This is a genomic window from Corynebacterium humireducens NBRC 106098 = DSM 45392, assembly GCF_000819445.1.
Taxonomy (GTDB): Bacteria; Actinomycetota; Actinomycetes; order Mycobacteriales; family Mycobacteriaceae; genus Corynebacterium; species Corynebacterium humireducens.
Genome location: NZ_CP005286.1, coordinates 2262028 through 2377370 on the forward strand (window position 1 = coordinate 2262028; position 115343 = coordinate 2377370).

Consider the following 115343-nt stretch of genomic DNA (forward strand, 5'->3'; position numbering starts at 1 on the left):
GAACCCGGCGGCCCCACCCCGGTCGTGCTGCTGCACGGCCTCATGGGGTCGCCGGGCAACTTCGGGGCCACTGCGCAGGCGCTCCTGGAGTGCGGCGCGCCCGTCGTCGCCCCGTTGTACGGGGAGCGGGGGACGGTGGGCGTCGAGAAGTCCTTCCGGGAGCTTCTCGACGCCACCGCCTCCCTCCCCACCTTCGACGTCGTGGGGCACTCCCTCGGCGGCTACCTGGGGTTGCGCCTGGCGGCGGAACGCCCCGGGACGGTGCGCACCCTCGTCGGGGTGGGCGCCTGCTTCCGTGGCCTGCCGCTGCCGCCGCGCCGCCTGATGCGACGGGCGGTCCCGCTGGTCATGGGCCGCGGCGCCGGTGACCTCATGACCGCCACCCCCTTCCCCGCCGCCATCCCGGAGGGCACCCGGGTGGTCTCCCTCGTCTCGGACGGGGACACCATCGTCCCGGCCGCCTCCGCCTCCCTCGGGGAGGTACGCCCCCTGCGCGGGGTGCGCCACGAGCACCTCCCCGCGCAGGCATCCGCCATCATCGACGCACTGGAGTGGACACCATGACCGCCGAACACACCGCCGACATCGACGGCACCGAGTACACCTTCGACTGGCCGCAGGACCGGACCCTGCTGGAGTCCATGATCGCCGCGGCGATCCCCGCCTGGTACTCCTGCACCGACGGGGAGTGCGGCACCTGCCAGTGCACGCTGACCGGCGGGCCCTCGCACATGCGGCAGAACAACGTCCTGTCGCGGTACGAGGTGGAGCAGGAGGAGCAGACCCTCGCGTGCCAGACGATCCGCGACGGGGAGGGCCCGTACCGGGTGAGCTACGACTGAGCATGGACCAGGCCCGCGAAACGTACCGGGACCACCCCTCCAGGGGCACCCCGGGGGCATGATCCGGTACGTTTCGTCGGGCCTCCCCGCCTAGAGTTGCATGCATGAACCTCACTCCCCGTCTGCATGACAACCCTGAGATCCCCGCGGGCGAGGCCCGCGAGACCATCCTCCCCGCCTACTTCGGCAAGTTCGGCGGCCAGTTCGTCCCACCCATGCTCTACCCGGTGCTCGACGAACTCGAGCGCGCCTACGCCGAGGCCCTCGAGGACGAGGAGTTCATCGCTGAGCTGGACAAGCTCTACCGCTCCTACCTGGGCCGTCCGACGCCGGTGACCGAGTGCGTCAACCTGCCCCGCGAGGGCAAGGGCCGCGGGCACGCGCGGATCTTCCTCAAGCGTGAGGACCTGGTCCACGGCGGCGCCCACAAGGGCAACCAGGTCATGGCGCAGGCCCTGCTGGCGAAGAAGCTCGGCAAGACCCGTCTCATCGCCGAGACGGGTGCCGGCCAGCACGGCACCGCCACCGCGATGGCGGCGGCCCGTTTCGGCATGGACTGCACCATCTACATGGGTGCCCGTGACATCGCCCGTCAGCAGGCCAACGTGTACCGCATGCGTCTCATGGGTGCGGAGGTCGTGGCCGTCGACGAGGACGGCGGCAACGGCCTGCAGAACGCCGTCGACGTGGCGCTGCTCGACTGGGTCGAGTCGTACGAGACCACCCATTACCTGCTCGGCACCGCCGCCGGCCCGCACCCCTTCCCGAGCCTGGTCAAGGAGTACCACCGGGTCATCTCGAAGGAGTCGCGTGAGCAGATGCTCGCGGAGGTCGGCCGGCTTCCCGACGCCGTCATCGCCGCCGTCGGCGGCGGCTCCAACGCCATCGGCGCCTTCGCGGAGTACTACGGGGACACCGACGTGCAGCTCATCGGCGCGGAGCCCGCAGGCGAGGGCCTGGACTCCGGTAAGCACGGCGCCCCGCTCAACCGCGGCCGCGTGGGCATCCTCCACGGTTCCCGTTCCTACGTCATGCTCGGCGAGGGCGACGACGACGTGCTCAACTCCCACTCCATCTCCGCCGGCCTGGACTACCCGGGCATCGGCCCGGAGCACGCCTGGCTGATGGAGACCGGCCGCGCCACCTACGTCGGCGCCACCGACGCGGAGGCCCTGCAGGCCTTCCGTATGCTCACCCGCTACGAGGGCATCATCCCGGCACTGGAGTCCTCCCACGCCCTGGCCCACGCCCTGAAGCTGGCGGAGCAGGACGAGGCGGAGGGCCGCACGGACCGTGTCTACCTGGTCAACCTCTCCGGCCGCGGCGACAAGGACGTCAACTACGTCCGCCGCATGCTCGGTGATGCGGCGGACCTGGACCCGGACACGCACGGCGTCGAGAAGCTCGATGTCGCCGGGGCCATCGCCGCGCTGGAGGCGGAGGCCGACTAGAGGGTGTTACGAAAGTCGTTTCAGCCAGTAGCGGATATTCGCCAACTGCACCGTGGCCTCGAAATGCACCGCTAACTTGTCGAAACGCGTGGCACACCCACGATGCTGCTTGATCCGGTTGATACCCCGCTCCACGGCATTACGCCGCTGGTAAGCCACGGCATCGAAGGCAGGGGGTCGGCCACCGGCCGACCCCCTGCGCCGACGGTTGGCGACCTGGTCCTTCGGCTGGGAGATCGTCGCCTTGATCCCCCGCGCCCGCAACCACGCCCGGTTCGCCCGTGAGGAATACGCCTTGTCCGCCAACACCCGCTCGGGTCGTTTCCGCGGCCGACCACGCGTGGCGGACGGCACCCGGATTTTCTCCAGTACCCGCACCATCTGTGGACCATCACCGGCTTGACCTGGGGTGTGTCAAGCCCCGGGTTTTGTAGAGGGTCGTTTACCTGTCAATCAGGCCGCTAAGGCCTGATATTTCTTCCATTCCTGATGGGCTTCCTTGGGCGGCCGGTGCTTCAATGCGGAGTGCAGTCGGCGGCTGTTGTACCACCCGATCCACGCCGAAGTAGCCACGAGAACATCCGTCAACGTCGACCAGACCCGCCGGTCGATCAACTCCGCCTTGAACACCGAATTCAACGCCTCGGCCATCGCGTTATCGTAGGAGTCGCCGCGGGATCCGACCGAAGCCACCACCTTCGACTCGGCCAGGGACTCACCGTAGACCACGGATCTGTACTGCACGCCCCTATCCGAGTGGTGGATCAGCCCCGTGACGTCCTCACCAGCGCGAAGCCTGGCCGACAGGGCCATGTCCAACGCGTCGCGGGCCAGCGAGGCACGCATGTGGTTGGTGACCTGCCAGCCGACGATCTCACGGGAATAGGCGTCCAGGACGAACGCCGCATACACCCAGCCGTGGGCGGTGGGAATGTAGGTGATGTCGGCGACCCACAGCATATTCGGGGCAGTCACGGCGAAGTCCCGTTCCACCAGATCGACGGGGCACTCGCCGGCGTCAGCGCTGCGTCCGTCGCCGGATACCGCGCAGCCCTTCGGCGGCCATGAGGCGCTCGACGGTGCACCGGGCGACCTGGCCGAAGCTGCCTTCCCGGTTGATCTCTGCCCAGAGTTTGCGGGCGCCGTAGCAGGAGTAATTCTCCTCGTAGATGCGGCGCAGCGCCCGGGTGATCTGCCTGTCTCGGGTGGACCTGGCCGATGGGGGCCGGGATTTGTGGGCGTAGTAGGTGCTCAGGGCAATCTTCGCGGTGGTGGTCGCCAGAACGCGGATGATGGGCTCGACCCCGAACTCGACGCGGTAAGTGTCGATGAACCGCACGACTATTTCTGTGGGCGGTCGAGCTCCGCCGCGAAAAAAGCCGAGGCCTTCTTCAGGATGTCGTTGGCGCGTTTGGCTTCGGCGAGCTCGGCCCGCAGCCTGCGGTTCTCCGCTTCCAGGCCGACTGATTCGGCCGGTGTGTCGGTCCCGGACTGTTTGTGGGTGCGGACCCAGACTCGCAGGGTTTCTTTGCTCAGCCCGAGCTCGCCGGCGACGCGGGTGATCGCGCCACGGGCGGTGTCGGGGCTGGCTTGGGCGTGGAGCACGAGTTCTATAGCGCGTTGCTTGAGCTCGGGGGTGTACTTCGAGGGCATGTGTAGGGTTCCTTTTCCAATTTCCTACCCTCCATTAAAGCCGGGGCGTACCAGTGATCGCAAAGGACAGCACCCCGCAGTCAGCGTCAATGGCCACATGGATCTTGGTCGACCACCCGCCCCGCGAGCGGCCGAACCCATGATGATCCGGCTCCCCCGGGTGGCGGAGGGGGCTGTCTTTCCGTGCACCCGCGGCGTGGATATGTCCACGGGTGGTTGTGGAATCCACGCTGACCTCCCAGGAGAGTTTTCCTTTCTCCTGGGCGTGGGTGAGCAGCCGGGTGTGCACGTTCTCCCATACTCCGTTGGCCCGCAGCCGGGCGAACAGATCGTGGACCCGCCACCAGGGGCCGTAGCGCTCATGGACATCGCGCCACGGGCAGCCGGTGCGGATGCGAAAGAAGATACCGTTGACCAGGGACCGTAGGTCCCAGGTGCGGGGGCGTCCCCGCCGTGACGGGGCCGGTAGCAGTGGGACAAGCAGGTCCCATTCAGCGTCGGTGAGGTCATGGCGTGCTGAGGGCGGTACAGTAGGCAACGAGGGTTTCCTTGCGAGCGTTGATGATTCGACACCAACAGCGTGCGCGGGGAGACCCTCGTTGCTGTTTATGACACGCCGGTCTCACTCACCGGATTTTCGTAACACGCTCTAGTCCTTCACCCGGGGGAGGCGGACGGTGAACGTCGAGCCGACGCCCTCCTCCGAGTCGACGGTGATCGTGCCGCCGTGCTTGTCCACGAGCGACTTCGTGATCGCCAGGCCCAGGCCGGAACCGCCGGACGCGCGGGACCGGGAGGCGTCCTCGCGGTAGAATCGCTCGAAGACCTGCGCGGCCACGTCGGAGGGCATGCCGCGCCCGTCGTCGACGACGCTGAGGACGACGTCCTCGTCCTCCAGCTGCAGCGTCACCGTCACCTCCGCCTCGGGCCCGCCGTGGGTGAGCCCGTTGGAGATGAGGTTGAGCAGCACCTGGTGCAGGCGGGAGGCGTCTCCCTCGACGACCGGCACGGAGGAGGTCTTGTTCTTCACGTGCACCGTCCGCCCCGGGAACGCCGCCCGCGCGGACCCCGCCACGGACAGGGAGAGCTCCAGCAGGTCGACGGGCTTGAGGTCGAGGCGGGAACCCTCGGCGCGGGTCAGGGCCAGGAGGTCCTCGACGAGGAGGGACATGCGGCGGGACTCGTCGTCGATGCGCTTGAGCACCATGTCGACGTCGTCGGTCGCCCCGGAGCGGTAGAGCTCCGTGTAGCCGCGGACCGAGGTGAGCGGGGTGCGCAGCTCGTGGGAGGCGTCGCCGACGAAGCGGCGCATCTGCTCCTCCTTGCTCTGCGCCGTCTCGACCGACTCCTGCAGCTGGCCGATCATCGTGTTGAGCGCGTACGCCAGCTGGCCGACCTCCGTGGTGCGCGGCCACGCCGGGACACGCCGGTCGAGGTCACCCGCGGCGATCTCACCGGCGGTGCGCTCCACCTCACGCAGCGGAGCCATCGCCTGCCGCACGACGTAGTAGCTGAGCAGTGCCAGCACAGCCAGGACGAGCAGGCTGATGATGAACTGCACCATCGCCAGACCGTAGAGCAGGGCGGAGTCGCGGGTGAGATCCTTCGCGACGACCGTCGTCACCCCCTCCTCCCGGTGCGCGATGACCCGCCAGCGGGTCTTCGTCCCGGAGCCGGGGGTGGAGTCCACGGTCTGCGGCGGGCCGCCGACGACGACCGGCGAGAGGCGGGGCAGCTCCCCGGGGTCGTTGAACACGACGGAGGAGCCGTCCTCGAAGAGCTTGATCACCACGTAGTCCGAGGGCGGGCGCGAGGCGGAGTCCGACTTGAAGATCTCGGAGTTCCGCGCCCAGCCACCGAGGGAGTTGATGAGGTCCTCGTCGACGCGCGAGTAGATGACCTCCCGCATGATCGAGGACACCGCCACCGAACTCGCCGCCAGCCCCAGCCCGGACAGCAGCACGATGATGACCACCAGCCACGTCCGCAGGGGCCACGCCCGGTCCGGGATGTCCGGCTGCGGCGGCGGGTAGAGGGCGTCCTGGCGGCGCTGCGCACGCGAGGCCGACGGCGACGGATCGGGGTCCGACGCCGCCGGATAGGGCGGGTAGGACGGCAGTGTCACTGGCGCGGCGTCCGGAGCACGTAACCGACACCGCGGACGGTGTGGATGAGCGGGACGTCGCCGGTGTCGATCTTGCGGCGCAGGTAGGAGATGTAGGACTCCACGACGTTGCCGTCCCCGCCGAAGTCGTAGTGCCACACGTTGTCGAGGATCTTCGACTTGCTCAGCACCACCTCCGCGTTGAGCATGAGGTACCGCAGCAGGTTGAACTCGGTCGGCGAGAGCTCGACGATCTTGCCGTCCTTGGTCACCTCGTGGGTCTCGTCGTTGAGGGTGAGGTCCGCGTAGGAGATTGCGGCCCCCTCGGTGTCCTGCTCCCGGCCCTGCCCGCGGCGCAGGATGACGCGCAGCCGCGTGATGACCTCCTCGAGGGAGAACGGCTTGGTCACGTAGTCGTCCGCGCCGATGGTGAGGCCGTGGATGCGGTGCTCGACCGCGTCCTTGGCCGTCAGGTACAGCACCGGGCCGTCGAGGCCCTCGTTGCGCAGCTTCGTGAGCAGCTCGAATCCGTCCATGCCGGGCATCATCACGTCGAGGATGTAGGCGTCGGGGTCGAACTCCCGCGCCACCCGCAGCGCCTCCGTGCCGGAGGAGGCCGTGCGCACGTCGAAGCCCTGGAATTTGAGGCTCACGGTGAGCAGCTCGACGATGTTCGGCTCGTCATCGACGACGAGCACCCTGACCGGGTTCTGGGAGGAGTCAGTCATGTGTCCCATTGTCCACCACTTTCTGCATCTGTGGTGCCGAGTCAACCCGTCCGCGCTCCCACGGGGCTGGACAGTGTCTGGGAATTCCCTTAAAGCCCGGTCACTCCCAGGTCACGGCGCCGAGATCGACGCCCTCGGCCGCGGCCTGCGCCTCGACCAGGCCCAACAGGTAGGCGGCATGGCCCTGATAGGTGGCGTTGAAGCGCTCGTCCTGGACGTACATCCGCGCCAGGAGCACCTGCCTCGCAGGCGTCACAGGGTACCAGCGGCTGATCGTCGCCCGGTGCTTCTCGACGATCACCCGTCCCTCCCCCGAGCCCGGTTCCACGCCGCGGGCGGCGGCGTCGGCAAGCAGGGCGACGAAGTCGTCCTGTTCCCGGCGGACGGCGAGCCAGTCCTCGTCCGTCATCGTGGCGGCGACGGCCTGGGACTGCTCCCACTCCGGGGTGCCGCCCCAGCGTTCCTCGGCTTCTTCCTGGTACTCCGGCCGCCACTGGTCGCCGAAGAGGCGCATACGGTCCTCGATGGACATGGGTTCCTCCTTCTTGAGCAGGTCATCGACTGCCCGGACCATCCGGTGCAGGTGAGCGATACGTTCGGTGAGGACCTCGCGCTGGTGCCGCAGGGTCGCGCGTGCCGTGGACGGCTCCGCGAGTATCCCGGCGATCTCCTTGAGCGGGACGCCGGCCTCGCGGTAGACGAGGATCTGCAGCGCCCGGTCGAGATCGTCCTCCGTGTAGAGGCGGTGGTCCGCCCACGTCCGCCAGCCGGGCACGAGCAACCCGATGTGGTCCCAGTGCCGCAGCGTGCGGGTGGTCACGTGGAGGATGTCGGCGGCCTCGCCGATGGTGTAGTCGTTCACGTGCTCCAGTGTCCCGGTTGACGCGGCGTCAGGTGCAAGGGCGGGGCGTTATGACACGGCTCTTAAGCCCGGTTTGAGCACTCTGGTGCTGATCAATCCGCACCGAAGTGCTCAACCCGGGCGTAACTGGAGTGACTGGGCCGGCCTCAGTTCCGTCCCCGCGCCGCCACCCGCCAGCGCTGCGTCACGCGCCCGCTCTCGACGACCTCGACCTCGTCGACCAGGTTGAGCACCAGGCACACGTGGTTGGGCACGACCGCCACGTGCTCCCCCACCTGCGGCAGGCTCTTCCCCGCCGGCCAGGCGACGGTGCCGTGGTGCTCGGACAGGGCGGTGATCCGCGCGTCGGGAACGCCCTTGACGCGCCCGAAGCCGCTGGCCCAGGCGGGGCGGTCGGAGCCGAGGATCTTGGAGCCGGCGTCGAGGATGATCTGGTGCAGGTCCTCCCGACGCGACACCACGGTGGCGAGGACCGTCAGCGCGATCCCCGCCCAGTCGCAGGTGCCCAGTTCCAGCTGCTGCGCGTCGTTGAACACGTAGACCCCGGGGCGGCGTTCGGTGGCCACCTGCGAGTACCGCGCCGAGGGGGTCGAGCCGCCGGAGAGCACCGGGTCGGTGACGCCGAGGGCCCGGAGGATCTGCCCGGCCGCGGACAGTGCCCGGTCCTCGTCGCGGGCCGCCGCCTCCTGCCCGCCCGGGGCGTAGGAGTGGCCGGGGAAGGTGAAGGCGCCGCGCAGGTCGAGGCCGAGGTCGAGGATGCCGGTGGCCAGGGACTCGAGTTCACCGACGGGCACGCCGGAGCGGTGGTGGCCGGAGTCGAGTTCGATGAGCACCGCCGCGCCCACCCCGACGAGCCTTTCGGCGGCGGCCAGCGAGTCGCAGCCGACGCTCAGCCGCACCCTCCCGGCCAGGTCGCGCAGCCTCTTGTCGGCCCAGACGGGGTAGGCGATGAAGATGTCGTCGCAGACCTCGGCGAAGACCTCCGCCTCCCCCACCGTCGCGACCGTGAGGCCGTGGGCACCCGCCGCGAGCTGCCGGCGGGCGATCTCCAGGATCTTGTGGGTCTTCACGTGCGGTCGCAGCCGCCCGGGTTGCGCGGCGATGTTCGCGTCGAGGCGGGCGAGGTCGATCCGGACGGTCGGGGTCATGACGCCCAGACTAGACCGCCCCGGCCGCGCCGATGTTGCGCAGGTTCGTGCGCGCGAGGTGCACCATCTCGCCGACGCCGCCGCCGAGGACGGTACGGGTCGCGGCCCGGGAGAAGCCGATGAGCATCTCCCAGGTGATCTCCGGCGGGAGGGAGAGGGCGTCGGGGTCGGTGCGGACGTCGATGAGCACGGGCCCGGGGTGGGCGAGCGCCGCGGCGAGCTGCTCGCGGAGGGTGGCGGGGTCGTCGATGAGCACGGAGTGGATGCCCGCGGCGGCCGCGATCGCCGCGAAGTCGACCTGCCCGTGGTCGGTGCCGTGCTGGGGCATGCCCTCGACGAGCATCTCGAGTTTGACCATGCCGAGCGAGGAGTTGTTGAACACGACCATCTTCACGGGCAGGTCGTGGAGTTCCACGGTGAGCAGTTCGCCGAGGAGCATGGCGAGGCCGCCGTCGCCGTTGAGGCTGATGACCTGACGGTTCCGGTCGGCGAACTGCGCGCCGATGGCGTGCGGCAGCGCGTTGGCCATCGTGCCGTGGCGGAGGGAGCCGATCTGCGCGCGTCGTCCGTTGGGGGTGAGGTAGCGCGCGGCCCACACGTTGCACATGCCGGTGTCGACGGTGAACACGGCGTCGTCGGCGGCGAGCTCGTCGAGGACGGCGGCGAGGTACTCCGGGTGGATGGGGGTGTGCTTCCCGACGTCCCGCGTGTACACCTCCACGACCTTCTCCAGCGTCCGGGCGTGCTTGCGGAGCATCCCGTCGAGGAAGCTGCGGTCGGTCTTCTCCTCCAGGTGCGGGAGGATGGTGTCGAGGGTGGCGCCGACGTCGCCGACCACCGGGTGGTGCACCGTGGTGCGGCGGCCGATGTGCGCGGCGTCGCTGTCGACCTGCGCGACGTTCCCGGTGGGCAGGAACTCGGTGTAGGGGAAGTCGGTGCCCAGGAGGATGAGCAGGTCGGCGTCGTGCAGTGCGTCGTGGCAGGCGCCGTAGCCGAGGAGCCCGGACATGCCGACGTCGAAGGGGTTGTCGTGCTGGATGTGCATCTTGCCGCCGAGGGCGTGGCCGATGGGGGCCTTGATCTTCTCCGCCAGGGCGAGGACCTGCTCGCGGGCGTCGCGTACGCCTGCGCCGCAGAACAGGGTCACCGTGTCGGCGGCGTTGATGGCCGCGACCAGGGCGGCGGCCTCGCGGGCGTCGGGGTGGAGCACGGGGCGGCCGGTGGCGACGGTGGACTGCAGGAACCGGTCGTCGCCGGCGTCCTGCGTGGCGATGTCCCCCGGGATGACCAGCACGGACACGCCCTGCCCGGCCATCGTCGACTGGATCGCGTGGTGCAGGACGCGGGCGCCCTGGTCGGCGGAGTTGACCATCTCGCAGTAACCGGAACATTCCGCGAAGAGCTGTTCGGGGTGGGTCTCCTGGAAGTATGAGGTACCGATCTGGTTGCTGGGGATGTGGGAGGCCAGGGCGAGGACGTGGGCGCCGTTGCGGTGGGCGTCGTAGAGACCCTGGATGAGGTGGAGGTTGCCGGGGCCGCAGGAGCCCGCGCACACGGCGAGGCGGCCGGTGAGGAGGGACTCGGCGCCGGCGGCGAAGGCGGCGGCCTCCTCGTTGCGGACGTGGATCCACTCGATCGGGGAGGTGCGGACGGCGTCGACGATGGGGTTGAGGCTGTCCCCGACGACTCCGTAGATCCGTTCCACGCCCTGCCTCTCGAGGGCGTCGACGAGCTGCTGTGCGTAGGTGCGTGCCATGGTCCCGAGCGTACGGAGGATTCATGCCCCGCGTTGAAACTGTAACGAACGGTCGGTACAGTTCCGCTGCGTGACGCACCTCGACAACGTCGACTCCACCCCGGCCCAGCGGTGGGCCTTCCTCGCCATCATCTCCCTGGGGCTGCTGATGGTCGGGGTGGACAACTCGATCCTCTTCACCGCGCTCCCCGAGCTGCGCAGACAGCTCCACACCTCCGAGGTGCAGGCGCTGTGGATCATCAACGCCTACCCCCTCGTGCTGGCCGGGCTCATGCTCGGCACGGGCACGCTCGGCGACCGGATCGGCCACCGCCTCATGTTCCTCATCGGGCTGACGACCTTCGGCGTCGCCTCCCTGGCCGCCGCCTTCGCCCCCGGCCCCTGGTTCCTCGTGGCGGCCCGCGCCGCGCTCGGTCTGGGGGCGGCGACGATGATGCCCGCCACCCTGGCGCTGGTGCGGATCACCTTCACCGACGAACGCGAACGCAACACGGCCATCGGCGTATGGGGGTCGGTCGCGGTGATCGGGGCGGCCCTGGGCCCGGTGCTCGGTGGCCTGCTGCTGGAGTACTTCTGGTGGGGGTCGGTGTTCCTCATCAACGTGCCGATCGCGGCGGCGGCGATCCTCGCGACCATCGTCGTCGCCCCGCCGAACATGCCCAACCCGTCGAAGCACTGGGACCTCCTCAGCTCCCTCTGGGCGCTGCTGGCCCTGTCCGGCCTGGTCACGGCCATCAAGGAGCTGGCCAACCCGGCGCGCACCGGGTGGCTGCTCGCGGGGGCCGCGGTGCTGGCGGTGGGTGGCGCCGTGCTGTTCACGCGACGTCAGAGGCTTCTCGACGACCCCCTGCTCACCTTCGACATCTTCCGTTCCCGCATCTTCACCGGCGGCGTCCTGGCGGCGGCGGGCGCGATGTTCGCCGTCGTCGGCCTCGAGCTCATGACGACGCAGCGTTTCCAGCTCGTCGCCGGCTACTCGCCCCTGGAGGCGGGGCTGCTGGTCGTGTCGGTGACCATCGCGGCGTTCCCCTTCTCCATCCTGGGTGGCGCGGTGCTGCACCGGGTCGGTTTCCAGCCGCTCATCGCGGGCGGCTTCCTGGCCGTCACGCTCGGCACGGGCGGGGCGGCGTGGGCGGGACACCACGAGACGGTGCCGCTGTTCGTCGCGGCGCTGGCGCTCATCGGTGCGGGCACGGGCGCGATCATGTCGGTCAGTTCCACCGCCATCGTCGGCGCCGCCCCTGTCCGGCGGGCGGGGATGGCGGCGGGCGTCGAGAATGTCTCCTACGAGTTCGGTGCCCTCCTGTCCGTGGCGGTCATGGGCAGCCTCCTGCCGGTGCTCTACGCGCGGCAGGTGCCGGGCGGGCTCGACCTGTCCGGCCCCCTCGACGGCCCCGCCTACGACATGGCGTACCTGACCATCGTCCTCCTGCTGGCGGTGGTGTCGGGCGTGTTCACGCTGCTCACGGCCTGGTGCTTCCGCGGCAACCCGAGGAGTCCCGGTGCGGCGCAGTAAACGCGAACGGATCCTCGCCGCCGCGGTGGACATCGTCGCCGCCGACGGCCTCGAGGGGCTGAGCTACGAGACGCTGGCCGACGCTGCCGGCCTGTCCAAGTCCGGCGTCATCTACCACTTCCCCTCCCGCCACGAACTGCTCCTCGGGGTGCACCGTCACCTGGCCGCCGCCTGGGAGGAGGAGCTCGAGGAGATCGCCGGGGGCCGGGCGGAGGACCTCACGGCGGGTGAGCGCCTGCGTGCCGTGCTCCTCTCGATGGGCCGGAACGCCGACCTGCCGGAGCTGCTCATGATCCTGGACTCCCGCCACGACGGGGCGTACCGGGCGGTGTGGGAGGGCGTCGACAGGCGGTGGATGCCGGAGCCCTCGTCGACGGAGGCCTACCTCGTGCAGCTGCTGGCCTACGGCCTGTGGGCGCACGACCACGTGCACCACGCGCCGCTGTCCGCGGAGGACCGTGAGCGGCTCATATCCGCTGCGCTGGCGCGTATCCCGACCTAGAATCCGGGCATGAACACCCTGCGTACCGACCGCGCCACCGTCACAGCCTGGGCGCTGTGGGACTGGGGCTCCGCCGCCTTCAACGCCGTGCTGGTGACGTTCATCTTCTCCGTCTACCTCACGGACTCGGTGGGCACGACCCTCGACTCGCGGTACACCCCGACCACGCTCTACGGCCTGGTGATGGCGGTCGCGGGCGTGCTCATCGCGGTGGTGGCGCCGATCGTCGGGCAACGCGCCGACCTCAAGGGCACGCGGCGCCGCTCGCTGGGGGTGTGGACGTTCATCACCATCGCGCTGATGTTCTCCCTGTTCACCGTGCGTAACGACGCCCCCGTCTACTTCTGGCTCGGCGCCGTCATCATGGCGGTCGCCTCCGTCCTCTTCGAGTTCGCCGAGGTCAACTACTACGCGCAGCTCAAGCAGATCTCCACGCCCGAGAACGTCGGCCGGGTGTCCGGTTTCGGCTGGGGCATGGGCTACGCGGGCGGCATCGTCCTGCTGCTCATCTGCTACTTCGGCTTCGTCGCCGGGGAGGGCGGCATGTTCGGCCTGCCCACGGAGGGCGGCCTCAACATCCGCCTGGTCGCGGTGTTCGCCGCCGTGTGGTTCGCGGTGTTCGCCATCCCCGTCCTCGTGCGGGTTCCCGAGATCCGGCCCTCCGGCGCCGCCGACACCGAGGGCGTCCTCGACGCTTATCGACGTCTCCTGCGCACCATCCGCGACCTCTGGCACACGGACCGCAACGCCCTCTACTTCCTCGTCTCCTCCGCGGTGTTCCGCGACGGGCTGGCCGGCGTGTTCACCTTCGGCGCGATCCTGGCGGTCACCGTCTACGGGCTCACCCCGGGCGACGTCCTCCTCTTCGGCGTCGCCGCCAACGTCGCCGCCGCGGCGGGGGCCATGCTCGGCGGGTTCCTCGACGACATCCTCGGCCCCAAGCCGATCATCATCGCCTCGCTGGTCCTGATGATCGCCTCCGCGGGCGTCCTCTACTTCGTGGAGGGCCCGCAGATGTTCTGGATCTTCGGCCTCATCCTGTGCCTGTTCGTCGGCCCCGCCCAGTCGGCGGCCCGCTCGTTCCTCTCCCGCGTCGCCCCCGACGGGCGGGAGGGCCAGCTCTTCGGCCTGTACGTCACCACCGGACGCGCCGTGTCGTGGCTCTCGCCGCTCGCCTTCGGGATGTTCGTCCTGCTGGGCGGCACCGACCGCTTCGGGATCCTCGGCATCGGCCTGGTCCTGCTGGTCGGTGCCCTCCTGCTGATCCCGGTGGTGGACCCTACACGTCGCGGGCGATGAGCTCCTCGAGCGGCGTCGGGGAGATCAGGTACGGGGCGACCTCGAGGACGGTGTAGGCGCCGGCCTGGCCCGCCTCACGCAGACGGTGGGCCGCACGGGCGTATGCCAGGGCGACGGCACCGGTGAAGTCCGGGTTCCGGTCCAGGTCGAGGTTGTACTCGATGGACTGGACGTAGCCGCCGGTGTCACCCGCCGTGATGACGTGCCCGCCGTGCGGCATGCCGGTGTGCTCGGCGTCGAAGGTGGCCTCGTCGATGAAGTTGACCTCCACCTCGTAGCCGACGAAGTAGTCGGGCATGGTGCGGATCTCGTTCTCGATGCGCTCGTGGTCGGCCTCGTCCGCCACGATGAAGCAGCGGCGCAGGTGGGCCTGCTTGCCGCTGAGACCCGACTCACCCTTGCGGGCCGCCTCGAGGGCCTCCGGGGAGGGGATGGTGTACTGCACGCCCTTCTTCACGCCCGCGACGCGGCGCACCGCGTCAGAGTGGCCCTGCGAGAGGCCCGGACCCCAGAAGGTCTGCTGCTGGCCGCCCGGCAGGAGCGCCTGGCCGATGGTGCGGTTGAGGGAGAACATGCCCGGGTCCCAGCCGGTGGAGACGATGGCGACGGTGCCGTTCTCCCTGGCCACCCTGTCCATCTCGGCGCGGTGGCGCGGGATGTCGCGGTGGTTGTCGTAGGTGTCGACCGTGTTGGCGTGGCGGATGAACTCGGGGGCCTGCTCCGGGATGTCGGTGGCGGAGCCGAGGCAGAGGACGGCGACGTCGAACTTGTCGGTGTGCTCACCGAACTCCGCGACGGGCAGGACCGGGGTGGCCGGGTCGAGGGTGTCCAGTGCGTCGCGACGCGAGAACACGCCCGCGAGCTCCATGTCCGGCTGCTGGCCGATGAGCTTCTCGACGGACTTGCCGAGGTTGCCGTAACCGACGATCGCGACCCTGATGTTGGCCATGTGCTGACTCCTTGAGGTGGGGGACGGTGCTTGCTGCCGCCCATTCTACGGCCCATCACCGGTCAGTCAATAGAAATGAGTCCCACAAAAGGGAACGAGGCGGGGCCGGTTCACCCGGACCCCACCTCGTGGAGAGCAGAGCTGGAGACGAGACTTGAACTCGCAACCTACGGTTTACAAGACCGTTGCGCTACCGATTGCGCCACTCCAGCACCGGCAGGCACATGTACCCGCCTGCCTGCAGATGGTACCGCAGGATCCGCGGGTGTCAGAAACCGGCTCAGGCGCTAGGGTGGCGCCCGTGCCAACTCTGTTTCGACGCCTCCGACCCCTGGGCGCACTGCTCTCCGGGTCCGGCCGCATCGCCACCATTGATGCCGCCAAGGCCGCGCCCCCGCCCTCCCCGCTCGCCCCCGTCGACCTCACCGACCAGGCGCAGGTCGCCGCCGTCATGGACCTGGCCGTCCGCATCGGTGACATCCTGCTGTCCTCGGGCACGTCCAACTCGGACACCAAGGCGCAGATCCACGCCGTGACCAGTGCCTACGGTCTGCACTACTGCCACGTGGACATCACGATGAACACCATCACGATCTTCACGCAGATCGGCACCACCCGGAAGACCCCGGTCACCGTGTTCCGCGTCGTACGGCAGATGACCACGGACTTCTCCCGCCTCGCCGAGGTGGACCGCCTCATCCGCTCGATCCAGGCCGGCGCGACCCCGCCGGAGACGGCGGAGCGGATCCTCGACGAGATCGCCCGCCGCCCCGCCTCCTACGGCGTGGTCACGTCGATCCTCGGGTGGGGCCTGATGGGCGGGTCGGTGGCGGGCCTGCTGGGTGGTGGCCCGGTGGTCGTCGTCACGGCGTTCCTCACGGCGGTGCTCATCATGTCGGTGAACACCTTCCTGGCGCGGCACCAGCTCCCCTACTTCTTCCAGAACGTCTTCGGCGGGATCATCGCGACGGTGCCGGCGGCGGTCATCTACACGCTCGCCGCGGGACAGGGCGTGCAGATCTCCCCGAGCCAGGTCATCGCGTCGGGGATCATCGTGCTGCTCGCGGGGCTGACGCTGGTGCAGTCGCTGCAGGACGGGATCACGGGCGCACCGGTGACGGCGTCGGCACGCTTCTTCGAGACGATGCTGTTCACCGGCGCCATCGTCGCCGGGGTGGGTATCGGCATCCAGCTGTCGGCGATGCTCGGCATGTCGCTGCCGCCGCTGCAGACGTACCCGCCGCCGAACTTCACGTCGCTGAGCGTGCGGGTGGCGTGCGGCGGTCTGGCGGCGGCGGGCTTCGCGATTGCCAGCTACGCGGAGTGGTCCTCCGTGGTCACCTCCGGGCTGACCGCGACAGCCGGCTCGGTGTTCTACTACTTCGTGCTCATCCCGAGCGGCGCGGGGCCGGTGATCGCGGCGTCGATGGCCGCGGTGGTCATCGGCCTGGCCGGTGGTCTGCTGGCGCGTCGTTTCCTCATCCCGCCGCTCATCACGGCGGTGGCGGGCATCACGCCCTTCCTGCCGGGCCTGTCCGTCTACCGCGGCATGTACGCGTCCCTGCACGAGCAGACGCTGGCCGGTTTCACCAACATCGCCCTCGCGCTGGCCATCGCCTCCGGCCTGGCCGCGGGCGTCGTCCTCGGCGAGTGGATCGCCGCGCGCCTGCGCCGCCCGCCGACGCTGCGCCCGTACCGTGCTTTCCGACGCGCCCGCCGCGTCACGTTCCAGCAGTTGGCGGAACGTCCGGGCAGGCGGGTGCGGAAATCCCCGGGCGCATAGCGTAGAATGGTGCTTCTACTGTGCCCTGACCACCACTTTTACAGGAGGATCCGTGCCGCCGAAGGTCACTGACACCCGCCCGACTCCCGAGGCCCTGCATGCCGTGGAGGAGGAGACCGCCGCCTCCGCCCGGCGCATCGTCGCCACGTACGCGCAGGATTTCATGGACGGTGTGACCCTGATGTGCATGCTCGGCGTGGAGCCGAAGGGCCTCGTCTACTCGAAGCTGGCCGCCGAGCTGGAGGAGGCCGAGCCGACCCCGGCGAAGCGCACCCGCAAGGCCACGAAGAAGACCACCAAGAAGACCACCAAGAAGACGGTCAAGAAGACCACCAAGAAGACGACGGCGAAGAAGACCACCAAGAAGACGGTCAAGAAGGCCTAAGCGCCCATGAGCGGCGACAACAGCTTCGTGGTCGTGGCCAACCGCCTGCCGGTCGACCTCCACACCGCCCCCGACGGCACCCGCACCTGGACCCCCAGCCCCGGCGGGCTCGTCGCCGCACTCTCGCCGGTGCTCGAGCACCAGCAGGGCTGCTGGGTGGGGTGGCCGGGCGTGCCCGACGAGGCCCCCGAGCCCTTCCGTACCGACGCCGGCGTGCTCCTCCACCCCGTCCGCCTCACCCAGGGGGACTTCGAGGGCTTCTACGAGGGCTTCTCCAACGCCTCCCTGTGGCCGCTGTACCACGACCTCATCGTCACGCCCGAGTACCACCGGGAGTGGTGGGCCCGCTACCGCGACGTGAACCTGCTGTTCGCGCAGGAGGTCGCGGAGGTCGCCGCCGAGGGCGCCACCGTCTGGGTGCAGGACTACCAGCTGCAGCTCGTGCCGGGCATCCTCCGGCAGCTGCGCCCCGACCTGCGGATCGGCTTCTTCCTGCACATCCCCTTCCCCGGAGCCGACCTGTTCCGGCAGCTGCCGTGGCGCGAGGAGATCATCCGCGGCCTGCTCGGCGCGGACCTCATCGGTTTCCACCTCGAGTCCAACGCCCGCAACTTCCTCGACCTGTGCGCCGGCACCGAGGGACTCACCGTCTCCGGCACCGCCGCCACGAGGCGTACCGACGCCCACGTCACCACCCACGACGGCCGCTCCGTCGCCGTCGGCGCCTTCCCCATCTCCATCGACGTGGACTCGTTGGGGGAGGGAACGCCGGGGGGCGTCGAGAAGCTGCGTGCGGAGCTCGGGGACCCGCAGACGGTGATCCTCGGCGTCGACCGCCTCGACTACACCAAGGGCATCCTCCAACGGCTGCTCGCCTTCGAGGAGCTGCTGGAGGCGGGGGCCCTGGAGGGGGCCGTGCTGCTGCAGATCGCCACCCCCTCCCGGGAGCGCATCGACCAGTACCAGGTCGCCCGCTCCCAGGTCGAGGAGGCCGTCGGCCGCATCAACGGCCGCTTCGGGTCGATGGGCCGGCCGGTCGTGCACTACCTCCACCAGTCGCTGCCGAAGAGTCAGCTGCGCACCTTCTACGAGGCGGCCGACGTCATGCTCGTCACCCCCTTCAAGGACGGCATGAACCTGGTGGCCAAGGAGTACGTCGCCTGCCACCCCGACGGCTCGGGGGCGCTGGTGCTCTCCGAGTTCGCCGGCGCCGCCGTCGAGCTGCACCAGGCGAACCTGTGCAACCCCTTCGACATGGAGTCGATCAAGCGGGCCCTGCTCACCGCCGTGCAGGGCGCCCCCGACGTCATGCGGGAGCGGATGCTGGCGATGCACGCGCAGGTCTCCGAGTACGACGTCGACCGCTGGGCCGAGGCCTTCCTCAGCGCCCTGGGGGAGCACCGGTGAGGCGGGCCGTCGTGGCGCTGGCCGCCGGCGCGCTCCTCGTGGCCTGCGCCCCGGACCCCACCGCCGACGTCGCGGGCTCGTCGTGGCAGGTCACCGACATCTGGACCACCCCCGGTGAGCCCTCGGCCCTGCCGCCGCAGTCGGCGGGCCTGGCGCGGCTGGCCTTCGGCGAGCAGTCCCTGTCGGGGCACACCGGCTGCGCACCGATCCAGGGCACGGTCACCTTCACGCGCGCCGGGGAGCCCGCCCGCACCGAGGACGCCGACACCCTGCGCATCGACCACATCGAGGGCGACACCGCCGCCGACGACTGCCCCGCCCTGCACACCCACGAGCAGCTCCGGGAGCTGCTGGCGCCGGGTGCCGAGTTCGACCTACGGCACGCCGAACGCGAACTCACCCTGACGTTGCGCGTCGACGCCGTGGACCGTCCCGCGATCGGGCTGGCCGCGATCTAGAGGATCTAGAGTGGGCCTATGAGCCTCTCCCCTGCCTCCCTCGCCCGCCTCGTCGAGGCCGACCGGCTGCTGGTCGTCACCGACTTCGACGGCACCCTCGCCGGACTGAGCACCGACATCTACGGCGTGCCCGTCAACGCCGACGCCCTGGCCGCCCTCACCCGCCTCGCCGGGCTGCCCGACACGCACGTCGCAGTACTCTCCGGCCGGCACCTCGCAGGGCTGCGGCAGGTCTGCCACCTGCAGCCGCCGGTCGTCTTCGCCGGTTCCCACGGCTCGGAGTCCGCGGAGCACGGCGTCACGCTCACCCCTGCGCAGGAGGAGGCGCTGGCCCACCTCGATGAGGCGCTGGTGTTCCGGCACCCCCTCGTGCACGTCGAGCGCAAGCCCTTCCAGCGGGTCGTCCACACGGCGCCGATCGCCGCGACGGACCAGGCCACCGCCGACGCGATCCTCGAGAAGGCCCTGCTCATCGACGCCCCCGGCGCCCGCGTCTCCCGCGGCAAGAACATCGTGGAGTTCTCGGTCTCCGACGTGACGAAGGGCACCTGGCTGGCCGCGGAGATCAACCGCGTGTCCCCCGACGTCGCCGTGTTCATCGGCGACGACACCACCGACGAGGACGGCTTCCGCATCCTCCGCCCCGGCGACGTCTCCGTGAAGGTCGGCGCGGGCGAGACCGCCGCCGCAGAGAGGGTCGCCGACATCCCCGCGGTCGCCGACCTGCTCACCCGGCTTGCCGACGCCCGCTCCGCCCACCTCGGCATCCCCCGCGACGTCGTGGGCCGTTTCGAGGCCGTCGCCGCCGGTTTCACCGCCGAGGTGCTGCGCGTCACCGACTGGGACGCCGCGACGCCGTGCGAGGGCTGGGCGGCCAGCGACATCGTCAACCACCTGCTCACCTGGTACCCGGCCAACCTGCGCAACGCCGACATCGACCTCGAGGTCACCGGCGACACCCCCACCACCCGGTGGTTCAGCTTCGTCGCCGCCGTCCGGGAACTGCTCCACGACGAACGCGCCACCGCCACCTTCCACTCCGGCCCCGACGAGGGCAGCACCGTCACGCAGGCCACCACCGCCTTCCTGCTGCCGGACATCTTCATGCACACCTGGGACCTCGCCCGCTCGCAGGGCCACGACGTGACCCTCGACCCCGACTACGCCGCCCGCAACCTCGCCGGCCTGCAGTCCCTCGGCGGGGCACTCCAGGAGACCGGTCAGTTCGGTCCGCCCCTCACTCCCCCGGCGGACGCCTCCCCGGGCGAGCAGCTCATGGCGTACGTCGGGCGCGAGGTGCGCTGACCGTCGACCCCGCGTGGAAGGTCGTCCCCAGGATCTCCCGGGGGACGTCCCCGGTGGGTGGGGCGTCGATAAGCTCCAGCAGGAGACGGCCCGCCGCCCGGCCCTTCTCCTTGTTCGGCTGCACGACGGTCGTCAGCCCACGAAGCAGGGCGGTGCGGATGCCGTCGAACCCGGTCACCGACAGGTCCTCCGGGACCGCGATGCCGTGGGCCGCGGCGTACTCCAGGACGCCGAGCGCCATGGAGTCCGTCGTGCACAGGACCGCCGTGAGCTCCGGGTGGGAGGTCAGCAGCTCCTCCGCCGCGGACAGGCAGTTGGCGTGGTCGTTGATGTGCCGGGTGACCACCGGGACGTCGCCGACGCCGGCCAACTCCTCCAGGGCGCCGAGGACGCGGGCCCGCTGCACGTGCAGCGCCGCCGTGGGCAGCGTCCGCGTGTCGACGTGCCCGTCCCGCCGTGTCCGCTCCAGACGGATGGCGAGGATGCCGATGCGGGTGTGGCCGGCGTCGAGAAGCGCGCGGGCCGCCGGCTTGATCGCCTCCCGGTCGTCGATGCCGACGAACGGCAGGGGCAGCCCCTTCGGCTGGTCGCACACCACCAGCGGGATGCCGCGGGCACGCGCCGCCGCCAGGTGCGGATCCCCCTCCGCCACGGAGTACACGACGATCCCGTCGACGACCGCCCGCCCCACCAGGGCCGACGCGTCCTGCTCGGAGGGGCCCGCCGGGATGAGCGTCAGGGAGGACTCCGTGCCCGACGTCGCCTCCGCCATGCCCGCCAGGAAATCCACCGACGCCGCGTCCTCGAAGGCGTACGACAGGTGCTCCGTGAGCAGCACCCCGATCGACCCGGCCCGGCGGGTGCGCAGCGAACGCGCCATCGGGTCGGGGCCCGGGTAGCCGCGTTCGGCGGCCGCCCGGAGGATGCGTTCCCGCAGCTCCGCCGACAGCTGATCCGGCTGGTTGTAGGCGTTGGACACGGTGGTCCGCGAGACTCCGAGTTCCGCCGCCAACGACGCCAGCGTCCGGGCACGTTTGACCATGCCCCAAATCTATCCGGTTACACTGTCCGACGTGAGAAACCCCGACCAGTACAACTCCGAACGCGTCACTCTCCGCCACGGGGGACGGGACCGGACGTCGTCGTCGTCACCCCCGGTGACCTGCCGGCCGACGCCCCGGTGCTGCTGTACTTCCACGGCTCACTGCAGAGCGGCAACGTCGCCCGCAACTTCACCGGCCGCACCTTCGACGACATGGCCGCCGCCCGCGGCGTCCGCCTCGTCTACCCCGACGGCGTCGACCGCCACTTCAACGACACCCGCCTCGCCCTGCGTGAGCGGACCCGCCAGCTCGGGGTCGACGACGTCGGCTTCACCCGCGCGATCGTCGACTGGCTCGGCGTGGAGTCCGTCCACGCCTGCGGCTACTCCAACGGTGGTCAGATGGTCATGCGCCTGCTTCACGACGCCCCCGGCCTCCTCACCGGCGCCGCCACCTTCGCCGCGACCATGCCCGCCGAGAACAACCGCCTCCCGGACCTGGGTTCCGCCCTCGTCCCGACGCCCTACCTGGCGATCCACGGCACGGCCGACCACATCGTGAAGTACGACGGCGGCGTCGCCGGCCTCGACCCCGCCCACACCCGCGGCGAGCTCATCTCCGCGCGTGCCTCCGCAGAGTATTTCGCGCAGGCCAACGGGCTCGGCGCGGACGCGCACACGCAGTATTCACCGTCCCCCGGCGTACTTGTCGACCGGTGGGACGGTGCGGCGCCCGTCGAGCTGTGGAGCATCGAGGGCATGGGGCATCTCGTGCCGACGACGACGCCCCGGTCGCCGCGGACGTCGTCGCGGACTTCTTCGGCTTCTGACCTACCTCACTTGTTGATCAACGCCATGGCGGACAACTGCCGTATCGGGTGAATGTTGCTCCGTGGTGGCCCACCGTCCGGCGGCAGATGCACCACCCCACCCGGTTGGCGCTCCAGGCGTCCATTCCGGGGTGGGGCATTCGGATCATCGTCATTGCGCGCGTTATGTACCGCGCACGCCATCGACAGGTTCTCGATGTTGGTCTCCCCACCCTGCTCCCACGCTGTCAGGTGATGCACCTGGCACTGACTCGCCGGGGTCGTACACCCCGGGTGCGGGCACAGGATCGTCTCCGCTGCCAGCAGCATCCGCTGCTTCCAGGTGGCGACACGCTCCTCCCGGTACATGTTCACCCCACCAGAGATCGGGTCGTACAGGCCCACCACCCCCACGGTGGCCATCTCCCGGGCCACCAACTCCGCCCCGGTAATCGTGGTGCCGTCGGTGAGGGCGAAGATCGTCTCATCCCCCTCCTGCCGCAACAGCTTCGCATAATCCGGTAACCCGATGACCACATGCGGGACCGGGGTGACCGGACCGGACACCCCTGTCCCGCCGGCCAGCAGGGCGTCGAACATCGCCTGCTCATACGACAACCGTGGATCAGCTCGTCGTAGTTCCTGGGCCCGGGTGTGCAGATCCCCGAGGAAAGCGGCCATAAGGTGTTCCGGGCCGGTGAACGTCGCAGTCCGCAGTCCCCGGGCGTCGGTGTTCTTCCCACCCTTGAGCGACCTGCCCCCGTAGGCCTTCTTCTCCGCGTCCTCCACACCCCGGTTGTAGGCTCGCACCCGGGCCGCAGCCGCCTGATCAATCTCGGCAACCGTCCCCCGCAGGGCACACAACTCGACACGCAGTTCCCAGGGGGTGACCGCGGCACCCGACAGGAGGCGGCGGGTGTTCTTCTCCACCACCCCCAGAGCATCCAGAGACAACCCTTCGGCCGCCGACCTAGCAGCACGTTGCAGCTTCCGGTGGCGGGTGGGACCGAAGTAGATCCCGGCGAGTTTCTGCCAGGCACCCGCATCCCTGAACCCCAACTCGGACAGCGCAGCGACATCCACCGTGCCGGCCGTCAGTGCCTCCAGCACCGGCATGGCACGCAGGGCCTCAAACGCCGACATCAGGTTCATGCCCCGCACGCTAAACCCCCGACGGGCACACGTCGACACGCGGACCACGGGGCCTGTGGATAAACCCCCTCACTCCACAGGCACGGGTGACCTACTTCTGCGCCGCCCGGCGCTGACGGGCGAACTCTGATAGGACGACGCCCGCGGCGACGGAGGCGTTGAGCGACTCGACCCAGCCGGCCATGGGGACGGACATGATGACGTCACAGTTCTCGCGGACCAGGCGGGAGATGCCCTTGCCCTCGGAGCCGACGACGATGACGACGGGGTCGGTGCCGCCGTCGTAGGTGTCGAGGGTGTGCTCGCCACCCGCGTCGAGGCCGACGACCTGGTAGCCGTTCTTCTGGAACTCCTTGATCGCGCGGGTCAGGTTGGTCTCCCGGGCGACGGGCAGGCGGGCGGCGGTGCCCGCGGAGGTGCGCCAGGTGACGCCGGTGACGGCGGCGGAACGACGCTCCGGGATGACCACGCCGTGTCCGCCGAAGGCGGCGACGGAGCGGATGACAGCGCCGAGGTTGCGGGGGTCGGTGATGTTGTCGAGCACGACGAACATGCCGGGTTCCCCGGTATCGGCGACGTTGCCCATGAGGGTGTGCACGTCGGTGTACTTGTACGGCGGGATCTGCAGGCCGATGCCCTGGTGCAGGCCGTTGCCGGTCATCTTGTCGAGCTCGAAGCGCGGGACCTCGTGGATCGGGATGCCGCGGGTGGTGGCCATGGTGACGGCCTCGGTGAGGCGGTCGTCGGCACCCGTGCCTGCGGCGACGTACAGCGCGGAGCCCGGCACCTTGGCGTGGAGGCACTCGATGACGGGGTTACGGCCGACGACGAGTTCGTAGGGGTTCTCCTGGACGTGGCGTCCGGAGGCGCGGCGTTCGGCGGCGCGCTTGCGCTTGTAGGCGGCGTGGTACTCGCGGTCCTCGGCCTTGGGGGTGGGGCCCTTGCCCTTGAGGCCGCGGCGGATCTGGCCGCCGGAGCCCTTGGTGGCGCCCTTCTTGTTGGTGCGTCGTGCCCCGGGTCGTCCCTGGCTGCTCATGTGTACTTCCTAATTCTTCAGCGACCACTGCGGGCCGTCGGGGGTGTCGGTGACGTCGATGCCGGCGGCGATCAGGCGATCGCGGACGGCGTCGGCGGTGGCCCAGTCCTTCTCGGCCCGGGCGGTGGTGCGGCGTTCCAGTTCGGCGTCGACGAGGACGTCGAGTGCCTGGAGGGCACCGTCGCTTGTCGACGCCCCCTCCGCCCACGCCTCATCCTGCGGATCCACGCCGAGGACCGCGGTCATGGCGCGGACTGAGGCGGCGATGGTGGCGGCGTCGTCAAGGGAGCCGGAGGCGAGGGCGGTGTTGCCGGCGCGGACAGCGTTGTGGATCTCGGCGAGGGCACGGGGGACGGAGATGTCGTCGTCCATGGCCTCCTCGAAGGCGGGGGTCCACTCGCCGACGTCGACGGGACCGACGCGCCGGAGGAAGTCCTCGATGCGCCGGTAGCCGGCGGCGGCTTCCTGGAGTGCTGCCTCAGAGTACTCCAGCACGCTGCGGTAGTGCGCGGAGCCCAGGTAGTAACGCAGTTCGACGGGGCGGACCATGGTGAGGATGTGCGGGACGGACAGCACGTTGCCCAGCGACTTGCTCATCTTCTCGCCGGCCATGGTGACCCAGTGGTTGTGCATCCAGTAGTTGGCGAAACGGTCGCCCGCGGCATGCGCCTGGGCGATCTCGTTCTCGTGGTGCGGGAACTGCAGGTCGAGGCCGCCGCCGTGGATGTCGAAGGTGTCGCCGAGGTACCAGGTCGCCATGGCGGAGCACTCGAGGTGCCAGCCGGGACGGCCCTCGCCCCACGGGGTGGGCCAGGAGGGCTCGCCGGGCTTGGCGGCCTTCCACAGGGCGAAGTCCTGCGGCGAACGCTTGCCGACGTTGTCGGTCTCCCCCTGCTCCATCTCCTCCACGCGGTTGCCGGAGAGGGAGCCGTAGTCGGAGCCCTCCGCGGCGACCCACGCGGCGACGTCGAAGTAGACGGACCCGTCGGCCTCGTAGGCGTAGCCGTTGTCCATGAGGCGCTGCATGTAGGTGATCATCTGGGTGACGTGGCCGGTGGCGCGGGGCTCCACGGAGGGAGGCAGCACGCCGAGCTGGTCGTACGCCCAGGTGAAGGCGCGTTCATGGGTGGACGCCCACTCCCACCAGGGGCGGTCGTGCTCGGCGGCCTTGGTGAGGATCTTGTCGTCGATGTCGGTGACGTTCCGCACGAAGGCGACGTCCAGGCCCTTGGCCAGCAGCCAACGGCGCAGGATGTCGAAGGCCACCCCCGAGCGGACGTGACCGATGTGCGGCTGGGACTGCGGCGTCGCACCACACAGGTAGATCGAGGCGTGGCCTTCCCTCACGGGCTGGAAGTCGCGCAGCGACCGGGTGGCGGTGTCAAAGATACGGAGAGTCACAACTCACCATCCTAGACGAGCCCCCGGTCACCTCAGCGGGGCAGCGCGTTGGCCTCGACGAAGCGGTGGTAGTCGATGTTGTGCAGCTTCGACCCCGCCGCCTCGTCGACGATGACCGTCACCCGCGGGTGCGACTGCAGCACCGAGGCGGGGCACATCGTGGTCAGGGGACCCTCCGCGAGGGCGGCGACGGCCGTGGCCTTGCCCTCGCCGGTGGCCAGCATGAGCAGGTGCCCGGCGCGCTTGATGGTCCCCAGGCCCTGGGTGAGCACGTGGATCGGCACGTCCGCGGCGCTGTCGAAGAAGCGGGAGTTGTCGGAGATGGTCTGCGGGTGGAGGGTGTCCACGTGCGTCGGACCGTCGAGGGCCGCACCGGGTTCGTTGAATCCGATGTGTCCGTTCGTGCCGATGCCCAGCAGCTGGATGTCCACCCCGCCGCTGTCGATGATCGCCTGCTCGTACTCCGCGGCGGCGGCCCACGGGTTGTCGGCGGTGCCGTCCGGGCTGAACACGCGGGCGTCGTCGAAGTCGACGTGGCTGGTGAACTCGTGCCGGATCGTGTGGTGGTAGCTCTGCTCGTGCTCGGGGGCGAGGCCGACGTACTCGTCGAGGAGGAAGGCGGTGCAGTCGGCGAAGCTGACCTCCCCTGCCTGGTACCGGCGGATGAGCTCGCGGTAGGTGCCGAGAGGGGTGGAGCCGGTGGCCAGGCCGAGCGTGGCTCCCCGGCGTGCGTAGTCGGCGAGAATGTCCGCCGCGGCGAGGGAGACCCCGTCCGGGGTGGAGCGGATGAGAATGTCCATGTCGATTCCTTGGGTGGATGCGTCAGCTGGGTTCAATGGTATGTCCTCGTGAAATGACGTGGCGCACAGCACCCGTCTCGTCGATGCCGACGACATCGGCGCGGAGGCCCGGCCGGATGTCGCCGAGGTGGTCCGCCCTCCCGAGTATGCGCGCGGGCGTCGTGGCGCTGGCGGCCACCAGCCGGGGCAGCGGCACGCCCCGGTGGAGGTGGCGGGCGACCTGCCCGGCGAGGGTGCTGGTTCCGCCGGCGATGGCCCCAGGGCTGCCGTCGGCGGTTCGCAGGCGGGCGACCCCCGCCTGCACCTCGACGTCGAGCGTGCCCAGGGTGTACGCGCCGTCCGGCATGCCGGCGGCCTGCATGGCGTCGGTGACCAGGAGGGCGGCGTCACCGACGGCCGCCATGACCATGTCGACGGTCGCGTCCGCGAGGTGGACCCCGTCGGCGATGAGCTCGACGTGGGCGCGTCCCCCGGCGGCGGCCGTGATCAGCGCGGCGGCGGCTCCCGGCGAGCGGTGGTGCAGGGCGGGCATGGCGTTGAACAGGTGCGTGGCGGTGACGGTCACCCCCTTGTCCACCGCGGCGTCGATGACCTGCGCGGTCTGTTCCGCGGTGGCCTCGGTGTGCCCGAGGGAGGCGATGACCCCGTGCTCCGCACACAGGTCCAGCAGCTCCGTCACGTGGGCGGTCTCCGGGGCGAAGGTGATCGAGCGGACGTGCCCGCGCCCGGCGGTGAGGAGCCGGGCGAACAGGTCCGGGTCCCCGGGGATGATCGCCGCCGGGTCCTGGGCCCCGCACTTGCCGACGTTCACGAAGGGTCCCTCCAGGTGGATGCCCGCGATCTCCCCCTCCTCGACGAGGTCCGCCAGCCGGGGCACCTGGGTGAGCAGGTGCTCCGCCCGCGCGGAGACGAGGCTGGCGACCAGGGTCGTCGTACCGTGGGAGCGGTGGAACCGGGCGGCCGCCCGGCACTCCTCGAGGGAGCCGTCGGGGAAGGAGCCCCGCAGGCCGCCGTGGTTGTGCACGTCGACGAAGCCGGGCACGAGCCGCAGTCCGGAGGAGACCTCCCCGGGCTGCGCGGGCCGCACCCCGGTGATGGTCCCGTCCCGGTGGACCACGGTGTGGTCGGGGAACTCACCGCGCGCGGTGACCACGGTGCCGGTGATGGTCTGCGCGGTCACGGGGTCATCCTCACCGTGCACACGACGTCCCCGGGGGCCGCCGGGCCGGGGGTCACGGACAGCTCCGCCACCTGCTTCTTCTGTGTCATCACCACCGGGGTGACCAGCGGCCGGCCGCTCTGGCGGACGGCGGTGGCGTCGACACGCACGACCGGCTGACCGGCGGTGACCTCCGCCCCCTGCTCCACCAGCGCCCGGAAGCCGGCGCCCTGCAGCTCGACGGTGTCGAGGCCGATGTGGACGAGCACCTCCAGGCCCTCCCCGCTGACGACGGCGAAGGCGTGCAGCGTGGTGAACAGGGTGACCAGGCGACCCGAGACGGGCGCGCAGACGTCGAGGTGGGTGGCGTCGTCGGGCGGGACGACCGCGAAGCCGTCGCCGACCATCCGCGCCGAGAACACCGGGTCCGGGACGTCCCCCACGGGGATGACCTCCCCGGGGAAGGGCGGGTGCAGGTCCACTTCCACCGGCTGCCGGGATCTGCCGAGACCGAACACCGTCCTACACCTCCCCGCGTGCGGCGACGCCGCTGTCCGGGGCCCCCGCCATCTGGCGCGTGACCTCGTCGTGGACGAACTGGACGTGCGGGCCGATCACCACCTGCACGTTGTGCTGCGAGGGGCGGATGACGCCGGCCACGCCGTCGCCCTTGATCAGCGACTCGTCGACGGCCGCGTGGTCATTGACGGCGACGCGCAGGCGGGTGGCGCAGTAGTCGACCGAGTGGATGTTCCCGGCCCCGCCGAGCCCGGCGATGATGCGGCGTGCCAGGACTTCCTCGCCGGACGCGTCACCTGCATTCTCGACGCCCGCGGCGTCCGCGGCGGCCTCGGCATCCTCACCACGGCCCGGCGAACGCAGGTTCAGCCAGCCGATGAGCAGGTAGAAGATGACGAAGTACAGGGCGAACCACACCACGCCCATGACCAGCAGCATCCACCACTGGTGCGCCAGCGGGTTGCGCGCGGACAGGGCCATGTCGACGAAGCCCGCGGAGAAGCCGAAACCGGCGGTCCACTCGAAGGTCGCGGCCACCGCCACGGAGATGCCCGTGAGCACCGCGTGCACCACGTAGAGCAGCGGGGCGACGAACATGAAGGAGAACTCGAGCGGCTCCGTGACACCGGTGAAGAAGGAGGCCAGGGCACCGGCCATCAGGAGGGAGCCGACGACCTTGCGGCGACCCTTGTCCGCCCGCAGGAACATGGCCAGGGCGGCTCCCGGCAGACCGAACATCATCACCGGGAAGAAGCCCGCCTGGTAGCGGCCGACGATGCCCTCGACCTGGCACACTCCGTCCGCCCAGATGCCGGGGCAGTCGGCGGCGGAGGTGGCGGCCGCCGCCTCGGCGATGGTCTTGCCGCCGCCGAGGAAGTTGCCGATGTCGTTGATGCCGATGATGTCGAACCAGAAGATCGAGTTCAGCGCATGGTGCAGGCCCGTCGGGATGAGCAGGCGATTGGCGAAGCCGTAGATACCGGCGCCCAGCGCCCCCATGCCCTGGATCCACGTGCCGAAGTTGAACAGCGCGTTGTAGACCACGGGCCAGACGAAGTAGAAGACGCCGGCGAGCACGATCGACAGCACGGCGGTGAGGATCGGCACGAGTCGGCGGCCGGAGAAGAAGGCCAGTGCGTCGGGAAGCTTCGTGGCGTGGAAGCGGTTGTACACCCAGGCGGCGAGGATGCCCACCGCGATGCCGATGAGGACGTTGCCGCCGCCGACGGCGCCCCAGCCCCGGGAGGCCCAGTCGAGGGCGGCCTGCCCGTCGAGGGCCTCGAGGTCGACGCCCTGGTACCCGGCGACGGAATTCTCGCTGAGGAGCTTGGTCACCGTGGCGAAGCCGAGCCAGCCGGACAGGGCCGCCGCTCCGTTGTGGTCCTTGGCCAGGCCGAAGGCGATGGCGATGGCGAAGATCCAGCCGAGATTGTCCAGCACGGCGGAGCCGGCGCCGATGAGGACGGCCGCGATGATGTTGTCGGCGCCCCACCCTTCCGGGTCGACCCAGTAGCCGATGCCCATGAGCAGCGCGGCGACCGGCATGACCGCCACGGCGCCCATGAGTGCGCGGCCCAGCTTCTGCAGGGCGCTCATGACGGTGTTGCCCACGGAGGACTTCCCCTGCGGTGGGGAGATGGTTGTTGACATGACGGTACCTTTCAGTTCGGACGAACCGTCTGCCGCCAGCCGTGGAGGAACACCGCCAGGAAGGCGGCCTCACCGGTGGCGTGGTCCGGCAGGGAGGGGACGTCGAGGATGCGGCAGAGGATCTGCCGGGAGAGGTCTGACTCACGGCGGAGGTCGCGGTGGATCTCCCGGTGCAGGAGGCAGGTGCGGAATCCGCCGGACTCGACACGGCGGATGAGGCGGTTGAGTTCGATGGCCAGCGTCCGGTCCGGGGCGCCGTCCAGGGCGGTCGTGGTCGCGGAGAGCTGCGTGCACACGGTGCGCACCAGTTCGGCGAGGGCGTTGGCGGCGGCGAGCGGCTGCTTGACGGTGACGCCCGTCCGGGCAGCGTTGAGGTGCAGGGCGATGAAGGCGGCCTCGTCGACGGGCAGATTCACGCCCTCGAGGTGCGAGTTGAGGTAGCCGACGATGAGTTCCGCGGCCCGGAACTCCAGGGGGAAGGAGGCCCGGATCTCACCGAGCAGGGAGTTGCGGATCGTCTCGCCCAGGCCCACCCGCTGCACGGCGAAGGACAGGTGCTCGGCGAGCACGACGTAGACGGAGGGGTGCAGCTCCCCCAGCAGGTCCACCGCCAGGTCCACAGCGGCGGAGATGACGTCCATCGCCGCGTGGTCGAGGGAGTCCATCGACTGCAGGAAACGCACCTGGTCGGTGCTGAGCTCCACGTACCGACGCCCCGCCGCATCCGTCGGCAGGAGTTCCCCGGGGCGGCGTCGGAATCCGATGCCCCGCCCCACGAGAATCACCTCGTCGGCCTCGGCTGCGGTCCGGGCGAGCACGGCGTTGTTGCTCAGCACGCGGACGACGCGCAGACCTTCGGCAGCAGCATCGGTGGGGGTCGGGTGGACGTCGGGCATCGGACACTCCTCGCACGTGAGTCGGCGTTGAGCACGTCGGCCCTACCCGTGAGGGTCGTACGTGCCCGGAGTTCCAGTCATGCCTGATCAGGTCAGTAACACCCGGAAAGGTGGGGACGTCGCCAGTATAAACCCGCCCGTCACTCCAGCACCAGAGCTGTGGCCGGATTGTTTCCGACAGCTAAATGTCGCTACGCCCGCCAGACCACGGCGGTGGCGACGGCGGCACGGCCCTCCCCGCGGCCGGTGAAGCCCATGTGGTCGGTGGTGGTCGCCGCCACGGAGACGGGGGCCCCGAGGATCTCCGAGAGCACCTGCTCGGCCTCGACGCGGCGCGGCCCCATCTTCGGGGACTGGCCGATGAGCTGGGCGGCGGCGTTGCCGATCACGAAGCCCTCCGCCTCGATCGCGGCCCGGGCCTCACGCAGCAGCCGGGCACCGGAGACGCCATCGTACTCCTTCTGCCCCACGCCGACCAGGGTCCCGAGGTCGCCGAGGCCGGCGGCGGAGAGGAGGGCGTCGACAAGCGCATGGGCGACGAGGTCCCCGTCGGAGTGGCCCTCGCAGCCGTCGACCCCCTCGAAGAGCAGGCCCGCGATCCAGCAGGGCTTGCCCGCCTCGATCTGGTGGGCGTCGGTGGAGATCCCCACGCGGGGGATGATCGGGTCACTCACTGGGCACCTCGAAGATGGTCGGTTCGGCCTCGTCCGTGATGGTGCGGGCGAGGGTCATGTCGATGGGGGTGGTCACCTTGAAGGCCATGGGGTCGCCCTGCACGGTGACCACGGGCACGCCGTGCCACTCCATGAGGGAGGCGTCGTCGGTGGCCACGAAACCGGGGTCGGGGGACGCGAAGTAGGCCTCGTTGGCGGCGCGGAGACCGGAGAGCAGGAAACCCTGCGGGGTCTGCACCGCACGCAGCGACGCCCGGTCCGGCGTCCCCGTCACCGCGTCCCCGTCGACCTGCTTGATGGTGTCGGCGACGGGCACCACGGGGATGACGGCGGGTGCCCCCTCCAGGACCCGGCGCGTCACGCGGGCGATCATGCCGGGCGGGGTGAGGGCGCGGGCGGCGTCGTGGATGAGCACGACGGCCTCATCGTCGGGGATGGTCCGCAGGCCCGCCCACACGCTGTCGGCGCGTTCGCCGCCGCCGTGGGTGAGGCGGACGGGGACGGGGGCGTCGAGAAGCTGCGCGGTGGCGAGCACCTCGCGGGCGTAGGACTCCATGTCGGGGCTGACGAGCACGATGATCTCGTCGACCACCGCGGAGTTGATCATCGCGGTGACGGAACGCTCCACGAGGGTGCGGCCGCGCAGACGCACGAAGGCCTTGGGCACGGCCGCACCGAGGCGGGTGCCCCGGCCGGCGGCGGCGATGAGGGCGATGACGCGCACAGCCGACCTGCCCCCGGTCTAGTCCTCGTCCTCGTCGTCGAACGTGAGGTCGTCGAGGTCCACGTCGATGTCGTCGGTGTCCGGGGTGTCCTCCGGGTCCGGCTCGACGTGCTTCTCCACCTCGGCGAGGAACGTGTCGGCCTTGTCCTCGTCGACGGTGTCGGCGAGGGCGAGCTCACCGACGAGGATCTGCCGGGCCTTGGCCAGCATGCGCTTCTCGCCGGCGGACAGGCCACGGTCCTGGTCACGGCGCCACAGGTCACGGACGACCTCGGCCACCTTGTTCACGTCGCCGGAGGCCAGACGCTCCTGGTTGGCCTTGTAGCGGCGGGACCAGTTGCCGGCCTCCTCGACGTCGGTCTCCCGGAGGACGCCGAAGACCTTCTGCAGGCCCTCCTCGCCGACGACGTCACGGACGCCGACCAGCTCCGCATTCTTGGACGGGACGCGGACGACGAGGTCAGACTGGTTGATCTGCAGGACCAGGTACTCCAGCTCCTCCCCTCCCATCACGCGATGCTCGATGTCGGCGATCACGGCGGCACCGTGGTGCGGGTAGACGACGACGTCCCCGACCTTGAAATCCATTCCCACTCCTTGTGTGCACTCTCTCAGTGCGGTTGCGGAAGTTGCGCGAAGAGGTGCTGCACCTGTGCCGGGCAGCACACTAGACCACGCATTCTACCACGCCAGACCACCACGTTCCCGGGCAGCCGGACCCGTCCGTCCGCCACCCCCGATTGCCCCCGGCTCCCCCCGCTCCCGGCAACCGATCACCGGGAACTGTGTGCCCCGCCACCAAAGAGACTAAGGTAAGCTGCTGAAACAGCATTGTGACCCATGAACTGATGGAGGACACCCCCGTGAAGTCCCTGAAGTCGGCCGCCCGTCGCGGCGGCATCATCTCCGCCGCCGCACTGTCTGCGCTGGCACTCGCCGCCTGCTCCGCAGGTCAGGTTACCCAGACCGCCTCGCAGGTGGCGCCCGTGAACGGTGCCGAGGGCAACAGCGAGGACGGCACCGTGGCTGTCCGCGATGTCACCATCGTGCTGGACGAGAAGGGCGAGGCCGCCCTGAAGTTCACCGCCATCAACCAGGACACCTCCATGACCGAGCACACGCTCGAGTCTGTCGACGTCAACGGCCAGTCCGTCTCCATCGACGCAGAGCCGCTCTCCCGCGACTGCGTCCTGGTCGCCGACTCCGCCGACCGCCTGAAGGCCACCCCGCAGGCCGACGGCATCGGCTGCATCCAGTACACCGAGACCTCCCTCGACAACGACAACTTCGCTGTCGGCGGCAACGTCCCGGTCACCTTCACCTTCGACTCCGGTGAGATCGAGGTCTGGGCCGCCATCGCCGCCCCGCAGCTGCCGGCCGGCTCCCACGTGCGCCAGGTCGCCCCGGAGGGCTCCAACTAGCCTCCCCCTGCTTTTCGACGCCCGGTCCCTCCCCCGAGAGACCGGGCGTTGCGCATTCCTGTGGTTAGGTGGTCGGCATGGCCCGTAAAACCCGTTCCGTCCACACCTGTTCCGAGTGCGGATACTCCGCCGCGAAGTGGCTCGGCCGCTGCCCGGACTGCGGCTCGTGGGGCACCCTCGTGGAGTCCGCGGTGGCGCCGAAGGGCGGTGGGGCGGGCGCCTCGGCCGTCGCGGCGGTGTCGGGGGCGGTGCCGACGGGGCTGACCCCGACGGCCCCGGCCACCCCCATCACGAAGGTGAGTGGCTCGGCGGCCGCGTCCGTGCCCTCCGGCATCGGGGAGCTCGACCGGGTCCTCGGCTCGGGTGTGGTGCCGGGGTCGGTGGTGCTGATGGCGGGCGAGCCCGGCGTAGGCAAGTCGACGCTGCTGCTGGAGGTGGCCAGCCGCTGGGCGGGCCTCGGCGACCGGAAGGCCCTCTACGTCACCGCGGAGGAGTCCGTGGGGCAGGTCCGCGTCCGCGCCGAACGCACCGGTGCCCTCAAGGAGACGCTCTACCTGGCGGCGGAGTCCAACCTCGACGTCGTCTTCGGGCACGTCGAGCAGATCCGGCCCTCGCTGCTCATCATCGACTCGGTGCAGACGATGCACGCCCCCGGCGTGGAGGGCGTGGCCGGCGGCGTCGCGCAGTCCCGGGCGGTGACCGCCGCGCTGACCACCCTGGCGAAGACGTCCGGCATCCCGATCCTGCTGGTCGGTCACGTGACCAAGGACGGCAACGTCGCCGGCCCGCGTGTGCTCGAGCACCTGGTGGACGTGGTGCTCAACTTCGAGGGTGACCGGCAGTCCTCGCTGCGTATGCTGCGCGGCATCAAGAACCGTTTCGGCGCGACCGACGAGGTCGGCTGCTTCGAGCAGACCGCCGAGGGCATCCGCGAGGTCCCGGACCCCTCGGGGCTCTTCCTCTCCCACCGGGGGCAGACCCCCGACGGTTCGGCCGTGACCGTGGCGATGGACGGCGTGCGCCCCCTGCTCGCCGAGGTCCAGTCACTCACCGTGGACCCGGTGGCGAAGAACCCGCGGCGCGTGGTCACCGGCCTGGACACCAACCGCGTCCCGATGGTGCTGGCGGTGCTGCAGGCCCGCGCCGGGGAGCGCACCAACGAGAAGGACGCCTACGTGGCCACCGTCGGCGGCGTCCGCATCACCGAGACCGCCACAGACCTGGCCGTCGCCCTGGCCACGTGGTCCTCACTGCACCAGCAGCCGCTGCCTCCCAAGACGGTGGTCATCGGCGAGGTCGGGCTGGCCGGTGAGCTGCGGCGCGTGCCCAACCTGGGGCGGCGTCTCGCGGAGGCCGCCCGCCTGGGCTACGAGTACGCGGTGGTCCCCGCCGGGGAGCTTCCCGACGTCCCCGGGATGCGCGTGGCCCAGGCCGCCACCCTGCGCGAGGCGATCGGGCTGGTCGCGCCCCGGCGCTAACCTGGGTATTCCCGCCAGCCCCAGCAGACCCACGGGTAGAATCGGGCCTCATGACCCCCGCGACCACCCCGGTCCCCGCCACCCTGCGGGAGACCCTCCAGCATCTCGCCCCGGGCACGGAACTCCGCGACGGCCTCGACCGGATCGTCCGCGGCCGCACCGGCGCGCTCATCGTCATCGGCGACGGCCCCGAGGTCATCGACCTGTGCGACGGTGGCATCGAGTTCGACGTCCCCTTCGCCCCGACCCGGCTGCGGGAGCTGTGCAAGATGGACGGCGCGGTGATCCTCTCCAACGACGCGACGCGCATCCGCCGCGCCAACGTGCAGGTGGTGCCTTCGCCGACCTACCCGACGTCGGAAAGCGGCACCCGGCACCGCTCCGCGGAACGCACCGCGCAGCAGACGGGCCGCCCGGTGATCGCGGTGAGCCAGTCGATGAACGTCATCACCCTGTACGTCGAGGGCAACCGCTACGTCCTGGAGTCGCCGGCGGCGATCCTGCAGCGCGCGAACCAGGCGCTGGGCACGCTGGAGCGCTACCGCACGCGCCTGGACCACGCGAATCAGCGGCTGTTCGTCTCGGAGGTGAACAACTACGCCACGGTGGCGGACGTCGTGGCCGTGATGCAGCGTGAGCTGCTGGTGAAGCGGGTCGGCATGGAGCTGGACCAGAACGTCCTGGAGCTGGGCACCGACGGCCGCCAGCTCAACCTGCAGCTCTCCGAGCTGCGCGGCGACAACGACCGCGAGATCGACCTGCTCATCCGCGACTACCTGGTGGCGGAGGGACCGCCGTCCGACGAGGACGTGCGGGAGGCGACGGAGGCGCTCGACGCACTGGCGGACGCCGACCTGCTCAAGCCCGCGAACGTGGCCCGCATCCTGGGGCTGCCGGCGACGGAGGAGTCGCTGACGCAGTGGATCGTGCCGCGCGGCTACCGGGTGCTCAGCCGGGTGCCCCGCGTGCAGATGTTCCTGAAGCACAAGATCATCGCGGCGTTCGGCGACGTGCAGTCGCTGCTCTCGGCGACGGAGGAGGATCTGGCGGGCATCGAGAACGTCGGTTCCCTGTGGGCCCGCCACGTCCACGAGGGGCTGACGCGCCTGACCTAACCCAGGTTGAAGGGGTGGGCGTCCGAGGGGTTGTCGCCGATCACGGCGTGCAGGTAGAAGGAGCCGGTGCCCACGTCCTGGCGGTTGTTGCACTGGCCCGGGCGGGAGCCCATGCGGGACCAGACGGCCTGGAAGCGGCGCTCGTCCTCCGCCTTGAACACCTCGTCGCCGGTGAGGACGGACGGGTAGCAGTCGGTGTCGGCCCAGACGCGCTCGTTGGTCTCCAGGTTGTACACCTCGAAACGCAGCTGGTTGTCGTCGAGGTTGATCTCGCAGTCGACCTTCGTGGGGTTCTCCACGGTCATGTAGAACGTCGGCTGCACGTCCGCCCCGTAGGAGGGACGGTCGGAGGAGGCGGTGATCCGCAGGTCGGACAGCTCGCAGGAGTCCTTCGGCTCCTCTGCCTCGGGCTCCTCGGAGGTGGTCTCCTCCTCGGTGGTCGTCGGGGTCGAGCTCCTGCTTGTCGACGTCGCCGACGTCGCCGTCGTCGTCACCTGCGTGGTCGACGCCGCGGCGGTGGTCTCGGTCTCGTCCGCGCCGCGGCCGGCGAAGGCCACGAGGCCCCACACCAGCAGTCCGACGAGGACGAGGATGATCACGGCCGCGGCGACGCGGCGGCGGACGTAAATCTCTTCGGGGAGTCGGCGGGGGCTGCGGTTGGTCACGTCCCTCACTTTAATTGCGGCACGTCACTGCAGGTGGGATCCCGCTCCCCCGCGTGTCCCCCCGCCGGTCAGTTGACGCCGTCGGAGATGACGAGCTGGGTGGAGCCGTCGGAAAGCAGGTAGCGGAGGCCGACGATGGCGCAGCGGCCGTCGGCGATGCGCTCCTGGAGGGCGGAGAGGCGGTGCTTGATCTGGATGACGATCTCGATGACGTGCTGACGCTCGTACCCGGGCAGGTCGTTGCGGCCGCGGGCGCGGGCCTCGAGGATCGACGGGGCGACCTTCTCCACGAGGATGCGCTCCAGGCCGTTGGGGATCTTGCCGCCGTCGAGGGCCTCGGCGGTGGCGGCGACGGCGCCGCAGGACTCGTGCCCCATGACGACGACCAGGTCGACGCCGAGGCTCTTGATCGCGTACTCGATGGAGGCGAGGACCGCCGGGTCGAGGATCTCCCCGGCGGTGCGGACCACGAAGAGGTCACCGAGTCCGACGTCGAAGATCAGCTCGACGGGAACGCGCGAGTCGGAACACGAGAGGACGACCGCGCGGGGGTTCTGCCCGCGGCGCAGTTCGGTACGACGCAGGACGTCCTGGTTGGGACGCTCCTGCTGGTGCAGGACGAAACGCTGGTTGCCTTCCTTCAGCGCTTCCCAGACTGCCTGCGGACTGTTGGCGACATCTTTCATGGGCATGACGGCAATTCTATGTCAGAGGCACCTAGACTCGATCCTCATGTTCTCCGCGCGTCTCCTCCCCTGGTTCGACCTCCATGAACGTCCCCTCGCGTGGCGGGAGCCGGGCACCTCCGCGTGGGGGATCCTGCTCAGCGAGGTGATGAGCCAGCAGACCCCCGTCGCCCGCGTCGAACCCGTGTGGCGCGAGTGGATGGAACGCTGGCCCGACCCGGCCTCCTTCGCGCAGGCCTCCCCCGCGGACGTGCTCCGCGCGTGGGGCAAGCTCGGGTACCCGCGGCGGGCGCTGCGGCTGCTGGAGTGCGCGCAGCAGATCGTCTCGCTTCACGACGCCCGCGTCCCCGACGACGTCGACACGCTCCTGGAGCTGCCGGGCATCGGCGACTACACGGCGCGGGCGGTGGCGTGCTTCGCCTACGGACGGAACGTGCCCGTGGTGGACACGAACGTGCGGCGGGTCTGGCGGCGGGCGGTCGAGGGCCGCTTCCTGGCGGGCACGGCGTCGAAGGCCGAGTTGGCGGCGGTGGCGGAGCTGCTGCCCGACGACGGGCGGGGGCCGCGATTCTCGGCGGCGCTCATGGAGCTGGGGGCGCTGGTGTGCACGGCGACGTCACCGGAGTGCGGGGCGTGCCCCCTGCGTACGGAGTGCGCGTGGGTCGCCGCCGGTTCCCCGCCGCCGAGCGCCGAGGAACTGGCGAAGAAGAGGGTGCAGAAGTTCACCGGCACCGACCGGCAGGTCCGCGGCCTCATCATGGACGTGCTGCGCGGCTCGGAGGCGGCGGTGCCGCAGTCGGCGATCGACGTGGTGTGGCCCGACGCGGCGCAGCGCTCCCGGGCCCTGTTCTCCCTGCTGGAGGACGGGCTGGCGGAGCAGGACGCGCAGGGGCTGTTCCACCTCCCGCGCTAGGAGGGTATTCGAGCTGGGGCATCAATCGGGTGGCCGGATGCGCGTACTCGATTGATGCCCCTCCCCGGATACCCCCGTAACTACTTCCAGCGGCCGCGGTAGTTGAGACCGCCGGGCAGCTTCACCCAGATGCCGCCCCGGGAGTTGATGGTCACCGGGCCGATGCGGGTGGAGGCGGAGGCGCCGGATCCCGAGACGTTGATCCAGGAGTTCTTGCCGATCTTCTTCCGCTTGCGATAAGTGATACCCATACGGCCCAGCCTACCTGGGGCGACGTGCCCGGTCGGGGAACGACGAGGCGCCCGCCTCCCCTGCTCGGGAGGCGGGCGCCTGGTTTTCTCAGGGACTAGCTCTGCGGTGCGGGCTGCGCTCCGCCGGCCGGGCCCTCGTCGCCACCGGTGGACAGGTCATCGGTGATCTCCGGGACGTCGGGGACGTCCGGGGTGATGGTGTCGGTCTCGACGTCACGCACCGCCTCGGCGGCCTCCGGGGAGATCTCCGAGAAGGTGCCCTTCGGCAGCGGCTTCGGACGCGGGGTGAAGGTGAAGGAGGCGGAGTCGGTGTTCTTCGACTCGCCGTCCCAGCCCTCGACGTCGACGGTGACGATCTCGCCGGCACCCAGCTCGCCGAAGAGGATCTTCTCACTCATGGCGTCCTCGATCTCGCGCTGGATGGTGCGACGCAGCGGGCGGGCGCCCAGGACCGGGTCGAAACCACGCTGGGCCAGGAGTGCCTTGGCCTTGTCGGTGATCTCGATGCCCATGTCCTTGGCGGCCAGCGCCTTCTGGACGCGGCCGATGAGCAGCTCCACCATCTCCACGATCTGCTCGCGGGTGAGCTGGTGGAAAACCACGATCTCGTCGATACGGTTGAGGAACTCGGGGCGGAAGTGCTTCTTCAGCTCGTCGTGGACCTTGTTCTTCATGCGCTCGTACTGGGCGTCGGAGTCCGTCTCGGCGGAGCCGGAGAAGCCCATGCCGACGGCCTTCGAGATGTCCTGCGTGCCCAGGTTCGAGGTGAAGATGAGCACGGTGTTCTTGAAGTCGACGACACGACCCTGGCCGTCGGTGAGGCGGCCGTCCTCGAGGACCTGCAGGAGGGTGTTGTAGATCTCCTTGTGGGCCTTCTCGATCTCGTCGAAAAGCACGACGGAGAACGGCTTGCGGCGGACCTTCTCGGTGAGCTGGCCGCCCTCCTCGTAGCCGACGTATCCGGGGGGAGCACCGAACAGACGGGAGGCGGTGAAGCGGTCGTGGAACTCACCCATGTCGATCTGGATGAGTGCGTCGTCCTCGCCGAAGAGGAACTCCGCGAGAGCCTTCGACAGCTCGGTCTTACCGACGCCCGACGGCCCGGCGAAGATGAAGGAGCCGGAGGGACGCTTCGGGTCCTTCAGGCCGGCGCGCGTACGACGGATCGCGCGGGACACGGCCTTGACGGCCTCGTCCTGGCCGATGATGCGCTTGTGGAGCTCGTCCTCCATGCGCAGCAGGCGGGAGGACTCCTCCTCGGTGAGCTTGAACACGGGGATGCCGGTCCAGGCGCCGAGAACCTCGGCGATCTGCTCCTCGCCCACCTCCGCGATCTCCTCGAGGTCACCGGAACGCCACTGCTTCTCCTTCTCGGAACGCTCCTCGCCGAGCTTGCGCTCCTTGTCGCGCAGGCCGGCGGCCTTCTCGAAGTCCTGGGCGTCGATCGCCGCCTCCTTCTCGCGGCGGACGTCGTTGATGCGCTCGTCGATCTCACGCAGACCCTCCGGGGCGGTCATGCGCTTGATGCGCATGCGGGCGCCGGCCTCGTCGATGAGGTCGACGGCCTTGTCCGGGAGGAAACGGTCGTTGATGTAGCGGTCGGACAGGTTCGCGGCGGCGGCCAGCGCACCATCGGTGATGGACACGCGGTGGTGCGCCTCGTAGCGGTCGCGCAGACCCTTGAGGATCTCGATGCTCAGCTCGACGGACGGCTCCGGGACCTGCACCGGCTGGAAACGACGCTCCAGGGCGGCGTCCTTCTCGATGTGCTTGCGGTACTCGTCCAGGGTGGTGGCACCGATGGTCTGCAGCTCACCGCGGGCCAGCTTCGGCTTGAGCAGCGAGGCGGCGTCGATCGCGCCCTCGGCGGCACCGGCGCCGACGAGGGTGTGGATCTCATCGATGAACAGGATGATGTCGCCGCGCTGGTTGATCTCCTTGAGCACCTTCTTCAGGCGCTCCTCGAAGTCACCGCGGTAACGGGAACCCGCGACGAGGGAACCCAGGTCGAGGGAGTAGACCTGCTTGTCCTTCAGGGTCTCCGGGACCTTGCCGTTGACGATGTCCAGGGCCAGGCCCTCGACGACGGCGGTCTTGCCCACACCGGGCTCACCGATGAGGACCGGGTTGTTCTTGGTACGACGCGAGAGCACCTGCATGATGCGCTCGATCTCCTTCTCACGGCCGACGACCGGGTCGAGCTTGCCGTCCCGGGCCGCCTGGGTGAGGTTACGTCCGAACTGGTCGAGCACGAGGGAGCTGGAACGCTCGCCCGGCCCGCCCTGGCCGCCGCCCTGCGGGCCGCGTGCCGCGCCGGCGCCGACGGGACCGCCGGACTCCGGGGTGCTCTCCGGGGAACCGCCCTGGCCGCCCTCGTAACCGGAGAGCAGCTGGATGACCTGCTGACGCACGCGCGGCAGGTCGGCGCCGAGCTTCACCAGGACCTGGGCCGCCACGCCCTCACCCTCGCGGATGAGGCCGAGCAGGAGGAACTCGGTGCCGATGTACTTGTGGCCCATCTGGAGGCCCTCACGCAGGGAGAGCTCGAGGACCTTCTTGGCGCGCGGGGTGAAGGGGATGTGACCGGTGTGGGGCTGGGTGCCCTGACCGATGATCTCCTCGACCTCCTGTCGCACGGCGTCCAGGGAGATGCCCATCGACTCGAGCGCCTTGGCGGCGACACCCTCGCCCTCATGGATAAGGCCGAGGAGGATGTGCTCGGTGCCGATGTAATTGTGATTGAGCAGCCGTGCTTCCTCCTGCGCCAAGACGATGACGCGGCGCGCACGGTCTGTGAACCGTTCGAACATGTGCTTACCCCTTAACCTTTGTGTCTAACTTGTCCCCCACTCTAACGCGCGCGACCACCCCTCCATTTGCACTCTCCCCGCGAGAGTGCCAGGCCCGTGGGGTTCCTGCAGGTCAGGGCAATGTACGCCTTTAGCGAACAACCCGGAATCCCACTGTGCGGCGCGCCACCGCGCGTCCCGTTATCATTCTGTTAACATCGCCGAAACGCCTAACGAGGAGTATTCATGTCGCGTACCCGCAATATCGCCGTCGTCGCACTCTCCGCGTCGCTGGCCGTGTCCGCTCTGCCCGCCGTCGCCACAGCCAACCCGCTCGCCGGTTCTTCGCAGAGCCCCTACGCCGCCCTGGCCGACCATTCCGGCATCCAGGCCGCGCTTCTGCACGAGACCAACGTCTACCGCGCGTCCCGCGGCCTGGCTCCGCTGTCGAGCCACCACATGCTGGACAACGTGGCCCAGTCCTGGTCGGAGACGATGGCGAGCCAGCGTCACCTGCGCCACAACCCGTCCTACGTCAACCACTACCCGTCGTCGTGGCGCAAGGCCGCTGAGAACGTGGGCACCTTCAACCAGTCCGTCGCAGCGCGTGACATGCTGCAGGCGTGGCTGAACTCCCCGTCGCACCGTCGCAACGTGGAGAACCCGGAGTTCACGCACGTGGGCGTGGGCTGGGCCACCAGTTCCGACGGCTCGGTGTACGCCACCCAGAACTTCGCCGCCCTCTAGGGGAGGCACCCAGCAGTTGAGGCCTCCGGGAATTCCCGGAGGCCTCTTTTTTCTCCGGTGGGCCCGGAGGGACTAGAAGGCCTGGCCCTCCTGCTGTTCCTCAGCCACCTTGGACACGAAGGGGCTGGCCAGCAGCACGAGGACGGCCATGACGCCGGCGACGATGAAGGCGGTGTGCGCGCCGTCCGCGGTGGCCTGCGCCTGGTCCGCTCCCCCGGCGGCCGCGGCCCGGGTGCCGAAGGACAGCGCGGCGATGAGGATCGCCGTTCCTGCGGCACCGGCCAGCTGCTGCAGGGTGTTGAGGATCGCCGAGCCGTGACCGTAGAGATGCTTGGGCAGTGATCCCAGCGCCGTGGTCATCAGCGGGGTCATCATGAGTGCCAGTCCGAGGGAGAACACGATGTGCATGGCGATGACCTGCGTCGTGGTGGACGCGATACCGAGGCGGGTCATGGACCAGACCGCACCCAGGAGCAGGAGGGCACCCGGAATGACCAATGGCCGCGGACCGACGCGGTCGTAGAGGCGGCCGATGAAAGGTGCCAGCAGACCCGAGGCCAGGCCACCCGGCATGAGCAGCAGACCGGTGACCAGCGCGGTGACACCCAGGGCGGTCTGCAGGTAGATCGGCAGGACCATGACCACGCCGAGCAGCGTGCCCATGAGCAGCAGCGCCACGACCACGGACAGCGTGTAGTTGCGGATGGTGAAGGGGCGCAGATCCAGCAGCGGGGTCTCAAGCTTCAGCTGGCGCCACACGAACAGCGCCAGGGCGATGACACCGACGACCGCCACGCCGACGGCCACCGGAAGGTTCGTCCCCAGGGTGCTCAGTGCGTAGACGAGGCCGCCGAAGCCGAGGGCGGAGAGCACCACGGACGGCGGATCGAAGGGGGTGCGGGTGGTCTCGCCGATGTTGCGGATGAACACTGCCCCGACCACCAGCGCCACGGTGATGAGGGGTACCACGAGCCAGAACAGCCAGTGCCAGGTGAGGCGGTTGAGGATAAAGCCTGAGACGGTGGGGCCCAGCGCCGGGGCGACGGACATGACGATGGAGATCACGCCCATGACCGAGCCGCGCCGGTTGGCCGGCACGACCGTCATGGCGACGGTCATCAGCAGCGGCATGATGAGCGCGGTGCCGACCGCCTGGACGATGCGGCCGATGAGCAGCACAGGGAACGTCGGTGCGGCGGCGGCCACGACGGTGCCCACGAGGAAGCTGCTCACGGCGGCGAGGAACACCTGCCTGGTGGAGAAGCGCTGGAGTATCCACCCGGTCGCCGGGATGACGACGGCCATCGTGAGCATGAAGCCGGTCGTCAGCCACTGGGCGGTGGTGGCGGGGATCTGGAAATCCTCCATGATCGAGGGCAGCGCCACCGAGAGGATCGTCTCGTTGAGGAACATCACCAGCGCCGAGCCGACAAGCACGGTGAGGATCACCTTCACCTCGGCAGGCAGCGCCTCATTGTTGGTGCCGGTCGGGGAACTTTTCGTGTTCATGTACTGACCTTCCTGCATCGTCTGGAGATGCCGACATCCCCGGGAAAGGTGATCAGACTATCCGCTGTCATGCGTCCCTACTAATCGACGCCGCGCTCCCCCGTTCCACCCCTGCCACAGTATTGCCACCCCGCGCCAGTTTGAGTCTCATATATATAAGCCTCGACCCGCCGCATTACGCCAACGGCAACGATTGTGAGAAGAAACACTTCCGTGGCCGTTTGCCTGTGCGCGAACTGTCAGTCCCCAGAAGCACATGAGTGTACTTCATGGGTCGGACAACACCCGCATTGTCCCTCCCCGGAGTGTCGGCTTTCGCCGACGATTCCCTCAGAAAAGCCCCTGAACTGCATATTCCAGAAGTTTCCACCAGTCGAACAGGCACGACCCACGAGGAAACTAACCCCCTTAGGGGTCACCCGTTCGGCTTAACTTGGACCCATCAGATGGCCAGCTGCAAGCCATAAACATTTCAGCAATTCACCAATAACCCGCTGCTAGACGCCTATTTTTCCGTTATCGGACCGTTACTGCGTTAGACACCGGCACAACTGTCCGCCCGGCGGCGGGAGGGCGCAAAATCCCGAAAACTGTCCTAAGGTGATGCCCAGCGACCGAGTCGCCAGGCATTGCGAAAAATATGAGCCCGGAGCTATTCCGGAATTTTTCGCGGTGGACTTTCCAGCGCCGACCAAACAGGTTCGGCCCCGGGTCTTTCAGCCCACACGATCGAATTCAGGAGTTTATCGCTCATGTTCAAGAACCGCGTCCGTACCGCCGCACTCGCCGGCGCCGTCGCCATCGCAACCGGCCTCTCCGGCTTCGCCGCACCGGCCTTCGCCCAGGACACCACCCAGCAGGGCGGCTTCCGCCTGGAGGACGGCTCCAAGGCTGTCGTCGTCGAGCCCAAGAACACCTCCCCGAAGGTCCTCAAGGACCTCACCGACGAGACCGCCGTCTACCTGAACGGCATCACCGGCAACCCGGACAACCACCTCTACGCTAACCTCGTCGACTTCTTCCTCACCCTGGGCGACGACGTCGACCCGTCCGAGGAGGCCGCTGCTCAGACCTTCGCACAGGCCCGCGCCGAGGCTGAGGCAGAGCTCGCCAAGGCTTCCGACAACGTTCTCGAGGCCCGCGCTTCCGTGAAGTACGCCGCCGAGAAGGACCGTATCGCCACCGCCGACTACGACGCCCTGATCGCTCTCCTGGCTCCGTTCGTCCACACCGTGGGCGACCTCAACGACGTCAACGACTGGATCGACCGTGTCAACGACCTCAACACCCACGTGGAGTTCGAGGAGCTGGACAACATCAACACCCCGACCCGCGACAACGCCGTCGCCGTCTACCAGTCCGTCCTGGCCCTCAAGGCTAAGGTCGACGACCAGGTTAAGATGGCCGGCGACTGGAACATCGACAAGGAAGACGGCCGCTACGTCAACAACGAGCACATGAAGGCCCTGCTTTCCCTGCAGGCCCTGATCAACGAGGGTGTCGCAGAGTTCACCCCGGCCTACGAGAAGGCCGTCGCCTCCAACATCGAGGCTCAGCTGACCAACGTTCTGCCGCGCCAGCTCCTCCTCGAGCGCGCCGTCGCCCAGCGCGACACCCTGCGCGTGCTCAAGTCTCAGTTCGCTGTCATGGAGCGCTACTTCGAGCTGTACCAGAACAACGAGCTGGTCACCGTCGATCGCACCCTGCGCACCGAGTACATCGAGCTGCTGGGCGGCCTGCACCAGGGCATCCTCATGAACGTTGGCTTCCTGCAGGAGGCTGACGCGGCGGTCACCGATTACTTCGAGTCCCTCGCCGCCAACGGCTACGACGACTGGGAGTACGACCAGGCCACCAACCTGGACGGCTACCTCGAGATCAAGCGCCAGTTCGCCCTCGAGACCTACGCCAAGGCTGTCCTCAACGGTGTTGTCTGGCAGCACGAGCTGGACCGCGTCGAGCTCATCGACCTCGCCCTGAAGGATGAGCGCGAGGCTGCCGCCAAGGCTGCTGCTGACCGCGACCGTGAGCTCAAGGCTGCCGAGGAGCTGGCTGAGGCTCAGAAGGCTATCGCTGACGCTCTGGCCAAGGACAAGGTCGACGGCGGCCAGTCCACCACCAAGCCGGGCACCTCTTCCTTCAAGCTCTCCTCCTAGTAGGAAGCTGACCCCCGACGCCCCTGGCGTTGAGGAAGCAAGAGGAACCCGCCTCATCCACCCCGCGTGGATGAGGCGGGTTCCTCGTTTATTATGTGCCCGTGTAGCCTGCCACGCCCGGAAAGGGCCCCTGCAGGCCGCTGGGCGGCCGCATAGCTCTCAATCTAGAGGCGAACCTGTATCCATCCCTGGAAACGCCCACAGCCCCGCTGTGCGCTCCCTGGGTCACCGGGGAGGGTACAGCGGGGCTGTGTTTCTCTGGAGAGGGCCTACGTCAGGCGTTGCGGTGGTCGAAGAAACCGTCCTGCATGAGGCGGAGCATGAGGTCCGACTTCGTGCTCGCCGGACGGCCGACGCTCATGTACTTCCCCCGTACGCGGGCGATGTGCGTGCGGACGGTGTCCTCGGAGACTCCGAGAAGCTTGCCGACCTCCCGCTTCGACACGGAGGTCAGCCAGGTGAGCACCACCTCGAGCTCCCGCTTACTCAGGGCCGGCACCGACAGGGCCTTCTCCGGTACTGACACACATCCTCCATCACCGAGCACAATTATTAACGTGGTGCATATTACTCATACGGTAGCCGTCCCGCAGGCCACCGGAGACGTAGTACTCAATATTGTGACCTGCGGCGGGTGCCCCTACCCCACAGGGAGCTCCTGCTTCGCCGGGGTGGTGGGGCGCTGCCTGCGGCGTCGGGAAGCAACCTTCTCGGCGGTGTCGGCGATCCTGTCGACGAGGTCGTGCCACACGATCTCCACCGGTCCGCGGCGGTGGAAGCGCAGCCACACGGCAGAGAGTGCGATGAGGAAGGCAGAGATGCCCAGGTAGATGCCCAGGGTGGCGGCGGTGTCCCAGGGGCCCTGGATCCGGCGGCTCATGCCCAGGCCCCAGTCGTAGAAGATGATCGAGGCGATGAGGTTCTGCAGGATGTAGTTCGTCAGGGCCATCCGCCCGACCAGGGACAGCAGGTGCCCCATGAGGCCCACGCGCTCCCGGCGGGCGTAGAAGGCCGCGACGGCGGCGAGGAGTCCGAAGGCGACGATGGTGGAGGTGCCGTAGCGGGCGACGTGGCCGGCGGTGTCGGTGAGGCGCAGTGCCCAGTCGAGGGGAACCCGACTCCGAACCCGATGCCCATGACGATGCGGCGCAGGCGGACACCCTCCGGGAGGAAGAGACCGGCCCGGTAGAGGTGGGCGCCGACGAGGAACAGACCCAGGCCCATGAAGAACATGATGGGGATCTCCCCGCGGCCGCCGATGAAGTTCTGCACGCGGTCGGTGACCATGCCCCAGTAGGAGTCGGTGGGCAGGCCCTCCTGGATGAAGCGCATGCCCTCCTCACCCGGAGTGGCCTCGCGGACGAAGTCGCCACCCGGGAAGGAGCCGAACAGGCGCGGCCCGCCGGCCATGAAGAACATCATCACGGCGTGGGCGGCGAGGCCCACCCCCATCCAGATCTTCTGCGCGCGGGGGCTGCGGGCCATGACGGCCGCGACGACCAGGGCGGTGAGACCGTAGCCCATGAGCACGTCGAACTCGAAGATGAAGATGTAGTTCAGCAGGCCGTCGAAAATGAGGATCAGCGCCCGCCACGGGTAGCGGCCCGGCCAGGGCTCGCCGCGACGGATCGCCGCCTGGCGCTGGATCTCCAGACCGATGCCGAACATGATGGTGAGCAGTCCGATGAACTTGCCGTCGGTGAAGAGGTTGAGCAGGACGTCGGCGACGGAGTTGAAGGCCGCCAGCGCCCCTCAGCCACCGCGCCCTCGGCGGTGGCGTCCATGGAGGAGCGGGAGAAGAGCCAGATGTTGGTCAGCAGGGTGCCGAGGATCGCGATGCCCCGGAGCACGTCGAGGGCGATGATGCGCCGTCGTGGAGTGAGTGCGTTGGTCATACGGAAAAACGTAGGAAGCACCCCTGGGAGAGCGTGCCCAGACAACAGTCCCTTGCTGGGACAACCCTGGGACGGGCACGCGGGCAGCCACCGTGAGCTGGGCTTTCGGAGGTGTTACTGGGAGGGGCCCACTATCGACGCCCGCGCCCCCAGAAAACTCCCAGCCACCGCCACCCGTGCACGGGGTCAGGGAACACCCCGAGGAACCCTGACCCGCGGTGCTACTTCTGCTCGGGCTTGACCATCGGGAACAGGACGGTCTCCCGGATGCCCAGGCCGGTCAGGGCCATGAGCAGACGGTCCACGCCCATGCCGATGCCGGAGGTCGGCGGCATGCCCTGCTCCATCGCGGCGAGGAAGTCCTCGTCGAGGACCATCGCCTCATCGTCACCGCCGGCGGCCAGACGGGCCTGGTCCTCGAAGCGCTCACGCTGGATGACCGGGTCGACCAGCTCGGAATAGCCGGTGGCCAGCTCGAAGCCGCGGACGTAGAGGTCCCACTTCTCGGTCACACCCGGCTTGGAGCGGTGCTGACGGGTCAGCGGGGAGGTCTCCACCGGGAAGTCCTTGACGAAGATCGGGCCGGTGAGCTGATCCTCGCAGAGCACCTCCCAGATCTCCTCGACGAGCTTGCCGTGGCCCCAGCCGCCCTTGGCGGGAACCTCGAGGCCGACGACGTCGGCAAGCTGCTTGAGCTCCTCGACGGTGGAGTCGATGGTGACCTCCGGCTGGCCCGGGAACTTGCGCTGCAGCGCCTCGTTGAGGGAGGGGTACATCTCGATCTCCGGCCACTCGCCGCCGAGGTCGTACTCGGTGCCGTCGGCGAGCGTGACCACATGGGAGCCGAAGACGTCCATGGTCACCGCCTGGATGAGCTCCCGGATGGTGCGCATGCCGGTGTTGTAGTCACCCCACGCCTCGTAGGTCTCCAGCATGGCGAACTCCGGGGAGTGCGAGGAATCGACGCCCTCGTTACGGAAGTTGCGGTTGACCTCGAAGACCTTGTCGATACCACCGACCACGCACCGCTTGAGGAACAGCTCCGGCGCGATACGCAGGTACAGGTCGATGTCGAGGGCGTTGGAACGCGTCTGGAAGGGACGGGCCGCCGCACCACCGTGCAGGGTCTGCAGCATCGGGGTCTCCACCTCGACGAACCCCTCGTCCTCCAGGTGATGACGCAGCGCGCGCATCACCTTGATACGGGTCATCGCGTTCTTGCGGGCCTGCTCACGGACGATGAGGTCCGTGTAGCGGTGACGGACGCGGGTGTCCTCGGACAGGTCCGCGAAGGTCACCGGGAGGGGACGCAGCGCCTTGGAAGCCATCTGCCAGGAGGAGGCCATGATGGACAGCTCGCCGCGTCGGGAAGCAATCACCCGGCCCCGCACGGACACGAAGTCGCCGAGATCGACGTCAGCCTTCCAGGAGTCCAGCGACTCCTGGCCGACCTCCGCCAGGGAGAGCATCGCCTGCAGCTGCGTGCCGTCACCGTCCTGCAGCGTGGCGAAGCACAGCTTGCCCGTGTTGCGCATAAAGATGAGGCGGCCCGCGACGGCCACCTCGACGTCGGTCTCCTCGCCCGGGGCCAGGTAGGTCACGCCCTCCTCGCCGGCAGCGTCCTCGCCCTCCGGGACCACCACGAATTTGGCCCGCAGGTCACGCAGCGACGTGGTGCGGTCGACGGTGACGGGATAGGGCTCCACACCAGCGTCGATGAGCTTCTGACGCTTCTCTCGACGGATGCGCAGCTGTTCGGGGAGGTCCTGGGGATTCTTCTGCTCGGTCACGGCTACCAAGGGTAGCCGATGACCTGCGGCAGCGTTCAACGCACCCGGGAGTACAGATGCTCCGGACGCCCCGATCCCCCGTAGCGCAGACGCACCGCCACCACCCCCTGCGCCGCCAGCTCAGCCAGACGCCGCTGAGCGGTCGCGCGGGACACTCCCGCCCGGGCGGCGGCCTCGGAGGCGGAGAGCTCGGAGTCGCCGAGGGCGTCGAGAAGCAGTTCCTCCGTGGCCGAGCGCGCCGGCCCCGTGCTCTCCCCGGGACCGTGCAGGATCGCCAGGGCGCGGTCGATCTTCTCCTGCGACAACCCGCGCGTACCCGAGACGACGCTGCGGTAGCGCGCGTACCTGTCGAGGCGGTCCAGCAGGCTCGCCTTCGGGAACGGCTTGAGCAGGTAGGCCAGCACCCCCGCGCGGATCGCCCGCCGCACCGTGTCCGGCTCTCCTGCGGCGCTGAGGACGAAGGCGTCCAAACCGCAGCCCCGGACCAGCTCAATACCGTCGCCGTCGGGGAGGTACACATCCGCCAGCAGCAGGTCCGGCGGTTCCTGGGCGATGACCGCCCGCGCCTCCGCGACCGTCCGCACACTGTCCTGCACCCGGAAACCGGGCGCCTCCGCGACGATCCCCGCGTGGATGGCCGCCACCCGGAAATCATCCTCGACGACCAGCACGCGCCACTCCCGGACGTTCACCTGACACCTCCTCCACCCGGCACCGATTCCCCACCGACTCTGCCACCCTCCCCGAGCACACCGGGAATCCGCGCCCCGACGACCGCCCCCTGCCCCGGGGACCCGCCCCGGTCAATGACCCACACGTCACCGCCCCGCCGCCGGGTGAGCTCCCGCACCAGCGGCAACCCGATCCCGTGCCCGTGCACCGCCCTACCCTCCTGCGGGCGTCGGGCGAAGACATCCACGCCCTCCCCGATACCCGGACCCGAGTCCGTCACCGTGAGCACCAGATCCCCGCCCGACTGCAGCAGAGTGACCTCCACCCACCCGGACCCCGGCGCGGCGGCCCGCACCGCGTTGTCGAGGAGGTTGCCCAGCACCGTCGCCGCGTCCTCCGGATCCCGCAGCTCATCCAGGAGCAGCGTGTCCCCGCCGACCTGCATCCGGACACCCCGTTCCGCCGCCTCCAGGGACTTCAGGCCGAGGAAGGAACGGAGGAAGGGGTCGTCGATGAGGTCGGCGTCGACGAGCGGGTAGTCCACCGCACCGCGACGCTCCAGCGTCCGCAGGAACTCACGGGCCTCCTCCACCTGCCCCGCGTCGAGCAGCCCCGCCGCCACATGGATCCGGTTGGCGAACTCATGGCGCTGCACACGCAACGCCGACGTCATCGTGCGCACCGAGTCGAGCCGCTCGGTGAGTTCGAGGATGTCCGTGCGGTCTCGCAGCACCACCACCGACCCCAGCACCCGACCGTCCCGCTGCACCGGCCGACAGTCCAGGTAGAGCACCCGGTCGCCCACCACCACGTGGTCCCGCCTGCCCTGCTGCCCGCCCGACCGGAGCAGCCGGGCCACGGGCTGCGGCAGGGCAGGATCGGTCACCGCCCGGCCCTGCAGCTCCCCTACCCCGAGCAGCTCCACGGCCACGTCGTTGGCCAGGCGAATCGTCCCCGCCTCATCCACCGCGACCACGCCCTCCGCCACCCCGTTGAGCACGGCCTCCTGGTTCTGCACCAGGGCCACCAGCTCCTCCGGCTGCAGGCCGAGGGTGCTGCGCTCCCAGCGTCCCCGGAACACCAGGGCCGCGAGGGCGCCGATGAGCAACGCCAGCGTCGCCGCCCCGGCCGTCCACGCCAACTGTCCACGGAGGCTGGCGTAGACCCCGGAGCGGGCGAAACCCACGCTGACCATCCCCACCGGCTCCCCGCCCTCCGGGTCGCGGACCGGGACCTTGGCGCGGGCGGACTCCCCGAGGGTGCCCGTCTCCCAGGCCACCACCTCACGCCCCTCCAGGACCGGGCGGAACTCCGTGCTCACCTGCTCCCGCAGCCGCTCCGGATCGGGGTGCGCCAGACGCAGGCCCTCCGCGTCGGTGATGACGATGAACAGCGCACCAGTGCTCTCTGCCACGTCACCTGCCCGCCCCCGCAGCACCTCCTCCGCCACCTCCGGGGCCGCCCCGTCCGAGGCACCGGCGACCGCCCGGCGTACCTCAGGGTCGGTCGCCACCGCGCGGGCGATGGCCAGGGCGGAGGCCTCCGCCTCACCGCGCAGGTGCTGCACGGTGACCCACGAGAGGATTCCCGTGAACACCGCCGTGACGACGGCCACCACCAGCAGCTGCAGCAGCAGGACGCGGGTGATGAAGCGCGGGGAACGCACGGTCGGCACCTCCTTCGGGCCTGGTCGGGCCTGGACGGGCCTGGTCGGGGCCGATCGGCACAGTGAGCACAATGCGCAGAAAGGAGTGATTGCACAGAAGGGCAGCGAACGATCACAACAGTTCCGCAGTGGCGCAGGTCACCTTAGGCTACCGGCATTCCCCCCGACCACAGGAGAAAGTCACCATGCAAACACCCCTCGCGCTGACGATCATCGGCCTGGCCATCGTGGCCGTGACCGTCGGCATCCTCATCCGGGGCCGCACGAACCCGACCGTCGTCATGACCCTCGTCCCGGCCGCCGGTGCCCTCATCGCGGGTTACAGCCTCGAGTCCCTCGGCGAGTTCTTCGGGATCGGCCTGGACAAGGTGATGAACGTCGTCGTGATGTTCATCTTCGCCATCATCTACTTCGGCATCATGCAGGACGTCGGCCTGTTCAACCCCATGGTCAAGGGGCTGATCCGGGCCACCCGCGGCAACATCGTCCTCGCCGCCCTGGGCACCGCCGCCATCGGCATCGTCGCCCACCTCGACGGGGCCGGCGCCAGCACCTTCCTGCTCACCATCCCGGCGCTGCTCCCGCTGTACCGCGCGCTCCACATGAGCCGCTACGTCCTGCTGTGCATCGTCGCCATCGCCGCCAGCGTGATGAACATGCTCCCCTGGGCCGGCCCCGTCGGTCGCGCCGCCTCCGTCATCGCCGAGGACCCCGCCGAGATCTGGCAGCACCTCCTGCCCATCCAGGGTGTCTCCATCGTCATGGTCTTCCTCGTCGCGGGCCTCCTCGGCCTGTCGGAGACCCGCCGCATCGCCCGCCTGCGCACCTCCCCCGACTTCGAGGGACGCGGCACCGTCGACGTCGAGCAGATCGCCGCCGACTTCGTCGCCGCCCAGGAGGAGAACCGACTGGCCCGCGGCTTCACCTACCGCCGTGCCCGCTGGGTCACCGTGACCAACGTGATCCTCTCCCTCGCACTGCTCATCAGCCTGGTCACCGGCGTGATCCCGCCCGCCCCGGCCTTCCTCATCGGCACCTCGCTGGCCCTGCTGGTCAACTTCCGGGGCTCCGCCGAGCAGGCCGCCACCCTCCAGCGCCACGCCCCCGCCGCCCTGGCCATGGCCGGCGTCCTCATCGCCGCCGCCATGTTCCTCGGCGTGCTCAACGGCACCGGCATGCTCGAGCAGATCGCCCTCTCGCTCCTCTCCGTGCTGCCTGCCGCCGTGGGCCCCTGGATCCACGTGGTCGTCGGACTGCTCGGCATCCCGCTCGACCTCATGACCTCCACCGACGCCTACTACTTCTCCGTTCTGCCCATCGTCCAGGAGACCGCCGGTGCCTACGGGGTCAGTGGGCTCGGAGCGGCGACGGCGCTCATCGTGGGCAACATCATCGGCACCTTCGTCAGCCCGTTCTCCCCCGCCCTGTGGCTGGGCATCGGACTGGCCCAGGCGAACATGGGACGCCACATCCGGCTGACCTTCCCCATCGTGTGGGTGTTCTCCATCATCATCCTGCTGCTGGCGCTCGCGCTCGGCATGCTCGCCTGAGTCCCGCCGCGGTGGGACACTGTCCCCATGGACACCACCGCCCTCGACGCCACCGTCACCGCCGTCGCCGCCCTGCTCCTCGTCGTCGGCGTGCTGGGCACGATCATCCCGATCCTGCCCGGCTCGTTGCTGACCATCGGCACCCTGCTCGTGTGGGCGTGGGTGCTCGGGTCCACGGCGTCGTGGACGGCGGGCGTGACCGGCATCGTGCTGGCCGTGCTCGGCATGAGCGCCTCCGCCATCCTCACGGGCCGGAAGATGAAGAGGGAGCAGATCCCACGGGGCCCGGTACTCATCGGCGTCGCGGTGGGCGTGGTCGGCATGTTCGTGGTGCCGGTGGTGGGGCTCTTCCTCGGTTTCGCGCTCGGCCTGCTGGTCGCCGAGTTCGCTCGACGCAAGGATCTGGCCTCCGCGTGGCGGGCGTCGCTGGAGGCCATGAAGTCGATGGGCTTCGGCATGCTGCTGGAGTTCGCGTGTGCGTCGCTGGCCGGTTTCGCCTTCGCGGTGGGGGCGTTCCTGCACTTCACCTGACCCCTCCCTGTTCACACGTCACTTTCTGGGGAGTTCCCCATTTCCCCAGGTCGCCACCTGTGACGGATGGGAGTGACGTGTGAACGGAGAGGAGGACGTCAGCCGAGCAGCCAGTCGTTCGGGGAGAAGAGCTCGTAGTGGACGGACTTCGGGGCCTTGTCGGACGGCAGGGCGGCGAGGTCGCGGCGGATGGCCTGGAGGAACTCGGTGCCGCCGCAGAGGTAGACGTCGGAGCCGGCGAGGTCGTGGGCGGAGATGTCGATGAGCTGGCCGTTGTCACGGTAGCTGTGGGCGACGGTGGCCTCCGGGAGGCGCTCGAGCAGCGCGGTGGTCTGGCCGAGCTGGGCGTGGACGGCCTCGGAGTCGTCGGCGTGCAGGTAGGTGGTGGGGCGGTCCGAGCCGGTGCGGGCCAGGTGGGAGAGCATGCCGACCATCGGGGTGGAGCCGATGCCGGAGGAGACGAGGACGACGGGGTTCTCGCCGTCGACAAGCACGAGGTCGCCGGCGGCGAGGGTGGCCTGGATGGTGTCGCCCACCCGGACGTTCTCGCGGAGGTGGGTGGACACCTCGCCCTCGGTCTCGACGGCGATGGTGTAGCTGCCCGGGGCCTGCCCGATGATGGAGTACTGGCGGAGCTGGCGGGCACCGTCGGCGAGCACGACGCCGATGGAGGTGTACTGGCCGGGGCGGGCCTCGGTGAGGTCGCCCTCCAGGGTGTAGGTGGTGACGGTGTCGGTCAGTTCCTGCTTGTCGACGACGGTCACCTCGCGGAAGACGTCGCCGTCCGCGACGTTGTCGGAGGCGTAGAGGGCCTTCTCGAAGGTGATGAGGACGTCGGCCATGATCCAGTAGACCTCGGACCAGGCGGCGGCGACGTCGGCGGTGACGACGTCGCCGCCGAGCACCTCCACGATGGCGGCGAAGAGGTTCTCGTAGACGATCTGGTACTGGTCCTCGGTGATGCCGAGGGAGACGTGCTTGTGGCCGATGCGGGAGAGCAGGTCAACCGGGTCGGGGGCGTTCGGGTCGACGAGCATGGCGGCGAAGGTGGCGACGGAGGCAGCCAGGGCCTTCTGCTGTTCGCCGGACTTCTGGTTGCCGCGGTTGAAGGTGTTGGCGAGCAGCTCGGGGTGGTTGCCGAACATGGTGCGGTAGAAGTTCTGGGCGATGGTGCCGATGTTGGCTCCGACCAGCGGCAGCGTCGCCTTGACGATCTCCTCGCGCTCGGGGGTGAGCTGGCGGTCGCGGGCGGTGGGGACGGCGGTGGTGTACAAGGGCTCTCCTCGGGGTTCGGGCCTGTCCGGGCGGTGCAGGTTATGCCGTCCGATATTAAACGGAGTTATCCGTACTTAATAGTTTTTGGGTGTGAGATTCCAGTCACAGGTGATTGGTCATCCTTATTTCACGAAGAATTCATCTGCCCCTGTCCAAGCCGCCACCTGCGCAACCTAAGTTCTTGAGGCGTCCCCTCACGCCCCTGAACAAAGCACAGAGAAACACAACGGAGCCTCCCATGACCATCAAGGGTCTCAACCTCTTCAGCAACAAGTTCGCCTCCTCCCGCAGCTCCCTGACCTGCACCTACAAGTGCGGCAACGCCTGCTTCGGCGAGTGCGACAACAACTCCGACAACCCCTACTTCGGCGACATGATGTCCCGCCGCTCCGCCCTCAAGGCCGGCAGCCTCACGGTGCTGACCGTCGGCGGCTCCGCCGCTCTCGCCGGCCTGGCCCCGGCCGCCGCCGCACAGTCCTCCCTCCCCGGCTCCTCCCTCCCCGGCTCCTCCGCCACCGGGCACGGCCGCACCTCCGCGAGGGGTCTGCAGTTCGGGAACGTCGCACCGAACAAGCGCGACGAGGTCGTCGTCCCGGCGGGCTACTCCCAGTCCGTGCTCATCGCCTGGGGCGACCCGGTCATCGAGGGCGCCCCGGAGTTCGACCCCGAGAACCAGACCGCGGCCGCCGCCGCGCAGCAGTTCGGCTACAACAACGACTTCGCCGGCCTGCTCCCCCACCCGACCGACGCGGGCCGCCGCGTCTACGTGTGCTCCCACGAGTACACCACCGAGCCGCACATGCACCCGGGCTACGACGCCGACAACCCGACCGAGGAACAGGTGCGCATCGGCTGGGCCAACCACGGCCTGACCATCCTCGAGGTGTCCACCGTCGCCGGCTCCGGCGACCTGAAGCGCGAGTTCGGCCCGCTCAACCGCCGTATCACCGCCACCACCCCGATGAAGCTCGTCGGCCCGCTCGCCGGCTCCGAGTACGTGAAGACCTCCGCCGACCCGACCGGCACCACCGTCCTGGGCACCCTGAACAACTGCGCCGGCGGCGTCACCCCGTGGGGCACCATCCTCTCCGGCGAGGAGAACTTCGACCAGTACTTCGCCCACAGCGACTCCGTCACCGACCCGCAGGTCAAGGCCTCCCTCGACCGCCTGGGCATCCCGCGCGGCGAGTCCGGACGCAAGTGGGAGCGCTTCGACCGCCGTTTCGACGTCTCCCGGGAGCCGAACGAGGTCAACCGCTTCGGCTACATCATCGAGATCGACCCGTACGACCCGCACTCCACCCCGGTCAAGCACACCGCCCTGGGCCGCTTCAAGCACGAGGCCGGCAACATCCACATCACCAAGGACGGCACCGTCGTCTGCTACTCCGGTGACGACGCCCGCTTCGAGTACCTCTACAAGTTCGTCTCCTCGAAGAAGATGATCAAGGGCGACCTGGCCCACAACATGACCCTCATGGACCACGGCACCCTGTACGTCGCCGTCATGGAGGGCAACTCCCCGCAGCACGAGATCGACGGCTCCGGCCAGCTCCCCTCCGACGGAGCCTTCGACGGCGCCGGCCGCTGGGAGCCGCTGCTCACCGTGGACAACGAAGGCAACGCCACCTCCCACGTGGCCGGCTTCACCGCCGAGCAGGTCGCCGTGTTCACCCGCGAGGCCGCCGACGCCGTCGGCGCCACCAAGATGGACCGCCCCGAGGACGTCGAGGTCTCCCCGACCACCTCCAAGGTCTACATGGCGCTGACGAACAACAAGTACCGCGGCGCCGCGGAGAAGTCGAAGGAGGGCGTCATGGAGTACGCCCCCGTCAAGGAGAACAAGAACGGCCTCGTCATGGAGATCGAGGACGACCACGCCGGCGAGACGTTCACCTGGAACCTCATCCTCGTCGCCGGCGACCCGGACGTCGCGTACACCTACTTCGGCGGCTTCGACAAGTCCCTCGTCTCCCCGATCTCCTGCCCGGACAACCTGGCGTTCGACGAGTTCGGCAACCTGTGGATCTCCACCGACGGCAACGCCCTCGGCTCCAACGACGGCCTGTACGTCATGGACGTCGAGACCGCGAACCGCGGCGAGCTCAAGTGCTTCCTCACCGTGCCCTACGCCGCCGAGACCTGCGGCCCGGTGGTCAACCGCGAGCGCGTCATGGTCGCCGTCCAGCACCCGGGCGAGACCGACGACGCCACCTTCGAAAAGCCCTCCTCCCACTGGCCCGACGGCGGCACCTCCGTGCCCCGCCCGGCGATCGTGACGGTGTGGAAGAACGACGGCGGCCAGATCGGCGTCGAGAAGTAGCACGGCCGGACGGACACCCCCGGGGAGCGCACCCCCGGGGGTGTTTTCACACCCCACCCCCTTGGTCAGACATCAGGCCTCCACGCTGGAAAAATGTAACACCAGTCACACCTGCCCCACTTTTCGGCAGTGACCTGGGCCACTGGGTATGACAGGCTGGAGTCCGGAACATGACCACCGGCGGAACCCGGCCCACCACATCTGACCAGTCCGCCCCGAGCCAACCAGAGGCACCAACATGAACTCACTTGTCCTGGCCGTCATCGGCGTCGGCATGATGATCGGCGGTTACCTGCTCTACTCGCGATTCCTCGCGAACCGGGTGTACCAGCTCTCGGACACCTACCGGACCCCCGCCCACACCATGAACGACGGTGTGGACTACGTCCCCACCAACAAGTACGTCCTGTGGGGCCACCACTTCACCTCCGTCGCCGGCGCCGCCCCCATCGTGGGTCCGGCCGTCGCCGTCATCTGGGGCTGGCTGCCCGCCTTCCTGTGGGTGACCATCGGCACGGTGTTCATCGCCGGTATGCACGACTTCGGCACCCTGTGGGCCTCGCAGCGGCACAAGGGCCAGTCCATCGGCACCCTGTCGGGCCGGTACATCGGCAACCGGGGCCGCAATCTCTTCCTCGTGGTCATCTTCCTGCTGCTGCTCATGGTGGTCGCGGCCTTCGCCGTGGTCATCTCGAACCTGCTGGTCTCCACCCCGACCGCCGTCATCCCGACGTGGGGCGCGATCATCGTCGCCCTGTTCATCGGCCAGGCGATCTACCGCCTCAAGTGGAACCTCCCGCTGATTTCCGTCGTCGGCGTCGTCATCCTCTACGCACTCATGATCATCGGCGACCGCTTCCCCGTCAGCCTGCCGGACTCCGTCCTGGGACTCTCCCCGAACGCCTTCTGGATCCTGCTGCTGTTCATCTACGGCGGCATCGCCTCCCTGCTCCCGGTGTGGGTCCTGCTCCAGCCGCGTGACTACATCAACGGCCTGCAGCTCTTCGTCGGCCTGGCCATCCTCTACGGTGCCTTCCTGCTCACGGCCCCGACGATCGTCGCCCCCGCCCTCAACACCAACCTTCCCGACGGCACCCCGCCGCTCTGGCCGCTGCTGTTCGTCACCATCGCCTGCGGCGCCATCTCCGGATTCCACGGCATCGTCTCCTCCGGCACCTCCTCCAAGCAGCTCGACAAGGAGACCGACGCCCGCTTCGTCGGCTATTTCGGCGCCGTCGGCGAGGGACTGCTGGCACTGGGCACGATCATCGCCACCACCGCCGGATTCCGCACCCTCCAGGACTGGGAGGCCGTGTACACCGCCTTCAACCAGGGCGGAGTCAAGGCATTCGTCACCGGCGGCGGCAGCCTCATCAACCAGGGCCTCGGCATCCCGACGTCCCTGTCCGCCACCATCCTGGCCACCATGGCCGTCCTCTTCGCCGCCACCACCATGGACACCGGCATCCGTCTGCAGCGCTTCGTCGTCCAGGAGATCGGCGAGATCATGGGCGTCCGCCTCTCCGGCATCGTGGCCACCGTCATCGTGGTCGTCGTCGCGCTGGGGCTGACCTTCTCCGCCGGCGGCGACGGCTCCGGCGGCATGCTCATCTGGCCGCTGTTCGGCACCACCAACCAGCTCATGGCGGCGCTGTCGCTGTCCATCGTCGCGGTGATCCTCACCCGCCTGCGCCGCCCCACCTGGCCGGTGCTCATCCCGCTGGTCTTCGTGCTCACCGTATCCCTGTGGGCGGCGGTCGTGCAGGTGCGCGGCTTCTGGGAGACCCAGAACTGGCTGCTGCTGGCCATCGACCTGGTCATCATCGTCTGCGCCATCTGGGTCACCGTCGAGGCCTTCGCCGCCATGAACCGCGCCCGCACCGAGGACCCGGTCGTGTGGACCGACGAGGACCTGGACGCCACGGCACGCACCGCGCCGACGCCCGCCCCGAAGAAGGTGTAGACCGTGTCCTTCCGCGAGAAACTGCGGGCCTTCACCGACGGGCTCACCGAGTTCTACGCGGGCCCCTACCGGGCGACGTTCATCAAGGCCCGCCAGCAGGAGGACGACCTGTTCATGATGCTCGTCCTCTCCGAGGCCCTCGGTGTGCCCAACCCGGCGAGCTACTACACCCTCGAGCTCCTGCCCATCGTCTACGAGGACTTCCACGCCTGGCACCGCCGCATGGGCATGGAGCACTCACCCCTGGAGAACATACAGTGCTGCTAGACCTCATCGGCTCCACCCGCCTCATCTTCTTCGGGGGCAAGGGCGGGGTGGGCAAGACCACCGTCGCCTCGTCGACCGCCACCGCCCTGGCGGCCGCCGGTCGCCGCGTCCTGCTCGTCTCCACCGACCCCGCCCACAACCTCGGGCACCTCTGGGAGCAGCGGATCGGCGACCGGGTCACCCGGGTCCGAGAGAACCTCGACGTCCTCGAGCTCGACCCCGCGGAGACCACCCGCCAGCACCTCGCGGCAGTCGGGCACACCATGCGGCAGATGATGCCGGAGCACCTCCACGGGGAGGTGACCCGGCACCTGGAGCTCTCCGCCCAGTCACCGGGCACGCATGAGGCGGCCGTCCTGGAACGCATCGCCGAGATCGTCGCCGGCTCCGCGGACCACGACCACGTCGTCTTCGACACCGCCCCCTCCGGCCACACCTCCCGCCTCATGGAGCTGCCGGAACTCATGGCCGCCTGGACCGACGGCCTCCTCGACCGCCGCGACAAGGCCGAGCACCTCTCCGCCGTCGCCCGCGGCCTCGCCCCCACCGGCCGGGACCGCGTCACCGCCGCCGAGGACCCCGTCGACCGCCGCAACCAGCAGTTACGTTCCATCCTGCTGCAGCGTCGCCGCCGCTTCACCCTGCTTCGCGACGCCCTCCGCGACCCCGCCCAGACCGTCTTCTTCATCGTCCTCACCGCCGAACGCCTCCCCGTCCTGGAGACCGGCGAGTTCCACGCCGAACTGCGCGACGCCGGCGTCCGCGTCGGCGGCCTGGTGGTCAACCGGCGCTCCCCCGCCGACCAGGGCGAGTTCCTCGCCGAGCGACGGGCACTGGAAGAGAAGGCGCTGTCCGACCTGGACCTAGACCTCCCGGTTATCCAGCTGCCGCTACTCCCCCGGGACGTCAGCGGGCTGGCCGAGGTGGAGGCCTTCGCGGAGCTGCTGTAGCGGCGTGCCGACGCCGTTCAGCACCCACCGAAACGTACCTTGTGGCCCCGTTGTCGTGCTCCCCGCCGGGGCTTCACGGTACGTCTCGGTTGCTCAGACCTTCTACCCCTCGATGTTGCGGAACCCGATCCCCAGCGGCAGACCCACGTTGTCGGTGAGCCGCACCCCGCCGACCTCCGCGGAAACCAGCAGACGTGCGTCGCCCGTCTCCGGGGCGTCACCGAGGTCGAGCCCCCGGATCTCGAGGTAGTCGGGGGTCACGTGGGCGTCGGAAAGCACGGAACGGGCGACCTCCAGCACGGCGTCGGCCCCGTGCTCCGCGGCGTGCGCACCGGCGGTCAGCGCCGCCGACAGGGCGAGGGCCTGCTCGCGGGCGGACTCCTCGACGGAGGTGTTGCGCAGCGAGAGGGCCAGACCGTCGGGCATGCGGACGGTCGGCACGCCGTGGAGACGCACCGGCAAGTGCAGGTCGGTGATCGCCGCCTGCAGCGCCCGCATCTGCTCGTAGTCCTTCTCGCCGACCACGACGTCGCTGGGACCCACCAGGTTGAGCAGGGTCACCTCGAGCGTCAGCTGCATCGCCACCGCATCCACCGGCTCCAGGTAATGGTCGACCGGCTGCACAAGCGTCCGCAGACCGCGGGGCCACAGCTCATCCTGGGTGTAGGGGACGACGGCGTCGACCTGCTCGTCGACGAGCAGCTGCCGGTCGGTGCCGGAGTACGCGGCCACGACCACCGCACGCGGGATACGGCGGGCGGCGCGGATGAGCGCGGCGTGACCGGCGTGCAGCCCGCGGCCCAGCGGCACGAGCACCACTGGGCGACCCGTCTTACGCATCGCCCGGGACAGCACCCCGACCTGCTCCAGACTGAATTCACGGGCCTGGCCCGACTCAAAGCTCACAGTTTCTCCTCCTGAATGGCCCACAGTTCGGCGTCCTGGTTGTGGTGGGTCTCGGCGACACGCCGCAGCACCTGCCGGAACGCCCGCGCCTGACCGGGATCGTCGATCGACTGCCACTGCTCCCGCAACGACCCGACCTCCGGCAGGCGGATGAGACGGCTCCGGTGCGCGGTGATGTCGTCGGCCTCCTGGATGTCACCGACCACGTCGCCGAGCAGGCGCATCGCGTCGAGCGCCAGGGAGTTCACCGCCTCGACGTAGGTGATCGCCGCCGCCAGACGCACGCGCTCCTCGTCGCTGCACGGCACGCCACTCGCGCCGAGCTCCCCGAGCAGCAGCTCCGCGATGATGTCGCCCAGCTCATCGACGGTGGACACCGCCCACCGGGTCGGACTGAGCTCCCCCATCGCGATGACGACCGCGCCGGTCACCTCCAGCGGATCCATCACCTGCACGCCGTGCTGCAGCGACGTGTGCACGAAGATCTGCCCGCGCCGGGCTCTCTCCGCCAGACGCTCGATCGCCGGTTCCAGCAGCGGGTCCCGCACCTCCAGGACCACCATGTCGAGTTCCTCGAAGGCGGGGGGCGTCGGGTCGTAGTCCATGTAGGAGACGTCGTGCCCGACCTGGCTCAGCAGGTCCGGCAGGGAGGACGTACGGGAGTCACCGTAGACGCCCACCCGCATCCGCGGGGCACGCACTAGCTCTCCTGGTTCTCGCGGGCGCGGGCGCGCGCCAGCAGCTCGGCGACGGAGAGGGCACCGGACTGCTCGTCACGGCGACGACGTCCGCGACGCGGCTCCGCCGCCTCGGTCTCCTTCTCGACGACCGCCTCCGCCGGCTCCTCCCGGACGTGCCGGTCGCCGCCCTCGTCCCAGGACACGGCCTGGAAGGAACCGGTGTCGAAGACGCGGGTCTCGGCGAGGTCCTCGCGGGCGGCCTTCTTCTCCGCCTTCTTGTCTTCCTTGGCGGGCTTCACGGGAGCCTCAGCCTTCTCCGCCTTCTCCGCCTTCTTCTGCGCGGCCTCCGCCGCCTGCCGCTCCCGGATGATCTCCGTCAGCGGGTTCGCCTGCGGACGGGTCGGCTGCTGGCCGAGACGACCGGCGACGGCGTCCGCGGAGGGAGCGCCGGAGAAGGCGCCGAGGCGCGGCAGGTTGAGCGGCAGCTCCGGCTCCTCGGCCTGCGCGTGCTCGAAGGTCATGTTCTCGAGTTCCATGATGCGGCGGGCCTCGGCGCGCAGGGCGGCGGGCTCGTACTCGAATTCGCGGCCCGCCAGCGTCTCCAGCTGGGCGCGGATGCCGGCCAGCTCGCGCTGGATCTCCTGCAGGACCTCGGTGTCGCGGGAGTGCTGCTTGTCGCGCAGCTCCAGCGCGCGGGACTCGGCGAGGGCCTCCCGCTCGGCGGCGGCGCGGGCCACCTCGACGTCGTGGAGCTCACCGTGGTGGGTGAGCTCGCGGCGGGCGGACTCCGCCTCCCGGCGGTAGCGGAACACCAGGAAGAACCCGATGATCGCCGCCCACAGGGACGCGAGCAGCGCGAGTTTCAGGGCGCCGTCGCTGTCCGTGAACAGCATGACGACGCTCGCGATGAACGCGAGGACAATCAGCACAACCAGCATCACCTGGCTGCGGTCCGCTCCACCCTGCTCCTCAGTCATGTCCTCCACTTTAACCCGCCGCCTCCCCTTCAGCGGGTGGTGGTGTCTCGCAGTGTCGTTCGAGGTACACGCCGGCCCCCGCCAGCACCAGTCCGCCGAACGCGGAGGCGAGCACCCCGGGCAGGTCGTCGGCCGCGGCGATGAGGGTGTCCGCGCGCGGCAGGATGAAGCTCGCCATGCCCAGGTAGGCGCCGCCGATGAGCGCGCCCGTCCACGCCGACGCCTTGCCGATCACCAGGAACTGCGCCGCCGTCACCGGGCTGAGCTGGCTGCGGTCCTGGCCGATGCCGCTGTTCTCCTTGCGGTCGCGCACCCGCCAGGCCAGCAGGACGCACACCGCCGCCATGGTCCACAGGGTGACGGAGACGGTCACGGGGATGGTGCTCATGGAGCCGTAGAAACGCCACGTGAGGATCGCCGTGACGGCGGCGACGAAACCTCCGGCGGCGACGAGTCCGGCGATCGGGGTGCGCTGCACGTCAGAGCTCCCCTGCCTCGACGACGCCGGCGACCTCGTCCGGGTCGAGGGCGGCGATGAACTCCGTGAGGGGACGTCCCTGCAGCTGCGCCGCCGGGTCCGCCGCCAGCCACGGGACCAGCACGAAGGCCCTTTCGTGGGCGTGCGGGTGCGGGAGGGTGAGCACGGGGTCGTCGGACTCGACGCCCTCCACCGCCACCACGTCGACGTCGAGGGTGCGGGGTCCCCAGCGGCGCACGCGCACCCGTTCGGCGGCGTCCTCGAGCGCCTGCCCGCGGCGCAGCAGCTCCAGCGGGGTCTGCTCGACGTCGACGATGAGCACCGCGTTGAGGAACTCGTCCTGGTCGGTGACGCCCCAGGGGGGCGTCGCGAAGACCGGGCTCGCGGCGACGATCTCCCCCGCGAACTCCTCCTTCACGCCCCGGAGCAGGGCCCGGCGGTCGTCCATGTTCGACCCGATCGACAGCACGGCGCGCATCAGGCGTTCCTGAACTGTGCTTCTCGACGCCGCGACCGCCGCGCCACCACCGCCACGTCCGCGAACGTGTGCGGGATGGGGGCCTCCGGCTTGTGGATGGTCACCTCGACCGCGTGCAGGAGCGGGAAGTCCGCCATCGCACGTTCCGCGATCTCCACGGCGACGGTCTCGATGAGGTCCCGCGGCTCCCCCTCCACCACGGAGACCGCCAGCTCAGCCAGCTCCGCGTAGTTGACGGTGAGGGTGAGGTCGTCGGTCGCGGCCGCCGGGCCGATCTCCAGCCAGCAGGTGACGTCGACGATGAAGGGCTGACCCTCCCGCTTCTCCTCGGGGAAGACACCGTGGTGGCCGAAGCACTCCAGGCCGGTGAGCTCGATGCGGTCAGCCACGGTCGCCTCCCGCGTTCCACAGGGCGGCGACGTCGACGGCGTCCCGGGAGACGGGCACGTTGTGCACCCGCACGCCCCACGCGCCCATCTGCGCGGAGATGGCGGTGACGGCGGCGGTCGCCGGGTCGGCGTCGGCGGGCACGACCTCCAGGCCGCGGGCGGCGCGCACGCCCGCGAGGAAACGCTTGCGGGACGCACCGACGAGCACGGGGAACTCCCCGGCGATGAACTCCGGCAGGTGGTTGAGCAGCGCCCAGTTGTCCTCGGAGGACTTGGCGAAACCGAGCCCCGGGTCGAGCACGATGCTGTCCCGCGCCACGCCCGCGGCCAGCGCATTGTCGACGAGCCTCCCCAGCGTGTCCCGCACGTCCGCCACGACGTCCCCGCCGTGGTCGGCCTGCCCGGCGGCGTCACCGAACTGGACGGTGCGCCAGTGCATGAGGCACACCGGCAGGTCCGTGTTCGCCATGACGCGGTACATGTCCGGGTCGGCGAGCCCGCCGGAGACGTCGTTGATCATCGCCACGCCCGCCTCCGCCGCGGCCAGCGCCACGGAGGCCCGCATCGTGTCGACGGAGGTGGGGATGCCCTCCTCCGCGAGTGCCGCGACGACGGGGGCGACGCGGGCGGCCTCCACGGCGGCGTCGACACGCGTGGCACCCGGGCGGGTGGACTCGCCGCCGACGTCGATCATGTCGGCGCCCTGCTCCACCAACTCACGGCCGTGGGCGATGGCCGCGTCGATGTCGAGCCAGCGCCCGCCGTCGGAGAAGGAGTCCTCCGTGACGTTGACGATGCCCATCACCAGGCAACGGCCCGGCACCGTGAGATCAGCAACCCGCATGACGTCAGCCCCGGATCAGGGAGAGGACCTCGGCGCGGGAGGCGGCGGAGGTCTTGAAACCGCCGCGCACCGCCGACGTCGTCGTCGTGGAACCCGGCTTGCGGATACCCCGCATCGCCATGCACAGGTGCTCACACTCGATGACCACGATGACCGCCTGCGCACCCAGCTTGTCCACCAGTGCATCCGCGATCTGCGACGTCAGCCGCTCCTGCACCTGCGGGCGCTTCGCGTACATGTCCGCCAGGCGGGCCAGCTTGGACAGGCCCGTGACGTGGCCGTTCCGCCCCGGGATATAACCGATGTGCGCCTTGCCGTAGAAGGGCACCAGGTGGTGCTCACACGTGGAGTAGATCGGGATGTCCCGCACCAGCACGAGCTCCTGGTGGTCCTCCGCGAAGGTGCGCTCCAGCACGTCCGTCGGGTCGCAGTGCAGACCCGCGAAGACCTCCTCGTAGGCCCGGGCGACACGCGCCGGGGTGTCCCGCAGGCCCTCGCGGTCCGGGTCCTCGCCGACGGCGATGAGCAGTTCCCGGACGGCGGCCTCGGCGCGCTCCCGGTCGAATGCGTTGTGGGTGTCGGTCATGTCTACTCCTTCGGCAGCTGGGGGTTGTCGTGGTCCGGCTCGGCGACGTCGTCGGCACCGGTGGTGGGGTGTTCCTCGGGCTGCCTGCCGACGTCCCCCCGCTCCCCGTGCTCCGGCTGCTCGTGGTCGGGGAGACGGAAACCGATGATCTCCGTCGGGGCGTCGGTGGCGTCATCTGCACGGTGCTTGCCGACGCCCGGGCCCTCCCCGTAGTTCTTCATGCCCGGGTGCTCACCGGAGGTGGCGTAGGGGTTCTCCGACGGCGGCCAGCCCGGCGCGGTCCAGTCCGCCGGCGGCGGGGTGCCGCCGTAACGGGCACCCGGTGCGGTCGGCGCCGACGGGGTGGCCGGGGTCTCGGGGGTGTCCCCGTCAGCCTTCTCCGCGGCCTCGCCCTGCACGGCCAGTTCCGCCTGCCGCCTGGCGCGTGCCTGACGGGAGGCCTCCAGCAGGGAGAAACGCTTCGGAGGTTCCTCGCCCCGCTCGAGGGCGATCTCCACCGGGGTCTTCACCGGCTCGCGGCCCTCCTGCTTGGGGAAGTGGTTCTCCGCGTCCGGGAAGATGACCGGGGCGTCCATAGGCTCGATGCCCTCGAAGAGCACCTCGAGGTCGGGGCGGCGCAGGGTCTCCTTCTCCAGGAGCTTCTCGGCCAGGGTGTCCAGGTGGTCGCGGTACTCCGCGAGGATGTTGTAGGCGGTGCGGTGGGCGGCGTCGAGAAGCAGGTGCACCTCGTCGTCGATACGTGCCGCGACGGCCGGGGACACCGTGAGCATGCCGCCGCCCGGGCGGCCGGAGAAGGGGTCGCCCTGCTCCTCGCCGTACTTGACCATGCCGAGGGACGGCGACATGCCGTACTCGGTGATCATCGCGCGGGCGATCTTGGTGGCCTGCTCGATGTCGGCGGAGGCGCCGGTGGTCTGCTCACCGAAGACGAGCTCCTCGGCGGCGCGGCCACCCATGGCGAACACCAGACGGGCGAAGAGCTCGTCGCGGTTGTACATGCCCTTGTCGTCCTCCTGCGCCGTCATGGCGTGACCGCCGGTGCGGCCGCGGGCGAGGATGGTGACCTTGTACACGCGCTCGATGTCCTTGAGCGCCCACGCGGCCAGGGTGTGGCCGCCCTCGTGGTACGCGGTGACCTTCTTCTCCTTCTCGGAGATGATCTTGGAGGAGCGGCGCGGGCCGCCGATGACACGGTCGGTGGCCTCCTCCAGGGCGTCGGCGGTGATGACGTTGCCGCCGATACGGGCGGTGAGCAGGGCGGCCTCGTTGAGGACGTTCGCCAGGTCCGCGCCCGACATGCCGGCGGTGCGCTTGGCCAGGGCCTTGATGTCCGCGTCCGGACCCAGCGGCTTGCCCTTCGCGTGCACCTCGAGGATCCGCTCACGGCCCTTGAGGTCCGGGTTGGTCACCGGGATCTGCCGGTCGAAACGGCCCGGGCGCAGCAGCGCCGGGTCAAGGATGTCCGGGCGGTTGGTGGCGGCCATGAGGATGACGCCCTCGCGGTCACCGAAGCCGTCCATCTCGACGAGCAGCTGGTTGAGGGTCTGCTCGCGCTCGTCGTGGCCGCCGCCCATGCCGGAGCCGCGCTGGCGGCCGACGGCGTCGATCTCGTCGACGAAGATGATGCAGGGGCTGTTCTCCTTGGCCTGCTTGAACAGGTCACGGACGCGGGAGGCGCCGACGCCGACGAACATCTCGACGAAGTCGGAGCCGGAGATGGAGTAGAACGGCACGCCGGCCTCACCCGCCACGGCGCGCGCCAGCAGTGTCTTGCCGGTGCCGGGCGGGCCGTAGAGCAGGACGCCACGCGGGATCTTCGCGCCGAGGGCGTGGTAGCGGGTGGGGTCCTGCAGGAAGTCCTTGATCTCCTGCAGCTCGTCCACCGCCTCATCCGCGCCGGCGACGTCCGCGAACGTGTTGGTCGGCATGTCCTTGGTCAGCTCCTTGTGCTTGGAGCCGCCGAAGCCGAACATGCCGCCGCCACCCTGCATGCGGGTGAGGAAGAAGAAGAGGAGGCCGAAGAGCAGCAGCATCGGCAGCAGGAAGCCGAGCATGCCCATGAGGAAGCTCTCCTGCGTCACCTTGGTGTTGTACTCGTCCGCCCCGGAGGACTGGACGGCGTCGAACACCTGCGGGGCGGTACGCGCGGGGTACTGGGCGATGATCTCCTCGACGCCCTCGCGTTCCTCGTAGGTGATCGGTTCGCGCAGTTCGATGCGGATCCGCTGCTCGCGGTCGTCGATCTGCACTTCCCTGGCGTTGTTCTCCTGCAGCTGCGTCATCGCCACGGACGTGTCCACCCGCTGGAAACCGCGGGTGTCGTCGGTGAGCAGGCTGAACACGAAGATGGTGACCAGCGCGATCGCCGAGATCAGACCGATCTGGAGGATTCTCTTGTTGTTCATGTGTGCGGCCGCCGAAGCGCGTGGCTCGTCAGCCGGGCTCCACGACCTGTGCCTTTCGTATTCGTCCTACGTACTTCCACCACAACGCACCAGCGTGCGGTTTCGTTCCCTTATTACTCCCCGGAGTAGACGCGCGGGTGCAGGGTGCCGACGTAGGGCAGGTCGCGGTAGCGCTCGGAGTAGTCGAGGCCGTAGCCGATGACGAACTCGTTGGGGATGTCGAAGCCGACGTCGAAGAGCTCGATGTCCGCCTTGACCACCTCGGGCTTCCGCAGCAGGGTGATCACCTCGAGGGACTTCGGGTTGCGGGCCCGGAGGTTGCGCATCAGCCAGGAGAGGGTGAGTCCGGAGTCGATGATGTCCTCGACGATGAGCACGTCGCGGCCCTCGATCTCCCGGTCGAGGTCCTTGAGGATGCGCACCACACCGGAGCTCGTCGTGGAGTTGCCGTAGGAGGACACGGCCATGAACTCCATCTGCGAGGGGATCGACAGCGCACGGGTGAAGTCGGTGAGGAAGAACACCGCCCCCTTGAGCACACACACGAGGATCAGTTCCTCATCGGCGTCGCGGTAGGTCTCGGAGACCTTGTCGGCGAGTTCCTGGATCCGGTTCGCCAGCTGCTCCTCGCTGATGAGGACAGCCTCGACGTCCTCGCCGTAGCAGTTCGCCGGGACGTTGTGATCCTTGTTGTCGTGCACGGTCATGACACCTTTCCTAGGCCTCCACGGATAACGTCAGTCTGCCACCTACACGCCTGACTTCCAACCCTGCTCCCACGGCCACCGGCCCCTGGCCACGCCAGTTGGTGCACATGTCCGCAATCATGCTTATCGACGCCCCCGTCGGCGCCACCCCCTGCCCCACCAGCCACGCCGCGATCCGCCGCCGCCGCAACGGTTCCGGCTGGGCGGCCAGCTCGGCGCAGTCGTCGGTGGGCGGGCCGGCCAGCTCCTCGAGCAGCGCGTTGTCCGCGGCGATCCGGTCCGCCGTGCGGGCCAGCGGCGCGGTCGCGTCGCCGTGGAGCTGCTCGTTGAGGAACCGCCGGAGCGCCACCCGCCGGAAATCCGTGTCCACGTTGTGCGGGTCGTCCCAGGGCTCAAGCCCCAGTTCCGCGCAGGCCTGCTCGGTGTCGTGGCGCCGGATGCCGAGGAAAGGCCGGGTGATCCCGTGCGCCTGCGGGGCCATGCCGCCCGGGTTGCCGCGCAGGGCCTGGAGCAGGAGCGTCTCGGCCTGGTCGTCGCGGGTGTGCGCGACCCACACCGGGCGGCCCGGCGCACGGAGTGCCCGGTAGCGGGCGTGGCGGGCGTTGGCCTCCAGGTTGCCGGGCGCGACGGTGACCATGACGATCTCCGCCCGGGCCCCCATCCCGCGGGCCTGCGCGGCGGCGGTCTCCGCGACGTCCCGGGAATGCGGCTGCAGCTGGTGGTCCACGATGAGGGCGTGCACCTCCTGGCCCTCCGCCCGGGCCGCGGCGACCAGCGCCAGCGAATCCGCCCCGCCCGACAGCCCGACCGTGACCGGCTCGGGTGTGAGGAAGGGGCGCACCGCCCGGCGGCAGGCGAGGAAGTGCGGGCTCACGCGCGGCCAGAAGGGTTCCATGGGGCTGATGCTAGTGACCTGGTGACAACGTCGAACTCACATGGTCGAGAGGAGTCCCCCGGGGCGTCGACAAGCTCGAGACCAGTGCTCCCTCGACCGTGTCCTCTCGACAGTGCGTCGCGCCGGACCTCAGGAGTCCCGGATCGCGGAGGTGAACTCGTCGAGCGCCGCCCGCGCCCCGAGGATCTCCGCGTCGTTGACCAGCAGCGCGAAGGAGTAGACTCGCCCGGACTCCGCGGTGACCACGCCCGCCAGCGCCGACGTTCCGGTGAGGGTGCCGGTCTTGGCGCGGACCCAGCCGCGGCCGGAGAGGTCGTCGTAACGCTGGACCAGCGTGCCGGAACCGCCGGCGACGGGCAGGGTCGCCAGCAGCGGGCGCAGCTCGGGCCGGGAGGCGGCGTCGATGAGTATGTCGTCGAGGACGCGCGGCGGGATGAGGTTGTGCACCGAGAGGCCGGAGTTGTCCGCGAGGGTGACGCCGGTGATGTCGATGCCGTGCCCGGTGAGCACGTCCAGCGTCGACTGGGTGGCGGCCGCGGCGGACCCGGGCTGGCCGCGGTGGACGGCGATCTCGTGGCCGATCGCCTCGGCCATGACGTTGTCGGAGTGGAGCATCATGTCGCGGAGCCGCTCGGTGAGGGGCGGTGACTCCACGGAGGCGAGCACCGGGGTGTCCGTGGGGGCGGGGCCGAGTCCGACGGTGGTGGCGCCGAGGCGGTCGGCGAGGGCCCGGGCGACGTCGAGGGCCGGGGTGTGGGAGCGGGGCACGTCGCCCGTGGTGGCGCCGATGCGGGCGCCGTGGAGCATGGCGGGTTCGAGGGGGGCGATGTAGCCGGCGTCGACGTCCGCCGGGTCCCAGCCGGGCATGAAGGGGTCGCCGTCCCAGACGGAGGTGTCGATGATGACCTCGTCGGCGGTGCCGATGGTGTCGGCGAGGGAGTCGAGCTGCTTCTCCGTCAGCCACACGTCGCCGGAGGCGCGGAGGACCACGCTGCCCGGGTGGGCGCCCTGCACCACGTCGGTGACCAGCACGTCGTCGGGTCCCAGCTCGAGGATCGCCGCCGCGCCGGTGAGGATCTTCGTCGCGGACGCCGGCTGCAGCGGCGCGTCGGGGGCCTGCGCCCAGACGATCTCGCCGGTGACGGTGTCGGTGACGCGCCCGTGGACGGTGCCGAGCGCCGGGTTCGTCGCCAGTGCACTCAGCCGTGCGCCGAGGGCGACGTTGTCCACCGCGTCGGCGGAGGCGGGTTCCAGCACCGGGTCGGGGGTGTCCGCGACCCAGGCGGGGGCGTGGGTGAGGTCCCCGTAGTGGCGGTCGACGAGCACCGCGAATCCGGCGACCCCCGACACGGCGAGTGCGACGACACCGGCGGTCACGGACCACCACAGCTTCTTTCCACTCATTCCCTACACCCTAACCTGGTGGTGACGACACAACCACCACAAGGAGCTGTGCCTGAATGACAGAACTGCACATCGCCGTCGACACCGGCGGCACCTTCACCGACATCGGGGTCCGTCGCGCGGACGGCACGCTGGCGGTGTGGAAGGTGCCCTCTACGCCCGACGCCCCCGACGAGGCGGTGCTCACCGGCGTCACCGGGGCCCTGGAGAGGGAGGGCGCGGAACCCGGGCAGGTGACGCGCCTGGTGCACGGCACGACCGTGGCGACGAACACCGTGCTCACCCGCACCGGCGCGCGCGTCGGGCTGTTGACCACGCGCGGTTTCCGGGACGTGCTGGCGATCGCCCACCAGGCCCGTCCCTCGCTCTACGACAACACCGTCCACCGGGTGCCGCCGCTGGTCCCGGACGAGCTGATCGTGGACGTCGAGGAGCGTCTCTCCGCCGACGGGGAGGCCCTCATCCCCCTGCGTGAGGAGGCGCTTGCCGACGCCGCCGCGTCACTCGCCGCCCTGCACCTCGACGCCGTCGTGGTCAGTTTCCTCAACGCCTACGTCGATCCGCGCCACGAGCAGCAGGCCGTCGCGCATCTGCGGGCGGCCGGGGTGGCGCCTGTGGTCGTGGCGGCCACGGACATCACCTCCGAGATGCGGGAGTACGAGCGGACCTCCACCGCCGTGGTCAACGCCTACGTCCAGCCGAAGGTGTCCAGTTACATGGGACGGCTGGCGACGGGGATCGAGGAGATGGGCGTCGGTTCGCAGCTGTGGATCATGCAGTCCAACGGTGGGCTGCTCCATCCGCGGACCGCGGCGACGCACTCGGCCCGCACGGTCCTGTCGGGGCTGGCGGGCGGCGTCGTCGGGGCGGCGAACTGGGCGCGTCATCTGGGCCTGGACAAGGTCGTCAGCTTCGACATCGGCGGCACCTCGACCGACATCGCGCTCATCCGCGGGGGCGCGCCCGACGAGACCACCTCCGGGGAGATCGACTCGCTGCCGCTGCGGCTGCCGAGCGTCGACGTGCACACCATCGGTGCGGGCGGCGGTTCGGTGGCGTGGCGTGACTCGGGTGGGTCGCTGCGCGTCGGCCCGCACTCCGCCGGCGCCGAACCGGGCCCCGTCTCCTACGGCCGCGGCGGCACGGACCTCACCGTGACGGACGCCCACCTCGTCCTCGGCCGTCTGGGCACCGACCTGCTGGGCGGGCACTTCACCCTCGACCGCGAGGCCGCCCGCACCCGCATGGATGAGTGGGGTGCCGAGCTGGGGCTGTCCGCCGAGGAGGCCGCGGAGGGCATCCTGCAGGTCATCGCGGCGACGATGGCCCGCGGCATCCGCCGGGTGAGCGTCGAGCGGGGCGTCGACGTCCGTTCCTGCCACCTCATGGCCTTCGGCGGTGCCGGCCCGCTGCACGCCTCCGACCTCATCCACGAGCTCGGCATGGAGTCGGCCGTCATCCCGCCGCTGCCGGGCATCGCCTCGGCGGTCGGCATGCTGGACGCCCCCGTGCGGCACGACTTCGCCCGCCCCGTCAGCGACTTCGCCGACCTCCCGGCCGTCTTCGAGGGGCTCCGGCAGCGCGCCGCCGAGGAGATGCGGACGGGCTTCTTCGACACCGAACTGCTTGTCGACGCCCGCTACCTCGGCCAGTCCTTCGAACTCACCCTCCCCTGGGCCGGCGACTGGGACTCCCAGCGCGCCGCCTTCGACGAGCTCCACGCCGAGCGCTACGGCTTCTCCGACCCGGAGGCCGAGATGGAGGTCATCGTCGCCCGCCTGACCGCCACGGTCGGGCAGCCCCGCATCCCCCAGGAACTGGTGGCGGGGGTGGAGGAGGGGGACGTCGGGAAGCGGGACGTGTGGATCGACGGCGCGTGGGTGCCCACCCCGGTCCTCGACCGCGCCTCCCTCGCGCCGGGCCGGGTCGTGGAGGGCCCGGCGATCCTCAACCAGTTCGACACCACCACCTACATCCGCCCCGACCAGCAGGTCCGCGTCGACGAGCACGGCTTCCTGCACCTGAGGAGGACCCGATGACCCTCAACCCCGTCGAGATCGAGATCGCCCGCAACCGGCTGAAGTCGATCGCCGAGGAGGTCGGCACGGCACTGATCCGCACCTCCTACTCCCCCAACATCAAGGACCGCCGCGACTGCTCCGCGGGCCTCTACCTGCCCGACGGCGAGCTCATCGCCCAGGCCGAGCACATCCCGCTGCACCTGGGGCTCATGCCCACGGTGATCCGCAACGCGCTGGCCGAGTACGGCACCGACCGCCTGCGCCCCGGCGACGTCCTGCTGACGAACAACCCCTACCTCGGGGGACCGCACCTGCCGGACATCTGCGTCATCACGCCGGTGCACCACGCGGGGGAGCTGGTGGCGGTCGTCGCGAACATCGCCCACCACGTCGACGTCGGCGGCATCACCCCCGGCTCCATGGCCGCGCACGCCACCGAGATCTTCCAGGAGGGCATCCGCATCCCGCCGGTCCGCCTGTTCCGGGAGGGCACCCTCGACGAGGAGCTGCTCTCCCTGCTGCTCACCAACATCCGCACCGCCGACAAGACCCGCGGCGACCTCATGGCGCAGGTCTCCGCCAACCGCCTCGGCGCACGCCGCATCCTCGAGCTTGTCGACGAGTGGGGCACCACCGGCTTCGACCGTTCCTGCCGGGCGCTCGTCGACTACGCGGAACGCCGCACCCGCGCCGCCATCGCCGCGCTCCCCGACGGCACCGGCACCTTCACCGACCACCTCGAGCACACCGGCAACGCGGAGGAGCCGACGGCGATCGTCGTCACCGTGACGGTGCGCGGCGAGGAGATCGACATCGACCTCACGCAGACCGACGACCAGGTGCGCGGCGCCGTGAACTGCTCCTTCGCCGTCACACAGGCGTGCGCGGCGTACGTGCTCAAGACGCTCACAGACCCGACCCTGCCCTCCAATGCGGGGCTGACCCGTCCGCTGACGTTCCACACCCGGCCGGGCAGCCTCGTCCACGCGCAGTTCCCGGCGCCGGTGGCGCAGGGCAACATCCAGACGTCGCAACGCATCGTCGACGCGATGTACGGAGCGTTCGAGCAGTTCACCGACGGGATCGTCCCGGCGGCGTCGAGCGGCAGCATGAGCATCGTCACCATCGGCGGCATCGACCCGCGCGACGGCACCTACTACTCCTACGTCGAGACCTACGGCGGTGGGCAGGGCGCGTGGGCCGGCGGCGACGGCGCCGACGCCACCCACACCCACATGACCAACACCCGCAACACCCCCTGCGAGGTCATCGAGCGGGAGTACCCCCTGCGGGTGGGCACCTACGCCATCGCGCGGGGCACCGGCGGCACGGGTCGGCAGCGGGGCGGTGACGGACTCGTCCGCACCCTCACCGTCGCCCGCGGCGAGGCCACCGTCGTGGCCGCCACCTCCCGGGTGACCACCGCCCCCTGGGGGCTGGACGGCGGCGGGGAGGGCACACCCGGGGAGGTGCTGCGGGAGGACACGCCCGTGGCGTCGATGAGCCGCTTCGACCTCGGCACCGGGGAGTCGGTGACCATCCGCACCGCCGGCGGAGGAGGGTACGGCACGCCCACGGCATGACCTGCCGCTATGATGAACGGCAGTCCCCAAGAACACCGCAGCAAGGAGTCTGACGCATGAGCGTTGAAGTCATCATCGAGATCCCGAAGGGTTCGCGCAACAAGTACGAGGTCGACCACGAGACCGGTCGCGTCTTCCTCGACCGCTACCTGTTCACCCCGATGGCGTACCCGGCGGACTACGGCTTCATCGAGCACACCCTCGGTGAGGACGGCGACCCGATGGACGCGCTCGTCATCATGCCGGAGCCGGTCTTCCCGGGTGTCGTGGTGATGGCCCGCATCGTCGGCGTCTTCAAGATGACCGACGAGGCCGGCGGCGACGACAAGCTGCTCTGCGTCCTCGACGACCCGCGCTTCGACTCCTTCCAGGACCTCGAGGACATCTCCTCCTTCACCCGCGACGAGATCGAGCACTTCTTCGTCCACTACAAGGACCTCGAGCCGAACAAGGAGGTCACCGGCGCCGGCTGGGGCGACCGTGCCGAGGCCGAGCGCATCCTCCAGGAGTCCATCGACCGCTACAAGGAGGTCGGCGACAACACCCGCGAGGGCCTCGAGGCCGAGAAGGACAAGAAGAACGAGGTCGAGCAGCAGCTCAAGGAGGGTTAATCCCCCACCCGCCCCGCCCGTCCCCCACGGGCGGGGTTTTCTCATTCCCGGCCCACGCGCCTACCCTGCAGGGGTGACTCTCGCCCGCCGGTTGACGGCCCTCGTACTCTCCGCCCTGCTGCTCTCCCCCGCCCCGACCGCGGAGGCGTCCTCGGGGTCCTCGCGGGCGGCCGCCGTCGCCCCGGAGCCCGGGCTCGTCCTCGACATCCCGGACACCTTCGCCCACCCGACGTGGGACGCCGGGGCCGTCTCCCGGCTGGTCGACCAGGGCTACCTGGCCCCCGGCTTCGAGGTGACCACCCCCGACCGCGCCTGCTCCGCCGGTTTCATGGCGCGCACGGCCGCGGGGGAGCCGGTGATGGTCACCGCCGGCCACTGCGGCCTCGTCGGACAGACGGTGTTCGTCTCCCGCGACGGGCGGCAGGTGGCCGTCGGCACCGTCATCCACAGTGAGTTCGCCGCGGACAACTCCGCCCCCGACATCGGGATCGTGCGCCTGACCTCCCCGGAGGACGTCTCGCCGCGGCTCGCCGGCGTGTACCCGATCGAGGGTGTCCTGTCGGTGGAGGACGTGCAGCGCCTGCGCCCGGAACTGTGCCGCTTCGGCGCGCGCAGCGGAATCTCCTGCGGCGAGTACCTGGGCATACACGAGGACAAGATCGTCCTGTCCAACATCGCTCGCCCGGGCGACTCGGGCGGCCCCGTCCTCGCGCGTATCGACGGCCGCTACCACGCCGTCGGCGTCGCCTCCTGGATGCTCACCGGCTCCCGCCCGGTGATCGCGGCGCAGCCCCTCGCGGGGATCCTCGAGGAGCACAACCTGCAGCTCATGCGAGGCTGAGAAATCCCGGGGGTCTCCCCGGGTTCAGCCCGGGGGTCTGGGTTCACATGACGTGGATCACTAGGGTGGGTCCATCATGTCTACCTCACAGTTGCTGCGTTTCACCACCGAGAACATCAGCCCGGAGGCGCGCGTCCACCTGTGGGAGGGCCACAACGCCCGCGCGCTCATCCCCCTGGACATCCGTACCCTCGACGAGCAGCCGATGCGCTCCCGGCAGACGAACCTCCAGCTGCCGTCGATACGCATGGCCGACGTGACGGGGACGTCGCAGATCGTGGAACGCTCGGAGTCGTTCATCCGCGAGCACCCGACGGGCGTGGTCGCGGTGTTCTTCGCCCTGGAGGGCGAGGCCTTCTTCTTCCACCGTGGCGGACACCTGACGCTGCAGCCCGGGCAGGCCGTGCTCTACGACGCCGACCTCCCCTTCACCCGCGGTTTCTCCCGGGGGTTGCGCGAGGTGGTGCTCACCATCCCGCGGGAGCGGTACCGGGAGATGGCCGGCCCCCTCGGCCCGCCGCTGCCGGCGGTCTTCGACTTCAGCGCGCAGGGCGGGACCCACGAGCAGGCCCTGGCCCGGCTGGTGCTGCGCACGCTCACGCAGGTCAGCGGGCCGGAGCCGACGCTGGACCCGGCGCGCACCGAGGGGGACGCCCTCGCGCTGCTGCGGCTCATCCTGGGGAGGCGTGACGACGAGGCCGGTTTCCTCGCCTCCGCGAAGCAGTTCATCGACCGGCACCTCACGGACCGGGAGCTGACCGCGGGACGGGTGGCAGCGGCGGTGGGTCTGAGCGAACGTCAGCTGAGCAGACACTTCGCGGGGGACGGGACGTCGCTGGGCCGGTACGTCCAGGGGCAGCGCGTGCGGCTGGCGCAGGAGATGCTGCGGGACCCGGACCGGCAGGGGCTGTCGGTCGCGGAGGTGGCGGCGCGCTGCGGTTTCGCATCGCAGAGCCACTTCGGGCGGGTGTTCCGCGAGCGGGTCGGGGTGACGCCGCTCCAGTGGCGGAGGCAGTGATTTAGCCCACAGCGGACAGGTTCTGGCCCCACCCGGACGTGATCTCCGCCACACCTTCCGACGGGCAGTGACGCGGCATACATTCATCTCCGTCAGGTCCACCCCACCAAGGAGATGAACACCATGCCCGCCTTCCACGACGGTATCGCCGACACCGAGATCCCCGCAGGCGTCGTCACCACAGACGTCCTCATCGTCGGCTCCGGCCCCGCCGGCAGCTCCGCGGCACTCTTCCTGTCGACCCACGGGATCGACAACATCATGATCACCAAGTACCGCTGGACCGCGAACACGCCGCGCGCCCACATCACCAACCAGCGCACCATGGAGATCCTCCGCGACGTCGGCCTCGAGGCCCAGGTGCTCGAGAAGGCCGTCCCCCACGAGCAGATGGGCGACACCGTCTACGCCGAGTCCGTCGCCGGCGAGGAGATCGGCCGTCGCCCCACGTGGGGCTGGCGCCCAGACCGCCGCGCCGACTACGAGCTGGCCTCCCCCGCCATGCCCTGCGACATCCCGCAGACCCTGCTCGAGCCGATCCTCCTGGAGAACGCCACCAAGCGGGGCACGCAGACCCAGTTCTCCACCGAGTACCTCTCCCACACCCAGGACGACTCCGGGGTCTCCGTCCTGGTGCGCAACCGCCTCACCGGCCACGAGTACACCATCCGCGCGAAGTACCTCATCGGCGCCGACGGCGCCCGCTCCCAGATCGCCGAGGACATCGACATCCCCTTCGAGGGGGCCATGGACATCGGCGGCTCGATGAACCTGCAGTTCAAGGCCGACCTGTCCCGGTGGGTCGCGCACCGGCCGTCCATCCTGTACTGGGTCTTCCCGCCCGGCTCGAACATCGGTGGCCTCGGCGCCGGGCTGGTGCGCTGCGTCCGCCCCTGGAACGAGTGGCTCGCCGTCTGGGGCTACGACATCACCCAGGAGCCGCCGCATCTCGACGAGGAGGAGGCCAAGCGCATCGTCCGCATGCTGGTCGGCATCCCGGACCTCGAGCTGGAGATCACCGGCTACTCCCTGTGGGGCAACAACGAGCAGTGGGCCACCCACATGCAGAACGGGCGTGTGTTCATCGCCGGCGACGCCGCCCACCGCCACCCGCCGAGCCACGGCCTGGGGTCCAACACCTCCATCCAGGACTCCTACAACCTGGCCTGGAAGCTGGCCGCCGTGCTCAAGGGCCAGGCCGGCGAGGAGCTGCTGGAGACCTACTCGGTGGAGCGGGCGCCGATCGCCAAGCAGATCGTCACCCGCGCGAACAACTCCTCCCGCGAGTACCAGCCGATCTTCGACGCCCTCGGGGTCGCCGACGCGAAGACCGACGAGGAGTTCATCGAGAAGCTCCGGCTGCGCAAGGAGGCCACCCCGGAGGGCGCCGCCCGCCGCAAAGCCCTGCGCGCCGCCCTGGACAACAAGGACTACGAGTTCAACGCCCAGGGCACCGAGATCGGCCAGTTCTACCGGTCCACCGCCGTGGTCTGCGACGGCCTGGGACGCCCGGAGGTCACCGAGGACCCCCTGCTCCACCACCAGAAGTCGACCTACCCGGGTCTGCGCCTGCCGCACGCCTGGATCGGCGACACCTTCCGCAAGGAGTCCACCCACGACATCGCCACCGGCACCGGCTTCACCCTGTTCACCGGCATCAACGGCCGCCCCTGGGCGGAGGCCGCGGAGGAGGTCGCGGAGTCCCTGGGCATCGAGCTCAAGGCCGTCGTCATCGGCGAGGGCCTCGAGCACCAGGACCTCTACGGCGACTGGCTGCGCCAGCGCGAGGTCGAGGAGGACGGCGTCATCCTCGTCCGCCCCGACAAGCACATCGCCTGGCGTTCCCACCGCCTCGTCGAGGACCCGCGCCACGCGCTGACCGCCGTGCTCTCCTCCATCCTGTCCCGCGGCGGTGACGACGCCATGGAGGACGCGGAGGAGGTCGCCCGCCTCATGGTCACCGTCGGCTGATCCGCTTGTCGACGCCCACCTCGAGCCGCACGTCCACCCCCAGCCGCTCGAGGAAGGCGTCGTCGTGGCTGACCACGACGAGCCCGCCGTGGTAGTTGCCCAGGGCGCTGACCACCGCATCGATGCTGTTGAGGTCGAGGTTGTTGGTGGGTTCGTCGAGAAGCAGCACCTGGTGTGGCGGGTCGGCGAGCAGGAGCCGGGCGAGGGCGACGCGGAAGCGTTCCCCGCCGGACAGGTCCCCGACGCGGCGTCCGATGTCGTCGCCGGTGAACAGGAAGCGGGCGAGGTTCGCCCGCACCTGCTGCGGGTCCGCCCCCGGCACCGCCTGCCGGACGCACCCGAAGACGTCGAGGTCGTCGTCGAGGTGGTCGAGCCGCTGCGGCAGGTACCCGATCCGCCCGGTGTGCGCCACCAGCCGGGGCAGGGACTCCCCACCGTCGTGGAGGGTCTCCAGCAGCCGGGTCTTGCCCACGCCGTTGCGGCCGGTGAGCGCCACCCGCTCCGGGCCCTGCATGACGTGCGCCGTACCCCGGTCGTCGACCCACTCGAGGAGCCGGCGGCCGGCGGGCACGTCCGGGTCGGGCAGGTCGATCCGGATGTGCGCCTCCTTCCGCACGCGGGCCTCCTGCTCCCGCAGATTCTGCTCGGCCGACTCGACGGCCCGCCCGAGATCCTCCCGCAGCTTGCCGGCGGAGACCTGGGCCTCCGTCTTCCGCTGGTTCATGATGATCTTCGGTTTCCTCTTGTTCAGGTAGTCCGTCTTCGCGTAGGAACGGCGCCGGGCGAGCTTGGTCTCCGCCTCGACGCGCTGGCGTTTCTCCACGCGGAGGGTCTGCTCGGCGGCGCGCACCGCCCGCTCCGCGGCGGCCTGCTCCCGCGCCAGCTGCTCCCGGTACAGGCTGTAGGGCCCGCCGTAGACGGTCAGCTGCCGGTCGCGGAGCTCGACGGTGGAGTCCATGAGCTCCAGGAGCTCGACATCGTGACTGACGACGATGAGCGTGCCCCGCCACCCCGCCACGAGGTCCCGCAGGCGGGCGCGGGCCTCCCGGTCGAGGTTGTTGGTCGGCTCATCGAGCACCGTGAGCGGGGTGTCGGCCAGCCGGATGCCGATGAGCGCGGTGAGCACCGCCTCCCCGCCGGACAGCGTGCCGACCTCCCTGTCGAGGCCGACGGAGGTGAGGCCGGTGGCGTCGAGAAGCGCGCGGGCCCGGGCGGCGACGTCCCAGTCGTCGCCCACGGCGGTGAAGTGCCGGGGGTCCGGGTCGCCGGACTCGATGGCCGCCAGGGCATCCAGTTTCTCCCGGATGCCCAGCAGCTCCGCGACCGTCATCCCGGACTCCAGGGTGAGCTGCTGCGGCAGATGGGCGACGTCGCCGGCACGCGTGATGGTCCCGGACGTGGGGACGAGTTCCCCGGTGATGAGACGGAGGACCGTGGATTTCCCGGCCCCGTTGTCCCCGATGAGGCCGGTGCGTCCGGCGGTGAAGACGGCGTCCGTGCCGTCGAGGACGGGGGAACCGTCCGGCCAGGAGAAGGTGACTCCGGCAAAAATGAGGGGGTATGACATGAGAGGCTCCTACGAGGTTCAGCGGATGCGCTGACGGAGCCCCAGGGGAGGGTGCTACGACGTCAACGCGTGGATGCGCGGCGAACGATCGCGGATGAGCACGGGCCTCTCCGATCCTCGGGAACAGTGTCGGCGGGAACGTTAACACATCACGTGACGGAGGGGAAGACCCTCAGGCCCACCGGCCCACGACCACCCCGGAGATCAGTCCCACGACCAGCAGCCACACCCCCACCGCCAGCGCGAGGATGGCGGGCACCGCGCCGGGTTCCACGAGCAGCCACCCGAAACCGACCACCGTGCCGAGGGCGCCGGGGACGGTGAGCCAGCGGGGGAGGACGAGGGCGGGGCGTCGGAAAGCGAAGGCGACGGTGGACACCAGGGCGACGGGCGCGGAGAGGACCGCGATGGTCACCAGCGCCATGCCGACGCCCGCGCCGAGCCACAGCAGGCCCAGTCCGGCGGCGCCGGCGACGAGGACCACGATCCAGAGGCGGAGGGCGATCGGTCCCGTGAGTCGTCGAGTGTCCATGCCAGCCACTGTATTCGCTGTACTCTCGGTGTCATGAAGACTGTGAATGTAAACCAGGTTCCCGCCGACGCCCAGCTCATCGACGTCCGCGAGGCCGACGAGTACGCCGAGGTCCACGCCGCGGGCGCGACCCTCATCCCGCTGTCCGAGTTCGCCGGCCGCGTCGGCGAGATCGACACCGACCGTGACATCTACCTCATCTGCCGTTCCGGCAACCGCTCCGGAAAGGCCTGCGAGTTCCTCAAGGAGAACCACGGCATCGAGGCCATCAACGTCGAGGGCGGCACGATGGCGTGGGTGGAGAAGGGCCTCCCGCTGGGATAACAGATAGTGGGCCGCGGCCCATGATTTAACGCGACCACCGTGGGCGGTATACCATTGGTGGCATGTTGCAATCAGTTGATTCCCCCACGACGGGCGACGCCGCCCATGTCGGCGTACCCCTCACCCTCCTCGAATCACCGAGTTTCCAGCTGGAACGCCTCCGTCGCCGGACCCGCGACGAGGTGGAGGCCGCCCTCGCCACCCGCGGGACCACCATGCGGGGCTACTGGGTACTCACCTGCCTCATCGAGGGCGACGCCTCCTCCCAGACCTCCCTGTCCGACACCCTCGCCATCGACGCCTCCGACATGGTCCGCCTCATCGACGGCCTCGAGGAACAGGGCTGGGCCAAGCGCGAACGCGATCCCAAGGACCGCCGCCGTCAGATCGTCATGTCCACCAAGAAGGGCGTGAAGGCCCAGGCCGAACTGGCGGAACTCGTCGCCGCCGCCGAGGCCACCGCCCTCGACGAGTCCACCGGCAAACAGCTCAAGCACCTGCGCAAGCTGACGCAGGCCGTCCTCGTCGCCGACCTGGAGCCCAACCCCGACGAAGTCAAGGGGGCGTAAGTCCACGTGTCCATCCGCCAGGTCCCCCGCCAGTTCCTCCGCGCCGGCGACGCCCCCGCCAAACGCACCCTCTACGACATCCTCACCGCCACCGCCGCCGCCCACCCCGAGGCCGCGGCCATCGACGACGGCGAGATCCTCACCTACGCCGAACTCATGGACGAGGTCCACACCCTCGCCGCCGAACTCCACGCCAACGGCATCCGCCGCGGCGACCGCATCGGCATCCGCATGACCTCCGGCTCGCGTGACCTCTACGTGGCCATCCTCGCCACCATCGCCGCCGGCGCCGCCTACGTCCCCGTCGACGCCGACGACCCCGAGGAACGCGCCGAGATGGTCTTCTCCGAGGGGAAGATCAACGGCGTCTTCACCGACGAGGGCTTCCGCATGCTCTCCCCCCGTGCAGGAGGCGACAAGCACCGCCCGCGTCTCGACGACACCGCCTGGATCATCTTCACCTCCGGCTCCACCGGTAAACCCAAGGGAGTGGCCGTCTCCCACCGCTCCGCTGCCGCCTTCGTCGACGCCGAGGCCGAACTCTTCCTGGTCGACTCCCCCGGCGGCCCCCTCGGCCCCGAGGACCGCGTGCTCGCCGGACTGTCCGTCGCCTTCGACGCCTCCTGCGAGGAGATGTGGCTCGCCTGGCGCCACGGCTCCTGCCTCGTGCCCGCCCCCCGCTCCCTCGTGCGGTCCGGCATGGACCTGGGCCCCTGGCTGATCCGCCGCGACATCACCGTCGTGTCGACCGTGCCCACCCTCGCCGGCCTGTGGCCCGCCGAGGCACTCGACAACATCCGCCTCCTCATCGTCGGCGGTGAGGCCTGCTCCCAGGAGCTCGTCGAACGCCTCGCCACCGAGGACCGCGAGATGTGGAACACCTACGGTCCCACGGAGGCCACCGTCGTCGCATCCGCCACCCAGCTCCACCCCGGGCAGCCGGTCGGCATCGGCCTGCCGCTGGCCGGCTGGGACCTCATCGTCGTCGACTCCGAGGAACAGCCCGTCGCCGTCGGCGAGGTCGGGGAGCTCGTCATCGGCGGCGTCGGCCTGGCCCGCTACCTCGACCCGGAGAAGGACGCCGAGAAGTACGCCCCCATGCCCTCCGTGGGCTGGGCCCGCGCCTACCGCTCCGGCGACCACGTACGCCTCGAGGAGGACGGCCTCTATTTCGTCGGACGTGTCGACGACCAGGTGAAGATCGGCGGCCGCCGCATCGAGCTCGGCGAGGTCGAGGCCAACGTCGCCGCCCTGCCGAACGTGTACAACTCCGCCGTCGCGGTGCAGAAGACGGGTGCGAACCAGTCGGTGCTCGTCGGCTACGTGTCACTCGACGACCCCTCCCTGGGGTTCGACCACGACGCCGCCCACGACCGCCTCGCCGAGACGATGCCGGCGGCACTGGTCCCGCGCATCTGCGTCATGGAGGAGCTGCCGGTCCGCACGTCCGGCAAGGTCGACAAGGCCGCCCTGCCGTGGCCGCTGCCCGGCGTCGGCGTCGAGGCCACCGACCTCAACGCCACCGAGACGTGGCTCGCCGAACTGTGGGTCGACGTGCTCGGTACCTCCGTCCAGGACGCCGACGCGGACTTCTTCTCCCTCGGCGGCACCTCGCTGGCCGCGGCGACCCTCGTGGGCCGCATCCGTGAGCAGGTGCCCACCGTCGCCGTCCGCGACCTCTACGACCACCCGCGTCTGGGCTCCCTCGCGGAGGCCGTCGAGAACATCGCGGCGAAGACGGGTGTCTCGCTTCACGACGCCGCCCCCGTCGAACCCCGCGACGTCCGCCCCGTCGGCCCGCTCACCCGCGTGCTGCAGACCCTCATCCAGATCCCCCTGATGACCCTCCAGGCCACCACGTGGCTCGGCTGGATCCTCCTCGGCGGCAACCTGGCGCACATGGCCGGCCTCGAGTGGGCGGTGCACACCTCCTGGTGGCTGGTCGCCGTGCTGCTCGTCGTCTTCGGTTCGCCGGTGGGCCGTCTGCCCATCGGTGGCCTCGGCGCGCGGCTGCTCACCGCCGGCATCCAGCCGGGCGAGTACCCGCGTGGTGGTGCCACCCACCTGAGGATCTGGGCGGCCGAACGCTGGGCCGACGCCTCCGGCTCGCAGTCCATCTCCGGGGCGACGTGGGTCAACTACTACGCCCGCTCACTCGGCGTGAAGGTCGGCCGGGGCGTCGACCTGCACTCCCTGCCGCCGATCACCGGCCTGCTCACCCTCGGGGACCACTGTGCCATCGAGCCGGAGGTCGACATGTCGGGCTACTGGGTCGACGGTGACGTCGTCCACGTCGGCGCCATCGAGGTGGCCCCCGACGCGCGCGTCGGTGCGCGTTCCACGCTGCTGCCCGGTGCCGTCATCGGTGCCGACGCCCACGTCGAGGCCGGCTCCACCGTCACCGGTCACCGCACCATCAAGCCGGGGTCCCGCTGGTCGGGTTCCCCGGCGGAGAAGGTCGGCCGGTCGAAGCACCGCTTCCCGGACGAGCATCCGCCGCGTCGGTCCCGCTGGGTGCCGATCTACGGGCTGACCTCGGTGGCGTTGAGCCTGCAGCCGCTCGCCGCGATCGCGCTCGGTGCGCTGGTGGTCGTCTCGCTCATCGACGTCACCGGCGGCAACCCCCTCCTGGGGGCCGTCGTGTTCGCCCCGCTGGGTGGTCTGGTCGCGTTCGCGTTCTACATGGTGTCCATCTGGCTGGGAGTCCGCTTCCTGCAGATCGGGCTCAAGCCGGGCATCACGCCGGTGCGTTCCTTCCACGGCTGGCAGCTGTGGACCATCGAGCGTCTCATGGACGACGCCCGCACCTACCTCTTCCCGCTCTACGCCGGCCAGCTCACGCCGCTGTGGCTGCGCAGTCTGGGGGCGAGGATCGGGAAGAACGTGGAGGTCTCCACGGCCGTGATGATCCCGACGCTCACCGACGTCCGCGAGGGCGCCTTCCTCGCCGACGACACCCTCGTCGGCGGCTACGAGCTCGGTGGCGGCTGGATGCTGACGGGCGAGACGCGCGTCGGCAAGCGGTCGTTCGTGGGCAACTCCGGCATCACCGGGCCGGGCCGTAAGCTGCCGAAGAACTCGCTGGTGGCGGTGCTGTCCTCCACCCCGAAGAAGGCGAAGGCGAACACCAACTGGTGGGGTTCCCCGCCGGAGCGGATGCGTCGTGTCCACGTCGACGCCGACGGCGGCGAGGCCCTGACCTACAACCCGGGCCTGAAGGTGAAGTTCTTCCGCGGTTTCATCGAGACGATGCGTCTGCTCGCCACGATGACGTCCGCCATGCTGCTGGCGGGTGTGGTCGGCACGATCTACTGGCTGGTGGCCACCTACGGTGTCCTCGTCGCCTGGCTCGCCGGCGGGCTGGTGCTCATGGCGGCGGGCCTGCTCGCGATGGGTGTGACCGTGATGGTGAAGTGGTTCTGCGTCGGCAGGCACAGGCCCGGCGATCACCCGCTGTGGAGTGAGTTCGTGTGGCTCAACGAGCTGCAGGACGCCTTCGTCGAGGCGGTCGCCGCACCGTGGTTCCTGGTGCCGACGCTCGGCACCGGTGAACTCAACGTGGCCCTGCGGGCGCTCGGCGCGCGGATCGGCCACGGTGCGTGGGTGGAGTCGTACTGGTTCCCGGAGACAGACCTGTGCATCGTCGGTCGCGCCGCGACGGTCGGGCCCGGCACCGTCGTGCAGACGCACCTGTTCCAGGACCGCGTCATGAGCCTCGACACCGTCACCATCGCCGACGGCGCCACCCTCGCCGCGCACTCCGTCGCACTGCCGGCGGCCCGCATCGGCGACGGCGCGACGGTGGGCCCCGGCTCACTCGTCATGCGTGGTGACCAGGTGCCCGCCAACACCGTGTGGCAGGGCAACCCGATCGAGCCCTGGAATCGCGCTTAGCCGCTTTTCGACGCCCCCGTGACCCCCTCCGCGACCCGCGGAGGGGGTTTTCACCTGTTGATGAGTGCCATGGCGGACAACTGCCGTATCGGGTGAATGTTGCTCCGTGGTGGCCCACCATCGGGCGGCAGATGCACCACCCCACCAGGCCGGCGCTCCAGGCGCCCATTCCGGGGTGGGGCATTCGGATCATCGTCATTGCGCGCGTTGTGCACCGCACACGCCATCGACAGGTTCTCGATGTTGGTCTCCCCACCCTGCTCCCACGCTGTCAGGTGATGCACCTGGCACTGACTCGCCGGAGTGGTACACCCCGGGTGCGGACACAGGATCGTCTCCGCGGACAGGAGCATGCGCTGCTTGAAGTTCGCGAAGCGCTCGTCCCGGTACACGTTGACCCCACCACGGACAGGGTCGAAGACCCCCACGTATCCTTCCTCCACCATGGCCTCGGCGACCAGCTCGGCCCCGGTGATGGTGGTGCCGTCGGTGCGGGCGAAGACGGTCTCGTCACCCTCCTGCCGCAGCACCTTCGTCGACTCCGGCAGCGGCAGCACGGTGATCACCACCTCGCGGGCAGGCCCGCCACCCCGGGTGTCCAGGAAGGCGTCGAACATCGCCTGCTCATAGGTCAGCCGGGGGTCCTTCCGTCGCCGCTGGGCGGCCCCGGCACGGACCCCGCTGAGCACGCCCTCGATGACCCTCTCCGGGCCGGTGACGGTGAACGTGCGGTTGCCCAGACCGTCGGTGTTCTTGCCGCCCCTGAGGGCCCTTCGACCGTAGGCCTTCTTCTCGGCGTCCTCGACCCCGCGGTTGTAGTCACGCACGCGGGTGGCGGCAGCCCGGTCGATCTCCTCCACCGTGCCGCGCAGGGCGCACAACTCGACGCGCAGCTCCCACGGGGTGACCGCCGCGCCTGTGAGCAGCCGGCGGGTGTGCTTCTCCACCACACCCAGGGCGTCCAGGGACAACCCCACCGCCGCCGCCCGGGCAGCACGTTGCAGCCTCCGGTGACGGGTCGGCCCGAAGTAGATCCCGGCCAGCTTCTGCCAGGCCCCCGCGTCCCGGAAACCCAACCCTGACAGCGCAACGACGTCGACCGTGCCGGTCGCTAACGCCTCCAGCACGGGGATGGCCCGCAGGGCCTCAAACGCCGACATCAGGTTCATGCCCCGCACGCTAAACGCCCGACAGGCACACGTCGACACGCACCCTTCCGCGCCTGTGGATAAACCCCGGTTATCCACAGGAAACCCGGTTGAAAATGGACTCCACTTGACACCCCCGACACCCCTGGTATTCGGCGTTTCCTCATGTCAGAATAGATATCAGAATGGATAGTGTCCGTTTCCACTCGTTAAGTGGATTTTCATCTGAATCTCAGGGATCATGAACGTCACAAGACGAATCCATCCCTTTGGGGGCATGCATCATGAGCTACCACTACACCGAACGCGAGGATCCTAAACCTGTCCGCACCGGCCCCGGCCGCCCGCCGAACGAGGCCCTGGACAGGCAGGTCATCATCGCTGCCCGCCGCCTCATCCGGGAGGGCAAGCCGCTGACCATCCAGGAGATCGTCGAGGCCAGCGGGGCCTCCCGTTCCGCGATCTACCGTCGTTGGCCGAGCCTCAACGAGCTGCTCGCGGACGCCCTCGACCACGGTCGCACCAACCGGGTGTACAGCTTCGACGGCCCGATCAAGCCGATCCTCGAGGAACTCCTCTTCGACCGGATGCACGAGACCGTCGGCCGCGGCTACACCGACAAGCACTACCGTCGGCACCTGGAGCTCATGATGGCGAACCCGCAGCTGCAGAAGGTGTACTGGGAGAAGCATGCCTCCCGTCGCCTCAAGTGCATGCAGCGCGCCCTGCAGGCGGCGAAGGACAACGGTGAGATCCGCCGGGACGTCGACATCGAGGCCGCCCTCGACGCGATCTACGGTGTCCGCACCTTCCAGACCGCGGTGCGCGGCGTCCCCTTCGACTCGCCGGAGGCGGTGCAGCGCGCCCGCGCGGCCTTCGACCTCCTGCGGAAGGGCATGGAGCCCTGAACGCACTGAGGCCCGCACCCCAGCCGGGGTGCGGGCCTCACTCTGTTCCTAGTCGCCGATCTGATCGCGGCCACGCAGGACGATGAGCGGGTCCGGCGTACCGACCACGTCATGGTCCTTGTTCGTGTACTCGAACTTCGACAGGATGTAGCGCATCGCGTTGATGCGGGCGCGCTTCTTGTCATTCGACTTGATGGTGATCCACGGGGACTCGTCGGTGTCCGTGTAGCGGAACTGCTCCTCCTTGGCGCGGGTGTAGTCATCCCACCTGTCCAGGGAGGCGAGGTCCATCGGGGAGAGCTTCCACTGGCGGACCGGGTCGACCTGACGGATGGCGAAGCGGGTGCGCTGCTCCTTCTGGGTCACGGAGAACCAGAACTTCGTCAGGGAGATACCCGAACCGAGGAGCATGTTCTCCAGCATCGGGACCTCACGGAGGAACTCCGCGTGCTGCGACTCGGTGCAGAAGCCCATGACGCGCTCGACGCCGGAACGGTTGTACCAGGAGCGGTCGAAGAACACGATCTCGCCGGCAGCCGGGAAGTGCGCGATGTAGCGCTGGAAGTACCACGAGGTGGACTCCCGCGGGGACGGCTTCTCCAGGGCGACGGTCCGGGCACCACGGGGGTTGAGGTGCTCGTTGAAGCGCTTGATGGTGCCACCCTTGCCGGCGGCGTCACGGCCCTCGAAGAGGATGATGTGACGCTGACCGGTCTCCTTGGTCCAGTTCTGCCACTTCAGCAGTTCGATCTGGAGCTTGCGCTTGGTCTTCTCGTACTCGTCACGCGTCATGCGCTCCTCGTACGGGTAATTCTCCCGCCAGGTCTCAATGGGGGTTCCGTCCGGGCGCAGGAGTACCGGGTCGTCTTCGTCGGAATCGTCGACGACATATCCTTCCGTCTTCGCCAGATCGATGACAGGGAGATCGTCGTCATTGTGCTCAGCCATGCAGATAAGTCTAGTCACTGCCATGCACTCGGGCGCGGTGAACGGGACTTTGTCCGAAAAGAGGGCCGCGCTTTCCGACGCCCCGGGCCAATGCCCCATAAAAGGGAGAATGCCCCCATCCTCACGGATGGGGGCATTCTCGGAAGCTGTATTCAGCTGGTTATTTACTTGACCAGGCCGATGAGCTTGGCAACAGCCTCGGTCCACTTGCCCAGGCCCTCGAGCAGGTCGAAGGTGCCGCCGACCAGGCCGGTGGAGGAAAGTGCGGTCCAGGTATCGAGGAAGTCAGACATGTGAGTCTCCTTGTGATCAGAAAGTGTGAGTGTGGGGGGCATGTCCCTGTGGGACATAGTTCAGCACTTGGGCTGATGTTTCCTGTCCTGCGGACAGAGAGGAAAGCGGCAGCTGTACTACCGCCTCATCCCTACTTGTCGGAGGAGGACAGGACTGCGGAGGTGGTGTCAGCTGCGTCGCCGAAGCCCTGAACGAAGTCGATGACAGCGTTGATGTTGGCCGGGATGCCTGCGAGAGCGGTGCCGATGTTCTTGGCGAAGGTGGTGAAGTCGTTCAGCTGGCCCTGAATGGTACCGAGATCCATGAGATTCTCCTTGGTTTCTGCCCGGCTGCGGACAACCGGGTTGGTTTCAAATGACTGACACCCTCAGGGCGTCACGCAAGCCATTTTGTCACACTCTGGGGAACCGTCAAGCCATATGAACAATTCCGATTGCGGGGAACTTTCGTGACCCTCCCTTAATCTTCTGTGCTCCTGATCACAGTTTCCGCAGCATATTTCCCCCGACCTGCGGAAACAGTCGATAACAGGTCAATAACAAGTCAACCTCCGAGAGCGCCCGTAACACACCCGGGACAGAATTCGATTTAACGCCGGAACGTGCCGGGGAGACATTTTCACCCCACCCCCGAAATGGGGAAAGCCGCCCCCTGCGCCCCGGAAAGGGGCGTGGGGACGGCGATCGGAGAGGCGTCGATAAGCGGGGACTAGAAGCCCATGCCACCCATCGCGTCGCCTGCACCCTCCGGCATACCGGCGACAGCCGGCTCCGGCTTGTTGGCGACGACAGCCTCGGTGGTGAGGAACAGCGCAGCGATGGAGGCGGCGTTCTGCAGTGCGGAACGGGTGACCTTGACCGGGTCGTTGATGCCTGCGGCCATGAGGTCGACATACTCGCCGGTGGCGGCGTTCAGGCCCTGGCCGGCCGGCAGACCGGCGACCTTGTCGGCCACGACGCCGGCCTCGAGGCCTGCGTTGAGAGCGATCTGCTTCAGCGGGGCGGAGAGGGCCTCGCGGACGATGCGGACGCCCGTGGCCTCGTCACCGGTGAGGCCGAGCTCGTCGGCGAGCACCTCGGCGGCCTGCAGCAGCGCGACGCCACCGCCGGCGACGATGCCCTCGTCAACGGCAGCCTTGGCGTTGCGGACGGCGTCCTCGATGCGGTGCTTGCGCTCCTTGAGCTCCACCTCGGTGGCGGCACCGACCTTGAGGACGGCCACGCCGCCGGCCAGCTTGGCCAGACGCTCGTGCAGCTTCTCACGGTCGTAGTCGGAGTCGGAGTTCTCGATCTCGGCGCGGATCTGCTTGACGCGACCCTCGATCTGCTCCGGGGAGCCGGCGCCCTGGACGATGGTGGTGTCGTCCTTGGTGACGACGACCTTGCGGGCGGTGCCCAGCAGCGGGATGTCGGCGGTCTCGAGGGACAGGCCGACCTCCTCGGAGATGACCTGGCCACCGGTGAGGATGGCGATGTCCTGCAGCTGCGCCTTGCGGCGGTCACCGAAGCCCGGTGCCTTGACGGCGACGGACTTGAAGGTGCCACGGATCTTGTTGACGACCAGGGTGGACAGTGCCTCGCCCTCGACGTCCTCGGCGATGATCAGCAGCGGCTTGCCGGACTGCATCACCTTCTCCAGCAGCGGCAGGAGATCCTTGATGTTGGAGATCTTGCCGGAGACCAGCAGGACGTACGGGTCCTCGAGGACGGCCTCGCCGCGCTCGATGTCGGTGGCGAAGTAGCCGGAGATGTAGCCCTTGTCGAAGCGCATGCCCTCGGTGACCTCGAGCTCGACGCCGAAGGTGTTGGACTCCTCCACGGTGATGACGGAGTCCTTGTTCACCTCGCCGCCGCCGACGGCGTACATGGCCTTGGCGATCTGGGCGCCGATGGCCGGGTCAGCAGCGGAGATACCGGCGGTGGCGGCGATCTCCTCCTCGGTCTCGACCTCCTTGGCGGAGGCGAGCAGGGCCTCGGTGACCTTGGCGGTGGCGGCCTCGATGCCACGCTTGATGCCCATCGGGTTGGAGCCTGCGGCCACGTTGCGCAGACCCTCGCGGACGAGAGCCTGGGCCAGGACGGTGGCGGTGGTGGTGCCGTCGCCGGCGACGTCGTCGGTCTTCTTGGCGACCTCCTTCACCAGCTCCGCACCGATCTTCTCGTACGGATCCTCCAGCTCGATCTCACGGGCGATGGACACACCGTCGTTGGTGATGACCGGGGCGCCCCAGCCACGCTCGAGGACGACGTTGCGGCCCTTGGGGCCGAGGGTGACCTTGACTGCGTCGGCCAGGGTGTTCAGGCCGCGCTCGAGGCCGCGACGGGCCTCCTCGTCAAAGGCGATGAGCTTTGCCATGTGTTTGTGCTCCTTATAGATATAGGACGTCACTCACGTCTGCGCTCCAACAGGCGCCCGCGACGGCACGGTCGGTGAGTGTGGCCCAACCTCACCCGCTGAAGACATCGATTTCTGGCACTCACTCAATTTGAGTGCTAAACCGTTTCTAGCAGTCGATGCGGTCGAGTGCAAGGCACGGGGCGGGTGCGGCGGACTAATCTGGGGCGGCATGAGCACATCCCCGAACCTTGACGCACTCCGTACCCATATAGAGGGACAGCGCGAACGCATTTTCCGCGACCTCTCCGAGATCGTCGCCTTCGACTCCGTCCACGCCGAGCCCGGCCACGAGGAGGACGCCGCCGGCGCCGCCGAGTGGACCCGTCAGGCGCTTGCCGACGCCGGCCTCGACGTCGCCACCCACCCCACCGTCGACGGTTCGACGGCGGTGATCGGGCGTCGGGAAGCAGCGCCCGGCATGCCCACCGTCCTCCTCTACTCCCACCACGACGTCGTCCCCGCCGGAGACCACGCCCTGTGGACCTCCCCGCCCTTCGAGCTCACCGAGCGCAACGGCCGCTGGTACGGCCGCGGCGCCGCGGACTGCAAGGGGAACCTGGTCATGCACCTGGCCGCCCTGCGCGCCCTGGAGGATCTCGGTGGCACCGACCTGGGACTCATCGTGCTGGTCGAGGGGTCTGAGGAGCGCGGCGGCGAGGGCCTGGAGCACCTGCTGCAGACCCGGCCCGAGCTGTTCCGCGCCGACGTCATCCTCATCGCCGACTCCGGCAACGCCGCCGTGGGCGTGCCGACGCTGACCACCTCCCTCCGCGGCGGCGGGCAGGTCGTGGTCACCGTGGACACCCTGCGCGCGCCGCTGCACTCCGGCCAGTTCGGCGGCGCGGCCCCCGACGCGGTGGCCGCCCTGGTCCGCATCCTCGACTCGCTGCGCGACGAGCACGGCCGCACGGTCATCGACGGCGTCGACTGCACACGCAGGTGGGAGGGCGAGCCCTACACCCCGGAGGACTTCCGCCGCGACGCCGGCCTGCTCGAGGGCACGCAGATCATGGGCACCGCGGACGACGCCCCCGCCGACATGGTGTGGTCGCGCCCGGCCGTCACGGTCACCGGATTCACCTCCACGCCGGTCGCGGAGGCCGTCAACGCCGTGCCCGCCACCGCCCAGGCGAAGCTCAACGTGCGCGTGCCGGCGGGGCTCGACGCTGACGAGGTCATGGACAGGCTCGTCGACCACCTGCAGGCGCACGCCCCGTGGGGCGCGCACATCGACATCGAGGTGCAGGAGAAGAACCAGCCCTTCTCCGCCGACTCCTCCGGCCCCGCCCTCGCCGTGCTGCGCCGCTGCCTGGCCGACGCCTACGGCGCCGAGGACGCCGTGTCCCTCGGCTCCGGCGGTTCCATCCCGCTCACCCTCGCCCTCCAGGAGGCGTTCCCCGAGGCGGAGATCGCACTCTTCGGGGTGGAGGAACCGCAGTGCACGATCCACTCCCCGGACGAGTCCGTGGACCCCACGGAGATCATGAACGTCGCGGTCGCGGAGGCGGCGTTCCTGCAGGCCTGGGGACGTTGACGCGGAAAGTTGGGGGTGAACATGAGGTTAAATTCGGCGAACGGGTTGCAAAGAGGGTGGCGCGAATCATAAACTCGCAATCGTGACGTACACCAACATCGATCTTCAGCTAGTAGCCGAGGCTACGAACCCCAGTGCGGGCTAGGGACTGACTCCCCGCACCCTGGGGTAGTAGTCGTTAAGCTTTTTCGCCGCTGAAGAGTCGGTCCACTTAAACCAACCTTCCTTTCGAAGACCCTTTAGAGGACCGAAATTATGTTCAACACCATTTCTGCACCCGTCACCACCTACGCTTCCGCTGACATCAAGCAGGATCCGTTCACCACGCGTTTCGGCAGCACCCACCGTCTGCCCCGTGGTATGCGTGACGAGGCCGCCGGCATGGCCTGGCCGCTGTTCATCGCCACCTACGCCCCCGCCGCAGACATCCGCATCTCCCACATGGAGGCCACCCGCGGCCGTGGCGGTCAGCAGCACTACACCGCCGAGATGATCCGCACCTCCAAGACGGAGCAGCCGGTCACCTCCACCCACGACATCACCGCCATGGGTCCGACCTCCGCCGCGTCCCACCTGCTGGCCGACGCCGGCCGCCACGTCGAGATCCTGGCCTTCCACCAGACCGAGCTCTACGAGGCCACCATCACCTTCGTCAAGGTCGCCCACCAGAACAACGAGAACCGCACCGCCTGGGCCATGGGCTTCGGGGCCACCAACGAGGCCTCCATCGCCGCCGCCCTGGCCTCCGGTGCACAGCGCATCTACGGCTAGTCCCCCACCGTCCTCACCCTCGGAGACCCACAGAGAGGCGGTGACATGGGCACACCCACGCCCCCGGTACGAGTAGCCGACAAGTGCGGAACCTGAGTCAGGTTCCGCACTTTTCTTTTTCCGGGCCCCACCTCGCGAATGTATGAACAAGGTGTCCCCCGGGAGGGGCGCAACACACCCTTATATAACAGTCTCGGATAGACTGGGACCTCGTTGGCCGCGCCGCCTCAACCGACGCCGCCTCAATCTTGGGTGTTTCTCAGTGCTCTCATTCCTCTCGTCTGCCCGCCACCACACCCGGCGGGGATACAGGGAGCAACTGCCGCTGGGGGCAGCACGCACGTTGGCGACGACAACCACGGCACCGCGGTTCTCGCCTTGTCCTGTCCGCTCCACGCGAAGGGGAACATCGCCGACGTGCTGTTACTTCTTGCTGCCCTGACCATCACCTCGCTGGTCGCCCCATTCCTCATACGTTCGCTCGGCCGGGCCGCCTTCGGACTCCTCGCGATCGTGCCGGCCGCCGGCTTCCTCTGGGTGCTGTCGCTGTTCACGTCCGGCCGCTTCGCCGACGGCGGGGAGCTGCGCTACTCCCGGGAGTGGATGACGGCCGCGCACCTCGACCTGGAGTTCCGGCTGGACTCCCTGGCGGGCCTGTTCAGCCTGATCATCCTCGGTGTCGGCGCGCTCGTGCTGTTCTACTGCTGGGGCTACTTCGACTCGAATCCCCGGCGCCTGGCGATCTTCGGCTCCCAGATGGCGGCCTTCGCCATGGCCATGTTCGGCCTGGTGACCTCGGACAATCTCCTGCTGATGTACATCTTCTGGGAGATCACGTCGGTGCTGTCCTTCCTGCTGGTGGGCTACTACGGCGAGCGGGCGTCGTCACGGCGCTCCGCCAGCCAGGCCCTCATGGTGACCACCCTCGGCGGCCTGGCGATGCTGGTCGGCATCATCCTCTTCGGCCGTCAGACGGGCGTCTGGAGCCTCTCCGGGATCGCCGCGTTCACGGAGGTCCCGCACACCCCGCACATCACGGCGGCGATCGTCCTCATCCTGGCGGGCGCGCTGACCAAGTCCGCGATCGCCCCCGGCCACTTCTGGCTGCCCGGCGCGATGGCCGCCCCCACGCCGGTGTCGGCCTACCTGCACTCCGCGGCGATGGTGAAGGCGGGCATCTACCTGGTGGCCCGCCTCGCACCGGACTTCAACGTGGTGAACACGTGGCACCTGGTGGTCATCCCGCTGGGCCTGCTGACCATGCTCATGGCCGGGTGGATGGCGCTGCGCCAGAAGGACCTCAAGCTGGTTCTCGCCTACGGCACGGTCTCGCAGCTGGGCTTCATCACCGCGACGGTGGCGATCGGCTCGCGGGAGGCGATGCTCGCCGGGCTGGCGCTGACGTTCGCGCACTCCCTGTTCAAGGCGACCCTGTTCATGATCGTCGGTGCCATCGACCACACCACCGGCACGCGTGACATCCGCGAGCTCTCCGGCCTGGGCCGGAGGCAGCCGTTCATCGCGGGGCTGGCGCTGCTGTCGGCGCTGTCGATGGCGGGTGTGCCGCCGCTGTTCGGCTTCGTCGCGAAGGAGTCCGTCCTGGAGGCGGTCATGCACGAGGAGCTGCTCATCGGCATGCCGCGGAACATGATGCTCGTGGCGATGGTGCTCGGCTCCGTGCTCACCATGGCCTACTCGCTGCGGTTCCTGCACGGCGCCTTCGCCACCAAGCGGGAGGCCCACGCGACCGGGGGCGGCGAGTCGGAGGCCGTGTCCGGCATGACGCCGATCGGCCCCCGCCTGTGGCTCGCCCCGCTGGTGCTCACCGCCCTCACTCTCGGCCTGGGCCTCTACCCGCGGCCGCTGTCGGGGGCGCTCACCGCGCACCTGGACAACGTCTTCCCGCCGGACCCGGGCGAGTCGGCCGGCCACCTGGCGCTGTGGCACGGCCTGACGATCCCGCTGGCCCTGTCCGCGTTCATCATCCTCGGTGGTGTGGTCATGCACTGGCAGCGCGAGGTCATCGCGAAGGCACAGTTCGAGGAGCCCGCCCTGGGCTCCGCGGACGCCGCCTACGACTCGGTCCTCGACTTCCTGCGCACCGCCTCCCTGCGCCTGACGGCCTCGACGCAGCGTGGTTCCCTGGCGGTCAACCTGGGCATCATCTTCGCGGTGCTCATCTCCCTGCCGATGGCGGCGCTCATCCTCGGCGACCGTCCGGACGTGCGCATGGTCCTGTGGGACTCCCCGTGGCAGGCGCTGGCGTCGGGCATCATCATCGTCGCCGCCATCGCGGCCACCCGCATGGACAACCGCCTCTCCGGCGTCATCCTCGTCGGCGTGACCGGTTACGCGCTGGCCGCCCTCTTCGCCATGCACGGCGCCCCCGACCTGGCGCTCACCCAGACGCTGGTGGAGACGGTCCTCATGGTCATCTTCATGCTCGTTCTGCGTAAGCTGCCGACCTCCACCGAGTGGAGCCAGTCCCCCAAGGCGAACCGCGTCCGCGCGTGGCTGTCCATCGCCGTGGGCCTGTCGGTGACCGTGGTGACGATGTTCGCCATCAACGCCCGCACCCACGACCCGATCTCGCTGTACATGCCGGACCTGGCCATGGACATCGGCCACGGCGCCAACGCCGTCAACGTCCTGCTCGTGGACCTGCGCGCGTGGGACACCTTCGGCGAGATCTCGGTGCTCGTCATCGCCGCCACCGGCGTGGCCTCGCTCATCTACCGCACCCGCTCCTTCAGCCGCGTCTCCCGCCGCCCGACCCTCACGGTCACAGGCCGCCGCTGGCTGGCCGCGGGCGTGGAGACCGAGCGTGCCCAGAACCGTTCCCTCATGGTGGACGTCGCGACGCGCATCCTCTTCCCCTCGATGATGGTGCTCTCGCTGTACTTCTTCTTCGCCGGCCACAACGGCCCCGGCGGCGGTTTCGCGGGTGGCCTCGTCGCCGCCCTCGCGTTCACGCTGCGCTACATCGCGGGCGGCCGCGCCGAGCTCGAGGAGGCCCTGCCCGTCGACGCCGGACGTATCCTCGGCACCGGCCTGATCCTCTCCGCCGCGGCGGCGATCTGGCCGATGTTCCTCGGCCACCCGCCGCTGACGTCCTGGTACGACTCCGTTGATCTGCCGCTCATCGGTTCCATGTCCCTGCCCTCGGCACTGCTTTTCGACGCCGGCGTCTACCTCATCGTCGTCGGCCTCATGATGCACATCCTCTCCTCCCTCGGTGGTCAGCTCGACCAGGAGGAGGAGATGCGCAAGCAGCGCGCCCGCGACCGGGCCCGGTCGATGGCGCGTGCCGCGGAGCGGCGCCGCACGATGGCGGCACCGGCGGCACCGGCGGCGTCGACAAGCGAAGGAAAGAAATAGATGGTGGCGAACCTCTTCCTGCTGCTGGCGGCAGGTGCGATGGTCTCCGCGGGCGTGTACCTCGTGCTCGACCGTGCGATGACGAAGATGATGCTGGGGCTGATGCTCATCGGCAACGGCGCCAACCTGCTCATCCTGCAGGCCGGTGGCCCCGCCGGCTCCCCGCCGATCATGGGGCGCGAGTCCCTGTTCTACGGCGAGGCGCTGGCCGACCCGCTGGCGCAGGCGATGATCCTCACGGCGATCGTCATCGCGATGGCCATGACGGCGTTCATCCTCACGCTGGCCTACCGCCAGTACCGCTACCGCACCGCCGACGTCATCGAGGACGACATCGAGGACGCCGCCATCGCGGCCCGCCCCGCCACGGCGAGTGCGGCGCCCGACCACGACGCCTCCGACGACCCGGACACCGGCCGCGTCACCTCCGAGGGAGACACCTTCGGACTGCGCTCCTTCGAGGCCCCGGTGAAGGGTGAGATCGATGACTGAGACCCTCACCCCCTTCGTGGACACGCTCCTGCCGCTCATGCCCCTCCTCATCCCGCTGCCGGTGATCCTGCCGGCGGTGGCGGCGGCCCTCGCGCTGCTCGCCGGACGGCACCCCCGCATCCAGCGCATCCTCGCGCTGGGCACGCTGCTGGTGCTGGGTGTGCTCGCGGCGTCGATGATCATCGTCGTCGACATGGAGGGCATCCAGACGGTGCAGCTCGGCGGGTGGGACGCCCCCGTGGGCATCACCCTCGTCGCCGACCGCCTGTCGACGGTGATGCTCACCGTCTCCTCCGTCGTCCTGTTCTGCGTCATGTGGTACGCCATCAGCCAGGGTGTGCGCGACGGCGGCAAGGACGAGCCGGTCGCCGTGTTCCTGCCCACCTACTTGCTCCTGAGCATGGGCGTGAACATGTCCTTCCTGGCCGGTGACCTGTTCAACCTCTACGTCGGTTTCGAGGTCTTCCTCGTCGCCTCCTACGTGCTGCTCACCCTCGGTGCCTCACCCTCACGCGTGCGTGCCGGCGTCTCCTACGTCATGGTGTCGATGGTGTCGTCGATGGTGTTCCTCTTCGCGCTGGCCGGCGTCTACGCGGCGGTCGGCACGGTGAACCTCGCCCAGATCGGCATGCGCATGGAGGACGTCCCGACCGGCGCGCGGGCCGCCATCTTCGGCACCCTGCTCGTCGCGTTCGGCATCAAGGCGGCGGTCTTCCCGCTGGACGCCTGGCTGCCGGACTCCTACCCGACCGCCCCGTCGCTGGTCACCGCCGTGTTCGCGGGTCTGCTGACGAAGGTCGGCGTGTACTCCATCATCCGCATGCGCTCGGTGGTGTTCACCGACGGCTCCCTCGACGGGCTGCTCATGTGGGTGGCCCTGGCGACGATGATCGTGGGCATCCTCGGCGCGATGGCGCAGAACGACATCAAACGACTCCTGTCATTCACCCTGGTCAGCCACATCGGCTACATGATCTTCGGCATCGCGCTGGGTTCCGCCCAGGGTCTGTCCGGCGCGATCTTCTACGCCGTGCACCACATTCTCGTGCAGACCGCCCTGTTCCTGGTGGTCGGTCTCATCGAGCGGCAGGCGGGCACCTCCTCGCTGCGTCGCCTCGGTTCCCTGGCCTACACCGCACCGGTCATCGCGCTGCTGTACTTCATCCCGGCGGTCAACCTGGGCGGCATCCCGCCCTTCTCCGGCTTCCTGGGCAAGATCATCCTGCTGGAGGCCGGGGCCAACGTCGGCGGCTTCATGTCGTGGCTGCTCATCGGCGGCGCGGTGGTCACCTCGCTGCTCACCCTCTACGTCATGGTGCTCGTCTGGTCCAAGGGTTTCTGGCGCGACCGCTCCGACGCCCCCGAGGGCAACGTCGCCATGGCCCGCCCGGCACCGCTCGCCGACGTCACCGACGAGGTCGAGTTCGTCGAGCGTGACGACGTCGGCCGCATGCCCGTCGGCATGGTCGCCTCCACCGCGACGCTCATCGCCGCCTCGCTGGCCGTGACCGTGCTGGCCGGCCCCATCGCCGGCGTCACCGGGCGGGCCGCCGAGTCCGCGCAGGACATCAGCATCTACCGCACCGCCGTGCTGGGCACCACCGCCGACAACCCCGGCCGCACCCTCGACCAGCAGCGTCTGGACGACGGCTCCGACACCCTGCGCAACCGCGACCACCTGCTCCCGGAGCCGCAGCCCGCCGTCGAGACCGCCGCCACCGGGCAGACCGCAGAGAACAACGTGGAGAACGAGGAGGACCAGCCATGATCGCCGGACTCAAACGCCGTTTCCGCCCCTGGTTCATCGTCTGGATCACCATCATGTGGTGCCTGCTCATGGGCGAGGTCACCTGGGCCAACGTCATCGGTGGGCTGCTCGTCGGCTGCCTCATCGTCTTCGGCCTGCCGCTGCCGGCGATGCCGATCGCCGGGCTGAGCGTCAACTGGTGGCTGCTGTTCGTCCACATGCTCACCTGGTTCCGGGACCTCGCGGTCGCCTCCACCAAGGTGGCGTGGCTGGCGCTGCGCCCCGCCGAACCACCGAAGTCCGCCATCGTGCGCGTGCCCATGCGGGTGTCGAACGAGCTCGTCCTGTCCTTCGCCACCGTGCTGTACAACCTGCAGCCGGGTGGTTCGGTCAGTGACATCGACATCGCCAACCGCATGTGGACGGTCCACCTGCTCGACGCCGGCACCGAGCAGGCGCTGGCCCGCGAGCTGGAGACCATCGCCACGCTGGAGCGCCGCATGATCCGCATCTTCGAGAGGAAGTGACCGTGAGCCCTGATCTGTACACGAATCTGCTGCTCATCCCCGCGGCGTTCTTCGCCCTGTCCTTCATCATCATGACGTGGCGGATCGTCGTCGGCCCGAACTCGATGGACCGCATGCTGGGGCTCGACGGTTTCGTCGCCATGCTGCAGTGTGCGCTGGCCACCTACATCTGCTGGACGCTCGACACGACCGTGACCAACGCGATGCTCGTCATCGCACTGCTCGGTTTCATCGCCTCGGTGGCCGTCGCGCGTTTCCGCAAGAGGGACGGGAGCTGAAAACCATGACCTACACACTGTTCGCGGACATCGTCTCGCTCATCCTCATCATCACCGGCTCGTTCCTGGTGTTCTCGGCCGCGGTCGGCGTCGTCCGCTTCCGGGACACGATGGCCCGCATCCACGCCATCACGAAGCCGCAGACCACCGGCCTGATCCTCACGATCCTCGGGGCGCTGCTCAAGGTCACCGGCTCCCCCGACTTCGGCATCGCCCAGCGCGGCGACCTGGGCATCCTGCTCCTGCTGGTGATCTTCGCGGGCATGACCTCCCCGGTCACCGCCCAGCGTCTCGGCCGTGTCTCGCGCCGTGAGGGTCTCTACGGCGACCCCGAGCACATGACACGTAACGACGCCCCCGCCGACCGCTCACTGCGCCGCCGCTGAGGCGGTCGAGGCGGTCGGGCGGTCAGGAGTCCAGGAACCCGCGGATCTCCGCGAGCAGCTGCTCCGGCTGCCCGGGTCCGGTCGTGGTGCGCAGCGTCGGCACCGGGGTGTCCAGGGCCTCCTCCTGCCGGCGCCGCAGGAAACGTGGCACGAGGCGGGGCGCCTCCGGCACGGACAGCACCGCGTGGGTGACCCGCTGCGGCTGCTCCCGGGCCAGGCGTGCCACGGCCAGGGCGCCGGTGCCGTGACCGACGAGCACCACCCGGCGCAGCTCCTGCCGGTCCAGGTACTGCTCGAGGGACTGCACGCCCAGATTGGGCAGCCACGGCTTCCAGTCGGCCGGGAAGGCGCGCACCACCTCCGTCCACACGTCCGGCAGGTGCCCGGTGGAGTGGACGAGGACGACGTCGCTCACGGGACCATCTCCTCCATCTCCCGGCAGGCGGCGTCGATGACGGGGATCCAGCTGCCGGTGACGTCGTGGATGCGACGCTGACGCTGGTAGCCGGCGCCACGTTCGAGGATCTCGGAGACCAGCTGGAGTTCGGCGAGGCAGCCGAGTTCGGTGGCGAGGGGCGCGAGTTCGTCGACAAGCTCCGCGAGCTCCTGGGTGACCCAGCGCTCGTCGGTGTCACGGCTGGTGATCACGAGTGCCTCCAGCCCGTAGCGGGCGGCCCGCCACTTGTTCTCGGCGACGTGCCAGGGCTGCAGGACGGGCAGTTCCTCACCGCGGTCGATCATGCGGTCGTAGTGGACGACCAGGCAGTGCGTGAGCGCCACGACGGCGGCGAGTTCCCGCAGGTTGGAGGTGGCGTCGGAGACCCGCACCTCGACCGTGCCCCACTTCGGGGCGGGACGGATGTCGAAGTGCATCGACCCGGTGTGGTTGATCACGCCCGAGATGCCCTGGTCGTGCATGTAGGACTCCCACTCGGCCCAGTTCCGGAACTGGAAGGGCAGGCCGGCGGTGGGCAGCTGCTGGTAGAGCATCGTGCGGTTGGAGGCGTAGCCCGTGTCGATGCCGTCCCAGCCCGGCGACGACGCCGTCAGCGCCAGCAGGTGCGGGTAGCGGGTCATCAGGGCGTTGATGATCGGCCACACCCGGTCCTCGTGGCTGATCCCGACGTGCACGTGGATGCCCCAGATGAGCATCTGCGAACCCCAGTAGCGGGTGCGCTCGATGATCTCGGCGTAGGCCATCTTCGCGCTGACCGGGTTCTTCCGCCAGTCCGAGAAGGGGTGCGAGCCGGAGGACCACAGGCACAGTCCGAGGTCGGCGGCGGCCTCCTTCACGGCGGCCAGGTCGCGGGCGAGTTCCGCGACCGCCTCCGGCACGGTTTCGTGGATGCCGGTGACCAGTTCGACGGTGTTCTGCAGGAACTCCTTCTCCAGGTGCACCTCCGGGTGGCGGGACCGGACGAGGTCGATGACCTCGACGGCCTTGGGCGCCAGGTCGCGGGTCTCGGGGTCGATGAGCGCGATCTCCCACTCGACGCCGAGCGTCGGCCGCGGGGAGCGGCGGAACGGGATCGGCTCGATGCCGGTCCCCGGGCCCATCAGAGCGCCACCTGGTTCACCAGCACCAGAGTCAGGTCGTTGCGACCGGCGGTGTTCTCCGGGAGGAAGCCCTCGTACTCGCGGGCGACGCCGCCGAGGCGGTCGGCGAGCTCCCGCGCCCGCTGCTCCGCGGCGGCGTTGCCGGGCTGGAAGAAGACGGTGGTCTCCGGGAGGATGTGGTCCGCCAGGTTGCCGACCTCCCCGACCTCGAAACCGTCCTCCCGCAGGCGGTCCGCGACCTGCGCGGCCAGGTTCGGCACCGTCGAGTTGTTGAGCACGTTGAGGCGCTCCGGCTCCGGGGCGGGAGCGGGGCGGGGCGCCGGGGGCTGCTGCTTCTCGACGTCCCCCTCCTCCCGCGCCTCGGCATCGGCTGCATCGTCGGCGGCGTCGGCAGCGGCGGTGTCACGGTCCGCCTCCGGGGAGGCGGACCGGCCGGGTGCGGTGGCCACGGCCGTGGTGTCCGCAGAGGTGGCGCTGCCCGCGCCGTCGGTGGTGTCCGACGAGTTCTGCGTCGAGGCGTAGAGGCCCCACATCGCCAGCAGCACAGCGACGGCGATGAGCACCATCGCCAGCCCGCGCAGCGGGAGTCCCGAACTGGACTGATTCTCCGGATTCACATTGGTCACAGTAGTCACTCTAGCTTTCGGTGTGTCCTGTGTCTCCGTCGCCACGCGCCGCCTCCCTCTCAATTGCCCGCCGGTCGCGGATACGCCGCAACCGGGCCAGCAGCACCGGGTGGGAGGCCATGGCCGCGGGGACGTCGATAAGCAGATTGAGGCGCTGATAGTAACGGACCGGGCTCATCCCGAGCTCCGCGCGGATGAGCTCCTCCTTCGCGCCGGCCGAACGCGGGGCACGCTCCTCGAAGTCGAGGAGGCGGGCATCGGATTCACTCAGGTCGGACATGCCTAAACTGTAGGCCATGACGATCCGACCGATTGTGATCCACGGCGACCCCGTGCTGCACAACCCCACCAGCCCCGTCGACCCCGCGGACATCCCGGGCGAGGAGATCCAGACCCTCATCGCCGACATGTACGAGACGATGGACGCGGCCAACGGAGTGGGGCTGGCGGCGAACCAGGTGGGTGTGGGCAGGCGCCTGTTCGTGTACGACTGCCCCGACGACGACGGGGTCCGGCACAAGGGCTGCGTGATCAACCCCGTGCTCGAGACCTCCGAGATCCCCGAGACCATGCCCGCCGACGACGGCTCCGAGGACGAGGGCTGCCTCTCCGTCCCCGGCGAGGGCTGGCCCACCGGCCGCGCCGACTGGGCGAAGGTGACCGGACTCGACGCCGACGGCAACGAGATCGAGGTCGAGGGCACCGGCTTCTTCGCCCGCTGCCTCCAGCACGAGGTCGGCCACCTCGACGGCTTCCTCTACACCGACGTGCTCATCGGCCGCTACAGGCGCCAGGCGAAGAAGGCCATCAAGGCGAACGGGTGGACCGAACCCGGACTGACCTGGATGCCCGGCGAGGTCGAGGACCCCTTCGGGCACTAGATGGGCATCTTCCGCTCCGACGACGTGGCCGTCGGCGACCGCATCGTCGTCCGCCGCCTCCTGCCCGACACACCCGGGCACCTCACCGACATCATCGGGCACGTGGTGAACGTCTCGCCGCTGGTCGTACGCCCGCAGCTGGTCGGCGGCCTCGAATCCACGGCGGAGGCGGTGGAGATCCCCGCGGAGCTCATCAAGGTGGTGCGGAAGCTCTCGCCGCGCCGCATCCGCAACTCGGACATCCGCGCCGTGGAGGTCGCCACCGCCAAGGCCTTCCCCGGCATCGAGCACACCTGGACCACCGACGGCCAGTGGCTCATGCGCGCCGGCGACGGCATCACCGAGCGCTCCAACTCCGCCGCCCCGCTGGGCCGTTCCGCCGGTTTCGGCACGGTCCCGCTCGCGGAGCTCCGTGAGTTCTACGCCCGCCACGACCTGCCCGTGAAGGTGCTCATCCCGGAGCGCATCGGCGCCCCCGCCGAGAAGCTCGTGGAGACCGGCGGGTGGCGGCTCGGCCCGGAGATCATCGTGATGACCCGTCCCCTCGCCGATCTCCACCTGAAGGAGGAACGGTCGCTGGTCCCGGAGCTCGAGTTCCGCCTCGACGCCCAACCCGACGCCGACTGGCTGGCGCTGTACAACTTCCGCGGTCAGCCGCTGCCGGTCGAGGCGCTGCGCCTGCTGCAGGACCAGATCGACGGGGAGATGGGCTTCGGCCGCCTGCTCACCGCCGCCGGCGAGACCGTCGCCATCACGCGCGGCACGCTCACGGCCTCGGAGGACGGGCGGTTCTGGCTCGGCTACTCCGCCGTGGAGGTCGCCACCGCCCACCGCCGCCGCGGCCTGGGCACCCGGCTCGGCGCCGAGATGCTGGCGTGGGGCGCGGCGTCCGGCGCCACCGATGCGTACCTGCAGGTCATCGCGTCCAACGCGGCCGGCCGCGCGCTGTACGCCAAGCTCGGGTTCATCGAGCACCACCGCCACCGCTACGCACGCCTCGAGGAGCCGACGGAGGGCTGAGCCGGGGAACCGACCACCTGGCCCTCGACGTGACGCCCGGCCGGACCTAGACTGTGACGTGGACCACTTGGTGCCCGTTACGTCACACACAACGGTTCCCGCCCCTCCGTCAGCCCGAGGACCCTCCATGAGCCCCTCCCGGCCCAGCCCCGCCCTGCTCGACCCGCGGCTGCTGCGCGCCGTCACCGACCTCATCCACTCGTCCGCGCTGCCCACCCTCACCGTCACCGACCTCGCCGACCACGTCGGCTACAGCCCCCACCACTTCAGCCGCATCTTCCACGCCACGGTCGGCCTCAGCCCCGGGCAGTTCCTCGCCGGTGCACGCATCGACGCCGCCAAGAGATTGCTGCTCGGCGGCACCGACGCGGTCATCGACATCGCGACGGCCGTCGGCTTCGACTCCCCCTCCAGCTTCACCCGCCGTTTCCGGACCACGGTCGGCACCACCCCCGGGGCCCTGCGCACCCTCGCCGACGACCTCGCGGAGACCACCCTGACCCCGGTGGCCGTCGGCGACCCCCGCCAACCTCCCGTCCACGTCACCCTCGACCTGCCCGCCGCCCTGCGGCCCGCCGCGGAGGTGGCGGTGTGGATCGGGTGGTTCCCCCGCCCGGTCCCCTTCGGGCTGCCCGGCAGCGGACGGATGATCCTCGGGGTCAGCGACCTCGTACTCCCCCTCCACCCGGGGCACCCGTGGCTGCTCGGGCTCGTCGTCCCCCGGCACGCGTCGCCGGAGGAGCTGCTCACCCCCGAGGCACCCGTCTTCGCGCTGCACCCGCTGCCCGTGACCGGCCCCGGCGCACTGACCCTCCACTTCCGGCTGGCCGCCACCCACACGCCACCCATGCTGTCGGCCCTCCCGGCGCGCGTGCCGTAGACCGCCGCACTGCGGAGGAGCGCACGTTCGGACACACACGCCCCGCCGGACAGCCCTAGACTTCAGAGCGTGTCCCAGCACACATCCTGACCCGACACCTTCAAGGAGCCACACCATGTCCATGCAGTTCAGCGCCAGCCTCTCCTTCCCCGGCAACGCCGCCGAGGCGTTCCGCCACTACCACTCCATCTTCGGCGGCGAGCTCGAGTTGCTCACCTACGGCGACATGCCCATGGAGGGCCTGCCCTTCGAGCCGCGCGCCGACGCCGTCGCCCACGCCACCCTCAACTCCGGCACCCTGAGCATCGCTGGCGGCGACGCCATGGAGGAGAACGCTCCCGCCCTCACCTCCGACGTCTACTCCCTCCTCCTCCAGTTCGACTCCGTGGCGGAGGCGCAGGGGATCATCGACAGGCTTGTCGACGCCGGCGGCGAGGTCGTCATGCCCTTCGAGCCCGCCCCGTGGGGCGACACCTACGGCCAGGTCCGTGACCGGTTCGGCGTCCTGTGGATGGTCAACGCCACGGAGGGCTGAGCCGCGACTAGGGTGTACGGCATGCGCATCGTCTCCTGGAACGTCAACTCCGTGCGCACGCGCGCGGACCGGATCGTGGATTTCCTCAGCCGTCACGATGTGGACGTCCTGGGGATCCAGGAGACGAAGTGCACCGACGCCCAGTTCCCCTACTCCGTGTTCGAGGCCGCCGGCTACGAGGTCGCCCACGCGGGCACCAACCAGTGGAACGGCGTGGCGATCGTGTCACGGGTGGGGCTCGCGGACGTCGAGAAGCACTTTCCCGGACAGCCGGGCTTCGACAAGGACCCGCACAACGAGCAGATCGTGGAGTCCCGCGCCATCGGCGCGACCTGCGGCGGCGTCCGGGTGTGGAGCCTGTACGTGCCCAACGGCCGGGAGATCGCGGACCCGCACTACGACTACAAACTGCGCTGGCTCTACAACCTGGGCTTCCACGTGGAGAACTCCCTGCGGGAGGACCCGCACCAGAAGACCGTCTACCTGGGTGACTTCAACATCGCCCCCCGCGACGAGGACGTGTGGAACATCGACTTCTTCGCCGGGAAGACGCACGTCACCGAGCCGGAGAGGATCGTCTTCGAGGGGCTTATCGAGGCCGGTCTCACCGAGGTGACCCGTCCGCTCACCGAGCAGCGCTTCACCTACTGGGACTACAAGGGTTTCCGGTTCCAGAAGGGCGAGGGCATGCGGATCGACTTCCAGCTGGCCACCCCGGAGCTGGCGCGGATGGCGGCCCACGCGTTCATCGACGTCGAGGAGCGGGCCGGGAAGGGCGCGTCGGACCATGCGCCCGTCGTGGTGGACTACGTGGAGAAGGCCACGTTCGACGAGGTGCGCTGACGCCCGTGACTCTCGCCCTCGACCTCAACACCTGGCAGCTGATCGGCCTCATCGTCGACTACTCCATCAAGATCCTGGCGATCGGTCTGGTGCCGGAGGGTCGTCGTCCGAGCTCCTCCACCGCGTGGCTGCTCGCCATTCTGCTGCTGCCCTTCATCGGGCTGCCGCTGTTCCTGCTCATGGGTTCGCCGTACATCAACCGGCGTCGCCACCGCATCCAGCGGGAGGCGAACGTGATGATCGAGGACGTCCAGTCCCACATCCCCGACTGGCCGGAGGGCAGCGGCCTGCGCCCGGAGGTGCAGTCCGTCATCCGGCTCAACCGGCGGCTGACCAACCTGCCGGCGGTCGTCGGCCACAACCGTGGCGTGTACGGCGACTACGAGGAGACCATCCGCCGGATGGCCGCCGCGGTGGATGAGGCCCAGCACCACGTCCACGTCGAGATCTACATCACCGCCTGGGACGACACCACCGACGTGTTCTTCCGTGCGCTGGAACGGGCCGTGCAGCGGGGCGTGAAGGTGCGCTACCTCTTCGACCAGATCGGCTCACTCAAGTACCCCGGCTACTTCCGGCTGGGCCGCCGGCTGACGGAGATCGGCGTCGACTGGCACCTCATGCTCCCGCTGAAGCCGTGGCTGCTCAAGTTCCGTCGCCCGGACCTGCGTAACCACCGCAAGCTGCTCATCATCGACAGCCGCATCGGTTTCATGGGCTCCATCAACATGATCGACCGCTCCTACCTCCTCAGCGCCAACCAGCGGAAGGGTCGGCAGTGGATCGACTCGATGGTGGAGGTCAGCGGCCCCATCGTCGCGTCCATGGAGTTCATGTTCGCCGTGGACTGGTACGCGGAGACCAATGAGCTGCTCGACCCGGAGCCGCCGCGCGAGGACCCGGGGCTTTCCGGCCCGGAGGACGAGAACATCATCCAGCTCGTCCCCTCCGGCCCCGGCTACACCACGGAACCGAACCTGCGGATGTTCAACTCGATCGTCCACATGGCACAGCACCGTCTCGTGCTGTGCTCCCCCTACTTCATCCCCGACGAGTCGCTGCTCGAGGCAGTCACCTCGGCCTGCTACCGCGGGGTGCAGGTGGATCTGCTGGTCTCCGAGCAGTCGGACCAGTTCATGGTCCACCACGCGCAGTCCTCGTACTACCAGGTGCTCCTCGAGGCGGGCGTGCGGATCCACCTCTTCCCCGCCCCGTACGTGCTGCACTCGAAGTTCAACATCGCGGACCCGGGTTCCGTGAACTCGGTGGGCACCGTCGGCTCCTCCAACATGGACATGCGCAGCTTCGGCCTCAACTACGAGGCCACGCTGATGATCGCCCGGGGCAACCTCCTCGACGAGCTCATGGAGCTTGCCGACGCCTACCTCGCCGTCTCCCGCCGCCTCACCCTGGAGGAGTGGAACGACAGGAGCTTCCTGCGCCGCTACGTGGACAACGTCATGAAGCTGACGTCGGCGCTGCAGTAGCGCGCCCGGCGTACAGGGCCCCGGCCGTCGCCACGAGGGAGCACGCCACCATGCCGACGGCCATGGTGAGGCCGGGGTTCCCGCCCAGTCCCATGAGGGGGCTGACCAGACCGGCGACGCCGAACTGGGTGAAGCCCATGAGCGCGGACGCGGAGCCCGCCCGCGCGCGGACCAACCCGGTGCCCAGGGCGGTGGAGTTGCCCATGATGATGCTGATCTGGGAGACCCCGAGGAACAGCAGCGGCAGGATGAGCCAGGCGGTGGGGTGAAACAGCACGGTGGGCACGAGGAGGGCGGCCGTGACCACCTGCACGCCGAGGCCGGTGAGCAGGATCCGGTGGGTGGGGAACCTGCCGATGAGCCGGGCGTTGAGCATGCTGCCCCCGATGATGCCGACCCCGTTGAACGCGAACACGAGGGCGTAGACCTGCGGGGACATGCCCAGCTCCTCCTGCATGAGGAAGGGGGAGGCGGAGATGTAGCAGAACATCGTCGTGAAGCCGAAGGTGAAGCTCACCAGGTAGCCCCGGTAGCCGCGGCTGGCCAGGACGAAACGGTAGTTGTCGAGGATGCCGCGCACCGTGGCGGGGCTGCGCTCCTCCGGGGGCCGGGACTCGCGGATGGCGCCCACGACGACGAGCAGCTGGACGGCGGCCAGACCGGCGAGGATCCAGAAGAGGCCGCGCCAGCCGAGAGGGTCCGCGAGGAGCCCGCCGACCACGGGTGCGAGAACCGGCGCCACCCCCTGGATGGTCATGAGCAGGGCGAAGGCCCGGGCGGCGCGGTCCCCGGTCGCCAGGTCGGGGATGACGGCGCGGGAGAGCACGATCGCCGCCCCGGAGCCGAGCCCCTGGACGAGGCGCGCGGCGATGAGCATCCCGATGGTCGGGGCGAGCGCGGCGAGGACGGCGGCCACGCAGGCGACGGCGGTGCCCAGCAGCATGAGGCGGTGGCGGCCGAGGGCGTCGGACAGCGGTCCGATGAGGAGCTGCCCGAGGGCCAGACCGGCGAGGAAACCGGAGAGCGTGAGCTGCACCATCGACTGGGTGGTCTGCAGGTCCTCGACGATCGCCGGGAACGCCGGCAGGTACATGTCCACGGAGAAGGGGGCCGACGCCGAGAGCAGCGCCAGCGCCATGAGCAGCGGCACCGTGAGCTGCTGCGGTGCCCGAGGTTGACGGTCCATTGCGGACACCCTAGCGCAATGGTCATTTATTTCCGCCGGTGATAGATTCAGATGGACGCAGGTTGTCTTGAATATGTACGTGCAGTGAAGGGGCAAGTAATGACTGCTGAACAAATCAGGCCGGTCCCGCTCCCTGGTACCCAGCACTTCATCAACCCGAAGCAGATCCCTGCGGAACGCGACTTCGGCGCCCTCTCCGCCTTCGGGGCCACGGTGCGCTGGATGGGTGTGGCCGGCGCTGTGTTCATGCTGATCATGGCGGTGTACCTCATCCTCGACGGTGCCCTCGGACTCGGCTCCACCGGCGTCGCACGACTCTTCGACCTGGCGACCAACCCCGTCATCGGCCTGCTCATCGGCATCCTCGCCACCGCCGCCATCCAGTCCTCCACCGCCGTGACCGCGCTGACCGTCACGGCCGTCGGCACCGGCGGCATCTCCTTGTCCGTGGCGATCCCCATCATCCTCGGCGCGAACATCGGCACGACGATCACGGCGTCGATAGTGGCGTTCAGCTACATCGGCGACCGGACCAGCTTCCGCCGCGCCTTCGCCTCGGCGTCGCTGCACACCTGGTTCAACACCCTGTTCGCGCTGGCCGCCTTCATCCTGGAACTGGCGTTCCAGCCGCTGAGCAGATTCGCCAACATCGTCTCCGGGTCGGTCGGCGGCGAGGACCCCTCCGACACCGGACGCGGCCTGTTCCAGCTCTACTCCCCGCTCATCGACGCCCTCGGCGTCGACGGCCTCCTCGGCTCACTGTTCGACCGCCGCCTGGCCGCCGTGCTGGCGATCCTGCTGGGCACCCTGCTGGTGCTCGCCGCGATCCGCATCATCAACGCGCAGCTGTCCGTGCTCACCGCCGCGACCACCCGCACCCTCCTGGAGCGTTCGTCCGGCGCCTCCGACGCCCTCGGCGTCACGTCCGGCACCCTGGTCACCATGGCCGTCAACGCCTCCTCGGTGACCGTCTCCTCCCTGCTGCCCTTCTCCGTGGCCCGCACCCTGACGATGCGTGAGGTCCTGTCCGTGACGCTCGGCGCCAACGTCGGCACCACGCTCATGGCCCTGCTCGCGGCCCTGGCCGTGCCGGGCCAGCTCGGTGTCCTGGCGGTGCAGGCGGCGCTCGTGCACGTGATCTTCAACGTGCTGGGCACCATGCTGGTGCTCGTCTTCCCGCCGCTGCGCGCCCGGATCATCGCCCTGGCGGAGCTCTCCGGACGGGTGGCCGCCCGCGGCTACTCCGTCGCGGCGGCGGCCATGGCCATGGGCTACTTCTTCATCCCCGCGCTGGTCATCCTCGTCTACTCGCTCGCGACCTGACCGGTCAGGCATCGCGACGCTGCAGCACCACGACCCCCAGCACCCACGCCACCGCCGCCCACAGCAGGAAGTAGGCTCCCGCGCCGTGGATGTCCCAGGGCACCTCCTCCAGCGGGTGATCGGTGAGGAAGGACCGGAGGTTCTCGAACGGCAGGTAGGAACCGATCCGGTGCCCCACCCGGGGGATGAGTCGGAAGACCGCCTCCAGGCCCATGAACCAGATCAGCATGAGCGCCACCGTGCCGGCGGTCTGCCGCAGCAGCAGCGCCACCCCCTGACTGATCATCACCAGCATCGCGGCCGCCGCCGGGTAGACCCACATGATCTCCTGCGCCGCGGCGTCCCGGAAGGGCCGGAACATCTCCCCCGCGGACGCCGGTGCCAGCCACTTCGCCAGGTAGAAGCCCACGACCACCACCACGAACGTGAGCGCCGCCGCGAAGGCCGCGTAGAGCAGCAGCTTCGCCAGGGCGACGGTCCAGCGCCGCGGCACCGCCATGTAGGTGGCCGACTGCACGTGGTAGCGGTACTCGGTGGTCACGATCATGACCGCCTGGATCATGAGGACCGGGAAGCCGATGAGGTAGACCGTCGTCGCGGTCGCCGACGCCCACAGCGTGGGGAACCCGCCCTCGGCGGGCAACGTGGTCGAGCCGGTGAGCGCCGCCCAGCCGAGCCCGATGAGGATGAACAGGAGGGTGGTCCACCAGAAGGACGCCGTCGTCCGGAGCTTGGTGAACTCCGCCGCCAGGATATTCAGGAACACTGCTGTCTACTCCGCCTTCCGGGCCTGGTACTGGACGTCCTGTCCTGTCGAGTCCATGAACGCCTCCTCCAGGGAGGCCTGCCGCAACGACAGTTCATGCAGCTGGAAACCCCCGGTGAAGGCGAGGGCCCCCACCTCCTCGGTGCTGCTGTCCGCGACCTCGAGTCCGGGGCCGTGGGCCGGGGTGACCGTCAGCCCGGCGCGCCGCAGATGCTCCGCCAGCCCCGCCTGGTCCTCCGCACGGACGAGGACGGTCTGCGCGGAGTGCTCGCGGATGAACTCCTCCGTGGTGGTGTCGGCCACCAGTCGGCCCCGCCCGATGACGATGAGCCGGTCGGCGGTCAACGCCATCTCGGAGAGCAGGTGCGAGGAGATGAGCACCGTGCGCCCCTCCGCGGCGAGGGCGCGGAGCAGGCCCCGGACCCAGCGGATGCCCTCCGGGTCGAGCCCGTTGACCGGTTCGTCGAGCACGAGGATGCGGGGATCCCCGAGCAGCGCGGCCGCCAGGCCGAGGCGCTGCCCCATGCCCAGGGAGAACCCCCCGGTCTTCTTCTTCGCGACGCCCGCGAGCCCCACCAGGTCCAGCACCTCGTCGACACGCGAGAGGGGAAGACCGTTCGACTGCGCCAGCCACCGGAGGTGGTTGGCGGCGGAACGGTTGGGGTGGACGGCCTTGGCGTCGAGAAGCGCGCCCACGACGGTGAGGGGGCGGCGGAGTTCACGGTAGGGACGGCGGTCGACGAGCGCGGTGCCGGAGGTGGGCGTGTCGAGGCCCACGATCATCCGCATGGTCGTCGACTTCCCTGCCCCGTTGGGGCCGAGGAAACCGGTGACGATCCCGGGCTGCACCCGGAACGACAGGTCCTCCACCGCGCGGACCGGACCGTAGTCCTTGGTCAGCCCTTCAACGTGGATCATGCCTCCACACTGCCACACGACTCAGACGGACAGCCTGCGAATTGCCTGAACAAGTTCCGGGAGTGACTCAGCGAACGCGGGCATGAGAGGAAGATCAGAAAGTTCTGAGAGCCGCACCCAGCGCAACTCCACCGACTCCTCGTTGGGGAACGTCCTCAGCGGGCCGCCGGTCGTCGTGCGGGCGATGACGGTGGTGTAGGTCCAGCCTCCCGCCAGTTCCGGCTGCGCCGGGTCCGCGGGGAAGGGGCCGGCCGTCACCTGCTCGTGGAGCACCTCGATGAGGGAGGGCTCGAGGGAGCACTCCTCGACCGTCTCCCGGACCGCAGCCTCCACCACGGTCTCGTGGGAGTCCCGCGCCCCACCAGGCAGGGCCCACGTGCCGCCGTTGTTCGTCCACAGTGCCCGGTGCTGCATGAGCACCAGCGGATCCCCCTCCCGGCCCTCCGCCGCCAGGAGCATCAGCCCGGCCGCCCCGAAACGACCCCACACCCTGGCGCCGGGACCTGCCGCCCAGCCGTTTCCGTCTCCGATCATGACCCCGAGAGTAGTCCGCGCACAGGCCCCGGTGCGGGACATGGCGCAGGACACACTCAGCGGGTTATCATGTGTCAATGACCGGCGCGACGGAGTCACCCGAGCCAGCGCAGCGAAACTCGGGGTCTCGAACTGAGCGTGCCCCGGGGGGAGAGCTCTCCGGCCCGACGGGCACCCTGCTGCACTACCGTCGCACCCGCCTGCGCAACAGCACCCCGGGATCCACGCGGGCGTCGAAACGCACGCCCGTCGAGGATGACGGCGCCGACGTCCCCGAGGACACGCGCGACCACTGGCTCGACGAGGTCTCCTCCGACGAGGAGCACCGCCGCCGCGGCGCGATGGTCCGGGTGATGGACACCTTCGCGGTGCCGTACCTGTGGTTCCGCCGCATCTTCGCCTTCCTGGCCACCACACCGGGCAAGCTCGTGAGCATCACCGTGATCCTCTCCGTGGCGATCTTCGCGGCCGGCTGGTCGATGTCGCAGTCCTCCTCGTCCCGGCAGTCGGACCTGGACGTCCTGCTCACCACCACCGAGCCGATGAGTTACGCGGCGCACAACCTCTACACCTCGCTGTCGCTGGCGGACACGATCGCCACGACCGGTTTCGTGCAGGCCGGCGTCGAGTCGGCGGGCACCCGCGCCCGGTACAACGCCGCCATCGACCGGGCCATGGTCTCGGCGACGGAGTCCGCCGCGGGCCTCGACGTGCGGGACCGGGCGACGCTGCAGCTCATCTCCGACATCGAACGGCAGCTACCCATCTACACCGGCCTGGTGGAGACCGCGCGCATCAACAACCGCATGGGCAACCCCGTGGGCGTGGCGTACATGGCGGAGGCCTCCTCCCTCATGCGTGAGGAGATCCTGCCCGCCGCCGCCACCCTCTTCGCCGCCACCTCCAGCGACGTCCGCGAGCAGCAGCACCAGCTCACCCGCCCCCAGTGGGTGCCGTTGTCGGGACTGTTCGCGGCGGTGTTCTTCCTGGTGGTCGCCCAATGGCTGCTGTGGCGGATGACCCGGCGCCGCCTCAACCGGGGCTTCCTCGCGGCGACGGCCCTCATGCTCGTGGCCATCGTGTGGGTGTCGGCGTCGAACTTCACCACCTGGCAGGCCGGCACCCGTGGTTTCGCGGAGGCGTCGATGCCCTGGGACTCGCTCACCGCCTCCCGTATCCAGGCGCAGCAGGCCCGCACCCTGGAGACGCTGTCGCTGGTGCGCCGCCAGTCGGTGGCCGACACCACCACCTCCTTCGAGGCGACGGCCGAGGCCGTCAACATCGCCCTCAACGACTTCGAGCAGGCGGAGGGCCACACCCCGCTGGCGTCCGGCGCCAACCGCGCGCAGATCGTGGAGGCCCGCACCGCCCTGGCCGACTGGCAGGCCGCCCACGACCGTTTCATCGTCGCGATGAACTCGGGCAGCTACCAGGAGGCCGTGCGCCTGGCCACGACGACGACCTTCGTGCCGGGTTCCCCGCCGACGGCCGCCGCCTCCTACGACCGCCTCGACGGTGCCCTCTCCCGCCTCATCGCCGACGCCCGCTCCTCCATGCGGGCCTTCATCAACGACGGCCTCACCGCCACCCAGCTCGTGTCCACCGCGGTACTGCTGCTCAGTGTCCTGGCGATCCTCGCGGTGTGGATCGGCGTGCGCCCGCGCCTGCAGGAGTACC

110 protein-coding genes, 1 tRNA gene, 2 pseudogenes and 1 other annotated feature (2 of these 114 only partly in view) are annotated in these 115343 nt (G+C 69.5%); of the genes and pseudogenes, 50 read left to right on the top strand and 63 right to left on the bottom strand.

Translation table 11 applies throughout. From position 1 onward, the window contains the following. From B842_RS11160 to trpB, 3 genes are all read left to right on the top strand, one after another. Window positions 1–564: the 3' portion of an alpha/beta fold hydrolase gene (locus B842_RS11160; RefSeq protein WP_040086722.1), read on the top strand. It extends 57 nt beyond the left edge of the window; 564 of the gene's 621 nt are visible here — the last part of the coding sequence; its start codon lies beyond the left edge, outside the window; the stop codon is at window positions 562–564. Next, window positions 561–842: a 2Fe-2S iron-sulfur cluster-binding protein gene (locus B842_RS11165; RefSeq protein WP_040086724.1), complete on the top strand. Its 282-nt coding sequence runs from the start codon at window positions 561–563 to the stop codon at window positions 840–842. Before B842_RS11160 ends, B842_RS11165 begins: the two co-directional genes overlap by 4 nt. A 104-nt stretch (window positions 843–946) precedes the next feature. Further along, on the top strand, window positions 947–2293 hold the full coding sequence (gene trpB, locus B842_RS11170) for a tryptophan synthase subunit beta (RefSeq protein WP_052437901.1): 1347 nt from the start codon (window positions 947–949) through the stop codon (window positions 2291–2293). A gap of 6 nt (window positions 2294–2299) precedes the next feature. Here trpB and B842_RS11175 read toward each other — a convergent pair. The 10 genes and pseudogenes from B842_RS11175 to B842_RS11210 form a co-directional block, all read right to left on the bottom strand. Beyond that, window positions 2300–2704 (bottom strand): annotated as a pseudogene (locus B842_RS11175) (IS5/IS1182 family transposase); the annotation flags it as partial. 42 nt (window positions 2705–2746) lie between these two features. After that, window positions 2747–3301: pseudogene (locus tag B842_RS14150) on the bottom strand (IS3 family transposase); the annotation flags it as partial. A 10-nt stretch (window positions 3302–3311) separates the two neighbouring features. Then, entirely contained in the window at window positions 3312–3632 is a 321-nt protein-coding gene (locus B842_RS14155; protein WP_373277272.1) for an IS3 family transposase, read from the bottom strand. Continuing rightward, window positions 3546–3674 (bottom strand) — a sequence feature (AL1L pseudoknot). It overlaps the preceding gene by 87 nt. Further along, window positions 3635–3946 carry a transposase gene (locus B842_RS14160; RefSeq protein WP_040086726.1) on the bottom strand — a complete coding sequence of 104 codons (312 nt, stop codon included), beginning with the start codon at window positions 3944–3946 and terminating at the stop codon, window positions 3635–3637. (Overlaps the previous feature by 40 nt.) A gap of 34 nt (window positions 3947–3980) precedes the next feature. Continuing rightward, complete coding sequence (locus B842_RS13505) at window positions 3981–4484, bottom strand: IS5 family transposase (protein WP_169744862.1); 504 nt, start codon at window positions 4482–4484, stop codon at window positions 3981–3983. A gap of 111 nt (window positions 4485–4595) precedes the next feature. Then, a complete protein-coding gene (locus tag B842_RS11190) occupies window positions 4596–6071 on the bottom strand; it encodes a sensor histidine kinase (RefSeq protein WP_373277271.1) in 1476 nt (491 codons plus the stop codon). Further along, window positions 6068–6778: a response regulator transcription factor gene (locus B842_RS11195; RefSeq protein WP_040087650.1), complete on the bottom strand. Its 711-nt coding sequence runs from the start codon at window positions 6776–6778 to the stop codon at window positions 6068–6070. Before B842_RS11195 ends, B842_RS11190 begins: the two co-directional genes overlap by 4 nt. Window positions 6779–6878: 100 nt before the next feature. Further along, window positions 6879–7640, bottom strand: coding sequence for a MerR family transcriptional regulator (locus B842_RS11200; RefSeq protein WP_040086727.1), 762 nt, complete (start codon window positions 7638–7640; stop codon window positions 6879–6881). A 146-nt stretch (window positions 7641–7786) separates the two neighbouring features. Next, a complete protein-coding gene (locus B842_RS11205; RefSeq protein ID WP_040086728.1) occupies window positions 7787–8788 on the bottom strand; it encodes an alanine racemase in 1002 nt (333 codons plus the stop codon). Window positions 8789–8798: 10 nt separating this feature from the next. Continuing rightward, entirely contained in the window at window positions 8799–10544 is a 1746-nt protein-coding gene (locus B842_RS11210) for a pyruvate dehydrogenase (protein ID WP_040086730.1), read from the bottom strand. A 70-nt stretch (window positions 10545–10614) separates the two neighbouring features. Between B842_RS11210 and B842_RS11215 the strand changes: the two genes are divergently transcribed. The 3 genes from B842_RS11215 to B842_RS11225 are packed head-to-tail and all read left to right on the top strand — an operon-like array spanning window position 10615 to window position 13861. After that, window positions 10615–12060 carry an MFS transporter gene (locus B842_RS11215; protein ID WP_040086731.1) on the top strand — a complete coding sequence of 482 codons (1446 nt, stop codon included), beginning with the start codon at window positions 10615–10617 and terminating at the stop codon, window positions 12058–12060. After that, window positions 12047–12562: a TetR/AcrR family transcriptional regulator gene (locus B842_RS11220; RefSeq protein WP_040086733.1), complete on the top strand. Its 516-nt coding sequence runs from the start codon at window positions 12047–12049 to the stop codon at window positions 12560–12562. The genes B842_RS11215 and B842_RS11220 overlap by 14 nt, the downstream gene beginning before the upstream one ends. Window positions 12563–12571: 9 nt before the next feature. After that, window positions 12572–13861, top strand: coding sequence for an MFS transporter (locus tag B842_RS11225; RefSeq protein ID WP_040086734.1), 1290 nt, complete (start codon window positions 12572–12574; stop codon window positions 13859–13861). Here B842_RS11225 and B842_RS11230 read toward each other — a convergent pair. Further along, window positions 13842–14810, bottom strand: a complete 969-nt coding sequence (locus B842_RS11230; protein ID WP_040086736.1) for a diaminopimelate dehydrogenase — start codon at window positions 14808–14810, stop codon at window positions 13842–13844. The genes B842_RS11225 and B842_RS11230 overlap by 20 nt on opposite strands. A 139-nt stretch (window positions 14811–14949) precedes the next feature. Then, window positions 14950–15022 (bottom strand) — tRNA-Thr (locus B842_RS11235). An 89-nt stretch (window positions 15023–15111) separates the two neighbouring features. Here B842_RS11235 and thrE point away from each other — a divergent pair. The 5 genes from thrE to otsB are packed head-to-tail and all read left to right on the top strand — an operon-like array spanning window position 15112 to window position 20148. Beyond that, entirely contained in the window at window positions 15112–16593 is a 1482-nt protein-coding gene (thrE, locus tag B842_RS11240) for a threonine/serine exporter ThrE (RefSeq protein WP_373277270.1), read from the top strand. Window positions 16594–16645: 52 nt separating this feature from the next. Continuing rightward, the gene (locus B842_RS11245) at window positions 16646–16978 is read left to right on the top strand and encodes a hypothetical protein (protein WP_040086737.1); all 333 of its coding nucleotides are present in this window, start codon (window positions 16646–16648) and stop codon (window positions 16976–16978) included. 6 nt (window positions 16979–16984) lie between these two features. Next, window positions 16985–18385, top strand: coding sequence for an alpha,alpha-trehalose-phosphate synthase (UDP-forming) (locus B842_RS11250; protein ID WP_040086739.1), 1401 nt, complete (start codon window positions 16985–16987; stop codon window positions 18383–18385). Then, window positions 18382–18843, top strand: a complete 462-nt coding sequence (locus B842_RS11255) for an META domain-containing protein (RefSeq protein WP_052437903.1) — start codon at window positions 18382–18384, stop codon at window positions 18841–18843. The genes B842_RS11250 and B842_RS11255 overlap by 4 nt, the downstream gene beginning before the upstream one ends. Window positions 18844–18861: 18 nt before the next feature. Next, complete coding sequence (gene otsB, locus B842_RS14010; protein WP_245631316.1) at window positions 18862–20148, top strand: trehalose-phosphatase; 1287 nt, start codon at window positions 18862–18864, stop codon at window positions 20146–20148. Here otsB and B842_RS11265 read toward each other — a convergent pair. Beyond that, window positions 20117–21190 (bottom strand): LacI family DNA-binding transcriptional regulator, encoded by a 1074-nt coding sequence (locus B842_RS11265; RefSeq protein WP_040086740.1) that lies wholly within the window; start codon window positions 21188–21190, stop codon window positions 20117–20119. The two genes, otsB and B842_RS11265, sit on opposite strands and share 32 nt — an antisense overlap. A 138-nt stretch (window positions 21191–21328) precedes the next feature. Between B842_RS11265 and B842_RS11270 the strand changes: the two genes are divergently transcribed. After that, the gene (locus tag B842_RS11270; RefSeq protein WP_052437904.1) at window positions 21329–22072 is read left to right on the top strand and encodes a CE1 family esterase; all 744 of its coding nucleotides are present in this window, start codon (window positions 21329–21331) and stop codon (window positions 22070–22072) included. On the opposite strand, the gene B842_RS11275 is transcribed toward B842_RS11270, so the two are convergent. The 11 genes from B842_RS11275 to B842_RS11325 all read right to left on the bottom strand — a co-directional run bounded on the left by B842_RS11275 (window position 22027) and on the right by B842_RS11325 (window position 32598). After that, window positions 22027–23151 (bottom strand): HNH endonuclease signature motif containing protein, encoded by a 1125-nt coding sequence (locus B842_RS11275; protein ID WP_156119511.1) that lies wholly within the window; start codon window positions 23149–23151, stop codon window positions 22027–22029. The two genes, B842_RS11270 and B842_RS11275, sit on opposite strands and share 46 nt — an antisense overlap. Window positions 23152–23242: 91 nt before the next feature. Then, complete coding sequence (rlmB, locus tag B842_RS11280) at window positions 23243–24187, bottom strand: 23S rRNA (guanosine(2251)-2'-O)-methyltransferase RlmB (RefSeq protein ID WP_040086742.1); 945 nt, start codon at window positions 24185–24187, stop codon at window positions 23243–23245. A 9-nt stretch (window positions 24188–24196) separates the two neighbouring features. Then, window positions 24197–25588: a cysteine--tRNA ligase gene (gene cysS, locus B842_RS11285; protein WP_040086743.1), complete on the bottom strand. Its 1392-nt coding sequence runs from the start codon at window positions 25586–25588 to the stop codon at window positions 24197–24199. Between the two features lie 32 nt (window positions 25589–25620). Beyond that, window positions 25621–26388, bottom strand: coding sequence for a glucosamine-6-phosphate deaminase (gene nagB, locus B842_RS11290; protein ID WP_040086745.1), 768 nt, complete (start codon window positions 26386–26388; stop codon window positions 25621–25623). Window positions 26389–26410: 22 nt separating this feature from the next. Further along, window positions 26411–27568 (bottom strand): N-acetylglucosamine-6-phosphate deacetylase, encoded by a 1158-nt coding sequence (locus B842_RS11295; RefSeq protein WP_040086747.1) that lies wholly within the window; start codon window positions 27566–27568, stop codon window positions 26411–26413. After that, the gene (locus tag B842_RS11300; RefSeq protein WP_169744863.1) at window positions 27565–28029 is read right to left on the bottom strand and encodes a PTS sugar transporter subunit IIA; all 465 of its coding nucleotides are present in this window, start codon (window positions 28027–28029) and stop codon (window positions 27565–27567) included. The genes B842_RS11295 and B842_RS11300 overlap by 4 nt, the downstream gene beginning before the upstream one ends. 40 nt (window positions 28030–28069) lie before the next feature. After that, entirely contained in the window at window positions 28070–29716 is a 1647-nt protein-coding gene (nagE, locus tag B842_RS11305; RefSeq protein ID WP_052437906.1) for an N-acetylglucosamine-specific PTS transporter subunit IIBC, read from the bottom strand. A gap of 11 nt (window positions 29717–29727) precedes the next feature. Next, on the bottom strand, window positions 29728–30612 hold the full coding sequence (locus B842_RS11310) for a PRD domain-containing protein (RefSeq protein WP_052437907.1): 885 nt from the start codon (window positions 30610–30612) through the stop codon (window positions 29728–29730). A gap of 191 nt (window positions 30613–30803) precedes the next feature. Continuing rightward, entirely contained in the window at window positions 30804–31286 is a 483-nt protein-coding gene (gene ispF, locus B842_RS11315) for a 2-C-methyl-D-erythritol 2,4-cyclodiphosphate synthase (protein WP_040086750.1), read from the bottom strand. After that, on the bottom strand, window positions 31279–32010 hold the full coding sequence (gene ispD, locus B842_RS11320) for a 2-C-methyl-D-erythritol 4-phosphate cytidylyltransferase (RefSeq protein ID WP_040086751.1): 732 nt from the start codon (window positions 32008–32010) through the stop codon (window positions 31279–31281). Before ispD ends, ispF begins: the two co-directional genes overlap by 8 nt. Window positions 32011–32028: 18 nt before the next feature. Next, window positions 32029–32598 (bottom strand): CarD family transcriptional regulator, encoded by a 570-nt coding sequence (locus tag B842_RS11325; protein WP_040086752.1) that lies wholly within the window; start codon window positions 32596–32598, stop codon window positions 32029–32031. Window positions 32599–32858: 260 nt separating this feature from the next. Between B842_RS11325 and B842_RS11330 the strand changes: the two genes are divergently transcribed. The 3 genes from B842_RS11330 to disA all read left to right on the top strand — a co-directional run bounded on the left by B842_RS11330 (window position 32859) and on the right by disA (window position 36024). Further along, window positions 32859–33431: a hypothetical protein gene (locus tag B842_RS11330; protein WP_040086753.1), complete on the top strand. Its 573-nt coding sequence runs from the start codon at window positions 32859–32861 to the stop codon at window positions 33429–33431. Between the two features lie 77 nt (window positions 33432–33508). Beyond that, on the top strand, window positions 33509–34909 hold the full coding sequence (gene radA, locus B842_RS11335; protein WP_040086754.1) for a DNA repair protein RadA: 1401 nt from the start codon (window positions 33509–33511) through the stop codon (window positions 34907–34909). A 50-nt stretch (window positions 34910–34959) separates the two neighbouring features. Next, the gene (gene disA / locus B842_RS11340) at window positions 34960–36024 is read left to right on the top strand and encodes a DNA integrity scanning diadenylate cyclase DisA (RefSeq protein ID WP_040086755.1); all 1065 of its coding nucleotides are present in this window, start codon (window positions 34960–34962) and stop codon (window positions 36022–36024) included. On the opposite strand, the gene B842_RS11345 is transcribed toward disA, so the two are convergent. Both B842_RS11345 and B842_RS11350 read right to left on the bottom strand, forming a co-directional pair. Beyond that, window positions 36021–36689 carry a hypothetical protein gene (locus tag B842_RS11345; protein ID WP_040086756.1) on the bottom strand — a complete coding sequence of 223 codons (669 nt, stop codon included), beginning with the start codon at window positions 36687–36689 and terminating at the stop codon, window positions 36021–36023. The genes disA and B842_RS11345 overlap by 4 nt on opposite strands. 68 nt (window positions 36690–36757) lie before the next feature. Then, window positions 36758–37381 (bottom strand): carbonic anhydrase, encoded by a 624-nt coding sequence (locus B842_RS11350; RefSeq protein WP_040086758.1) that lies wholly within the window; start codon window positions 37379–37381, stop codon window positions 36758–36760. A 40-nt stretch (window positions 37382–37421) separates the two neighbouring features. Between B842_RS11350 and B842_RS11355 the strand changes: the two genes are divergently transcribed. Further along, window positions 37422–38288: an HhH-GPD family protein gene (locus tag B842_RS11355; RefSeq protein ID WP_040086759.1), complete on the top strand. Its 867-nt coding sequence runs from the start codon at window positions 37422–37424 to the stop codon at window positions 38286–38288. A gap of 80 nt (window positions 38289–38368) precedes the next feature. On the opposite strand, the gene B842_RS13510 is transcribed toward B842_RS11355, so the two are convergent. Both B842_RS13510 and B842_RS11360 read right to left on the bottom strand, forming a co-directional pair. After that, window positions 38369–38539, bottom strand: coding sequence for a DUF4236 domain-containing protein (locus tag B842_RS13510; protein ID WP_082028445.1), 171 nt, complete (start codon window positions 38537–38539; stop codon window positions 38369–38371). Window positions 38540–38634: 95 nt separating this feature from the next. Then, window positions 38635–41349 (bottom strand): ATP-dependent Clp protease ATP-binding subunit, encoded by a 2715-nt coding sequence (locus tag B842_RS11360; RefSeq protein WP_040086760.1) that lies wholly within the window; start codon window positions 41347–41349, stop codon window positions 38635–38637. 225 nt (window positions 41350–41574) lie between these two features. Between B842_RS11360 and B842_RS11365 the strand changes: the two genes are divergently transcribed. Then, entirely contained in the window at window positions 41575–42075 is a 501-nt protein-coding gene (locus tag B842_RS11365; protein WP_052437908.1) for a CAP domain-containing protein, read from the top strand. 72 nt (window positions 42076–42147) lie between these two features. On the opposite strand, the gene B842_RS11370 is transcribed toward B842_RS11365, so the two are convergent. After that, window positions 42148–43584, bottom strand: coding sequence for an MDR family MFS transporter (locus B842_RS11370; RefSeq protein ID WP_040086762.1), 1437 nt, complete (start codon window positions 43582–43584; stop codon window positions 42148–42150). A 752-nt stretch (window positions 43585–44336) separates the two neighbouring features. Here B842_RS11370 and B842_RS13270 point away from each other — a divergent pair. Beyond that, a complete protein-coding gene (locus B842_RS13270) occupies window positions 44337–45740 on the top strand; it encodes a hypothetical protein (protein ID WP_052437909.1) in 1404 nt (467 codons plus the stop codon). A gap of 274 nt (window positions 45741–46014) precedes the next feature. Here B842_RS13270 and B842_RS11380 read toward each other — a convergent pair whose 3' ends face one another. The 6 genes from B842_RS11380 to B842_RS11400 form a co-directional block, all read right to left on the bottom strand. Beyond that, the gene (locus tag B842_RS11380; RefSeq protein WP_040086763.1) at window positions 46015–46266 is read right to left on the bottom strand and encodes a helix-turn-helix transcriptional regulator; all 252 of its coding nucleotides are present in this window, start codon (window positions 46264–46266) and stop codon (window positions 46015–46017) included. A gap of 114 nt (window positions 46267–46380) precedes the next feature. After that, window positions 46381–46785, bottom strand: a complete 405-nt coding sequence (locus B842_RS14015) for a DUF418 domain-containing protein (RefSeq protein WP_245631318.1) — start codon at window positions 46783–46785, stop codon at window positions 46381–46383. Further along, window positions 46680–47408, bottom strand: coding sequence for a DUF418 domain-containing protein (locus tag B842_RS14020; protein WP_052437911.1), 729 nt, complete (start codon window positions 47406–47408; stop codon window positions 46680–46682). Before B842_RS14020 ends, B842_RS14015 begins: the two co-directional genes overlap by 106 nt. A gap of 448 nt (window positions 47409–47856) precedes the next feature. Beyond that, entirely contained in the window at window positions 47857–49434 is a 1578-nt protein-coding gene (gene lysS, locus B842_RS11390) for a lysine--tRNA ligase (RefSeq protein WP_373277268.1), read from the bottom strand. Window positions 49435–49460: 26 nt separating this feature from the next. Beyond that, entirely contained in the window at window positions 49461–50117 is a 657-nt protein-coding gene (locus B842_RS11395; RefSeq protein WP_040086766.1) for a response regulator, read from the bottom strand. Beyond that, window positions 50114–51763, bottom strand: coding sequence for a sensor histidine kinase (locus B842_RS11400; protein WP_052438013.1), 1650 nt, complete (start codon window positions 51761–51763; stop codon window positions 50114–50116). The genes B842_RS11395 and B842_RS11400 overlap by 4 nt, the downstream gene beginning before the upstream one ends. A 185-nt stretch (window positions 51764–51948) precedes the next feature. Between B842_RS11400 and B842_RS11405 the strand changes: the two genes are divergently transcribed. Beyond that, a complete protein-coding gene (locus B842_RS11405; RefSeq protein WP_040086768.1) occupies window positions 51949–53313 on the top strand; it encodes a CitMHS family transporter in 1365 nt (454 codons plus the stop codon). Between the two features lie 27 nt (window positions 53314–53340). Continuing rightward, entirely contained in the window at window positions 53341–53844 is a 504-nt protein-coding gene (locus B842_RS11410) for a DUF456 domain-containing protein (protein WP_040086770.1), read from the top strand. 98 nt (window positions 53845–53942) lie between these two features. Here the strand turns inward: B842_RS11410 and B842_RS11415 are convergent, their stop codons facing one another. Continuing rightward, on the bottom strand, window positions 53943–55118 hold the full coding sequence (locus B842_RS11415) for an NO-inducible flavohemoprotein (RefSeq protein WP_040086771.1): 1176 nt from the start codon (window positions 55116–55118) through the stop codon (window positions 53943–53945). Window positions 55119–55357: 239 nt separating this feature from the next. Between B842_RS11415 and B842_RS11420 the strand changes: the two genes are divergently transcribed. The 4 genes from B842_RS11420 to B842_RS11435 all read left to right on the top strand — a co-directional run bounded on the left by B842_RS11420 (window position 55358) and on the right by B842_RS11435 (window position 60622). Continuing rightward, window positions 55358–57442, top strand: a complete 2085-nt coding sequence (locus B842_RS11420; RefSeq protein WP_040086773.1) for a PhoX family protein — start codon at window positions 55358–55360, stop codon at window positions 57440–57442. Window positions 57443–57680: 238 nt separating this feature from the next. Continuing rightward, window positions 57681–59405 carry a carbon starvation CstA family protein gene (locus B842_RS11425; protein ID WP_040086774.1) on the top strand — a complete coding sequence of 575 codons (1725 nt, stop codon included), beginning with the start codon at window positions 57681–57683 and terminating at the stop codon, window positions 59403–59405. A 3-nt stretch (window positions 59406–59408) separates the two neighbouring features. Then, on the top strand, window positions 59409–59672 hold the full coding sequence (locus tag B842_RS11430; RefSeq protein ID WP_040086775.1) for a cory-CC-star protein: 264 nt from the start codon (window positions 59409–59411) through the stop codon (window positions 59670–59672). Beyond that, entirely contained in the window at window positions 59663–60622 is a 960-nt protein-coding gene (locus B842_RS11435) for an ArsA family ATPase (protein ID WP_040086776.1), read from the top strand. Before B842_RS11430 ends, B842_RS11435 begins: the two co-directional genes overlap by 10 nt. Before the next feature lie 102 nt (window positions 60623–60724). Here the strand turns inward: B842_RS11435 and B842_RS11440 are convergent, their stop codons facing one another. From B842_RS11440 to dacB, 12 genes are all read right to left on the bottom strand, one after another. After that, the gene (locus B842_RS11440) at window positions 60725–61528 is read right to left on the bottom strand and encodes a pantoate--beta-alanine ligase (RefSeq protein ID WP_040086778.1); all 804 of its coding nucleotides are present in this window, start codon (window positions 61526–61528) and stop codon (window positions 60725–60727) included. After that, window positions 61525–62229, bottom strand: coding sequence for a 6PGD fold domain-containing protein (locus B842_RS11445; protein ID WP_040086780.1), 705 nt, complete (start codon window positions 62227–62229; stop codon window positions 61525–61527). The genes B842_RS11440 and B842_RS11445 overlap by 4 nt, the downstream gene beginning before the upstream one ends. Beyond that, window positions 62229–63185, bottom strand: a complete 957-nt coding sequence (locus B842_RS13285) for a DUF6779 domain-containing protein (protein WP_156119512.1) — start codon at window positions 63183–63185, stop codon at window positions 62229–62231. Before B842_RS13285 ends, B842_RS11445 begins: the two co-directional genes overlap by 1 nt. Window positions 63186–63195: 10 nt before the next feature. Next, entirely contained in the window at window positions 63196–63663 is a 468-nt protein-coding gene (locus B842_RS11460) for a DUF3180 domain-containing protein (RefSeq protein WP_040086783.1), read from the bottom strand. 1 nt (window position 63664) lies between these two features. Next, window positions 63665–64141: a 2-amino-4-hydroxy-6-hydroxymethyldihydropteridine diphosphokinase gene (gene folK / locus B842_RS11465; protein ID WP_040086785.1), complete on the bottom strand. Its 477-nt coding sequence runs from the start codon at window positions 64139–64141 to the stop codon at window positions 63665–63667. Beyond that, window positions 64141–64530 carry a dihydroneopterin aldolase gene (gene folB / locus B842_RS11470; protein WP_040086786.1) on the bottom strand — a complete coding sequence of 130 codons (390 nt, stop codon included), beginning with the start codon at window positions 64528–64530 and terminating at the stop codon, window positions 64141–64143. The genes folK and folB overlap by 1 nt, the downstream gene beginning before the upstream one ends. Further along, a complete protein-coding gene (folP, locus tag B842_RS11475; protein ID WP_040086788.1) occupies window positions 64523–65374 on the bottom strand; it encodes a dihydropteroate synthase in 852 nt (283 codons plus the stop codon). The genes folB and folP overlap by 8 nt, the downstream gene beginning before the upstream one ends. 4 nt (window positions 65375–65378) lie before the next feature. Further along, on the bottom strand, window positions 65379–65960 hold the full coding sequence (folE, locus tag B842_RS11480) for a GTP cyclohydrolase I FolE (RefSeq protein ID WP_040086790.1): 582 nt from the start codon (window positions 65958–65960) through the stop codon (window positions 65379–65381). 2 nt (window positions 65961–65962) lie between these two features. Continuing rightward, a complete protein-coding gene (ftsH, locus tag B842_RS11485; RefSeq protein ID WP_082028447.1) occupies window positions 65963–68365 on the bottom strand; it encodes an ATP-dependent zinc metalloprotease FtsH in 2403 nt (800 codons plus the stop codon). Between the two features lie 113 nt (window positions 68366–68478). Continuing rightward, window positions 68479–69072, bottom strand: coding sequence for a hypoxanthine phosphoribosyltransferase (hpt, locus tag B842_RS11490; RefSeq protein WP_373277267.1), 594 nt, complete (start codon window positions 69070–69072; stop codon window positions 68479–68481). A gap of 10 nt (window positions 69073–69082) precedes the next feature. After that, window positions 69083–69967, bottom strand: a complete 885-nt coding sequence (tilS, locus tag B842_RS11495) for a tRNA lysidine(34) synthetase TilS (protein ID WP_040086792.1) — start codon at window positions 69965–69967, stop codon at window positions 69083–69085. Between the two features lie 129 nt (window positions 69968–70096). Continuing rightward, on the bottom strand, window positions 70097–71371 hold the full coding sequence (gene dacB, locus B842_RS11500; protein ID WP_040086793.1) for a D-alanyl-D-alanine carboxypeptidase/D-alanyl-D-alanine endopeptidase: 1275 nt from the start codon (window positions 71369–71371) through the stop codon (window positions 70097–70099). Window positions 71372–71427: 56 nt separating this feature from the next. On the opposite strand from dacB, the gene B842_RS11505 reads away from it, so the two are divergent. From B842_RS11505 to B842_RS11530, 6 genes are all read left to right on the top strand, one after another. After that, on the top strand, window positions 71428–73410 hold the full coding sequence (locus B842_RS11505) for a hydantoinase/oxoprolinase family protein (protein ID WP_040086794.1): 1983 nt from the start codon (window positions 71428–71430) through the stop codon (window positions 73408–73410). Next, window positions 73407–74975, top strand: coding sequence for a hydantoinase B/oxoprolinase family protein (locus B842_RS11510; protein ID WP_040086796.1), 1569 nt, complete (start codon window positions 73407–73409; stop codon window positions 74973–74975). The genes B842_RS11505 and B842_RS11510 overlap by 4 nt, the downstream gene beginning before the upstream one ends. 56 nt (window positions 74976–75031) lie before the next feature. Next, entirely contained in the window at window positions 75032–75586 is a 555-nt protein-coding gene (locus tag B842_RS11515; RefSeq protein ID WP_040086797.1) for an inorganic diphosphatase, read from the top strand. A gap of 73 nt (window positions 75587–75659) precedes the next feature. Further along, complete coding sequence (locus tag B842_RS13765; protein WP_156119513.1) at window positions 75660–76427, top strand: S1 family peptidase; 768 nt, start codon at window positions 75660–75662, stop codon at window positions 76425–76427. Between the two features lie 76 nt (window positions 76428–76503). After that, a complete protein-coding gene (locus B842_RS11525; RefSeq protein ID WP_040086799.1) occupies window positions 76504–77445 on the top strand; it encodes a helix-turn-helix domain-containing protein in 942 nt (313 codons plus the stop codon). A 123-nt stretch (window positions 77446–77568) separates the two neighbouring features. Continuing rightward, window positions 77569–79416, top strand: coding sequence for an FAD-dependent oxidoreductase (locus tag B842_RS11530; protein ID WP_040087668.1), 1848 nt, complete (start codon window positions 77569–77571; stop codon window positions 79414–79416). On the opposite strand, the gene B842_RS11535 is transcribed toward B842_RS11530, so the two are convergent. Together B842_RS11535 and B842_RS11540 are read right to left on the bottom strand one after the other, a co-directional pair. After that, window positions 79403–80983, bottom strand: a complete 1581-nt coding sequence (locus B842_RS11535; protein ID WP_040086800.1) for an ABC-F family ATP-binding cassette domain-containing protein — start codon at window positions 80981–80983, stop codon at window positions 79403–79405. The two genes, B842_RS11530 and B842_RS11535, sit on opposite strands and share 14 nt — an antisense overlap. A 172-nt stretch (window positions 80984–81155) precedes the next feature. Then, window positions 81156–81515 (bottom strand): hypothetical protein, encoded by a 360-nt coding sequence (locus B842_RS11540; protein WP_040086802.1) that lies wholly within the window; start codon window positions 81513–81515, stop codon window positions 81156–81158. Between the two features lie 33 nt (window positions 81516–81548). Here B842_RS11540 and B842_RS11545 point away from each other — a divergent pair, with 33 nt between their 5' ends. The 3 genes from B842_RS11545 (at window position 81549) to B842_RS11555 (ending at window position 86302) form a co-directional block, all read left to right on the top strand. Further along, window positions 81549–81839 (top strand): rhodanese-like domain-containing protein, encoded by a 291-nt coding sequence (locus B842_RS11545; RefSeq protein ID WP_040086804.1) that lies wholly within the window; start codon window positions 81549–81551, stop codon window positions 81837–81839. A gap of 62 nt (window positions 81840–81901) precedes the next feature. Beyond that, window positions 81902–82408, top strand: a complete 507-nt coding sequence (locus B842_RS11550; RefSeq protein WP_052437914.1) for a MarR family winged helix-turn-helix transcriptional regulator — start codon at window positions 81902–81904, stop codon at window positions 82406–82408. A 6-nt stretch (window positions 82409–82414) separates the two neighbouring features. Continuing rightward, complete coding sequence (locus tag B842_RS11555) at window positions 82415–86302, top strand: Pls/PosA family non-ribosomal peptide synthetase (RefSeq protein ID WP_040086807.1); 3888 nt, start codon at window positions 82415–82417, stop codon at window positions 86300–86302. 50 nt (window positions 86303–86352) lie between these two features. Here B842_RS11555 and B842_RS11560 read toward each other — a convergent pair whose 3' ends face one another. Continuing rightward, window positions 86353–87471, bottom strand: a complete 1119-nt coding sequence (locus B842_RS11560; RefSeq protein ID WP_156119514.1) for an HNH endonuclease signature motif containing protein — start codon at window positions 87469–87471, stop codon at window positions 86353–86355. A 263-nt stretch (window positions 87472–87734) separates the two neighbouring features. Here B842_RS11560 and B842_RS11565 point away from each other — a divergent pair, with 263 nt between their 5' ends. Further along, window positions 87735–88358 carry a TetR/AcrR family transcriptional regulator gene (locus B842_RS11565; protein WP_040087671.1) on the top strand — a complete coding sequence of 208 codons (624 nt, stop codon included), beginning with the start codon at window positions 87735–87737 and terminating at the stop codon, window positions 88356–88358. A 48-nt stretch (window positions 88359–88406) separates the two neighbouring features. Here B842_RS11565 and ppk2 read toward each other — a convergent pair whose 3' ends face one another. From ppk2 to groL, 4 genes are all read right to left on the bottom strand, one after another. Continuing rightward, on the bottom strand, window positions 88407–89306 hold the full coding sequence (gene ppk2 / locus B842_RS11570; protein WP_040086809.1) for a polyphosphate kinase 2: 900 nt from the start codon (window positions 89304–89306) through the stop codon (window positions 88407–88409). Between the two features lie 164 nt (window positions 89307–89470). Continuing rightward, window positions 89471–89599 (bottom strand): porin, encoded by a 129-nt coding sequence (locus B842_RS13770; protein ID WP_156119515.1) that lies wholly within the window; start codon window positions 89597–89599, stop codon window positions 89471–89473. A 131-nt stretch (window positions 89600–89730) separates the two neighbouring features. Continuing rightward, window positions 89731–89904 (bottom strand): PorH family porin, encoded by a 174-nt coding sequence (locus B842_RS13775; RefSeq protein WP_156119516.1) that lies wholly within the window; start codon window positions 89902–89904, stop codon window positions 89731–89733. Between the two features lie 404 nt (window positions 89905–90308). Beyond that, window positions 90309–91955, bottom strand: coding sequence for a chaperonin GroEL (gene groL, locus B842_RS11575; protein WP_040086811.1), 1647 nt, complete (start codon window positions 91953–91955; stop codon window positions 90309–90311). A gap of 211 nt (window positions 91956–92166) precedes the next feature. Between groL and B842_RS11580 the strand changes: the two genes are divergently transcribed. The 8 genes from B842_RS11580 (at window position 92167) to B842_RS11615 (ending at window position 101110) form a co-directional block, all read left to right on the top strand. Then, a complete protein-coding gene (locus tag B842_RS11580; protein ID WP_040086813.1) occupies window positions 92167–93531 on the top strand; it encodes a dipeptidase in 1365 nt (454 codons plus the stop codon). 255 nt (window positions 93532–93786) lie between these two features. Beyond that, window positions 93787–94302: a hypothetical protein gene (locus B842_RS11585; RefSeq protein ID WP_040086814.1), complete on the top strand. Its 516-nt coding sequence runs from the start codon at window positions 93787–93789 to the stop codon at window positions 94300–94302. A gap of 417 nt (window positions 94303–94719) precedes the next feature. After that, complete coding sequence (locus B842_RS11590) at window positions 94720–97680, top strand: Na+/H+ antiporter subunit A (protein WP_040087673.1); 2961 nt, start codon at window positions 94720–94722, stop codon at window positions 97678–97680. Continuing rightward, complete coding sequence (locus B842_RS11595) at window positions 97681–98172, top strand: Na(+)/H(+) antiporter subunit C (protein WP_040086816.1); 492 nt, start codon at window positions 97681–97683, stop codon at window positions 98170–98172. Beyond that, complete coding sequence (locus B842_RS11600; protein ID WP_040086818.1) at window positions 98165–99940, top strand: Na+/H+ antiporter subunit D; 1776 nt, start codon at window positions 98165–98167, stop codon at window positions 99938–99940. Before B842_RS11595 ends, B842_RS11600 begins: the two co-directional genes overlap by 8 nt. Further along, window positions 99937–100446 (top strand): Na+/H+ antiporter subunit E, encoded by a 510-nt coding sequence (locus B842_RS11605; RefSeq protein WP_040086819.1) that lies wholly within the window; start codon window positions 99937–99939, stop codon window positions 100444–100446. The genes B842_RS11600 and B842_RS11605 overlap by 4 nt, the downstream gene beginning before the upstream one ends. Window positions 100447–100448: 2 nt before the next feature. Further along, entirely contained in the window at window positions 100449–100724 is a 276-nt protein-coding gene (locus B842_RS11610) for a monovalent cation/H+ antiporter complex subunit F (RefSeq protein ID WP_040086821.1), read from the top strand. A gap of 5 nt (window positions 100725–100729) precedes the next feature. Continuing rightward, window positions 100730–101110 (top strand): monovalent cation/H(+) antiporter subunit G, encoded by a 381-nt coding sequence (locus B842_RS11615; RefSeq protein ID WP_040086822.1) that lies wholly within the window; start codon window positions 100730–100732, stop codon window positions 101108–101110. Between the two features lie 22 nt (window positions 101111–101132). Here B842_RS11615 and B842_RS13295 read toward each other — a convergent pair whose 3' ends face one another. From B842_RS13295 to B842_RS11635, 4 genes are read right to left on the bottom strand one after another with little or no spacing between them, the layout of a single operon-like run. Continuing rightward, window positions 101133–101525 carry an alpha/beta fold hydrolase gene (locus B842_RS13295; protein WP_052437917.1) on the bottom strand — a complete coding sequence of 131 codons (393 nt, stop codon included), beginning with the start codon at window positions 101523–101525 and terminating at the stop codon, window positions 101133–101135. Continuing rightward, window positions 101522–102667 carry a glutamate--cysteine ligase gene (locus B842_RS11625; RefSeq protein ID WP_040086824.1) on the bottom strand — a complete coding sequence of 382 codons (1146 nt, stop codon included), beginning with the start codon at window positions 102665–102667 and terminating at the stop codon, window positions 101522–101524. Before B842_RS11625 ends, B842_RS13295 begins: the two co-directional genes overlap by 4 nt. Next, complete coding sequence (locus tag B842_RS11630; protein WP_156119517.1) at window positions 102667–103293, bottom strand: LytR C-terminal domain-containing protein; 627 nt, start codon at window positions 103291–103293, stop codon at window positions 102667–102669. Before B842_RS11630 ends, B842_RS11625 begins: the two co-directional genes overlap by 1 nt. A 10-nt stretch (window positions 103294–103303) precedes the next feature. Next, a complete protein-coding gene (locus tag B842_RS11635; protein WP_040086827.1) occupies window positions 103304–103591 on the bottom strand; it encodes a DUF3263 domain-containing protein in 288 nt (95 codons plus the stop codon). On the opposite strand from B842_RS11635, the gene B842_RS11640 reads away from it, so the two are divergent. The 6 genes from B842_RS11640 to cls all read left to right on the top strand — a co-directional run bounded on the left by B842_RS11640 (window position 103590) and on the right by cls (window position 108939). Then, entirely contained in the window at window positions 103590–104174 is a 585-nt protein-coding gene (locus B842_RS11640; protein WP_040086828.1) for a peptide deformylase, read from the top strand. The two genes, B842_RS11635 and B842_RS11640, sit on opposite strands and share 2 nt — an antisense overlap. After that, window positions 104175–105194 carry an N-acetylglutamate synthase, CG3035 family gene (locus B842_RS11645; RefSeq protein ID WP_040086830.1) on the top strand — a complete coding sequence of 340 codons (1020 nt, stop codon included), beginning with the start codon at window positions 104175–104177 and terminating at the stop codon, window positions 105192–105194. A 127-nt stretch (window positions 105195–105321) separates the two neighbouring features. After that, window positions 105322–106074 carry a helix-turn-helix transcriptional regulator gene (locus B842_RS11650; RefSeq protein ID WP_052437918.1) on the top strand — a complete coding sequence of 251 codons (753 nt, stop codon included), beginning with the start codon at window positions 105322–105324 and terminating at the stop codon, window positions 106072–106074. A 115-nt stretch (window positions 106075–106189) separates the two neighbouring features. Beyond that, window positions 106190–106609: a VOC family protein gene (locus B842_RS11655; protein WP_040086831.1), complete on the top strand. Its 420-nt coding sequence runs from the start codon at window positions 106190–106192 to the stop codon at window positions 106607–106609. A 21-nt stretch (window positions 106610–106630) separates the two neighbouring features. After that, window positions 106631–107452, top strand: coding sequence for an exodeoxyribonuclease III (locus tag B842_RS11660; RefSeq protein WP_040087677.1), 822 nt, complete (start codon window positions 106631–106633; stop codon window positions 107450–107452). A gap of 5 nt (window positions 107453–107457) precedes the next feature. After that, entirely contained in the window at window positions 107458–108939 is a 1482-nt protein-coding gene (gene cls, locus B842_RS11665; RefSeq protein WP_040086832.1) for a cardiolipin synthase, read from the top strand. Here the strand turns inward: cls and B842_RS11670 are convergent. Continuing rightward, the gene (locus tag B842_RS11670) at window positions 108911–110125 is read right to left on the bottom strand and encodes a multidrug effflux MFS transporter (RefSeq protein WP_040086833.1); all 1215 of its coding nucleotides are present in this window, start codon (window positions 110123–110125) and stop codon (window positions 108911–108913) included. The genes cls and B842_RS11670 overlap by 29 nt on opposite strands. A 99-nt stretch (window positions 110126–110224) precedes the next feature. On the opposite strand from B842_RS11670, the gene B842_RS11675 reads away from it, so the two are divergent. After that, window positions 110225–111448 carry a Na/Pi symporter gene (locus B842_RS11675; RefSeq protein ID WP_052437919.1) on the top strand — a complete coding sequence of 408 codons (1224 nt, stop codon included), beginning with the start codon at window positions 110225–110227 and terminating at the stop codon, window positions 111446–111448. Between the two features lie 4 nt (window positions 111449–111452). Here B842_RS11675 and B842_RS11680 read toward each other — a convergent pair whose 3' ends face one another. From B842_RS11680 to B842_RS11690, 3 genes are read right to left on the bottom strand one after another with little or no spacing between them, the layout of a single operon-like run. Next, entirely contained in the window at window positions 111453–112214 is a 762-nt protein-coding gene (locus B842_RS11680; RefSeq protein ID WP_040086835.1) for a multidrug ABC transporter permease, read from the bottom strand. Between the two features lie 6 nt (window positions 112215–112220). Further along, window positions 112221–113132: an ABC transporter ATP-binding protein gene (locus B842_RS11685; RefSeq protein ID WP_040086836.1), complete on the bottom strand. Its 912-nt coding sequence runs from the start codon at window positions 113130–113132 to the stop codon at window positions 112221–112223. A gap of 21 nt (window positions 113133–113153) precedes the next feature. Next, window positions 113154–113666, bottom strand: a complete 513-nt coding sequence (locus B842_RS11690) for an NUDIX domain-containing protein (RefSeq protein ID WP_040087680.1) — start codon at window positions 113664–113666, stop codon at window positions 113154–113156. A 77-nt stretch (window positions 113667–113743) separates the two neighbouring features. Here B842_RS11690 and B842_RS11695 point away from each other — a divergent pair, with 77 nt between their 5' ends. Continuing rightward, a protein-coding gene (locus B842_RS11695) for a hypothetical protein (protein WP_245631315.1) crosses the window boundary here: on the top strand, window positions 113744–115343 show its 5' portion. Its footprint extends 5 nt past the window's final position; 1600 of the gene's 1605 nt are visible here — the first part of the coding sequence; the start codon lies at window positions 113744–113746; its stop codon lies off the right edge, out of view.

Bases quoted from the DNA above. Each gene is read 5' to 3' on its own strand.
- B842_RS13770 (WP_156119515.1), bottom strand. From the start codon at position 89,599: ATGTCTGACTTCCTCGATACCTGGACCGCACTTTCCTCCACCGGCCTG.
- B842_RS13285 (WP_156119512.1), bottom strand. From the start codon at position 63,185: ATGACTGAGGAGCAGGGTGGAGCGGACCGCAGCCAGGTGATGCTGGTT.
- B842_RS13270 (WP_052437909.1), top strand. From the start codon at position 44,337: ATGTTCAAGAACCGCGTCCGTACCGCCGCACTCGCCGGCGCCGTCGCC.
- radA (WP_040086754.1), top strand. From the start codon at position 33,509: ATGGCCCGTAAAACCCGTTCCGTCCACACCTGTTCCGAGTGCGGATAC.
- B842_RS11675 (WP_052437919.1), top strand. From the start codon at position 110,225: ATGACTGCTGAACAAATCAGGCCGGTCCCGCTCCCTGGTACCCAGCAC.
- nagE (WP_052437906.1), bottom strand. From the start codon at position 29,716: ATGTCAACAACCATCTCCCCACCGCAGGGGAAGTCCTCCGTGGGCAAC.
- rlmB (WP_040086742.1), bottom strand. From the start codon at position 24,187: ATGAGCAGCCAGGGACGACCCGGGGCACGACGCACCAACAAGAAGGGC.
- B842_RS11210 (WP_040086730.1), bottom strand. From the start codon at position 10,544: ATGGCACGCACCTACGCACAGCAGCTCGTCGACGCCCTCGAGAGGCAG.
- B842_RS11265 (WP_040086740.1), bottom strand. From the start codon at position 21,190: ATGGTCAAACGTGCCCGGACGCTGGCGTCGTTGGCGGCGGAACTCGGA.
- B842_RS13510 (WP_082028445.1), bottom strand. From the start codon at position 38,539: ATGGGTATCACTTATCGCAAGCGGAAGAAGATCGGCAAGAACTCCTGG.
- B842_RS11690 (WP_040087680.1), bottom strand. From the start codon at position 113,666: ATGATCGGAGACGGAAACGGCTGGGCGGCAGGTCCCGGCGCCAGGGTG.
- trpB (WP_052437901.1), top strand. From the start codon at position 947: ATGAACCTCACTCCCCGTCTGCATGACAACCCTGAGATCCCCGCGGGC.
- B842_RS11530 (WP_040087668.1), top strand. From the start codon at position 77,569: ATGCCCGCCTTCCACGACGGTATCGCCGACACCGAGATCCCCGCAGGC.
- B842_RS11540 (WP_040086802.1), bottom strand. From the start codon at position 81,515: ATGGACACTCGACGACTCACGGGACCGATCGCCCTCCGCCTCTGGATC.
- B842_RS11600 (WP_040086818.1), top strand. From the start codon at position 98,165: ATGACTGAGACCCTCACCCCCTTCGTGGACACGCTCCTGCCGCTCATG.
- B842_RS11330 (WP_040086753.1), top strand. From the start codon at position 32,859: ATGGAGGACACCCCCGTGAAGTCCCTGAAGTCGGCCGCCCGTCGCGGC.
- B842_RS11535 (WP_040086800.1), bottom strand. From the start codon at position 80,983: ATGTCATACCCCCTCATTTTTGCCGGAGTCACCTTCTCCTGGCCGGAC.
- dacB (WP_040086793.1), bottom strand. From the start codon at position 71,371: ATGAGTGGAAAGAAGCTGTGGTGGTCCGTGACCGCCGGTGTCGTCGCA.
- disA (WP_040086755.1), top strand. From the start codon at position 34,960: ATGACCCCCGCGACCACCCCGGTCCCCGCCACCCTGCGGGAGACCCTC.
- B842_RS11250 (WP_040086739.1), top strand. From the start codon at position 16,985: ATGAGCGGCGACAACAGCTTCGTGGTCGTGGCCAACCGCCTGCCGGTC.
- B842_RS14160 (WP_040086726.1), bottom strand. From the start codon at position 3,946: ATGCCCTCGAAGTACACCCCCGAGCTCAAGCAACGCGCTATAGAACTC.
- B842_RS11425 (WP_040086774.1), top strand. From the start codon at position 57,681: ATGAACTCACTTGTCCTGGCCGTCATCGGCGTCGGCATGATGATCGGC.
- B842_RS11565 (WP_040087671.1), top strand. From the start codon at position 87,735: ATGAGCTACCACTACACCGAACGCGAGGATCCTAAACCTGTCCGCACC.
- ftsH (WP_082028447.1), bottom strand. From the start codon at position 68,365: ATGAACAACAAGAGAATCCTCCAGATCGGTCTGATCTCGGCGATCGCG.
- B842_RS11325 (WP_040086752.1), bottom strand. From the start codon at position 32,598: ATGGATTTCAAGGTCGGGGACGTCGTCGTCTACCCGCACCACGGTGCC.
- folE (WP_040086790.1), bottom strand. From the start codon at position 65,960: ATGACCGACACCCACAACGCATTCGACCGGGAGCGCGCCGAGGCCGCC.
- B842_RS11275 (WP_156119511.1), bottom strand. From the start codon at position 23,151: ATGAACCTGATGTCGGCGTTTGAGGCCCTGCGTGCCATGCCGGTGCTG.
- B842_RS11550 (WP_052437914.1), top strand. From the start codon at position 81,902: ATGTTGCAATCAGTTGATTCCCCCACGACGGGCGACGCCGCCCATGTC.
- B842_RS11605 (WP_040086819.1), top strand. From the start codon at position 99,937: ATGATCGCCGGACTCAAACGCCGTTTCCGCCCCTGGTTCATCGTCTGG.
- B842_RS11595 (WP_040086816.1), top strand. From the start codon at position 97,681: ATGGTGGCGAACCTCTTCCTGCTGCTGGCGGCAGGTGCGATGGTCTCC.
- B842_RS11660 (WP_040087677.1), top strand. From the start codon at position 106,631: ATGCGCATCGTCTCCTGGAACGTCAACTCCGTGCGCACGCGCGCGGAC.
- B842_RS11640 (WP_040086828.1), top strand. From the start codon at position 103,590: ATGACGATCCGACCGATTGTGATCCACGGCGACCCCGTGCTGCACAAC.
- B842_RS11625 (WP_040086824.1), bottom strand. From the start codon at position 102,667: ATGGGCCCGGGGACCGGCATCGAGCCGATCCCGTTCCGCCGCTCCCCG.
- hpt (WP_373277267.1), bottom strand. From the start codon at position 69,072: ATGACCGTGCACGACAACAAGGATCACAACGTCCCGGCGAACTGCTAC.
- B842_RS11510 (WP_040086796.1), top strand. From the start codon at position 73,407: ATGACCCTCAACCCCGTCGAGATCGAGATCGCCCGCAACCGGCTGAAG.
- folP (WP_040086788.1), bottom strand. From the start codon at position 65,374: ATGCGGGTTGCTGATCTCACGGTGCCGGGCCGTTGCCTGGTGATGGGC.
- B842_RS11405 (WP_040086768.1), top strand. From the start codon at position 51,949: ATGCAAACACCCCTCGCGCTGACGATCATCGGCCTGGCCATCGTGGCC.
- B842_RS11355 (WP_040086759.1), top strand. From the start codon at position 37,422: ATGTTCTCCGCGCGTCTCCTCCCCTGGTTCGACCTCCATGAACGTCCC.
- nagB (WP_040086745.1), bottom strand. From the start codon at position 26,388: ATGGACATTCTCATCCGCTCCACCCCGGACGGGGTCTCCCTCGCCGCG.
- B842_RS11370 (WP_040086762.1), bottom strand. From the start codon at position 43,584: ATGAACACGAAAAGTTCCCCGACCGGCACCAACAATGAGGCGCTGCCT.
- B842_RS11545 (WP_040086804.1), top strand. From the start codon at position 81,549: ATGAAGACTGTGAATGTAAACCAGGTTCCCGCCGACGCCCAGCTCATC.
- B842_RS11580 (WP_040086813.1), top strand. From the start codon at position 92,167: ATGAGCACATCCCCGAACCTTGACGCACTCCGTACCCATATAGAGGGA.
- B842_RS11310 (WP_052437907.1), bottom strand. From the start codon at position 30,612: ATGCCCGACGTCCACCCGACCCCCACCGATGCTGCTGCCGAAGGTCTG.
- B842_RS11420 (WP_040086773.1), top strand. From the start codon at position 55,358: ATGACCATCAAGGGTCTCAACCTCTTCAGCAACAAGTTCGCCTCCTCC.
- B842_RS11655 (WP_040086831.1), top strand. From the start codon at position 106,190: ATGTCCATGCAGTTCAGCGCCAGCCTCTCCTTCCCCGGCAACGCCGCC.
- B842_RS11205 (WP_040086728.1), bottom strand. From the start codon at position 8,788: ATGACCCCGACCGTCCGGATCGACCTCGCCCGCCTCGACGCGAACATC.
- B842_RS11560 (WP_156119514.1), bottom strand. From the start codon at position 87,471: ATGAACCTGATGTCGGCGTTTGAGGCCCTGCGGGCCATCCCCGTGCTG.
- B842_RS11670 (WP_040086833.1), bottom strand. From the start codon at position 110,125: ATGGACCGTCAACCTCGGGCACCGCAGCAGCTCACGGTGCCGCTGCTC.
- tilS (WP_040086792.1), bottom strand. From the start codon at position 69,967: ATGGAACCCTTCTGGCCGCGCGTGAGCCCGCACTTCCTCGCCTGCCGC.
- B842_RS11360 (WP_040086760.1), bottom strand. From the start codon at position 41,349: ATGTTCGAACGGTTCACAGACCGTGCGCGCCGCGTCATCGTCTTGGCG.
- B842_RS11410 (WP_040086770.1), top strand. From the start codon at position 53,341: ATGGACACCACCGCCCTCGACGCCACCGTCACCGCCGTCGCCGCCCTG.
- B842_RS11225 (WP_040086734.1), top strand. From the start codon at position 12,572: ATGAACACCCTGCGTACCGACCGCGCCACCGTCACAGCCTGGGCGCTG.
- B842_RS11515 (WP_040086797.1), top strand. From the start codon at position 75,032: ATGAGCGTTGAAGTCATCATCGAGATCCCGAAGGGTTCGCGCAACAAG.
- B842_RS11645 (WP_040086830.1), top strand. From the start codon at position 104,175: ATGGGCATCTTCCGCTCCGACGACGTGGCCGTCGGCGACCGCATCGTC.
- groL (WP_040086811.1), bottom strand. From the start codon at position 91,955: ATGGCAAAGCTCATCGCCTTTGACGAGGAGGCCCGTCGCGGCCTCGAG.
- B842_RS11365 (WP_052437908.1), top strand. From the start codon at position 41,575: ATGTCGCGTACCCGCAATATCGCCGTCGTCGCACTCTCCGCGTCGCTG.
- B842_RS11585 (WP_040086814.1), top strand. From the start codon at position 93,787: ATGTTCAACACCATTTCTGCACCCGTCACCACCTACGCTTCCGCTGAC.
- B842_RS11195 (WP_040087650.1), bottom strand. From the start codon at position 6,778: ATGACTGACTCCTCCCAGAACCCGGTCAGGGTGCTCGTCGTCGATGAC.
- B842_RS11525 (WP_040086799.1), top strand. From the start codon at position 76,504: ATGTCTACCTCACAGTTGCTGCGTTTCACCACCGAGAACATCAGCCCG.
- B842_RS11230 (WP_040086736.1), bottom strand. From the start codon at position 14,810: ATGGCCAACATCAGGGTCGCGATCGTCGGTTACGGCAACCTCGGCAAG.
- B842_RS11650 (WP_052437918.1), top strand. From the start codon at position 105,322: ATGAGCCCCTCCCGGCCCAGCCCCGCCCTGCTCGACCCGCGGCTGCTG.
- ppk2 (WP_040086809.1), bottom strand. From the start codon at position 89,306: ATGGCTGAGCACAATGACGACGATCTCCCTGTCATCGATCTGGCGAAG.
- B842_RS14020 (WP_052437911.1), bottom strand. From the start codon at position 47,408: ATGTTCGGCATCGGTCTGGAGATCCAGCGCCAGGCGGCGATCCGTCGC.
- B842_RS11165 (WP_040086724.1), top strand. From the start codon at position 561: ATGACCGCCGAACACACCGCCGACATCGACGGCACCGAGTACACCTTC.
- B842_RS11635 (WP_040086827.1), bottom strand. From the start codon at position 103,591: ATGGCCTACAGTTTAGGCATGTCCGACCTGAGTGAATCCGATGCCCGC.
- B842_RS11615 (WP_040086822.1), top strand. From the start codon at position 100,730: ATGACCTACACACTGTTCGCGGACATCGTCTCGCTCATCCTCATCATC.
- folK (WP_040086785.1), bottom strand. From the start codon at position 64,141: ATGCGCGCCGTGCTGTCGATCGGGTCGAACATGGACGACCGCCGGGCC.
- otsB (WP_245631316.1), top strand. From the start codon at position 18,862: ATGAGCCTCTCCCCTGCCTCCCTCGCCCGCCTCGTCGAGGCCGACCGG.
- B842_RS11505 (WP_040086794.1), top strand. From the start codon at position 71,428: ATGACAGAACTGCACATCGCCGTCGACACCGGCGGCACCTTCACCGAC.
- B842_RS11685 (WP_040086836.1), bottom strand. From the start codon at position 113,132: ATGATCCACGTTGAAGGGCTGACCAAGGACTACGGTCCGGTCCGCGCG.
- B842_RS13775 (WP_156119516.1), bottom strand. From the start codon at position 89,904: ATGGATCTCGGTACCATTCAGGGCCAGCTGAACGACTTCACCACCTTC.
- B842_RS11350 (WP_040086758.1), bottom strand. From the start codon at position 37,381: ATGCCCATGAAAGATGTCGCCAACAGTCCGCAGGCAGTCTGGGAAGCG.